This is a genomic window from Chryseobacterium piscicola (assembly GCF_900156685.1).
Taxonomy (GTDB): domain Bacteria; phylum Bacteroidota; class Bacteroidia; order Flavobacteriales; family Weeksellaceae; genus Chryseobacterium; species Chryseobacterium piscicola.
Genome location: NZ_FTOJ01000002.1, coordinates 115,344 through 230,686 on the forward strand (window position 1 = coordinate 115,344; position 115,343 = coordinate 230,686).

95 protein-coding genes and 1 tRNA gene (2 of these 96 cut by a window edge) are annotated in these 115,343 nt (G+C 33.5%); 59 read left to right on the forward strand and 37 right to left on the reverse strand.

Annotated elements, in window-relative coordinates:
- From BW939_RS04540 to BW939_RS04590, 9 genes are all read left to right on the forward strand, one after another.
- Positions 1–410 carry the 3' portion of a GbsR/MarR family transcriptional regulator gene (locus tag BW939_RS04540; RefSeq protein WP_076450312.1) on the forward strand. The gene continues 94 nt to the left of window position 1, outside the view, so the window shows 410 of its 504 coding nt (coding positions 95–504); the start codon falls outside the window, past its left edge; its stop codon occupies positions 408–410.
- A gap of 100 nt (positions 411–510) precedes the next feature.
- Entirely contained in the window at positions 511–888 is a 378-nt protein-coding gene (locus tag BW939_RS04545; RefSeq protein ID WP_123891532.1) for a hypothetical protein, read from the forward strand.
- A gap of 412 nt (positions 889–1,300) precedes the next feature.
- A complete protein-coding gene (locus BW939_RS04555; RefSeq protein WP_076450316.1) occupies positions 1,301–1,696 on the forward strand; it encodes a hypothetical protein in 396 nt (131 codons plus the stop codon).
- A 528-nt stretch (positions 1,697–2,224) separates the two neighbouring features.
- Positions 2,225–3,664 carry an alpha-L-fucosidase gene (locus BW939_RS04565; protein ID WP_076450319.1) on the forward strand — a complete coding sequence of 480 codons (1,440 nt, stop codon included), beginning with the start codon at positions 2,225–2,227 and terminating at the stop codon, positions 3,662–3,664.
- A gap of 224 nt (positions 3,665–3,888) precedes the next feature.
- Positions 3,889–6,552, forward strand: a complete 2,664-nt coding sequence (locus tag BW939_RS04570) for a glycoside hydrolase family 3 N-terminal domain-containing protein (protein ID WP_076450817.1) — start codon at positions 3,889–3,891, stop codon at positions 6,550–6,552.
- Between the two features lie 422 nt (positions 6,553–6,974).
- On the forward strand, positions 6,975–8,285 hold the full coding sequence (locus tag BW939_RS04575) for a PQQ-dependent sugar dehydrogenase (RefSeq protein WP_076450321.1): 1,311 nt from the start codon (positions 6,975–6,977) through the stop codon (positions 8,283–8,285).
- A gap of 124 nt (positions 8,286–8,409) precedes the next feature.
- Positions 8,410–8,682, forward strand: coding sequence for a hypothetical protein (locus BW939_RS04580; RefSeq protein ID WP_076450322.1), 273 nt, complete (start codon positions 8,410–8,412; stop codon positions 8,680–8,682).
- A gap of 174 nt (positions 8,683–8,856) precedes the next feature.
- Positions 8,857–10,245: a dihydrolipoyl dehydrogenase gene (lpdA, locus tag BW939_RS04585; protein ID WP_076450324.1), complete on the forward strand. Its 1,389-nt coding sequence runs from the start codon at positions 8,857–8,859 to the stop codon at positions 10,243–10,245.
- Between the two features lie 291 nt (positions 10,246–10,536).
- The gene (locus BW939_RS04590; RefSeq protein ID WP_076450325.1) at positions 10,537–11,151 is read left to right on the forward strand and encodes a PH domain-containing protein; all 615 of its coding nucleotides are present in this window, start codon (positions 10,537–10,539) and stop codon (positions 11,149–11,151) included.
- A gap of 190 nt (positions 11,152–11,341) precedes the next feature.
- Here the strand turns inward: BW939_RS04590 and ade are convergent, their stop codons facing one another.
- From ade to BW939_RS04605, 3 genes are all read right to left on the reverse strand, one after another.
- A complete protein-coding gene (gene ade / locus BW939_RS04595) occupies positions 11,342–12,970 on the reverse strand; it encodes an adenine deaminase (RefSeq protein WP_076450327.1) in 1,629 nt (542 codons plus the stop codon).
- Positions 12,971–13,071: 101 nt separating this feature from the next.
- Positions 13,072–14,367, reverse strand: a complete 1,296-nt coding sequence (locus BW939_RS04600; RefSeq protein ID WP_228417128.1) for a ComEA family DNA-binding protein — start codon at positions 14,365–14,367, stop codon at positions 13,072–13,074.
- 487 nt (positions 14,368–14,854) lie between these two features.
- Positions 14,855–15,199 carry a MerR family transcriptional regulator gene (locus tag BW939_RS04605; RefSeq protein WP_076450328.1) on the reverse strand — a complete coding sequence of 115 codons (345 nt, stop codon included), beginning with the start codon at positions 15,197–15,199 and terminating at the stop codon, positions 14,855–14,857.
- Positions 15,200–15,264: 65 nt separating this feature from the next.
- Here BW939_RS04605 and BW939_RS04610 point away from each other — a divergent pair, with 65 nt between their 5' ends.
- The gene (locus BW939_RS04610; RefSeq protein ID WP_228417130.1) at positions 15,265–16,194 is read left to right on the forward strand and encodes an AraC family transcriptional regulator; all 930 of its coding nucleotides are present in this window, start codon (positions 15,265–15,267) and stop codon (positions 16,192–16,194) included.
- Positions 16,195–16,197: 3 nt separating this feature from the next.
- Here BW939_RS04610 and ccoG read toward each other — a convergent pair whose 3' ends face one another.
- Positions 16,198–17,640, reverse strand: coding sequence for a cytochrome c oxidase accessory protein CcoG (gene ccoG, locus BW939_RS04615; RefSeq protein ID WP_076450330.1), 1,443 nt, complete (start codon positions 17,638–17,640; stop codon positions 16,198–16,200).
- Between the two features lie 252 nt (positions 17,641–17,892).
- On the opposite strand from ccoG, the gene BW939_RS04620 reads away from it, so the two are divergent.
- The gene (locus BW939_RS04620) at positions 17,893–18,783 is read left to right on the forward strand and encodes an SMP-30/gluconolactonase/LRE family protein (protein ID WP_076450338.1); all 891 of its coding nucleotides are present in this window, start codon (positions 17,893–17,895) and stop codon (positions 18,781–18,783) included.
- A 76-nt stretch (positions 18,784–18,859) separates the two neighbouring features.
- Here BW939_RS04620 and BW939_RS04625 read toward each other — a convergent pair whose 3' ends face one another.
- Positions 18,860–20,167 (reverse strand): DEAD/DEAH box helicase, encoded by a 1,308-nt coding sequence (locus tag BW939_RS04625; RefSeq protein WP_076450341.1) that lies wholly within the window; start codon positions 20,165–20,167, stop codon positions 18,860–18,862.
- 159 nt (positions 20,168–20,326) lie between these two features.
- Here BW939_RS04625 and BW939_RS04630 point away from each other — a divergent pair, with 159 nt between their 5' ends.
- From BW939_RS04630 to BW939_RS04640, 3 genes are all read left to right on the forward strand, one after another.
- The gene (locus tag BW939_RS04630; protein WP_228417132.1) at positions 20,327–20,725 is read left to right on the forward strand and encodes a PaaI family thioesterase; all 399 of its coding nucleotides are present in this window, start codon (positions 20,327–20,329) and stop codon (positions 20,723–20,725) included.
- A gap of 207 nt (positions 20,726–20,932) precedes the next feature.
- Positions 20,933–21,277 carry a phage holin family protein gene (locus tag BW939_RS04635; protein WP_076450822.1) on the forward strand — a complete coding sequence of 115 codons (345 nt, stop codon included), beginning with the start codon at positions 20,933–20,935 and terminating at the stop codon, positions 21,275–21,277.
- A gap of 224 nt (positions 21,278–21,501) precedes the next feature.
- Positions 21,502–23,496 (forward strand): S9 family peptidase, encoded by a 1,995-nt coding sequence (locus BW939_RS04640; protein WP_076450346.1) that lies wholly within the window; start codon positions 21,502–21,504, stop codon positions 23,494–23,496.
- Positions 23,497–24,187: 691 nt separating this feature from the next.
- Here BW939_RS04640 and BW939_RS04645 read toward each other — a convergent pair.
- Positions 24,188–24,466 (reverse strand): rhodanese-like domain-containing protein, encoded by a 279-nt coding sequence (locus BW939_RS04645; RefSeq protein WP_076450348.1) that lies wholly within the window; start codon positions 24,464–24,466, stop codon positions 24,188–24,190.
- Between the two features lie 109 nt (positions 24,467–24,575).
- On the opposite strand from BW939_RS04645, the gene queG reads away from it, so the two are divergent.
- Positions 24,576–25,514, forward strand: coding sequence for a tRNA epoxyqueuosine(34) reductase QueG (gene queG, locus BW939_RS04650; protein WP_076450351.1), 939 nt, complete (start codon positions 24,576–24,578; stop codon positions 25,512–25,514).
- A gap of 197 nt (positions 25,515–25,711) precedes the next feature.
- Here queG and BW939_RS04655 read toward each other — a convergent pair whose 3' ends face one another.
- From BW939_RS04655 to BW939_RS04670, 4 genes are all read right to left on the reverse strand, one after another.
- Positions 25,712–27,181 carry a TolC family protein gene (locus BW939_RS04655; protein ID WP_076450354.1) on the reverse strand — a complete coding sequence of 490 codons (1,470 nt, stop codon included), beginning with the start codon at positions 27,179–27,181 and terminating at the stop codon, positions 25,712–25,714.
- The gene (locus BW939_RS04660) at positions 27,174–30,335 is read right to left on the reverse strand and encodes an efflux RND transporter permease subunit (RefSeq protein WP_076450357.1); all 3,162 of its coding nucleotides are present in this window, start codon (positions 30,333–30,335) and stop codon (positions 27,174–27,176) included. The genes BW939_RS04655 and BW939_RS04660 overlap by 8 nt, the downstream gene beginning before the upstream one ends.
- Before the next feature lie 15 nt (positions 30,336–30,350).
- A complete protein-coding gene (locus tag BW939_RS04665) occupies positions 30,351–31,436 on the reverse strand; it encodes an efflux RND transporter periplasmic adaptor subunit (protein WP_076450359.1) in 1,086 nt (361 codons plus the stop codon).
- Positions 31,437–31,546: 110 nt separating this feature from the next.
- A complete protein-coding gene (locus BW939_RS04670; RefSeq protein WP_076450361.1) occupies positions 31,547–32,002 on the reverse strand; it encodes a hypothetical protein in 456 nt (151 codons plus the stop codon).
- Positions 32,003–32,255: 253 nt separating this feature from the next.
- On the opposite strand from BW939_RS04670, the gene BW939_RS04675 reads away from it, so the two are divergent.
- From BW939_RS04675 to gldG, 5 genes are all read left to right on the forward strand, one after another.
- Positions 32,256–32,933 (forward strand): TIGR02117 family protein, encoded by a 678-nt coding sequence (locus BW939_RS04675; protein ID WP_076450363.1) that lies wholly within the window; start codon positions 32,256–32,258, stop codon positions 32,931–32,933.
- Between the two features lie 613 nt (positions 32,934–33,546).
- Positions 33,547–34,743, forward strand: a complete 1,197-nt coding sequence (gene kbl / locus BW939_RS04680; protein WP_076450366.1) for a glycine C-acetyltransferase — start codon at positions 33,547–33,549, stop codon at positions 34,741–34,743.
- A 216-nt stretch (positions 34,744–34,959) separates the two neighbouring features.
- Positions 34,960–35,517 (forward strand): CopD family protein, encoded by a 558-nt coding sequence (locus tag BW939_RS04685; RefSeq protein WP_076450369.1) that lies wholly within the window; start codon positions 34,960–34,962, stop codon positions 35,515–35,517.
- Positions 35,518–35,742: 225 nt separating this feature from the next.
- Positions 35,743–36,471, forward strand: coding sequence for an ABC transporter permease subunit (locus BW939_RS04690; protein WP_076450371.1), 729 nt, complete (start codon positions 35,743–35,745; stop codon positions 36,469–36,471).
- Between the two features lie 3 nt (positions 36,472–36,474).
- Positions 36,475–38,142: a gliding motility-associated ABC transporter substrate-binding protein GldG gene (gldG, locus tag BW939_RS04695; protein ID WP_076450373.1), complete on the forward strand. Its 1,668-nt coding sequence runs from the start codon at positions 36,475–36,477 to the stop codon at positions 38,140–38,142.
- A gap of 42 nt (positions 38,143–38,184) precedes the next feature.
- On the opposite strand, the gene BW939_RS04700 is transcribed toward gldG, so the two are convergent.
- Positions 38,185–38,871 carry a hypothetical protein gene (locus BW939_RS04700; protein ID WP_076450375.1) on the reverse strand — a complete coding sequence of 229 codons (687 nt, stop codon included), beginning with the start codon at positions 38,869–38,871 and terminating at the stop codon, positions 38,185–38,187.
- Between the two features lie 15 nt (positions 38,872–38,886).
- A complete protein-coding gene (locus BW939_RS04705) occupies positions 38,887–39,315 on the reverse strand; it encodes a DUF4268 domain-containing protein (protein WP_076450377.1) in 429 nt (142 codons plus the stop codon).
- Positions 39,316–39,473: 158 nt separating this feature from the next.
- Between BW939_RS04705 and BW939_RS04710 the strand changes: the two genes are divergently transcribed.
- Entirely contained in the window at positions 39,474–39,881 is a 408-nt protein-coding gene (locus BW939_RS04710; RefSeq protein WP_076450380.1) for an RrF2 family transcriptional regulator, read from the forward strand.
- A gap of 747 nt (positions 39,882–40,628) precedes the next feature.
- A complete protein-coding gene (locus tag BW939_RS04720) occupies positions 40,629–40,919 on the forward strand; it encodes a putative quinol monooxygenase (protein WP_076450382.1) in 291 nt (96 codons plus the stop codon).
- A gap of 133 nt (positions 40,920–41,052) precedes the next feature.
- Here BW939_RS04720 and BW939_RS04725 read toward each other — a convergent pair whose 3' ends face one another.
- Entirely contained in the window at positions 41,053–42,315 is a 1,263-nt protein-coding gene (locus BW939_RS04725) for a choice-of-anchor J domain-containing protein (RefSeq protein ID WP_076450384.1), read from the reverse strand.
- Between the two features lie 296 nt (positions 42,316–42,611).
- Between BW939_RS04725 and BW939_RS04730 the strand changes: the two genes are divergently transcribed.
- From BW939_RS04730 to BW939_RS04765, 8 genes are all read left to right on the forward strand, one after another.
- Entirely contained in the window at positions 42,612–44,744 is a 2,133-nt protein-coding gene (locus tag BW939_RS04730; protein WP_076450386.1) for a TonB-dependent receptor plug domain-containing protein, read from the forward strand.
- Between the two features lie 10 nt (positions 44,745–44,754).
- On the forward strand, positions 44,755–45,861 hold the full coding sequence (locus BW939_RS04735; protein WP_076450388.1) for an HmuY family protein: 1,107 nt from the start codon (positions 44,755–44,757) through the stop codon (positions 45,859–45,861).
- A 148-nt stretch (positions 45,862–46,009) separates the two neighbouring features.
- Entirely contained in the window at positions 46,010–46,888 is an 879-nt protein-coding gene (locus BW939_RS04740) for a heme/hemin ABC transporter substrate-binding protein (RefSeq protein WP_076450390.1), read from the forward strand.
- A complete protein-coding gene (locus BW939_RS04745) occupies positions 46,872–47,912 on the forward strand; it encodes a FecCD family ABC transporter permease (protein ID WP_076450392.1) in 1,041 nt (346 codons plus the stop codon). Before BW939_RS04740 ends, BW939_RS04745 begins: the two co-directional genes overlap by 17 nt.
- Entirely contained in the window at positions 47,912–48,682 is a 771-nt protein-coding gene (locus BW939_RS04750; protein WP_076450394.1) for a heme ABC transporter ATP-binding protein, read from the forward strand. The genes BW939_RS04745 and BW939_RS04750 overlap by 1 nt, the downstream gene beginning before the upstream one ends.
- A 505-nt stretch (positions 48,683–49,187) precedes the next feature.
- Positions 49,188–50,216 (forward strand): hemin-degrading factor, encoded by a 1,029-nt coding sequence (locus BW939_RS04755; protein ID WP_076450823.1) that lies wholly within the window; start codon positions 49,188–49,190, stop codon positions 50,214–50,216.
- A gap of 615 nt (positions 50,217–50,831) precedes the next feature.
- Positions 50,832–51,704 (forward strand): ChaN family lipoprotein, encoded by an 873-nt coding sequence (locus tag BW939_RS04760; RefSeq protein WP_076450396.1) that lies wholly within the window; start codon positions 50,832–50,834, stop codon positions 51,702–51,704.
- Between the two features lie 43 nt (positions 51,705–51,747).
- Positions 51,748–52,377 carry a peptide deformylase gene (locus BW939_RS04765; protein WP_076450398.1) on the forward strand — a complete coding sequence of 210 codons (630 nt, stop codon included), beginning with the start codon at positions 51,748–51,750 and terminating at the stop codon, positions 52,375–52,377.
- A 12-nt stretch (positions 52,378–52,389) separates the two neighbouring features.
- Here BW939_RS04765 and BW939_RS15825 read toward each other — a convergent pair whose 3' ends face one another.
- Both BW939_RS15825 and BW939_RS04770 read right to left on the reverse strand, forming a co-directional pair.
- The gene (locus BW939_RS15825) at positions 52,390–52,539 is read right to left on the reverse strand and encodes a hypothetical protein (protein ID WP_159439255.1); all 150 of its coding nucleotides are present in this window, start codon (positions 52,537–52,539) and stop codon (positions 52,390–52,392) included.
- Positions 52,540–52,585: 46 nt separating this feature from the next.
- Positions 52,586–52,963: a winged helix-turn-helix transcriptional regulator gene (locus BW939_RS04770; protein ID WP_076450400.1), complete on the reverse strand. Its 378-nt coding sequence runs from the start codon at positions 52,961–52,963 to the stop codon at positions 52,586–52,588.
- Between the two features lie 222 nt (positions 52,964–53,185).
- On the opposite strand from BW939_RS04770, the gene BW939_RS04775 reads away from it, so the two are divergent.
- The 5 genes from BW939_RS04775 to BW939_RS04795 all read left to right on the forward strand — a co-directional run bounded on the left by BW939_RS04775 (position 53,186) and on the right by BW939_RS04795 (position 60,764).
- A complete protein-coding gene (locus tag BW939_RS04775; protein ID WP_076450825.1) occupies positions 53,186–54,097 on the forward strand; it encodes a DsbA family protein in 912 nt (303 codons plus the stop codon).
- Between the two features lie 259 nt (positions 54,098–54,356).
- Positions 54,357–55,784 (forward strand): adenylosuccinate lyase, encoded by a 1,428-nt coding sequence (purB, locus tag BW939_RS04780; protein WP_076450402.1) that lies wholly within the window; start codon positions 54,357–54,359, stop codon positions 55,782–55,784.
- 156 nt (positions 55,785–55,940) lie between these two features.
- Positions 55,941–56,414: an IS200/IS605 family transposase gene (tnpA, locus tag BW939_RS04785; protein ID WP_076450403.1), complete on the forward strand. Its 474-nt coding sequence runs from the start codon at positions 55,941–55,943 to the stop codon at positions 56,412–56,414.
- 281 nt (positions 56,415–56,695) lie between these two features.
- On the forward strand, positions 56,696–60,394 hold the full coding sequence (locus BW939_RS04790) for a phosphoribosylformylglycinamidine synthase (protein ID WP_076450405.1): 3,699 nt from the start codon (positions 56,696–56,698) through the stop codon (positions 60,392–60,394).
- Positions 60,372–60,764: a barstar family protein gene (locus BW939_RS04795; protein ID WP_076450407.1), complete on the forward strand. Its 393-nt coding sequence runs from the start codon at positions 60,372–60,374 to the stop codon at positions 60,762–60,764. The genes BW939_RS04790 and BW939_RS04795 overlap by 23 nt, the downstream gene beginning before the upstream one ends.
- Before the next feature lie 60 nt (positions 60,765–60,824).
- On the opposite strand, the gene BW939_RS04800 is transcribed toward BW939_RS04795, so the two are convergent.
- The gene (locus tag BW939_RS04800; RefSeq protein ID WP_076450408.1) at positions 60,825–61,181 is read right to left on the reverse strand and encodes a diacylglycerol kinase family protein; all 357 of its coding nucleotides are present in this window, start codon (positions 61,179–61,181) and stop codon (positions 60,825–60,827) included.
- Positions 61,182–61,351: 170 nt separating this feature from the next.
- On the opposite strand from BW939_RS04800, the gene dnaN reads away from it, so the two are divergent.
- The 4 genes from dnaN (at position 61,352) to BW939_RS04820 (ending at position 67,753) form a co-directional block, all read left to right on the forward strand.
- Entirely contained in the window at positions 61,352–62,482 is a 1,131-nt protein-coding gene (gene dnaN, locus BW939_RS04805) for a DNA polymerase III subunit beta (protein WP_076450410.1), read from the forward strand.
- A gap of 462 nt (positions 62,483–62,944) precedes the next feature.
- Positions 62,945–65,347, forward strand: a complete 2,403-nt coding sequence (gene pheT / locus BW939_RS04810; RefSeq protein WP_076450412.1) for a phenylalanine--tRNA ligase subunit beta — start codon at positions 62,945–62,947, stop codon at positions 65,345–65,347.
- Between the two features lie 100 nt (positions 65,348–65,447).
- Positions 65,448–66,851 (forward strand): APC family permease, encoded by a 1,404-nt coding sequence (locus tag BW939_RS04815; RefSeq protein WP_076450413.1) that lies wholly within the window; start codon positions 65,448–65,450, stop codon positions 66,849–66,851.
- 491 nt (positions 66,852–67,342) lie between these two features.
- Positions 67,343–67,753: an META domain-containing protein gene (locus tag BW939_RS04820; RefSeq protein ID WP_076450415.1), complete on the forward strand. Its 411-nt coding sequence runs from the start codon at positions 67,343–67,345 to the stop codon at positions 67,751–67,753.
- 48 nt (positions 67,754–67,801) lie between these two features.
- Here the strand turns inward: BW939_RS04820 and BW939_RS04825 are convergent, their stop codons facing one another.
- The 3 genes from BW939_RS04825 to BW939_RS04835 form a co-directional block, all read right to left on the reverse strand.
- Positions 67,802–68,881: an endonuclease/exonuclease/phosphatase family protein gene (locus BW939_RS04825; RefSeq protein WP_076450417.1), complete on the reverse strand. Its 1,080-nt coding sequence runs from the start codon at positions 68,879–68,881 to the stop codon at positions 67,802–67,804.
- A 290-nt stretch (positions 68,882–69,171) separates the two neighbouring features.
- On the reverse strand, positions 69,172–71,208 hold the full coding sequence (locus tag BW939_RS04830; RefSeq protein ID WP_076450418.1) for a M13 family metallopeptidase: 2,037 nt from the start codon (positions 71,206–71,208) through the stop codon (positions 69,172–69,174).
- 65 nt (positions 71,209–71,273) lie between these two features.
- Positions 71,274–72,521, reverse strand: a complete 1,248-nt coding sequence (locus tag BW939_RS04835; RefSeq protein WP_076450420.1) for a CinA family nicotinamide mononucleotide deamidase-related protein — start codon at positions 72,519–72,521, stop codon at positions 71,274–71,276.
- Between the two features lie 63 nt (positions 72,522–72,584).
- Here BW939_RS04835 and BW939_RS04840 point away from each other — a divergent pair, with 63 nt between their 5' ends.
- Positions 72,585–73,112: a DUF7832 domain-containing protein gene (locus tag BW939_RS04840; RefSeq protein WP_228417134.1), complete on the forward strand. Its 528-nt coding sequence runs from the start codon at positions 72,585–72,587 to the stop codon at positions 73,110–73,112.
- 101 nt (positions 73,113–73,213) lie between these two features.
- Here the strand turns inward: BW939_RS04840 and BW939_RS04845 are convergent, their stop codons facing one another.
- From BW939_RS04845 to BW939_RS04855, 3 genes are read right to left on the reverse strand one after another with little or no spacing between them, the layout of a single operon-like run.
- The gene (locus tag BW939_RS04845; RefSeq protein ID WP_076450424.1) at positions 73,214–73,948 is read right to left on the reverse strand and encodes a LytR/AlgR family response regulator transcription factor; all 735 of its coding nucleotides are present in this window, start codon (positions 73,946–73,948) and stop codon (positions 73,214–73,216) included.
- Between the two features lie 10 nt (positions 73,949–73,958).
- The gene (locus tag BW939_RS04850) at positions 73,959–74,939 is read right to left on the reverse strand and encodes a hypothetical protein (RefSeq protein WP_076450426.1); all 981 of its coding nucleotides are present in this window, start codon (positions 74,937–74,939) and stop codon (positions 73,959–73,961) included.
- Between the two features lie 11 nt (positions 74,940–74,950).
- Complete coding sequence (locus tag BW939_RS04855; protein ID WP_084566597.1) at positions 74,951–76,720, reverse strand: tetratricopeptide repeat-containing sensor histidine kinase; 1,770 nt, start codon at positions 76,718–76,720, stop codon at positions 74,951–74,953.
- Between the two features lie 232 nt (positions 76,721–76,952).
- On the opposite strand from BW939_RS04855, the gene BW939_RS04860 reads away from it, so the two are divergent.
- The 5 genes from BW939_RS04860 (at position 76,953) to BW939_RS04880 (ending at position 82,423) form a co-directional block, all read left to right on the forward strand.
- A complete protein-coding gene (locus BW939_RS04860; RefSeq protein WP_123891533.1) occupies positions 76,953–77,426 on the forward strand; it encodes a hypothetical protein in 474 nt (157 codons plus the stop codon).
- A gap of 327 nt (positions 77,427–77,753) precedes the next feature.
- The gene (locus BW939_RS04865; RefSeq protein ID WP_123891534.1) at positions 77,754–78,590 is read left to right on the forward strand and encodes a hypothetical protein; all 837 of its coding nucleotides are present in this window, start codon (positions 77,754–77,756) and stop codon (positions 78,588–78,590) included.
- A gap of 169 nt (positions 78,591–78,759) precedes the next feature.
- Positions 78,760–79,434, forward strand: a complete 675-nt coding sequence (locus tag BW939_RS04870; protein WP_076450431.1) for an SIMPL domain-containing protein — start codon at positions 78,760–78,762, stop codon at positions 79,432–79,434.
- Between the two features lie 141 nt (positions 79,435–79,575).
- A complete protein-coding gene (locus BW939_RS04875) occupies positions 79,576–81,171 on the forward strand; it encodes a DUF4139 domain-containing protein (RefSeq protein WP_084566598.1) in 1,596 nt (531 codons plus the stop codon).
- 58 nt (positions 81,172–81,229) lie between these two features.
- A complete protein-coding gene (locus BW939_RS04880) occupies positions 81,230–82,423 on the forward strand; it encodes a vWA domain-containing protein (protein ID WP_084566599.1) in 1,194 nt (397 codons plus the stop codon).
- Positions 82,424–82,662: 239 nt separating this feature from the next.
- Here BW939_RS04880 and BW939_RS04885 read toward each other — a convergent pair whose 3' ends face one another.
- Positions 82,663–83,205, reverse strand: a complete 543-nt coding sequence (locus BW939_RS04885) for a lipocalin family protein (RefSeq protein WP_076450436.1) — start codon at positions 83,203–83,205, stop codon at positions 82,663–82,665.
- A gap of 240 nt (positions 83,206–83,445) precedes the next feature.
- Here BW939_RS04885 and BW939_RS04890 point away from each other — a divergent pair, with 240 nt between their 5' ends.
- A complete protein-coding gene (locus BW939_RS04890; RefSeq protein ID WP_076450438.1) occupies positions 83,446–83,805 on the forward strand; it encodes a hypothetical protein in 360 nt (119 codons plus the stop codon).
- A gap of 46 nt (positions 83,806–83,851) precedes the next feature.
- Here the strand turns inward: BW939_RS04890 and BW939_RS04895 are convergent, their stop codons facing one another.
- Together BW939_RS04895 and BW939_RS04900 are read right to left on the reverse strand one after the other, a co-directional pair.
- Positions 83,852–84,961: a 5-(carboxyamino)imidazole ribonucleotide synthase gene (locus BW939_RS04895; protein ID WP_076450439.1), complete on the reverse strand. Its 1,110-nt coding sequence runs from the start codon at positions 84,959–84,961 to the stop codon at positions 83,852–83,854.
- A gap of 8 nt (positions 84,962–84,969) precedes the next feature.
- Positions 84,970–85,521: a DUF1543 domain-containing protein gene (locus BW939_RS04900; protein WP_076450441.1), complete on the reverse strand. Its 552-nt coding sequence runs from the start codon at positions 85,519–85,521 to the stop codon at positions 84,970–84,972.
- Positions 85,522–85,608: 87 nt separating this feature from the next.
- Here BW939_RS04900 and BW939_RS04905 point away from each other — a divergent pair, with 87 nt between their 5' ends.
- Together BW939_RS04905 and BW939_RS04910 are read left to right on the forward strand one after the other, a co-directional pair.
- Positions 85,609–86,439, forward strand: coding sequence for a sulfite exporter TauE/SafE family protein (locus BW939_RS04905; RefSeq protein WP_076450442.1), 831 nt, complete (start codon positions 85,609–85,611; stop codon positions 86,437–86,439).
- Positions 86,436–86,819 carry a DUF1634 domain-containing protein gene (locus BW939_RS04910; protein ID WP_076450444.1) on the forward strand — a complete coding sequence of 128 codons (384 nt, stop codon included), beginning with the start codon at positions 86,436–86,438 and terminating at the stop codon, positions 86,817–86,819. The genes BW939_RS04905 and BW939_RS04910 overlap by 4 nt, the downstream gene beginning before the upstream one ends.
- A gap of 50 nt (positions 86,820–86,869) precedes the next feature.
- On the opposite strand, the gene gloA2 is transcribed toward BW939_RS04910, so the two are convergent.
- Positions 86,870–87,247, reverse strand: a complete 378-nt coding sequence (gene gloA2, locus BW939_RS04915; protein WP_076450445.1) for an SMU1112c/YaeR family gloxylase I-like metalloprotein — start codon at positions 87,245–87,247, stop codon at positions 86,870–86,872.
- 130 nt (positions 87,248–87,377) lie between these two features.
- On the opposite strand from gloA2, the gene BW939_RS04920 reads away from it, so the two are divergent.
- Complete coding sequence (locus BW939_RS04920; protein ID WP_076450828.1) at positions 87,378–89,459, forward strand: M13 family metallopeptidase; 2,082 nt, start codon at positions 87,378–87,380, stop codon at positions 89,457–89,459.
- 40 nt (positions 89,460–89,499) lie between these two features.
- On the opposite strand, the gene BW939_RS04925 is transcribed toward BW939_RS04920, so the two are convergent.
- The 5 genes from BW939_RS04925 to BW939_RS04950 form a co-directional block, all read right to left on the reverse strand.
- Positions 89,500–90,225 (reverse strand): ABC transporter ATP-binding protein, encoded by a 726-nt coding sequence (locus BW939_RS04925; RefSeq protein WP_076450447.1) that lies wholly within the window; start codon positions 90,223–90,225, stop codon positions 89,500–89,502.
- An 80-nt stretch (positions 90,226–90,305) separates the two neighbouring features.
- Positions 90,306–90,887 (reverse strand): hypothetical protein, encoded by a 582-nt coding sequence (locus tag BW939_RS04930; RefSeq protein ID WP_076450449.1) that lies wholly within the window; start codon positions 90,885–90,887, stop codon positions 90,306–90,308.
- Between the two features lie 827 nt (positions 90,888–91,714).
- Positions 91,715–92,122, reverse strand: a complete 408-nt coding sequence (gene uraH, locus BW939_RS04940) for a hydroxyisourate hydrolase (protein ID WP_076450452.1) — start codon at positions 92,120–92,122, stop codon at positions 91,715–91,717.
- A gap of 21 nt (positions 92,123–92,143) precedes the next feature.
- Positions 92,144–92,671, reverse strand: a complete 528-nt coding sequence (locus tag BW939_RS04945) for a heme-binding protein (protein WP_028122336.1) — start codon at positions 92,669–92,671, stop codon at positions 92,144–92,146.
- A 65-nt stretch (positions 92,672–92,736) separates the two neighbouring features.
- On the reverse strand, positions 92,737–93,306 hold the full coding sequence (locus BW939_RS04950) for a Crp/Fnr family transcriptional regulator (protein ID WP_076450453.1): 570 nt from the start codon (positions 93,304–93,306) through the stop codon (positions 92,737–92,739).
- Positions 93,307–93,335: 29 nt separating this feature from the next.
- Between BW939_RS04950 and BW939_RS16110 the strand changes: the two genes are divergently transcribed.
- Both BW939_RS16110 and BW939_RS04960 read left to right on the forward strand, forming a co-directional pair.
- The gene (locus BW939_RS16110) at positions 93,336–94,805 is read left to right on the forward strand and encodes an RHS repeat protein (protein WP_076450455.1); all 1,470 of its coding nucleotides are present in this window, start codon (positions 93,336–93,338) and stop codon (positions 94,803–94,805) included.
- A gap of 8 nt (positions 94,806–94,813) precedes the next feature.
- Entirely contained in the window at positions 94,814–95,098 is a 285-nt protein-coding gene (locus BW939_RS04960) for a hypothetical protein (protein ID WP_084566600.1), read from the forward strand.
- A 148-nt stretch (positions 95,099–95,246) separates the two neighbouring features.
- On the opposite strand, the gene BW939_RS04965 is transcribed toward BW939_RS04960, so the two are convergent.
- Positions 95,247–95,444: a transcriptional regulator gene (locus BW939_RS04965; RefSeq protein ID WP_076450458.1), complete on the reverse strand. Its 198-nt coding sequence runs from the start codon at positions 95,442–95,444 to the stop codon at positions 95,247–95,249.
- Between the two features lie 22 nt (positions 95,445–95,466).
- On the opposite strand from BW939_RS04965, the gene BW939_RS04970 reads away from it, so the two are divergent.
- Together BW939_RS04970 and BW939_RS04975 are read left to right on the forward strand one after the other, a co-directional pair.
- Positions 95,467–95,838 (forward strand): hypothetical protein, encoded by a 372-nt coding sequence (locus BW939_RS04970; protein ID WP_076450459.1) that lies wholly within the window; start codon positions 95,467–95,469, stop codon positions 95,836–95,838.
- Positions 95,835–96,134, forward strand: a complete 300-nt coding sequence (locus BW939_RS04975) for a hypothetical protein (protein WP_076450461.1) — start codon at positions 95,835–95,837, stop codon at positions 96,132–96,134. The genes BW939_RS04970 and BW939_RS04975 overlap by 4 nt, the downstream gene beginning before the upstream one ends.
- Positions 96,135–96,157: 23 nt before the next feature.
- On the opposite strand, the gene BW939_RS04980 is transcribed toward BW939_RS04975, so the two are convergent.
- Positions 96,158–96,231: transfer RNA gene (locus BW939_RS04980), tRNA-Arg, on the reverse strand.
- A gap of 47 nt (positions 96,232–96,278) precedes the next feature.
- Between BW939_RS04980 and BW939_RS04985 the strand changes: the two genes are divergently transcribed.
- The 3 genes from BW939_RS04985 to BW939_RS04995 are packed head-to-tail and all read left to right on the forward strand — an operon-like array spanning position 96,279 to position 100,061.
- A complete protein-coding gene (locus BW939_RS04985; protein ID WP_076450463.1) occupies positions 96,279–97,325 on the forward strand; it encodes an ABC transporter substrate-binding protein in 1,047 nt (348 codons plus the stop codon).
- A gap of 40 nt (positions 97,326–97,365) precedes the next feature.
- Positions 97,366–98,010 (forward strand): monofunctional biosynthetic peptidoglycan transglycosylase, encoded by a 645-nt coding sequence (mtgA, locus tag BW939_RS04990; RefSeq protein ID WP_076450465.1) that lies wholly within the window; start codon positions 97,366–97,368, stop codon positions 98,008–98,010.
- Between the two features lie 23 nt (positions 98,011–98,033).
- Positions 98,034–100,061: a recombinase gene (locus BW939_RS04995; protein WP_076450467.1), complete on the forward strand. Its 2,028-nt coding sequence runs from the start codon at positions 98,034–98,036 to the stop codon at positions 100,059–100,061.
- On the opposite strand, the gene BW939_RS05000 is transcribed toward BW939_RS04995, so the two are convergent.
- From BW939_RS05000 to BW939_RS05015, 4 genes are all read right to left on the reverse strand, one after another.
- Positions 100,039–100,335: a DciA family protein gene (locus tag BW939_RS05000; protein ID WP_076450469.1), complete on the reverse strand. Its 297-nt coding sequence runs from the start codon at positions 100,333–100,335 to the stop codon at positions 100,039–100,041. The two genes, BW939_RS04995 and BW939_RS05000, sit on opposite strands and share 23 nt — an antisense overlap.
- 13 nt (positions 100,336–100,348) lie before the next feature.
- Positions 100,349–100,756, reverse strand: a complete 408-nt coding sequence (locus BW939_RS05005) for a hypothetical protein (protein ID WP_123891535.1) — start codon at positions 100,754–100,756, stop codon at positions 100,349–100,351.
- A 20-nt stretch (positions 100,757–100,776) separates the two neighbouring features.
- Positions 100,777–101,880 (reverse strand): DNA replication/repair protein RecF, encoded by a 1,104-nt coding sequence (gene recF, locus BW939_RS05010; protein WP_076450473.1) that lies wholly within the window; start codon positions 101,878–101,880, stop codon positions 100,777–100,779.
- A gap of 283 nt (positions 101,881–102,163) precedes the next feature.
- The gene (locus BW939_RS05015; RefSeq protein ID WP_105170165.1) at positions 102,164–102,928 is read right to left on the reverse strand and encodes a UbiA prenyltransferase family protein; all 765 of its coding nucleotides are present in this window, start codon (positions 102,926–102,928) and stop codon (positions 102,164–102,166) included.
- 19 nt (positions 102,929–102,947) lie between these two features.
- Here BW939_RS05015 and BW939_RS05020 point away from each other — a divergent pair, with 19 nt between their 5' ends.
- The 3 genes from BW939_RS05020 to BW939_RS05030 form a co-directional block, all read left to right on the forward strand.
- Positions 102,948–108,818, forward strand: coding sequence for an alpha-2-macroglobulin family protein (locus tag BW939_RS05020; protein WP_076450832.1), 5,871 nt, complete (start codon positions 102,948–102,950; stop codon positions 108,816–108,818).
- A 9-nt stretch (positions 108,819–108,827) separates the two neighbouring features.
- Positions 108,828–114,746, forward strand: a complete 5,919-nt coding sequence (locus tag BW939_RS05025; RefSeq protein WP_076450475.1) for an alpha-2-macroglobulin family protein — start codon at positions 108,828–108,830, stop codon at positions 114,744–114,746.
- A gap of 263 nt (positions 114,747–115,009) precedes the next feature.
- On the forward strand, positions 115,010–115,343 hold the 5' portion of the coding sequence (locus tag BW939_RS05030; RefSeq protein ID WP_076450477.1) for a DUF1569 domain-containing protein. 122 nt of this gene lie beyond the right edge of the window; only the first 334 of its 456 coding nucleotides appear in the window; it begins with the start codon at positions 115,010–115,012; its stop codon lies off the right edge, out of view.

Below are 115,343 nucleotides of genomic sequence, written 5' to 3' on the forward strand. Positions count from 1 at the left end.
CTTTGCTTTTGGCTAATGGAAAACCGCTTTCCACCGATGAGGTAATGGAGCTTTTAGAAATTTCAAGAGGAAACGCCAATATGAATCTTCGTGCATTAATGGATTGGGGAATTGTGAAAAAAGAATTCATCAAAGGCGACCGAAAAGAATATTTTACTGCTGAAAAAGATGTTTGGTTTTTATTTAAACAAATTACAAAAGAGCGTAGAAAGAGAGAAATAGAACCAGTGGTTGCTTTCTTGGATGAATTAAAAAATATTGAAGACAATGATTCTGCTGAAGCAAAAGAATTTATAAAATTGATGGAAGATTTCAGTAACGTAACCAGTAAAATCAATAATATTATGGATCTTGCCATAAAAAGTGACGACCATTGGCTGGTTGGGAAAATAACCAACTTATTAAAATAGAAAGGACTTCAAAATCCTTTTTTATTTCAAATAAACTTTCAAAAATTATTGAAAGTATAGTAAATTAAAAACAATTAATCAACTCATAAAAACTTCAATCATGAAACAGAAAATTTTAATTACAGAGCTCGCTTTACAGCTATTATTAAGTGTAGGATGTTTGATGTATCTCATTTACGATTACGTTCATAAAGATATCATCAGTGAAATTTTCATAGCTCTATTCTTTGTGGGAGCCGCAAATTTAGCGGGTTTTGTGATAAGAGTATCAATTGTAGCAAGCAAATTCCATAGATATTATTTTTTCGGAGTATTGGCTTTTTTCCTTTTACTGTACACCTTAGTTAAGGTTGATGTTAAAATGGATTATACACTAAATTATATGGTAATTGGAGGTGTACTTTTCAATATTTACTACTTGTATTATGGATTTCTTGTGATAAAAAAAATATCAAACCAAGTAAAATTGATTGATTAAAAATGGGTTTTTTATTTCAGATAATCTTTCAATAATTATTGAAAATATAATAATTATAAAATGTTTAATATTATTTCATATATCATTTTCCTGGCCATCACTTCGTATATCACGGTCGATGTGGGCAGAAGGTGCTTCAATTCAGGAAAATTGTATTTGGAATATTTGATAAAAGACAAAGATTTTTGCCTCACGGTCAACAGAATTCTTCTGGGAAGTTACTACCTCGTCAATCTGGGTTATATCTCAATAAGTTTAAGCTTTTGGGGCAAAATTTCAAGCATCGAGGAACTAATTTATACCCTTTCCAATCGCATCGGAACCATTGTTTTAATTCTCTGTGCATTACACTTTATCAATATGCTCACTCTTTTTGTTTTAAGAAAAAAATTAACAATAAAATAAAATTATCATGACAGCAACTATCCTTACCCAAACGTACAACTTTTCAGCGTACATGATCTACTTACCAATCGTCATCACGCTCACTGTGCTGGTTTCACAATTTCTGTTTAAAAATTCAAAAACATTTATGATTGATATTTTTCATCAGAAAGAAGATATTGCAATGGCAACAAATTCACTCTTTAAAATTGGGTTTTATCTTTTAAACATCGGGTTTGCCCTTTGTATTATTGAATTTTTTCAAATAGAAACTGTTGAAAGACTTGTCGTTGCTTTAAGCAAAAAAATCGGTGGATTTTCAATTTACTTGGGAGTAATGATGCTTTTGAACTTACTGCTTTTCCTGAAAGGTCGAAAACATGCCATGAATAAAGATAAAATCCAAAATGAAGAAACTGCTTAATTGTAATTTTAAAATTGAAAATCATGAAAAATTTAATCATTCACATTTTCCTCATTTTTTACTTCGGAGGAAAAACCAAAAGAATCAACTTTTAAAATTGGATTTTATGGTTACTTTTCTGAAAATTGATTACAAAATTCAATTTTTCGGATTGATAATCTTACCCATTGCCTATGCTCTGTACAGTTGAATAACCAAAGGATTCTTTTTTTAGAGCTTTTGTATTGATATCGGTTTTACAGTAGCAGATATGCTAATAAAAGATTGATGCTGAATTATAAAAAACGAATTTGTAAATCTTTAAAACATCAGCACATTTTCAGACAAGAAGGTAAAATTACATTCATGATCCACATTTTTGAATTTGAATCACCCTGTGGAATAATTTCCTGATTGAAAGAAATAAATTAATAAAAACTGCCGAAGAATCTCTAAAATTCCCAAAGTAGAATCAAAAAATAATGCATAATTTGAAAAACTTTTGCGCTATTTGTGCTTAAACATTAATTTAGCAAAAACTAAAACTTTATGTTAAGTAAAAAAACGAAAACCTTTTTTTTCTCGTCACTTTTACTCTCATCTACATTTTTTTCGCAGGCTCACAATGTTTCAGAAGGTTACCAAAAACCGACTGATCCACTTGTCGTACAAAATCTTGAAAACTGGCAGGATTTAAAATTCGGACTTTTCATGCATTGGGGAACCTACAGCCAATGGGGAATTGTCGAAAGTTGGAGCTTATGTCCGGAAGATGAATCGTGGACGCAAAGAAAACCCGAACACGGAAAATCTTACAATGAATATGTGAAAAACTATGAAAATCTTCAGACGACTTTCAATCCTGCTCAATTTAATCCACAAAGATGGGCAGATGCCACAAAAAAAGCGGGAATGAAATATGTGGTTTTCACTACGAAACACCATGATGGTTTTGCAATGTTTGATACCCAACAGTCTGATTATAAAATTACTTCTTCAGAAACTCCTTTCTCCAAAAATCCGAAAGCGGATGTAACGAAAGAGATTTTCAATACATTTAGAAATGAAGGCTTCAAAATCGGAGCTTATTTTTCAAAACCCGATTGGCATTCTGATGATTACTGGTGGCCTTATTTCCCGCCAAAAGATAGAAATGTAAATTACGATCCCAAAAAATATCCAGAAAGATGGGAGAATTTCAAAAAATTCACCTTTAATCAGTTAAACGAAATCACCTCAAATTATGGTAAAATTGATATTCTTTGGCTAGACGGAGGCTGGGTACGCCCTTTCAAGACCATCGATCCAAAAGTAGAATGGCAAAGAACAATCAAGGTAGAACAAGACATTGATATGGATAAAATCGGAACAATGGCTCGCAAAAACCAACCCGGAATTATCATAGTAGACCGCACCGTTCCCGGAAAGTGGGAAAATTATGTGACACCCGAACAAGCCGTTCCTGAGAGTGTAATTTCAATCCCTTGGGAGAGCTGTATCACCATGGGAGATTCATTTTCGTATGTTCCGAATGATAATTATAAATCTTCTCAGAAAATCATTGAAACTTTAATAAAAATTATTTCAAGAGGCGGAAATTATTTGATGAACATTGCGCCCGGACCAAACGGAGACTACGATGCCCTTGTTTATGAAAGATTAAAAGAAATTTCAGGTTGGATGGAAAAAAATCAGTCGGCAGTTTTTGCGACAAGAGCAATCGCTCCTTATCATGAAGGAAATTTTTATTATACGCAAAGCAAAGACGGAAAAACAGTGAATATTTTTCATTTGGATGAAAAAATAAATTATCAAGCGCCATCTGCACTAAGTTTTACAATTCCTGAAAATTTTAAACCAAAATCTCTGAAAGTTTTAGGTGTAAAAAATAAAATTAAATGGGAAAAGTCGGGTAATTCGATTGAAATTAAATTGCCTGAAGAACGGTTTCAATTAAAATATACAACAGTAATTCAAATCAGTGAATAGTTTAAATCTTTTATTTTTAATGACTTAGGAATTCGAACCATTAAGAAATTTCTACTGTTTGAGTGGCAGCAAAAATTAAACTTAAGATGTAAAAATATTGTCCCCGCCCGAGTTTGGAAATTTTAGGAAGTTTTTTAAAATTTTAGCGGAGAAGTCGAAGTCTTGAATTTTTAGTTCTTTTGCTTCAAGGCAAAAGAATAGAATTTAAATCAAATTATTTTGAAATGTATTATAAAATTAGATATATAATTATAGGAATTTTGCTGTTAAAATTTGGCTTAATTTCGGCACAAAAACCTTTATACAAAGATCCAAAACAAGCTGTAGAAGCAAGAATTCAGGATTTGCTGAAACGCATGACGCCCGAGGAAAAATTTTGGCAATGTTTTATGATTCCTGGTGATTTAGATAATGTTCCCAAAGGTCAATATTCCCACGGAATTTTTGGATTGCAAGTCAGTGCCGGAAATCAGGGCGGTGGAGCTGCCGGACAATTGTTGAAATACAATGCGAATGAAGATGCAGAAATACTGGCGAAAAAAATCAATGCCATACAAAAATATTTTGTGGAAGAATCCCGATTGGGAATCCCAATTATTCCATTTGATGAGGCTTTGCACGGTCTAATGCGGGAAGGAGCAACAGCTTTTCCGCAGGCCATTGGTTTATCAGCAACTTTTAATCCGGAGTTGATGAAAGAAGTTTCCACTGCCATTGCCAAAGAATCAAAATTGAGGGGAATTCGTCAGATTTTAACGCCTGTTGTGAATCTGGCGAGCGATGTCCGATGGGGTAGAACCGAAGAAACGTATGGGGAAGATCCTTTTTTAACTTCCGTGATGGGCCTTAATTTTGTCAGCTCTTTTGAAAATCAGGGAATTATTACCACTCCAAAACATTTTTTAGCGAATGTAGGCGATGGCGGAAGAGATTCGTATCCAGTTCATTGGAGTAGAAGATATTTGGAAGAAACGCATTTAGTTCCTTTCCAAAAAGCCTTTCAACAAGGAAAAAGTCGTTCTGTGATGACTTCCTATAATTTATTGGATGGTCGCCCGTCGACCGCAAATTATTGGTTATTGACTGAAAAATTAAAAAAAGATTGGGATTTCAAAGGATTGGTCATTAGCGATGCAAGTGCGGTAGGTGGTGCCAATGTTCTTCATTTTACGGCAAAAGATTACGGCGATGCTTCTGCACAGTCTATGAATGCAGGTCTAGATGTGATTTTCCAAACTGAATACAAGCATTATGAACTGTTTATTCCTCCGTTTTTGGATGGAAGGATTTCAAGTGAGAGAATTGATGATGCGGTTTCGAGAGTCTTAAGAGCAAAATTTGAACTCGGTTTGTTTGAAAATCCTTATGTTTCTCAAAAAGACATTCATGAATTAAACAAAATCTATCACAAGCCATTAGCGGAAAAGACAGCGGTAGAATCTTTTGTTTTGCTTCAGAATAATCATCAAACGCTTCCCATTTCGGAAAAGTATAAAAAGATTTTATTAGTCGGAACGGATGCTGTTGATGCAAGATTAGGAGGATATTCCGGCCCGGGAAATAAGAAAGTAAGCATTTTGGATGGCATTAAAGATTTCGCTAAAAATAAAAATATCGAAGTCTTTTATTCAAAAGGAATCGACTGGAATTTGAAGACGTTTACTACCGTTCCAAGCGAATTTTTATCTTCCGAAAATCAAAAAGGGCTGAAAGGATTTTACTTTTCCAATTCATATCTAAATGGAAATCCTGCTTTTGAAAAGATTGACGAACAAGTAAGTTTCAAATGGACCTTGTACTCTCCCAATCCTGAAAAAATGCAGCCAGACAATTACAGCATTCGTTGGACAGGGAAAATAGAAGCTCCAAATTCAGGGAAATATAAATTAGGACTACGTGGAAATGACGGTTTCAGATTGTATTTAAATGGAAAATTAATCATTGATAATTGGGAAAAACTAACTTACTCCACCAAAACAGTTGATATCGATTTCATGAAAGCTCAAAAATATGATATTGTTATAGAATTTCATGAAAACCGAGGTGACGCAAACATCGAACTGATCTGGAATTATGGTTTAAATAATTACCAAAAAGATTTTAATGAGGCTTTACAACTTGCTCAAAAAGCCGATTACATCATCGTCACAGCCGGAATTCACGAAGGTGAATTTCAGGATCGTTCTTCGTTGAGTCTTCCCGGAAATCAAGAGGAATTTATTCATCAAGTTTCAAAATTTAATAAACCGACAACAGTTATTTTGGTGGGCGGTTCTGCGATAAAAACTACAGATTGGAAAGACAAAGTAGGAGCCATTTTGGATGTTTGGTATCCGGGCGAAGAAGGTGGAAACGCTATAGCAAAAGTGCTTTTCGGAGCAGAAAATCCTTCAGGTAAATTGCCGATTACGTTTCCGATTGAGGAAGGGCAGTTGCCTTTGACGTACAATCATCACCCTACCGGGAGAGGAAATGATTATCACGATTTGAGCGGCGAACCTTTGTATCCGTTTGGCTTTGGCTTAAGTTATACCACTTTTGAAATTTCTGATTTACGTTTAAACAAATCAAAATTTACCGAAAATGAGACGATTATTGCAAAGGTTAAACTTAAAAATACAGGTTCAAAAGCCGGAAGTGAAGTGGTACAGCTGTATGTAAAAGATTTGGTGGCATCAGTTTCAAGACCAATTTTAGAGCTTAAAGGCTTTCAAAAAGTCTATTTAAAATCTGGTGAATCCAAAGAAATTACAGTCGAAATTCCGGTGAAAGAACTGCAGTTTTTAGATAAGGAAATGAACTGGATTGTAGAAAAAGGAACGTACAGAATAATGGTTGGAAATTCTTCTAAAAATCTTCCACTGAAACAAAATATTGAGGTGAAATAAAGATTTCGACTAATTTTTAAATGATTGTAAGGATAAAAGAATAAGTATAAATGTAGGTCATTCTTTATTAAGTTTACACCTTTGTATAACGTAAAATCAACTATTATTTAAATTTTTAATGATTGTCCGTAATTTATCATCATTGAAAATACTTTGTATTTCTTTGTTAAGTTAACGCCTTTGTATAACTTAAAAACGATCAAAATTTATAATTCTTTGTTTGACTTTGCGTTAAATCAAGAATTATTACAAATTACGGATATACATAAAATTTTTTGTTTGATCTTGCTTTAAATTAAAAAGGATAGATAATAAAGTATATTGATAAATTTTATTTAAAATGTGCAACCGTTTTCTTTTTAGGGAACGGTTTTTGCAATTTTTTAGGCAAAATATTGCTAACACCTCACATCATTTATTGTATGAGAAAATATCTTCTACCGGCAGTTGCAGTGCTGTTTTTAAGCTGTAAAGAAAATAAAAAGCACAATACTTCAGAAACCGAAGTGATTACCAAAACTGATACTTTAAAGCTTCCCGCACCTAACGAGAAAGCTTCGAGAAATAAATTCAGCAATGTCATCGGATGGCCTGCAGGAAAAGCTCCCACCGCTCCTGAGGGATTTACGGTTACCCGTTTTGCGGAAAACATCAAAAGCCCACGAAACATGATTCAGGCTGCAAACGGAGATGTTTTTGTGGTGCTTTCCAATTCTGAACGTACAAAAACAGAAAAAATTAAAAATGACATCAGTGGAAAAAGTGATGCTGAAGTCGACGGGAAATCTGCCAATCGAATTATTTTGTACAGAGATGCCAATAAAGACGGCGTGGCAGAATCATCTTCTGTTTTTCTGGATAATTTAAATCAACCCTACGGAATGTTGATTATCAAAGATCAATTTTACGTTGCCCATACAGATGGACTTTGGGTTTATCCTTACAAAGAGGGTGAAACCAAAATTACAAAACCCGGAAAGAAAATCGTTAATTTACCAGCCGGAGGTTATAATAATCATTGGACGAGAAATTTAATCGCCAATAAAGATCAGTCTAAAATCTATATTTCAGTTGGTTCTGGCAGTAACGTTGGTGAAAACGGAATGGAAAATGAAGTGAGAAGAGCCAATATTCTGGAAGTAAATCCTGACGGAAGCGGTGAGAAAATATATGGATCGGGACTCCGTAACCCTGTCGGCATGAGCTGGAATCCTGTAACTGGTGAACTTTGGACGGTTGTAAATGAAAGAGATGAATTGGGTGATGAGCTTGTTCCGGATTATTTGACAAGTGTAAAAAAGGGTCAATTTTACGGCTGGCCGTATTCTTATTTCGGAAAAAATGAAGACCCTAGAAGAAAAGGAGAAAAGCCCGATTTGGTTGCCAAAACAATAGTTCCTGATGTTCCTTTGGGATCTCATACAGCGTCTTTAGGTTTAGCATTCTACATTGGAAATCAGTTTCCTGAAAAATATAAAAATGGAGCATTCATAGGACAGCACGGTTCATGGAACCATTCTTCACTGGTGGGTTATAAGGTAGCTTTTGTGCCTTTTGCTAAGGGAAAAGCATCTGGAGCATATCAGCCATTTTTGACCGGATTTATTGCGAATAAAGAGAAGGGTGATGTTTACGGAAGACCTGTTGGTGTTTTACAAATTGCAGACGGTTCGCTTTTGGTTGCTGATGATGTAAGCGGAATTGTTTGGAGAGTGGCGCATAATAAAAAGTAAAATATTGTATCAATATTAAATTAAGTCTAGAAAAATTGAGATCAAATTTTGTGGTATGAAATATGCAAGATTCACTTTATAAACAATTGAAATTTTTAAATTTTAATTATTAAAATTAAGCAACATGAAAAAGGTTTTTATATCAACCGTTTTATTAGTAGGTTTATCATTCAATGCTTATGGGCAAAGGCGTCCTCCAAGACCGCCCGTACCGCCACATCCATCTAAAACCCAGATGGCAAATAGTAAAGCAAGTGAATTGGATAAAAGATACAGAGCAGAAAAAAAACTGATAATAAATCATCCGATTGCCACGAAGAGAATGAAAAATAATCAATTGAAAGCTTTAAATTTAAGGTATCAGAATGAAAAGAAGTTGTTGCGAAGTGCAAGATAATTGATGAGATATTTAATTAAAATATTTAAATAATACAAAAGAGAATGCAAAAGTGTTCTCTTTTTTGTTTTTAAATTAAATTTATAAAATTTTTCCAAAGCATCGTTATATCCAATTGTTGAAACACTAAACATCCAATATTTTTCCGTAAATTCGCATAAAAATTTTAAGCTAATGAATTACGATATTATTGTCATCGGAAGTGGTCCTGGTGGATATGTTACAGCAATCAGAGCGGCACAGTTGGGTTTTAAAACTGCAATTATCGAGAAAGAAAATTTAGGAGGAATCTGCCTTAACTGGGGATGTATTCCAACGAAAGCTTTATTGAAGTCGGCTCAGGTTTTTCATTACATCAATCACGCTGAAGATTATGGTTTAAACAAAGTGGAAGCTAGTTTTGAGTTTCCAAATGTAATCCAGAGAAGCCGTGGTGTTGCCTCTAAAATGAGCAAAGGAATCGAGTTTTTGATGAAAAAGAACAAAATTGATGTAATTCTTGGCACAGCTAAAGTTCAGAAGGGTAAAAAAGTTTCTGTAACTGATAAAGAAGGTAAAGTAACTGAATACACAGGAACTCACATTATCTTGGCTACAGGAGCGCGTTCTAGAGAATTGCCAAACTTACCACAAGACGGTAAAAAAGTAATAGGATATAGACAGGCATTGTCTCTTCCTGAGCAACCAAAATCTATGATTGTTGTAGGTTCTGGAGCTATAGGAGTAGAATTTGCTGATTTCTATAACACAATGGGTACGAAAGTAACAGTAGTTGAATTCTTACCAAACATTGTTCCTGTGGAAGATGAAGAAATCTCAAAACACTTGGAGAAATCTTTGAAAAAAACAGGGATCGAGATCATGACCAACGCATCTGTTGAAAGCGTAGACACAAGCGGAAACGGTGTGAAAGCGACTGTAAAAACAGCAAAAGGAAATATCGTTCTTGAAGCTGATATCTTGTTATCTGCTGTCGGTATTGCTGCAAATATCGAGAACATTGGTCTTGAAGAAGTGGGCATACAGACAGATAAAGGTAGAGTTCTGGTAAACGAATGGTACGAAACTTCAGTTCCTGGTTACTACGCAATCGGCGATATCATCCCTACTCAGGCTTTGGCGCACGTTGCTTCTGCAGAAGGAATTACTTGTGTAGAAAAAATCAAAGGAATGCACGTTGAGAAAATCGACTATGGGAATATTCCGGGATGTACTTACTGTCACCCTGAGGTAGCTTCTGTTGGTCTTACAGAAAAGCAGGCTAAAGAAAAAGGGTACGAAATCAAAGTGGGTAAATTCCCTCTTTCTGCAAGTGGAAAAGCGACTGCCAACGGAAATACAGACGGTTTCATCAAAGTAATTTTCGATGCTAAATATGGCGAATGGTTAGGTTGCCACATGATTGGTGAGGGCGTTACCGATATGGTTGCTGAAGCCGTTGTTGCAAGAAAACTGGAAACTACAGGTCATGAAATCATCAAATCTATTCACCCGCATCCAACAGTTTCTGAAGCGATTATGGAAGCTGCAGCCGCTGCTTACGGTGAAGTGATTCATATTTAATTTTAAATCATTTATTTAAATATAGAAACCACAGATTCGTCTGTGGTTTTTCTTTTTTACCGAAATGTTTTTTTGGGATATTCATCAATATACTCTAATCAAAAAGTCTTTGTGGTCTTGGTAAAGTGTCAAAGCCTTTATGAGCTTTAAAAACGGTTAGATAGGAAAAAAAACTCTGTGTGCTCTGTGTTCAAATTATGTATGATAATTAAATTTTTTTCTTACGTTATATTTTATTTCAGTTATTTTCTTAATTTTATTCGGTAAATAAACTACAAATTAGAATAAATTATGTTTAAAAAATTAGCTGCTGAAGCTTTAGGATTGGGAGATATAGGTAAAATTATCCCGGCTCAGGATTATGACAAAGTAGACTCTGATGATTATATTTTGTCTGAGGATAACGAGAAAATTTTCTTTTTAATAAAATCTAGAAGAGACGAATATTGCTTTACCAACCGAGCCTTGATTCACATCGACGGTGCAAGTGCGATTGACAGAAAAAGAATTTTGAGAAGATATGAATACTATCAGTTTCCTTTTTCAAATGTAACCTTACAAACTGCCGGAACCATCGATTTGGATGCAGAAATTTCATTTAATATCGGGGCTGTACCCTTAATGATAAGCGTTGCCAAAGCTCAGATTGATCAGTTGAAAGACTTATACAAAGCACTTTTGGCGATTCAGCAGGAAGTTCATCACAATCATTCATTGCTGAATTTTTCCAATGACAGTATTTTGAAAGCCATTGGAAGTGTAGCTTCAGGAAAACAGGAAAATGTTTCTAAAAGTCAGGAACTAAAGGCTATCAACGAATATATTTTCGCATGGAACACCAACAGTTTCGACCGATACACTCAGAAAGATTTTTCTAAAATTTTTGAGAAGTATATTAATAATTAAAGTTTCGAGTCTACATTATAAACTAAACCACGGACATTGTTCGTGGTTTTTTTGTGAAATTTCAGAAAAAGCGTGTGGAAATTCTCATAATAAACTATTGGAAAAAATATTTTTTTATAAACTTATAAAACACTTTTAATAGATTTATTTTCTGTTTTTAGTGTTTGGATATGAATGAATAAGCTAAAAATCACTTCACAAAAACATCTGTAAACTCAAAAGTTCCACCATTAAACAAACCTTTATCGCTCAGTTTCAGTTCCGGAATAACCAAAAGTGCCATGAATGATAAACTCATGTAAGGTGCTCTCAGCTTACTTCCGAGTTCTTTTGCGCGTCGGTCTAGTTTGATGTATGAAGCAGCCACTTCTTCAGCGGGAAGATGGGTCATAATTCCTGCAATGGGTAATTCTAAAACCAATTCTTCAGTTGATGTGGCAAGAGAAATTCCGCCTTTTGCTTTGATGATGGCGTTTACAGCTTTGCAAATGTCATCGTCATTTGTTCCTACAACCACAATATTGTGACAATCATGGGCAACACATGATGCAATAGCGCCACTTTTTAGACCAAAATTTTTAATAAAAGCGGTTGCAACTGATGCGTCATTATAGCGGTTTACAACAGCAATTTTCAAAATATCTTCATCAATATTAGATTCTGCTAAACCGTTTATTACTAAAGATTTCGATTGTATTTCATGTGTAATGAGCTGTCCGTCTAGAGCTTCTATCACACGAATGGTGTCGCTTTCATTTTTAATTTTAAAATCGGAAGGCTGCTTTAAATTGCAATTAAAATTATTTACAATAGGAGCTTCCACTGATTGAATTAATGATTCTCCATTCTCGGCAACCAAATCGCCTTTGATGTAAGTTTTTAAGATATTAAAATCTTCTACATTATCTATTTCAATAAAATCTGCATTGTCGCCCACTTGTAATAAACCGATGGGTAAATTGTAATGTTGAATTGCGTTGTAAGATGCTGTACGAAGGACGTCGTATAAATAGTTACCAGCTTTCAAAGCGCGTTTTACGTGATCGTTGATGTGAGATTCAATTAAATTATCGGGATGCTTGTCATCGCAGCAAAACATAATCTGCTCAGGAAATTCTTTCAGTAATGGAATTAAAGTTTCAAAATTTTTGGCAGCACTACCTTCTCTGATCATTATTTTTACACCATGTTTCAGTTTTTCTAAAGCTTCGGTGTAACCAAAACATTCATGGTCTGTGGTAATTCCTGCATTGAAGTAGGTTTTCATTACGTCACCCATGAGTCCGGGAGCATGACCATCAATTGGTTTATTGTGTTTTTTGGCAGAGGCTATTTTCTTTAAAACTTCTTCATCGTTATAAATTACACCCGGAAAATTCATCATTTCAGCCAAATAAACAATCTCTTTTCTGCTCAATAATTGGTTAATACCATCAGAATCTATTACAGCTCCTGCAGTTTCAAAATTTGTTGCAGGAACGCAGGATGGAGCACCAAAATAAAAGTGAAAAGGAACTTTCTGAGCATTTTCAATCATATAATCCACGCCGGGAATGCCCAGAACATTGGCGATCTCATGTGGATCGGAAATAGTTCCTACCGTTCCGTGTTTTACGGCTATACGGGCAAACTCTGAAGGAACGAGCATGCTGCTTTCAATGTGAACGTGCGCGTCGATAAAGCCTGGTAAAATAAAAGTGTTTGGTGTTTCCTCAATTCTATTTATTGAATGGATTTTGTTGTTTACGATTGATACTTCTGCAGGATACGTTTCTCTTGAGATAATATCTATTAAATTTGCTTTAACTGTAAATTCCATTTTTGGTGATTAAAATAAATAATTGCTAATCGTGAAATTAGGAATTATAATTGGATTTTACTCTAAATTAAATTTTGAATATTGGTGATTTAAGAATTAAATTATTTCAAATACAACTTCATTCTCGCTTCATATTCCGGTTTTACTTTAATGAATTTCCAGATCTTTTTATCATCCGGATTGCTGATCCGAAAATAAATAATCTTATCGGCTGAGTATTTAAAGTAAGGGTGGTTTTTCAACCAATCTTCAGGTGCTTCTGCAAGTGAATATTTCTGTACCTTGGAAACATCAAGAGGAGCTGAGTTGACCAGCTTTTGTGTCAATTCCTTATCAATATTATAAGTATCTAAAATTTGTTCTTTCGTGACAAATCCTCCCAGTTTTTTTCTGAAACCAACAAGTGAACCAGCCGCTTTTTCATCAAAACCATATTCTATAAGTTGCTTAAATGTGATTGAATTTAAATCTATTTTAGAAAAATCTGTTGCATTGTTTTCAGAATTTTTTGTCGCAGAAGGTTTTACGTTTATAATTCTGATGAAAGGTTTCATTTCATTAAACTTATCCTCATTAATTACAAAGCAAGCCTTTATGTCTTCAAGGTTTTTAAAACTTCCTTTTAAATTTCTTTCCTTATAGTTAACAATCACGTTCGCTTGCTTTTCAGAAAAACCCAAGTTTTGCCAGCCTTCACGATCCAATGCGTTTGGATCAAATGGTTTATAATTTATTTTTTCTCTAACTGTATCTCTTTTAAACCTATTTTTAACAAAGTTTTCAGGAGTTTTTGCTGGAAGAATAAGATAAGGCTCCAGTTTTTTGTAATTTTCGTCGCTGATGATAAAGCATTCGCTGAATTTCTCTTTGCTCACAAAACTTCCTCCCAGAAATTTTTTATATTTTAAAATTGCTTCCGCCTGTTTTTCAGAAAAACCCATATTCTCCCAATGGGATTGAGAGTAATGATTAGGATTGAATTTTCCGGCAATAGTAAGTTCTTTTTTGTTAAATTTTGCGTTTTCAAACTTCAGTGATTCTCCTGATTTACTGGTTTCGGGAAGCAGTAGGAAAGGGGCAATCTCATTGAATTTTTCTTCTGAAATTGAATAACATTTCTTCAGTTGTTCTTTAGAAATAAATCTTCCACCCACAATTTTTTTATACTTTAAAATAGTAGCAGACTGCTTGTCTGAAAATCCTAATTTTTGCCATTGATCGGCAGAAAGTTCATTAGGATCAAATTCTGAAAGTGACATTGTAGCCAAAGTTTCAGTTTCAAAATGCAGTGCAGGGAATTTATTTTCTCTGGTATTGGCGTACTTACTGTACATAAAAAGTACTGCCAAAAGCATTGCAAGAATTGCAGTTTTTTTATAATAATTATTTCTCATCATTTAATAAAATTAAGAATATTTTAAATTAAAAAATGCATTTATTATGATTTATTTTCAAATATAGGGTTGTTTTATTCTTAAGACATTTAGTAATTCAGATTTCAAAAATTCCAAAAGTTTGTATTGTTTTGTCATTATCCTGAATTATAAAAAATTTAGAATTAGTTTTTGATAAAGATTTGCCAGCAAAATTAATAACTGTAGAATCGCTAATTAAATCCGATGTATCTCTGTGTAGAAAAAAATAGATATTTTTAAAACTTTTCCAATGATGAGAAATGAATGTTAACCACTCATTTTTAATGCAAAGTTTTATTTATTTATTCTTTAGGGGAATAAATTTTTTGGTTTAGATGTGGCAAATAAGTAAAGTTGTTTCTTAATGAATCACTTTGATTAAGAATAGAATACAACGCAATAAATAATAAAAAAACAAAATTTATGGATGCTTTTTTATATTCCTATTGTTTAGTAACATATCAAAAGACTATTCTTTTTCATTTAATGTAAGAGAATCTTTTAGCTTTAGAAGTTCTGCTTTTACAAACTCGAGACGATCAATCAGGGTAACGGTTTCAGAAATTTTAGAATTGGTTGTTAATGCAATTTTGGCTCCGTCAAGCGTGTAGCCTTTCTCTTTTACCAGGTGATAGATAATTTGGAGGTTTTTGATGTCTTCCGGAGTGAAGTATCGGTTTCCTTTTTTATTTTTTTTAGGTTTAATAATAGGGAATTCTTGCTCCCAATATCTTATCAATGAAGTGTTTACATTAAATGCTTTGGCGACTTCGCCGATAGAGTAGTAGAGTTTATCTGGTAGATTGAGCTTCATTGTAGTGATCCTGAAAATTCAAAGGTAATTATTTTTTAAGCTAGGGTACAAATACACGTTGTAAAATGTTCAGTTTAAATGTATTTTTGTTTTCTTTCACACTTAATAAAATCAGGATGAATTCTATTTCGGTATTGCATATTACTCTTTTCCAGTCAGAGAAAAACGCGCCAGATTTTTATTTTAATACTTTAAGAAATCATTTAGTTTCAAGCCATAAGCATATTGAGAAGCCGCATCGTCATGATTTTTATGTTACAGTTATATTTACAAAAGGGCAAGGAATTCATGAGATAGATTTTCAAAAATATGAAGTTTCTGAAGGGAGTTTGTTTTTTCTTTCACCGGGGCAAGTGCACAGTTGGGAACTTTCTGCGGATACTGATGGGTATATTTTCTTTTTTTCTCAACTTTATTATGAGATGCATTATGTGAATCAAAAATTAAAAAACTTTCCATTCTTCAATTCACCAAGCTTTCCTAGGAAGCTTCAGGTACATTCGGAAGAGTTGGAACACATGATTCATCTTTTTAAAGCAATTGAAAACGAGCATTTGTCTAAAAATATGATGAAACATGGCTATATTCTTTCATTGATTACCCAAATTTATATTCATTCGGTGAGAGGTTTTTCTAAAAATGATAATGAAGCTCCGGTTGCCGGTATGTCTTATTTTAAACATTACCAAAATTTTGAAAATTTATTGGAAGAGTTTTTTGCATCACAGAAATCTATTTCTTATTACGCTTCAATGATGAATATTTCACCAAAACATCTGAATAGAATTACACAGACCGTGATGCAAAAAACGGCTTCCGAGATTATTACTGAAAGAGTAATTTTAGAAGCCAAAAGAATGCTCATTTATCTCGATGAAAGTTTGGTGGAAATAGCATTCAGGTTAGGTTACGAAGAGTATTCTTATTTTGCAAGAGTTTTCCGTAAAAATACTGCCATTACACCCTCTCAATTTATTAAAAATTATAAAAATTAAGTTTTATAGTAAAAGTTTAAACGGTCCTTCAAACGTTGTTTCGTAAGTGTCTAAAATCTCTCCTTTATCATTTATTACAGCAATGGTAATGTTTTTTTTGGAAAATTCAACGTCTTTTTCTGGGAAAGAAATACTAATAGAACCTTTCAAAATTTCATCTCCTTTTAAAATAATTTTGCTTGAGCTAGAAGAAATAACTTCGGCATTTTTAGGATAAAGTACTTGTATAGAAACTACTTTCTTTTCATTAGTTTTATTCAGGAAAGTATACGTAAAATTGTTGACGATTTTTCCATCTCTAAAGAAAAACGTTGATCCTGCAGGTTTAATAAACTTTGCCTCCATAGAACCTCTGTCATTTAATAGATAGCCTAAAAAACCGATAAGTAATCCTAAGAAAATAGTGGTAATAAGCATTCTTGAGGTAATACCAGTTTTTTTTCCTGTTTCAATTTCTGTTTCTGTGGCGTAGCGTACCAATCCGGTTGGCAAACCTACTTTTGTCATTACTTCATCGCAGGCATCAATGCAGGCAGTACAGTTGATGCATTCTAGCTGCTGACCGTTTCGGATGTCAATTCCTGTAGGGCAAACCACTACACATTGTCCGCAGTCGATACAGTCTCCTTTTGATACAGCTTTTCGGTTTTCCCCGTTTCTCCACTTTGCTCTGTTTTCTCCTCTTTTTGTATCGTAATAAACATTGATGGTTTGCTTGTCTATCAAAACGCCTTGTAATCTTCCGTACGGACAAATCAAGGTGCAAACCTGCTCACGTAACCAAGCGAAAACAAAATAAAAAACCAAAGAGAAAGAAAGCATCGAAGTAAAATGTATGGAATGTTCTAATGGGCCTTCTTTCATAATGCGAAATAAATTTTCATAGCCTACGATGTACAAAAACATGAAATGAGCAATAATGACCGAAATCATAAAGAAAACAGACCATTTTAAAACTCTTTTTTTGATCTTTTCATAATCCCAATTTTGTTTGTCGAGTTTCATCTGTTTGTTTCGGTCACCTTCGATAAGATATTCAATTTTACGGAAAACCATTTCCATAAAAATGGTTTGCGGACACAGCCATCCACAAAATATTCTTCCGAAAACTACGGTGAAGATCATCACAAAAATTACAGAAATCACTGCACCCAAAGCTAAAATAAAGAAATCTTGTAGATAAAATGATTGCCCTAAAATAAAAAACTTCCTGTCTAGAAGATTAATGAGGAGAACAGGATTGTTATTAATTTTTAAAAAAGGTATTGTGAAAAATAAAGCCAATAGTATATAGCTTGTGTAATCTCTATAATTGGTGAATTTCCCTTTAGGTTTTCTCGGGAAAACCCATTTTCTTTTTCCGGAATCATCCATTGTTCCTACAGAATCTCTGTACGCTTCGCCATCACTTCCTGGGATTTTTATGTTGCCATGCTGAATACTCATCGTTGAATTTTATTTAATTAAAAGTATTTTTGGAGGATAATCAATTGTTTTTTAAATAATTTTATTATCATTTTTACTTATTAAAACTTTATGCAAAGCTGCTGAATATTCGGTTTGATAAATAATATTAAATACTTACATAATAGGATAAAAAAGACATTGTTTATATTTTACTTAAATTGAATAATTGATAATTTAAAATTGGATGACTTTTTTACAAGTTGTAAATTGTAACCATTAAATTTTAGAAGAATGAAAAAGATATTGAATGCAGGTCTTGTTGGTTTGGTTTTGGCATTTATCAGTTGCAAATCGCCAAATTACAATGCTATGTGGGAGAACAGTGAGCCAAAATTAATTTCAAATAAATTTGCATTTACAGAGGGGCCTGCAACAGACAAAATCGGGAATGTTTATTTTACAGATCAGCCTAATGACAGAATTTATTTCTGGGATTGGAAGACAGATAAAGTAACCTTATTTTTAGATAAAACAGGACGTGCCAACGGAACTTATTTTGATGACAATGATAATTTAATCACTTGTTCAGATAAAGAAGGCGAAATCTGGAAAATAAGAAAAGACAAGTCTATTGAGGTTTTATCTAAAGATTTTGAAGGGAAAAGATTAAATGGGCCAAATGATTTATGGCTAGATGGAAATGGCGGAATTTATTTCACAGATCCCTTATATAAGAGAGAGTATTGGGAGAATTTCAAAGTAGAAATTCCTGAGAAAAATTTATATTACAGAAATAAAGACGGCAAAATTTCAAAGCTGGAAACTTTTGTACAACCCAATGGAATTATTGGAAGTATTAAATTAAAGAAATTGTATGTTTCAGACATTGATGCCGCAAAAACCTACGTCTACGATATTTTAAATGAAGGAAAATTGTCTGAAAAGAAATTGTTTTGCGAAATGGGTTCAGACGGAATGACGCTTGATAAAGAAGGAAATCTTTACCTAACAGGCAATGGAGTAACGGTTTTTAATTCTAAAGGAGAAAAAATTCATCACATCAAAATTCCTGAAAACTGGACAGGTAACGTCACTTTTGGAGGCGAAAATAATAATATCCTTTTCATTACCGCTTCAAAATCGGTGTATACTTTGCCTACTAAAACATCGGCTTTGAAATAGGTTAAGGTTAAGGTTAAGGTTAAGGTTAAGGTTAAGGTTGAATTTTCTCAGCCTAAACCTTAACCTCGTTCTCAATTTAATAAGCAACCTCCATTTTCACTTTCTTACCTTTCAGTTTTTCGGTGCTCAGTTTTTTCAGTAAATCTCTTACTTTAGTTCTTGAAACGGCAACATAAGACGTCGTATCTTTTACTTCAATCAGACCCAAATCTTCTTTCTGCAATTCACCTTTTTTCAATAAATATCCTACAATATCTACTTTATTCACTTTATCTTTTTTTCCGGCACTGATGTAGATGGTCTGAAATGGCGGGTTTGTAGGAACTGTAGAAAATTCTTTTACAGATTCTTCAGGGGTATCTTTTCTGATGAAAGGAAATTTTTCATCTTCTGTCATCACCATATACGCAAAACCTTTGGCGTTCATTCTTGCAGTTCTTCCGTTTCTGTGAATAAAAGCATCTTCAGTGGTCGGCAGTTGATAATGAACGATAGATTCAACTTCCGGAACGTCTAGTCCACGCGCAGCCAAATCTGTAGTGATTAAAACTCTCGCCGTATCATTTCTGAATTTCAGCAATGCACGTTCTCTTTCATCTTGTTCCATACCGCCGTGGAAGGTTTCTCGTGCGATGCCTTTATCTAAAAGAAGATCGGCAATACGGTCAACAGTTTCTCTGTGATTACAGAAAATCAAGGTTCTTTTATTCCCTATTTTACAGATTAAATGAAATAAAGTATCGAGTTTTTCCTCAGAAATCGTCATCACTTTTCTTAACTGAATGTCAGGTTTGTTCTCACCCAATTTCAGAAAATCTACAATTTTTTCATCTTTCAAACCCGTGAATTTCGGAATTTCGTCCATAGACGTAGCCGAAGTCAGAATTCTTTGGAAAAGATTGTACATATTTTCGATAATATATTCCATATCATCATGAAAACCTAATTCCAAGGCCTTGTCGAATTCATCCAACACCAGATTTTTAATTGTTTTCACATCAAGATTTTTATTTCTCATGTGATAGGCAATTCTTCCCGGAGTTCCAATCAATACTGCAGGTGCTTCCTTTAGATTGTTCATCTCAATCTTTTTATCGTGTCCACCGTAGCAAACCGTCACCTTAAAATCTGTTCCCATCGATTTGAAAACCTGCTCGATTTGTAAAGCCAGTTCTCTCGCCGGAACTACAATTAAAGCCTGGATACCCGTTGCTTCTTTCTTTAAATTTCTAAGAACCGGAAACAGAAAAGCCAATGTTTTCCCTGATCCGGTAGGTGAAAGTAAGACAACATCTGTATTGTTTTCCGTAGTTTTGTATGTAGATTTCTGCATTTGATTCATATCCTGAATCTGCAGTTTTTTATAAATAGATTCTAATTCCATTTTGCAAAGGTAAGGGAAAAGAATTTTTGTTGAAATTTTTAAATTAATTTAAAGAACTTTACATCAAAATATTTAAAGATTTAATCTAAATAAATAATTTCAACAATCAACCAATAACCATACACGATCAACTCCATGACTCCCGAGAAAAGAAAACTCATGACCGACAGTTTCAACCGTTCAGAAACGTTGAAATTCTACAATGCCGAACTTCTTGAAGTAGAAACCGATTTCGTCTCCATTAAAATTCCAAAAATGGAAATGATGACCCGAACTGCCGGAATGTTCAATGGTGCAATGATTGCTTCATTGGTAGATGTTTCTTCGGGTTATGCAGCAGTAAGTCATTACGAACAAGATTGTTATGTGGTAACGGTTGAATTGAAAGTAAATTATCTGCGTCCTGCAATGGGCGATGCTTTAGTTTCTAAAGCGTATGTGGTGAAAGGCGGAGCTAAAATAAGTGTAATTCGCACAGAAATTTTCACAGTAAATGAAGACCATTCTTCCGAAAGCCATGTTGCCACTTCTCTTGTCACGATGATGAAGATTAAGTAAAATTAAAACAAACTTTTGAAATAAATCTTGTCAAGACTGTCAGAAATAAATCTTTAACAAATTTTTCAAAACATTTTTCTTTACCCCAAGCTTAAAGGTTGGAAAAATATCTTGAAAAATTTCATCAAAATTACTCCCTTTAGGGTTGGGTTGATTAATTTTGATGAAAATTTTGGCAGACTGAAAATTAAATTTAAAAATAAAAATATGAACATTATCATCCGACTTTTCATCACCGCAATCGTAGCCTTTCTGCTTACAAAAGTGTTATCAGGAGTCCATTTTGACGAATTCACCGGAGCAGTAATTTTTGCTGTCGTTTTAGGAGTTTTAAATCTTATTTTAAAACCTATTTTAAGCCTTTTTGGGCTTCCGCTGACGATTATTACTCTAGGTTTTTTTGCTTTGGTCATCAATGCCATTATCATTCTCGTTGCTGATTATTTTATAGATTCTATGAAGGTTGATGGCTTCTGGTGGGCATTTATTTTCAGTATTTTGCTGTCAATTATTACTTCATTGGCGAACTCGATGTTCACAGATAACGATTAAATTAGAAATTGTTTTTAATTAATTATAGTCGTCAGTTTTTCAGCTGACGATTTTTTTGTGATTTTTGTGCAAAACATTTGTGCGATTTGTGGTTTAGTAAGCAAACTAAACTGTTAATTTTTCGTTCAATTTTATTTTAAATACTAACTTTGACAACCTTAGAATTAACAAGAACTTTTCAAATCGTAAATCAGATTTTTTAAGTTTGATAAAATATAATTTATATGAAATTGAAATACAGTCTGCTCGCTTTGGCAGCTCCGTTTATAATGAATGCACAACAAGTAATGACTCCCGAAATTCTCTGGACTTTAAAGAAAGTCGGAGTTCAAGCGGTTTCACCCGACCAGTCTTCACTTATTTATAAAGTAGGACAAGTTGATTTAAAGACTGAAAAAACTAAAAACGAAAATTATTTCCTGAATGTTTTAAACAATCAATCTTCTAAAATTGATTTAGGTAAAAAAGCATTAGTTCAGTGGGATAAAAACGGATTGTACGCTCAGGAAGGCGACAAAATTTTCCTTTCAAAAGACAGCGGAAAAACCTGGACAGAATTTTACACAATTGGTGAGGTTGATAACATTGTAATTTCTCCTGACGGTAAGAAAATCGCTTTCAGCAAGCAGGTTTTGGTGGAAAAATTAATGGGAAAAGATAAATATTCTGATACTCCAAAAACTACAGCTCAGGTTTACACAGATTTGAATCACAGACATTGGGATTATTTCAATGAAGGAAAATACAATCACGTTTTTGTGGTCAATATTTCTGCAAATGTAGATTCTGCAAAAGACTTATTGGAAGGAAAAACATGGGATTCTCCACAAAGACCTTTCGGCGGAGCTGAAGATTTCGTTTGGAGTCCGGATTCTACACAGCTTTTATATGTTACAAAACCTAAGAGTGGTAAAGAATATTCTACAAGCACCAACACAGATATTTTTGCTTACGATTTAGCTTCAGGAACAACAAAAAACCTTACTGAAACAAATAAAGGTTATGATGTAAACCCAAAATTCAGTCCTGATGGAAAATCTCTGGTTTGGCAAAGTATGGAAAGAGATGGCTACGAAGCTGATAAAAACGACATCAAATTGATGAATTGGAAATCCGGAAAAACTTCAAATCTTACCAAATCTTGGGATGAATCTGTTTCTGGAGATGTTTTCTGGAGCGGAGATTCAAAAAATGTTTATTTCACAGCAGCTTACAGAGGAACAAAACAGTTGTTTTCTTTAGACACAAAATCTTCAAAAGTTCAGCAGATTACCAAGGGTGATTTTGATATAAATGAAATTTTTGCCGACAATAAAACTTCACTTTTAGTTTCAAAAACAGATATCAATCATGCGTCAGAAATATTCTCTGTAAATCTTAAAAATGGCGATTTGAAGACAGTTACAGAAGCTAATAAAGAGATGTATTCTCAATTAGCTCAGGGGAAATCTGAATTGAAAATGGTGAAAACTACAGATGGAAAAGATATGGGTGTTTGGTTTCATTATCCTCCTAATTTCGATCCAAATAAAAAATATCCCACTTTAGTATATTGTCAGGGCGGACCACAATCTGCGTTAACTCAATTTTTCAGCACAAGATGGAATTTTGCTTTAATGGCAGCCAACGGATACATCGTTGTAGCACCAAACCGCCGCGGAATGCCGGGTTGGGGAACAAAATGGAACGAAGAAATCTCTAAAGACTGGGGCGGGCAACCGATCAGAGATTATTTGGCAGCAACAGATTTTGCAAAAACATTACCTTACGTTGACGGCGATAGAGTAGCGGCAGTTGGCGCAAGTTATGGTGGTTACAGCGTATTTATGTTGGCAGGAGTTCACAACAACAGATTCAAAACTTTCATCGCACACGACGGATTATTTGATATGAAATCTTGGTATTTAACGACTGAAGAACTTTGGTTTGCGAATTGGGATTTGGGATCTCCGTGGGAAAAGCCTTTGCCAAAAGCATACACAGAATTTAACCCAAGTAATTTTGTTGACAAATGGAATAAACCGATCATGATTTTTCAGGGTGGAATTGATTTCAGAGTAGGATACGAGCAAGGGCAGGAAGCTTTCCAAGCGGCTAAATTAAGAGGATTGAAATCTAAATTCGTTTATTTCCCGAACGAAAATCACTGGGTTTTGCATCCACAAAATGGTTTGGTATGGCAGAGAGAATTTTTTGATTGGTTAAAAGAAACCTTATAACACAAGAATCGTCATAATTCCCTTCACTTGGAGGGATGGCAAAAAAAATATATTTTTTGAGGTGGTGGTTCTATAATGATAGTAGTACAATAAGAAAAATTTTCAAAACGGGCATCGGAAGATGTCCGTTTTTATTTGAGCTTTAAAGAGCCTACAAATTATCAATCTCATAATTAAAATTTTCTCTGCCGGATTTTCTTATTTATTTCTAAATAAAAAGATTTAAAAATAAAACCAAATTCTAGAAAATACTGAATTGCTTTTTTTCTTCCCAGTTTGTATGAAAAATAAGATTTTTTTTTCTTTAAACCAAAAATTTCAAATTCTGCACTTTTTCCTCAATATATTTTGATGTTGGTTTGTAAATTAAATCATGATAGAAAACAGAAAATTTAATTAAACAAAGATCTTTGAATTGAGGTTTAATTTCTTTTAATTCTGAAAAAAAATATTTTCATAATGTTCTATTTCATAATCATCTGGTGACGTTTCTGAATAGTATTTTTCAAGCAATTTAAAATCTGAGTTGTAGATTTTTGAAATTTTTTAAAAGATCTAAAACATTCGGTAGGATTTTGCTGCTGTTTACAATTTTTTCAAACACAATCAAAATTAATTTCCATGGGAATGATAAGTTGGGTTGAGAAAATTTTTCAAAAAAAAAGGAACTAAACAAGTTCCTTTAAATTTTTTACAATGCTGATTTTAGGTCAGCCCATCCGCCACCGTTGTAGCCTTCTTTTAAACCCTGAGAATTCAAGTATTCTAGCGCTTTACCGCTTCTGTTACCGCTTCTGCAGAATAATATTACTGGCTTTTCAATAGAAAGAATTTCATCTTGTCGGTCTTCTACTTCACCTAAAGGGATGTTTTTTGCACCGTCTATGTTTCCGTCCATTTCCAATTCCATAGGTTCACGAACGTCTATTAGCTCGTAGTTTCCAGATTTTATTACTTCTTCTAATGACATAATTTTAGTGTATTTATTGTTAATATTAATTTCTTGCAAACTTAAAAAATTAAAAAAATTCAAAGTCTCACAAATTTATAAAATAATCTTAGTTTTGCAATGTAAAAAAATGACAAGCAACGCCGAAAAATACAGCCAACTCATCAAAATCAAAGCAAAAAGTTTTGGCTTTCAGCAATGTGGGATTTCGAGAGCTGAGTTTTTGGAGGAAGATGCCAGACCGCTCGAAAACTGGCTAAAAAACAATTATCATGGTGAAATGAAATACATGGAAAATCATTTTGATAAAAGGCTTGATCCGAGGTTGTTGGTAGAAGGTTCAAAATCTGTCATATCATTGTCTTACAATTATTTTCCTGAAGAAAAAATTTCCACTTTAGATAATTTTAAAATCTCAAAATATGCGTATTCTGAAGATTATCATGAAGTTATTAAAGAAATTCTTCGTGATATGATTCTTGAATTACAAGAACAGATTGGTGAATTTTCTTTTCGTGTTTTTGTAGATTCTGCCCCTGTTTTGGAACGAAGCTGGGCGAAAAAATCGGGTATTGGCTGGGTTGGGAAAAATGCAAATCTTATTACTAAGCAAAGTGGCTCATTTTATTTTTTAGCCGAAATCATTTGTGATCTAGACTTAGAAACCGATTATCAAACTAAAGACCATTGCGGAACTTGTAGAAAATGCATTGAAGCTTGCCCTACGAAAGCGATTATTACAGAAAAAATTATTGATGGTAGCAAGTGTATTTCTTATGCAACGATTGAACTGAAAAATGAAATCCCAGATTATTTTAAAGATAAAATGGATGATTGGATGTTTGGCTGTGACGTTTGCCAAGATGTTTGTCCGTGGAATCGTTTCGCAGTACCGCATAATCAAAGTAAATTTAAACCTAATGACTTTCTGAAAAATCTGAAAAAAGAAGAGTGGAAGGAAATTACTCAGGAATTATTCTCGGAAATATTTAAAAAATCGCCTGTAAAACGTACCAAATTTGCTGGTCTGAAAAGAAATATAGAGTTTCTGGATAAAAATTCAATTTAAACTTCTGAGGAGATTTTTTCTCGGCCCTAAAGGATGAAAATGTGATGAAAATTACTACTTTAAGGATTGGAGTGAATAATCTAAATAAATTTAATCGAAGCAAGAAAGTTTATAATCTTAATTGTTCAATAGAGTTTAAAAAAAAGCTGCCCCGAAAAATCAAGGCAGCTAAGAAAAAAACAATGATAGTGATGAAATTATTTTTTAATGATCTTTGGGAGGGCAACGGTCTGCTGATCCCATCCACCGCCTAAACTTCTGTATAAATTTACAGTGGCTTTCAGCTGTTCCACTTTAGTTTCCACCAATTCAAACTTTGCCTCAAGCGCGTCTCTTTGGGTAAGTAAAACTTCCATATAATCTGCTCTGGCGTATTTGAAAAGGTCGTTAGAAATGTCAATAGATTTCGTGAGCGCATCCACTTCTTGAGATTTTAATTCATAACTGCTTTGCAGATTTTTTATTTTAGAAAGTTGATTGCTTACTTCTACATACGCATTTAGAATTTTCTGTTCATATTCAAATGCCGCCTGAATCTGTCTTGCATTCGCATTTGCATAACCCGCTTTTATCGCATTTCTGTTGATAATAGGTGCTGTAATGTCTCCTACGATATTGATTACCAAAGATTTAATATCAAAAATATAGGCAGGGTTATAGGCGTTAAAACCAACTCCAGAAGTGATATCCAGTGAAGGATAGAATTTTGCTTTTGCAGACTTGACGTCAAATTTTGCAGCCGCTAGCTGAAATTCCGCCTGCTTGATATCTGCTCTGTTTTCAATCAATTCTGATGGAACACCTGCAAAAACAGTCTGTGGAACAAGATTGTCAAACTGATTTTCTGAACGTTCTACATGCTGAGGAAATCTTCCCACGAGATAGTTGATTTTGTTTTCAGTTTCCGTGATTTTTTGTCGGATTTCAAACTGCATACTTTGGGTTTTTAAAACCTGAGCTTCAAATCGCTTTACGGCGAGCTCATTCCCTCTAGCATTTTGTTTTAAAATCTTTACTACACGAAAGGCATCATTTTGAATTTTAATATTCTGTTCAATAATTTTTAATTCGTTATCTAAAGCTAAGAGCTCGTAGTAGGAATTGGCAATTTCAGAAATAATATTAGTGACCATAAAATTTTTTCCTTCTACTGTAGATAGGTATTTTTGAACCTGCGCTCTCGTGGCATTATGAAGTTTTCCCCAAATGTCTGTTTCCCAATGGGCATAGGCTCCTAGTCCGAAATCGAAAAGTGGTTCCGGCATTTCTTTACCTGGCCGGATTTCTGTATTCGCCTCCATAGCTCCAATGTTGGTATAGCGACCAACTTTGTCAATACCTACTCCGGCTTTACCTCCTACAAACGGAAGGTATTCACCTTTTCTTGCTCGGATCTCATTTTTAGACATTTCCACTTCTTGAATTGTAATATTAAGCTCCTGATTATTTTCCAATGCTGTTTTAATTAAACTTTGCAATTTTTCATCTGCAAAATATTCTTTCCAGCTCAATTTTCCGGTGTTGGTACTGTCGGTAATTGCTGTGCCAAAGTTTTCAGGAACGTTTTTGTCTTCAACATGCATGGCAATTTCCATCGGTTTGCAGGCAGTAATACTTAGGAGAAGCACTGCAAGACCGGCATATTTATATAATTTATTCTTATTCATAATGTATCATGTCTTCAGTTAAAGGAGATGCTTCTTCGTTTTTTATCATTTTTCTACCGTCAGCCATTTTCCCGAAAATCACATATAATCCGGGGATTATGACGACACCAAGTACAGTTCCGAAAACCATTCCTCCCATGGCAGACGCGCCGATGGTATGATTTCCTACAGCTCCTGCTCCGTGGGCAAAAATTAATGGAATTAAACCTGCAATAAATGCAAATGAAGTCATCAAAATAGGTCTGAAACGCGCTTTTGAGCCTTCGATGGCCGCCTCAAAAATAGAAAGTCCTTCTTGTCTTTTTTGAACAGCAAATTCTACAATTAGAACAGCATTTTTACCCAGCAAACCAATCAACATGATGAGACCAACTTGTGCATAAATATCATTTTCTAGTCCCATTGCTTTTAAAAGGAAGAAAGATCCAAAAATTCCTGCCGGTAGTGATAAAATCACGGCAAAAGGTAAAATGAAACTCTCATATTGCGCTGCCAGAACTAGGTAAACGAAAACTAAGACAACTAAAAACACATATACAGATTCGTTACCTTTTTGAGCTTCATCGAAAGAAAGTCCTTCCCAAGCGACTTTGTATCCGTGAGGTAAACTCTTCGCAGCCGTCTCATTGATGGTTTTGATGGCATCTGCGGTAGTATAACCTTCAGAAGGAAGCCCACGGATAGCTGCCGAATTGTACATGTTGTAACGCGTAATTTCATTTGGTCCCTGCGTTTTTTTTAAGCTCATAAAAGCGGAATAGGGTACCATTTCATCACGGTCATTTTTCACATAAAGATTCAAAATATCTGTAGGAAGTTTTCTGAATTCAGGACCGGATTGCACATATACCTTGAAAAACTGCCCGAATCTAATGAAGCCTTGTTCATAGGTGCTTCCAATCAGAATGTTTAAATTTTCCATAGCTTTCCCTATAGAAACACCTTTCTGCATGGCAGCGTTATTATCGAAAACCAATTCGTACTGAGGATAGTTGGCAGCAAAGAATGTGAAAACTCCTGTGAGCTCTTTTCTCTTTTTGAGTTCTTTGATAAAAGATTTATTTACTTTATCAAAATCTTGATAATCTGTAGTTCTGTTTGTATCCAAAAGCCTCATTGAGAAACCTCCAGAGGATCCGAAACCAGGAACAGCAGGGGGTTCAAAAAATTCTACAGTGGCGCCGAGGCTCTTGGTTTTCTCTTCCATTTCTTCCATTATTTCTTTTACAGAATGCTCGCGATCGCTCCAGGTTTTAAGGTTAATCAGACAAGTTCCAGCGTTAGATCCACGACCCTCAGTCATAATTTCGTATCCTGCAAGTGATGAGACAGATTCTACACCATCTACTTTCTGGCAAATGGCTTGTAATGCTCGGGAAACTTTATTGGTTTGCTCCAAAGTAGATCCTGGTGGCGTCTGAATGATGGCATAAATGGTTCCTTGGTCTTCACTTGGAATAAAACCACCTGGTAAAACTTTATTCTCAATAAAAATTCCGATGCAGAAAATTCCCAAGATTGCCCATGTCAAACCTTTTCTATTGATTATTTTTCTGAGGAATGAAGTGTATTTTCCTGTAAGTTTATCAAAACCTCTGTTGAAGGAATCTATAAATCTTGTAAATAGATTCTTTTTGCTTTCTTCACCATGATTGTTTTTAAGAATCATTGCGGCAAGAACTGGGGTAAGTGTTAAGGCAACAATTGCTGAAATCACAATGGCACTTGCCATGGTAATGGAAAATTGACGGTAGAAAGTTCCTACTGGCCCTGTCATAAATGAAATCGGTAAGAATACAGAAACCATTACAGCAGTAATCGCAATAATTGCTCCGGATATCTCTCCCATAACCTCTTTTACAGCGAGATAGGGTGTTAGGTTTTTTTCTTCCATTTTGGCGTGAACAGCTTCTACAACAACGATGGCATCATCTACCACGATACCGATGGCGAGTACTAAGGCAAATAGAGTCACCAGGTTAATAGATAATCCGCAGAGCTGAATAAAAAAGAAAGCTCCAATAAGGGAAACCGGCACCGCAATAATCGGAATTAAAGTAGACCGCCAGTCTCCGAGGAAGATGAAAACTACAATTGCCACTAAGATAAATGCGTCTCTCAAAGTATGCACAACCTGCTCAATAGAAGCATCAAGAAATTGAGAAACATCATAAGAGACTTTATAATCTACTCCTGGTGGAAAATTCGGGCGCATTTCTTCGAGTTTGGCTTTTACCTCTTTAATAACGTCATTAGCATTACTTCCATAGTTTTGTTTTAAAACAATTGATGCTGAAGGATGGCCATCAAGATTAGAATAAATATCGAAAAATTCACTTCCCAATTCAACTTTTCCTATATCTTTTAATTTCACATTTTCGCCTTCGGAATTGGCTCGTACGATGATGTTTTCGTACTGTTCAGGCGTGTTGTATTGTCCTTTGTAGGTTAAAACATATTCCAAAGACTGTGCGGCAATACCAGAACTTTGTCCGATTCTGCCTGGACGTCCTATTATACTTTGCTCGCCGATTGCTTTCATCACTTCATCTACAGAAAGATTGTAAGCACGCATTCTGTCTGGATTCAGCCATATACGCATCGCATATCTTCTGCTTCCTAAGATTTGAGATTTTGCAATGCCATGAATACGGTTGATTTCTGGTATGATATTAACCGTGGCATAGTTGTAAAGAAACTTTTCGTCCATACTTTTATTGTTGCTGTAAAGGTTCACATACATCAACATACTTGGCTGAATCGGGTTTACTACTACACCTTCTTTCTGTACGAGAATAGGAAGAAGCGGCATTACCTGATCAATTCTTGTTTTTACCAAAACAACTGCCTGATTAGGGTCTGTACCCGGTTCGAAAACTACGTTTACCGTAGCTTCACCTGCGCTGGTAGCATCACTCGTAACGTAACGCATACCCTGAACTCCGTTGATGGCGTTTTCGATGGTAATTAACGAAGATTTTACCAAAACATCAGCACTAGCTCCGGGATAAGCAATAGTTACAGCAACTGTAGTTGGTGCGATTTGTGGAAATTGCTCGGTGGGAAGTTGTTTTATAGAGAGCCCACCCACAATGAGGATGATCACCGATATTACAATAGCAAATACCGGTCTGTGTATTATTTTTTTAAACATGATTTTCTTATTTGTTTACTCTGCGTAGAGATTTAGATTCAACAAAACTTTCTCTGGAGCGGTAAACTGAGTTTTGATTTTTTGGTTTTCAGAAACCATTCTCAATCCTTCTAGTAAGATTTTATCATCTTTCTGCAATCCAGATTGTACTACATAGATATGCGGAAGTTCTGCAGCAACTTTTATTTCACGGGCTTTCACCACATTTTCTTTTGTAATAACGTACACATACTTTTTCTCCAATTCTTCGTAGGTTGCCTTTTGAGGAATAAGTAGTGCATTTTTAAATGGAGTAGAAATCATAATATTTCCCGTTTGCCCATAGCGAAGAAGTTTTTCAGGGTTTAAAAATGTGGCTCTGTAGGCTATATTTCCGGTCTCGTTATCGAAATCTGATTCTATAGTTTCTACAATTCCATCTTGGCTAAACATTTGTCCGTTCGCCATTTGAAGTTTTACATGAAGTTTTTCTCCATTTTTTTGACTTCCCATTTGGCTTAAATATTCAGCTTCTGGTACGTTAAAATAAACCCACATTTTGCTATTGTCTGAAAGTTCTGTAACCAAATCTCCATCATCCACCAAACTTCCTACTCTTACGTGAAAACGCCCAACGATTCCACTAAAAGGAGCACGTATTTCTGTGAACTGAAGATGCGTCTGCATTGTGGCAACTTCTGCTTGAGCTTTTTCATATTTTGCTTTTGCCATCGCTTTTTCTTGAGGAGCAACAATATCTTTGTCTGCAAGATTTTTAGTATTCTGATATTCAATTTGTGAATATCTGGCTTCAGCCTGAGCTTTGCTGACGTCTGCCTGATAGAGATTGGGCTGAATTTTAAAAAGTAACTGACCTTTTTGTACAAACTGGCCCTCATCTACATATACTTTTTGGATATATCCTTTTTCTTGCGCGCGAAGTTCGATGTGATTAATAGATCTTATTTGTGCCACATAGGCTTTGTTGATAAGCGTATCTTGGAGAAGCGGACTTGTGATTTTATAGGTTGCCGCTTCGTTTTCTTCTTTTTTTTCAGAATGACAGCTTGTGGCAGCCAAAGACAGGCACAGGCTTACATATATAAGGCTTTTCTTAACCATACTCATGAGTAAGTTTTTAACGATAAATTGTTTTAGATAAAATGGATAGTATCATTGCACCACCATATTTGATGTGCAAGAAAGTTTTAGTTAAAAAAATAAGAAAAGTATTATAATCTGAAAACGCTGTACTGAATGTAAAGTAAATCAACAGGAAAGTTTAGAAAACCTGAATGTGCAAAGTAAACTGCACTTTTAATGGTATGAAATGTATTCACAAACTCATAAATCGCCTTCCAAAGGTCTGCGTTTGCAATTTTAGAAATTGTGGAATGGGTTTCATTTTCAGAATTATCTTCTTCAGAATTAGAATCGTTTATTTCTCCCAAAAGTTGTTGCTGAGTCTGATAATCTTGGGTGTATTGAAAAGGGTTTCTGTGTGAAATGCCTACTTTATTCTGTTGAGAATGTGTGCTTTTTCTTGGTACAGATGTACTTATTGTAGGAATTGAAACCGTGGAAGTTACCTGTACATCATGGTTGTGCTCGTGTAAAGAAGCCGTACCACCGCAAGTAAGAATTACCAGCAGTAAAAAGAAAAAATATTGATAGAGACTTCTTTTCATTCCGGCGACAAAGGTAGGAAATGATTAGAATGTGAATGGAAAACTGAATATTAAAAAAATATTAAAAAGTTAAAAATTAGCGTTTGGTTTGTTTTCTTTTTGGAGCAATTTTTACTCTTAACTTATTTTTTTTTTGAGATTTGCTTTTTTTCTGCATATTTGTGAAAGTTTGTTTTATAAAAATAAAATAATCTGTTCTTTTTGCAAAACTTTTCAGTAAAAACTGCATGTGAAATTTTATTAATAATTCAAGATGAAAAAAAAGATTTTTATTTTCTTAAAAGCAATAGGTGTCTTATTGGGAGTATTACTTCTTTACGTTTTGTTTGCTTATCTTTTGCCATTTATCGAAATTTCTGAAAAGAAAACTAACGACTCTAAAAATATACCGATTTATATCTATACCAACGGTGTTCACACGGATATTGTGATGCCCGTGAAAAATGACATCAAAGATTGGAGTGAAAAAATCAGTTTAAAAAACTTAAAATCCCAGAAAACAGACTACAAATATGTAGGTATAGGTTGGGGAGATAAAGGTTTTTATCTAGATACTCCAACTTGGGCAGATCTTAAAGTTTCTACTGCTTTTAAAGCGGCTTTTTGGCTAAGCGAATCAGCAATGCATTGCAGTTTCTACAATGAAATGAATGAAGCTGATGATTGCAAGAAAATAATGATTTCAGAGCGACAGTACAGAGATTTAGTAAAGTTTGTTGATGCTAAATTCGAAAAAGACGCTAAAGGAAATTATATATTTATAAAAACCGACGCCGTGTATGCTGATAATGACGCATTCTACGATGCTAACGGAACTTATAGCTTTGCTTACACCTGCAACACATGGTCTAATGATGCCCTGAAAGCTGCCGGCCAAAAATCTGCTTACTGGACGGCTTCAGATTATGGGATTTTCTTGCATTATAAATAGTTTTAGGTACTAAAATTTGTTTTTTAGCCCTCATATATTGAAAAATCATCACAAGAAAACAGTTGAAAAATGAATAGCTAAAACTTCTGATGAAAAAGAATTTAGGATAAATTTTACAATGATACATTCTGAAAAATACTTTAAATATGCAATAATAGAAAGCATGAAATAGAATCAAATAGAAAATCAATTTTGTTTGGAAAAGCGTCTTCTAGATATCATTGTAGAAGAGATGTAATGAATTTCGTTTCTGTAGAAAATAAATGTATATATTGGTAAAATACTCTTATACGAGCTGGTTTTACAAGTCAGAAGTAATACTAAATAAAGAATATTCAGAAACTCTTCAGTACGTAAGTCTTTTTGATTTTTTGAGATGATGTAATACATTGCCCCTTGTAATTAAAAAACGCAAGAATATTAAAAAACACGGTTTGCAAAGATCTTGAAATCAAGTTACATAGAGATTTTAAAAACTTCTCATCTTTAGTTTCAGATCAAACAAACTATAATAAATAATGGGTCTACGGAGTTATAATTATAGAATATATTGATTAATACGGGGTAATTTAGTCTGATTTTATTAAATTAGCACATCTTAAAAATTATCAAAATGATCTCTAAAAAGTATCTTGAAAATCTACAGAACGAATTACAGAATATCGAAAACGATGGTCTTTTTAAAAAAGAAAGAATCATCACTTCACAACAAAGTGCCGAAATAGAAGCCAACGGAAAAAAACTTCTAAACTTCTGTGCCAACAATTACCTTGGTCTCTCAAACAATCCCGAAGTAATGAAGGCTTCTCAGGATATGATAGAATCTCACGGTTATGGAATGTCTTCTGTGCGTTTTATCTGCGGAACTCAGGATATCCACAAACAGTTGGAGCAAAAAATTGCCGACTTTTTAGGGCTTGAAGATACTATTTTGTATGCCGCTTGTTTTGATGCCAACGGAGGTGTTTTTGAACCATTGTTTACAGAGGAAGATGCTATTATTTCAGATGAATTGAATCATGCATCTATTATAGACGGTGTTCGTCTTTGCAAATCAGCAAGATACCGTTATAAAAACAATAACATGGAAGATTTGGAAGCCCAGTTAATTGCCGCTTCAGAAAAAAATCACAGATTCAAAATTATCGTTACAGACGGAGTTTTCTCAATGGACGGAATCGTTGCTGACCTCAAAGGGGTTTGTGACCTTGCCGATAAATATGATGCTTTGGTTATGGTAGACGACTCTCACGCCACTGGTTTCATCGGAAAAAAAGGTCGTGGAACTCACGAAGCCAATGAAGTGATGGGTAGAGTAGACATCATTACGTCTACTTTAGGAAAAGCTTTAGGCGGTGCTTTGGGTGGCTTTACTTCGGGTAAAAAAGAAATCATCGATATGCTGAGACAGCGTTCAAGACCATATTTGTTCTCGAATTCATTGGCTCCCGGAATTGTGGGTGCAGCTTTGAAAGTTTTGGATATGATCTCAGATGATACTTCTCTTCGTGATAAAGTAATGGAAAACGCAGAATATTTCAGAGCCGAAATGAAATCTAAAGGTTTCGATATTCCGGATGGTGACGCTGCAATTGTTCCGGTAATGCTTTATGATGCACCTTTAGCTCAAAAAATGGCAGAAAAATTAATGGATGAAGGCATTTACGTTATCGGTTTCTTCTATCCTGTAGTTCCGAAAGGAAAAGCAAGAATTAGAGTTCAGCTATCTGCAGCGCATACAAGAGAACATCTAGATAAGGCGATCGCAGGTTTTGAGAAAGTAGGGAAGGAACTGGGAGTGATTTCTTAATTCAATTTAAAAAGGAGACGAAAAAATCACTATCACCCATGCTTATTCTTTGTATAGAACGTGTTTCAGAATAAGCGCTTGATTTCAAATAAAAAAAAGCGGAATTTTTTTAATTTAAATTCCGCTTTTTCATTTACATTAATTGGATTGGATTTTTAGCAGGAGATACGAGCTGAAAAAGTTAAAAATCACTATCTTTGCACATAAATTTTTACGATGCTGTATACCATCATCAAGGCTTTGCATATTATTTTTATGGTCAGTTATTTTGCGGGAATTTTTTATCTCGTCAGAATTTTTGTTTATTATAAGGATACAGACGATTTTCAAGAAGAAAAGAAAAAAATCCTTAGGGAACAATATGTTTTCATGGCGCGCAGATTATGGAATATCATTACCGTTCCAGCAGGAATAATTATGACAGTTTGCGGTCTTACTATGGTTTTTCTGAATTTTGGATTAATGAAAATGCCATGGTTTCATCTGAAGCTGACTTTTTTGTTTGGGTTGGCATTTTTTCATTATTGGGCCTGGAAAAAATTAAATTTTATAAAAAAACTAGATGGCGAAACTTTGTCTACATCAAACATGAAACTTAGGCAGATTAACGAAATCGCAACATTTATTTTGTTTCTGGTTGTGTTTACAGTAATTTTAAAATCTGCCGTAATTGAATATTGGTGGCAATTAATTTCCGGATTTTTTGCACTTGTATTCTTAATTATGATGACGGTGAAATTGGTAAATAGAGGGAAAGGTAAAAAAGCCAGATAAAAGCTGTAAAGAACCAAGTGAAGATACTTTTTAAAACTATTTTAGCAATAAAAAAAAGTCTATAATTTTAAAAAAAAATTAAATGCTTTTTGGTAACTGCGAAGTGGATAATTAGTAATAAATGTGGATTAAAATAGTGAAAATTTCAAATAATTAAAAGGGATTTTTTTAATAAATAAGAAACTACAAACCTTGAATAATAAATCTTAAATTTTGAATTAATTTATGTTTGCAATTTTAAAAAAAGAACTCTGGAGTTATTTCGGAAACTGGAGTGCATGGGTCATCATCGCAGCTTTCAGCATGATAACAACATTGTTTTTGTTTTTCTTCGAGAATGATTTCAATATTTTTGATATAGGTTCTGCATCTTTACAGAGCTATTTCGTGCTCGTTCCATGGCTTTTAATGTTCATTATTCCGGCTCTTTCAATGAAAACTTTTGCCGAAGAGCAGCAAACAGGAACTTTAAATTGGCTCTTCTCGCAACCTCTTAAAATTTCAGATTTAGTAACAGGGAAATTCTTATCTGTTTGGGTTGTAGGAGTTTTATGTTTAATTCCTTCGCTCATCTATTTGTATACAGTCTATGTTTTGGGTGTACCAATAGGCAATATAGATATGGGAATGACGATGGGAAGTTATCTGGGTTTAATCATTCTTATCGCTGCGTTTGCAGGAGTAGGAATTTTTGCCTCATCTATTTCTCAAAATCAGATTATGGCTTATTTATTAGGCGTTTTCATGTGTTTCATAATGTATTTTGGGATAGAGCAATTGGCGAGTTACAAATTATTGGGAGGCGCAGATTTTATTCTCCAAAATATAGGTTTTTACCATCATTTTTTAGGATTTACTAGAGGTTTGATTGATTTTAAAGATATTGCTTATTTTGTTTTAATCATAGGAGTTACGCTGTTTTTGTCTAATTATTTTATCACTAAAAAGAAGTAGAAAATGAAGAAGATTGAGTTTAAATCGCCCCTCGGAATTTTAATTTTTGTAATTCTTCCTTTGGTTATCTTACTTGCTTTTTCAGGTATTAGATTAGATCTTACCAAAGAAAAAAGATATACACTTTCAGAAAGTACTGTAAAAGTTTTAAAATCTGTGAAAAAACCAGTAATGGTTGAGGTTTATCTTGAAGGAGATTTCCCGGCAAGTTTCAAACAATTGCAGAGCGAGACTAAATTTATGCTTGAGGAATTTAGAAAAATAAATTCAAACATAGATTTCAGATTTGTAGATCCTATTAAAAATAGAATTCCCGAAGATTCTTTGATGGCTATGGGTATGCAAAAATCTATTCTTCCGGATGAGAAAGAAGGCAAGATTTCACAAATCGAAATTTACCCTTATGCTGTTGTAAAATACCAAAGAAAGGGAGTTTCTATACCCTTAATTGTGCAGCAAAATAATATCAATGCTCAGGATCAATTAAGAAAATCAATAGAGAATCTTGAGTATAATTTGGTTTCAAATATCAAAGCTGTTGCCTCAGATCAAAGAAAAAAAGTAGGTGTTTTGGTTAATCAAGACGAGTTGAGTCCTGCTGAATTTGAAAGTTTTATGCAATTGGCATCAGAAAATTATCTGGCTGGCCCTGTAATTCCGAAAAATACCAAAGAACTTTCGCAGGAAGACATCCCTTTCCTTAAACAAATGAATGCTTTGGTTATTGCAAAACCAAGAAAAGCATTTACCGACGGTGAAAAACTGATTTTAGATCAATACATCATGAACGGTGGAAAAACATTATGGATGATTGATGCTGTGAATGCTGAAATGGATACTCTTACGAGATCTAAAAAACTAATGCCTTTCCCTGTAGACATCAACATGACCGACTTTTTTTTCAATTATGGATTAAGAATAAATCCGGCCTTAGTAAAAGATGTTAAAAAATATGCTTTATTGAAAATTGTAACCGGAGAAATCAACGGAAATCCACAATTCAGCAGTCTACCATGGCCTTATTTTCCCTTAGGAATTGCGGAAGGCAATAATCCTATTACCAAAAATATTAATCCAGTAAAATTTGAATTTCCAACTTCTATTGATACGCTGGGAGGAAAGAAATTTAAAACCAATGTTTTGTTTGAATCCAGTGAAAGAACGCTTTTGAAACAGGTTCCCAACTATGTGGATCTGAAAGAAATTGCTAGTGTAGATAGTCTTGGGCAGATGGAAAAACCAAGTACTCCGAAGATTTTTGCAGTAGCTTTAGAAGGGAAATTTAATTCTGCTTATGCTTCAAGAATTGAAAGAAAAGGCTATCCCAACTTCAAATCTGAGAGTTCAAACAATAAAATAATTGTTATTGCAGACGGAGATTTGGCAAGAAACAAGATTGTAAAAGGACAGCCGTTACCTCTTGGGATAGACAGGCTTACAGACGAGCAGTTTGGAAATGAGCAATTCCTTAGAAATGCCCTCGATTATCTTTTGGATGACAGTAATTTAATAGAATTGCGAAACAGAAACATAGAAGAAAGACTTCTAGACCGATACAGAATTGGTGAGGAAAAAGCAAAATGGCAGTGGCTGAATTTGCTTCTACCACTAGCTATCATCAGTCTTTTAGGAGGATTATTCTTCTGGTTGAGAAAGAAAAAATTTGCATAAACGATAATGAAAAGAGAAACTTTTGGGTTTCTCTTTTTTTCTTTAATAGTAATCTAACACCCGTTCTGTAGTTAAATATTTGCCATTCACTACATCAGTACGTTTTGTCCAATTTTTATTTTTGTCAAATTCATTATAAATGAATGAGTATTTTATAGAATAAACAGTGTCATTGGCATAAGAATTTTCTGTGCTGCCTGTCATATTCTCATTTTTATCATAATCGAAAGATTTTTCGAATATCAGTTTGCCATTAGAGAAAAGCTTCAACCTTTTTTGGTGACCTTTTTCATTTACTGTGTTGACAGCCTTTTTTACAAGTTTTTTATCAATGTAACATTCTACTTCACCACCATAAAAACCTAGCAGATATTTTTTAATTACCCAGGTTTCTGAAATTTTTTCTTCAATATGATTTACAATAGAGCCTGAAATTTTCCCATTTTTATATGTAGGAACTGATTTAAACTTTAAATCATTATTTTTATCATAAATATTATATTCCAGTTCATCTCCGGTAGTAGTGAACTGGAAATTATGATACAATCCTTCTAGAGTTTTTGTATTATGAAGAGAATCGGTTTTATAAGACTTTATAGTGATTTCTTTTACCTTACCATTCACATTATGTGAAGTCCAGCCTGTGAATTTTTTCTTTGCATTGTCATTTTTTTGTTGACAATTTAGAGATGCAACACAGATTGAAAATAATAATAGATAAAATTTCATTTTATTGTATTTCTTTTAAATATCTTTTATAAAATCCTCATATTCATAATAAAACCTTTCAAAACCATCCATTTTTTCAACAAAAAACTCAAAAGTTTCCTGCCATGTATTTTTATTAAAAACAGAGACTCTCTCTCTTTCCACCCAGATTCGGCTGATAACTTTACCGTTTTCTAAAGTGTAGAATTCTTCTTTTTGAAAATCTCCGATGTAGTCTTTCAAAATATCTTCTAGCGACCAAATTTTGTTGTAATAAGCATCTCTGAATAGTTCATCTTTCATTTCTATATCCAAAGAAACCTCAGCTTTTTTCTTGTCTGCATAAAATTTAAATGAAAAATCCTTAATTTTTGTATTGTACAAAATCCATTTTCTCGGAAAAGATTTCCCGAAAGCCATCCAAAATTCCTTCTTTAATTGCTGTGCTTCTTCTTTACTGAACATAAAACAAAGATATGTTTTTTGTCTGGAAACTAGAAGAGCAAAGCGGAATATGAAAACTTGCAGTGCCTATCTGGAAAACTGTATTTTGAGCAAATTTTACTTCATGTTTTAAACTTCAATCTTCCAGCATCCAATTTTTTTTTACTATTTTTGTAGTAATGCTGTCAAAAAAATCTCAATATGCTTTTAAAGCACTTTCATATCTTGTAGAAAAGAAAAATGAAGGACCTGTTCTTATCTCAGAAATCGCAGACCATAAGAAAATTCCGTTGAAATTTCTTGAAAATATCTTGCTCGAACTGAAAAAAGCAGACATTCTCGACAGTAAAAAAGGCAAAGGAGGAGGTTATTTCTTCAAAGAAAATCCGGAAAATGTTAATTTGGCAAAAATTATTCGTCTCGTTAATGGACCCATTGCCATGCTTCCCTGCGTAAGTCTTAATTTTTACGAAAAATGTGCTGATTGCAATGAAGATCATTGTAGTTTGCATGATGTTTTGATTGAAGTACGAGATGCCTCACTTAAAATTTTAGAAGAAAAATCTCTTTTAGATTTAATTGATTAAATCTTTCTAAATTCAAACCATATAAGTCTGCTTTTGATAGGATAGTGTTTTTGTTGAATATTTGCGAATATCAAACAAAAATGATGTATTCAAAACCAAACAATAATTTTATAAATCCTTTAATTTCAGATAGTAGGATTTTGTTTAAATCTTTTTGAATTTTTAAAAAAAATCTGTCTAGTTTGACTGTAATTATTTTAAAATAGTTATCCCAATCAATCTTAAGACATGATGATTTCTAATACAATTCAATGGAAGATTAATGTATTGTTAATTAGAATCGCCGTTTTTTAATTACATTTTTTATTTTGTATAGTTGTGGTTATTGAGATGAAATAAAAATCATTCTCGCCAAAGACAATCTTATTTTCTCAGCTTGCTTTTGGTAGGCATTTTGGCAGAAATAGTAGCTGGATCAATGGAAATGGGTTACGGTATGATTTTGTACTACCACACATTTGTTTTTCAAAATTCTTTCCCATATTGTATGTTTTAGCATTGGGTTTTCAACATTGGAATTTTATTCTCGGGTTTTTGATAGAGGGAATTCTAACCGCACCTTTTTCTGTACTGCTTACCTCAAGACTTCCGGTAAAAAATATGTTTATAATTATTTGACTTTGATGATAGTAATGAGTTTGATAACCAATTACAAATCGGCTATTAAAAATTATTTTGTGGAAAATCTTAGAGAATGGGTGTTAAATTGAAACTAAAAAAATTAAATTTACAACCTAAAAACAAAACATGAATTTACATATTATTGCTCTTTTCAAATTTCAGGAAAATTATCTGATGGAAGCTGTTGAATTATTTCAAAACCTTGTAAAAGAAACCAGAAAGGAAGAGGGATGTCTACAGTATGACCTCATTGAAGACAATGAAAATAAAGGTACTTTTTTCCTCGTTGAACTTTGGGAAACAAAAGAACACCACAATCGCCACAATGGCCAAGATCATTTACTGGATTTCAGAAGAGATGCTTCCAAAATTTTATCCGAAAACGCGCAAGTTTATAAGGGATTTAAGATTTATTAATTTTGCTAGATGCTAGATGCTAGATGCTAGATGCTAGATGCTAGATGCTAGATGCTAGATGCTAGATGCTAAAAAAACAAAAGGCAGTTTCAGAAATTCTGAGCTGCCTTTTTATTAGAAAAAATAGAAAGTATTAGTTTTTGATGAACTTCGATTTTTGAGTTTTACCGTCTTTCATTTTCATAAAAATAGAATAAACTCCTGTTTGAAGTGTATTGATATAGAATCTGTTGTAATCTACATTTCCAGAAGCTGCTCTTGTACCAGCAGCAGAATAAATCTCTACAGACTTTGGCATTTCTTTGCCTACAAATAGTAAAGCTGTATTTTCTGCATTTACAGCAAATGCAATGCTATCGCTAGATTTTTTAATATCTGAAGTAAGCAAAATAGCCAAAACATCATATACTATATCATCTAGATAAACAGCAGAATGGTTTGCTGCACCCATAAATCTCCATGCAATATACTGAGAATTAGAAGCCGGAACATTAAATGTAAGTGTTTGTGATGCAGAGGCTAAAGATATAGTTGTCGGGTTACCTAGTGATGTGAAAGTAGACATATCAGTAAGACTAGAAACCATACCTACTTCAATAGTTGCATTGCCGTTAGAATTGGGAGACATTCCTGTAGTAAATCTTATCTTTTTGCTACCGTCTGGTGATACAATTTTTGGAGAAATAAGATAAGAATACGTATTTGCTGAATTCGCCGAGTAAAACTGAATAGCATTGCTCCCATTATTCAATGCTACATGTACGTTTTGTGGCATAGTAGCAATTACTTTATTCCATCCGTTTTGAGGTATTGCTGTAGAACTTGCTGTAAAAGAGTTGAAGTTTTCATTTAGAGTTTCTGCAGGTGGGCTATCATATACCACATCATCAATTAAAATAGCGGCATGTGCTACACTCCCGATGTATTTAAAAGCAATGTGTTGTTTCGCAGAAGAGGGCACTGGAATTGTAACAGTTTGTTCTGTTATAGATGTTACATTGTAAATTGCACTAATAGATGTGAAAGCAGCAGTTCCTGTTGTAGTGCTCTCAGAAATTAATCCTACCTCTAATGTTCCCGAGCCACCGGTTCCTCCAGTCTGTGCAAAAGAAAATGTAAGTGTTTTTGTGCCATCTGGAGCAATAATTTGAGGGCTCACCAAATACGCCTCTGCATTGGGATAGAAAAAACTATAAAATTGCGCATATTTATCAGATGTTCCGTCAGCATAAACTCTGGGAGCTGTAGCTGATGCCACCTTAGACCATCCATTTTGTGGCCACACTGAAGCTGTGCCTGTTGTGAAAGATTCAAAATTTTCGTTTAACGTTGCAACTTGTGATTTTACAGATATTACCGATAAAAGTAAAGCTCCGAAAAGTAATTTTAATTTCATGTAGGTTTGTTATTTAGAATAGTTCTACAAAAATATATTTTTATTTTTAAGTATTCTAAATAAAAATATGATAAATATCTTGTTTACACTTTTAATAATTAATTTTCTATTTTAAAACATTTTGAAATAGCTTTATTAATCATTGTAAATGAGGTATTTAAGTGCTATCGTACATCTTTGTTTGATGAGTAATTATTTTAATTTTTAATTCTTTTCAACAGGAAATTTAAAATATATCGTTTTTATTATTTTTAATTATTCTAAATAAACCTTTATATTTGAAGAAAAATTTTTCTATGAAGAAGAAAATCCTGTCTTTACTGGTATTATCAGGGATTATGAAGGTTTATGCTCAGAAAAAAGATTCTTTAAACCAAAAAAATATCCAGGAAGTCGTTATTACCGGGCAATACATGCAGCAGTCTATTAATAAATCAATATACAAAGTTGAGTTAATTGATGCTGAAATGATTAAAAATATGGCAGTGAGTACAGCTGCAGAAGTTCTTAATCAAAATCTAAATATTCAGATTGTTCCGGATGCAGGGGATGGAAGCTCACAAGCCAATATCCTGGGCTTGGGGGGAGCTTATACTAAAATATTAGTTGATAATATTCCGGTTGTTACAGACAGGGGAAGCGGAAATCAAATGGATTTAAGTAAAATCAATGTTAATAATATTGAGCGTATTGAAGTGGTAAAAGGTGCTATGGGTGTAGAATATGGGAACAATGCTGTTACGGGAGTCATCAATATTATCACAAAAAAAAGCTATACCAAGAAAGTTAATGTTAATATTTCACTTCAAGAAGAAACTGTTGGTAAAGACTATGATTGGTTCAAAAAAGGGAACGGTAGACATATTCAATCTTTAAATTTAGGGTATAAGATTAATGATAATTGGACGGTCACCGCAGACGTCAATCATAATGATTTCCAAGGTTATAAAGGGAAATACAATGGCTACAAATATTTCCAACCTTTAAATGATGGTAATCGTGGTTACGAATGGCTTCCAAAAGATCTTTTGACGACCAATGCCGCCATCAAATATTCTAACAATAATACTTCACTATTTTACAAAGTCAATTATTTAAGAGAAACTATTAATTTTCGGAATCAATTGGTGGAAGAATATCCTTTAACAGGCGGTAGCAGAACCTATGTTTCAGACGATACCGATTATTTTACAAACCGATGGATTCATCAGTTTAATATTCAGACAAAACTCGGAAGAATTCATTATGTGGGAGATTTTTCTTATCAAACTCAAAAAAGAGAAAGCCAAAATTTCGAATATGATGTACCCAACAGAGCAGAAATTTTACGCGATAATAAACAAGCTTACTACGACTCTAAAGTATTGTACTCCAGAGGGATGTTCAGTAATTTCATAAACAGTGACAAGATTAATTTTCAGTTAGCATATGAGCTTGATCGTACCAGTGGATTTGCCGCTGCATCCACCGTTCAGGGAATTGGCAATCGGGAAAATGTGAATAGGGCTATTTTCAGTTACGCCAACTTTATCTCTGCAGAATGGAAAGTTTCGCAAGATTTCTCATTAAGACCAGGCTATAGATTAAGTATAAGTGACAGATTCCATTCGCAAAATAATTATTCATTAACGGCAAGATACAGCACCTCATCTAAGTCAGATTTACGTGCCGTTTTTGGATCTTCCAACAGATTTCCAACTTATGAAGAGCTTTATACCAACGTAGTAGACATCAATCATAATATTACAGGAAACCAAAATTTAAAACCCGAAACAGGATATTCGGCAGGGTTTTTCTGGGACTATAAGACAAGCAATGCAAGTGCGTGGAAGTTTGATATAGGCCTATCTGCAATGTATTTGGACGTAATAGATCGTATAGAAAACGTTTTAGTAAGCAGAAGCCCACTTGTTTCTACTTATTTAAACATCAATAAATACAATTCTTTACTTTTTGGAGGTATTTTTTCTGCTAAAAAAGATAATTTCTATCTCAAGGCAGGTATTTCTATGATGGGAGTTTCTCAAGAGCTAATTTCTGAAAATGTGATCTCTCCAGATGATTATAATTTTTATACCGAAGCCAACTTAGCTTTAAATTACACACTGCGTTCTTCCAAAACTTTGTTCGCGATTTATTATAAATATACAGGTGAAAGAAAGCAATTTGTACAAGAATCTACAACAGATATTTTGGCAAGACCTAAGTTCACCTTGGGTGAAGTTGGAAGTTTCAATATCATGAATTTCACTGTATCTCAACCGTTTTTAAACAATCATTTTGAATTGGCTGCGGGTGTGAAAAATATTTTTGATGTAAGCTCCGTAAGAAACTCTATACAAAGTGGAGACACTCACAATCCGGCAAATTTTAATCAGAATCTTTTCTACGGCAGAAGTTATTTTGCCAGACTAAATTATAACTTTTAAAATCTTGAAAATGAAAAAAATACTCACGGGATTACTCTTGGGAACTGTATTGTTGTCTCAATCTTGTATTAACGATAACGAAGATGCTATTGCAGTGGCTCCTATAGACGGCGCTTTGGTAGATATAAGTGTAGGAGGAGGTGCGCAACCCAATCAGGTTTGGTTTGATTTAAGTGAAAATGAAAGAGTGGTAACAAAAAGAACAGATTGGGATCTGGCTTTCTACTCGGGAAGCTCATTTAAGGTAATTCTAAACTCATCAATTATGATGGCTGCTGCAAAAATTCCTAATGCAACCAATATTGATGACGTTACCGCAGGAAGTGTTGCTTCTTTGCAGCCTCAGGTTCAGGTAGCTAATTTTAATCCTTATAATGAGATTTATATTGATGATGTGAAAGGTAATTTTCCGTCAGGATATACTGCAATAGAGGAAGTGAAAGCGGAAGAAGCCGAAAACGGAATTTATCTTGTCAACATGGGAAAAGATATTTACAAAGGTTCTGTACCTGTAGGTTCTATCATAACCAGTGGAGATGCCAGAGGTTGGATGAAAATTCAGGTGGTGAGAACTTCTACTGGTTATAAAGTGAAGTATGCCGAACTTGATGCTACTTCTCACAAAGTATTGGCAGTAAATAAAAACTTAACCTACAACTACAGTTTTGTAAGTCTTAAAAATAACAAAGAAGTTCTTATTCAACCTGAAAAAAAGAGATGGGATTTGTGTTTCACTGTGTTTACCAACACAATTGTAGGAGCAGGAAGCTATGTGTATGGAGATTTTGTTACCCACAACAATATTGGCGGAGTAGGTGCCTATGAAGTTATTCTTACCGGTTCGGCATCCGGAATAGAGGCTTACAACAATTTTAAAACTTCAGATATAGATCAGTCTAAATTTATCTTCAATGATCATAGAATAATCGGCTCTAACTGGAGGAATCCTGTTGGAGTAAATGGTCTGGAAGTGTATGGCGACCGTTTTTATGTTATTAAAGATTCAGAAGGATATTATTTTAAACTAAGATTTACAAGACTTACAAAAATAACAACAGATCAATTGGGTATAGCGGGCGAAAGAGGATATCCTTCGTTTGAATTTAAGCCATTATAATTGCTCAATTATCAAACCGAACTATTGGTTTTATGATTAGGAAATAACTTGAATTGACTCCTAAAGTTTCCAAATCTTAAATTTTTGGTTTTTTTCCAGATAAAAGAATATCAAAGAATATAATAATTAATCAAATAAAATTTAAACAATGAAAAAATTCATTATCACCATTTCTATGTTTCTTGCAGTTTATTCATGTAAAAAAGAAAACACAAAAGCTACAGAAAATAATCCGGAAGCTACTTCTGAAGCTCCGAAAACCAACAACAAAATCGTTACCTTAAACGGTGGAATCACCGAAATCGTTGCCGCTTTAGGTCACGAAAAAGAAATTGTGGGCACAGATGTTACCAGCACCTATCCCGCATCTTTGAAAGCTACTGCTAAAGATCTAGGTCATGTGAGATCAATTACGATTGAACCGATTATGGCAGTTTCACCCAATTTAATTTTAGCTTCAGATAAAGACATTAACCCAGATTTGATGGGGAAAATCAAATCTTCAGGTAGTAAAGCTGTAACATTTAATCAAGAATATTCTGTGGAGGGAACCAAAAAATTGATTGCTGACGTTGCAAAAACTATCGGAAGTTCAGATTATCAGAAGCTGAATGATAAAATAGATTCAGATTTAAAACAAATTCTGCCTATCCCCAAAAAACCAAAAGTATTGTTCATCTACGCAAGAGGAAATGTACTGATGGTTTCGGGTAAAAACACACCAATGGCAGCATTAATTGTACTTGCGGGCGGAGAAAATGCAGTTAACGATTTCGAAGATTTCAAACCTCTTACTCCGGAAGCTGTTGTAAAAGCCAATCCAGATGTATTATTCTTGTTTTCTAGCGGATTACAAAGTTCTGGAGGATTGAAGGGTGTTTTGCAAATGCCTGGCGTTTCTCAAACCAATGCCGGTAAAAACAAAAAAATTATCGCAATGGATGGAGGCTTAGTTTCAGGTTTCGGACCAAGAGTAGGAGAGGCTGCAGTTTCATTAAACAAACTTTTAATTGAAAACGCAAAGTAAATTATATTTTTATATAATAGTAACAACCTTACTGCTTGTCTTTATAGCAGTAGGTTCTCTTAGCATTGGCGTGTACGATTTTGAAGGAAAATCTGCCTTTGAAATTTTATTAAAAATAATAAAAGGCGATTCACACTTATCACTAAGCCACAAATATGTGGTTTGGGATGTGCGAGCATCAAGAATTGTAATGGCAATTTTAATAGGAAGTCTTTTGGCGGTTTCTGGTACAGCTTTACAGGGTTTGTTTAAAAATCCTTTGGCAACTGGCGAAGCAATTGGTTTAACTTCGGGAGCGACTTTGCTTGCAGCTATTGCAATTGTTTTGGGAGGGTATTTCAAAAGGTATCTTCCAGAAATAATTCAGTTTTCTCTCACAGGAATTTCTGCATTCTTCGGAGCTTTAGCAGCAATGTTGTTGGTCTATAGAATATCCACCAATGCAGGAAAAACCAATGTTGTGATGATGCTTTTGAGTGGTGTAGCTATTACTTCCATCGGATTTTCAATTACAGGATTTCTTATTTATATTTCTAAAGATGAGCAGCTTAGAGATCTTTCTTTCTGGAATATGGGAAGTCTCGCTGGAGCTACGTGGATGAAAAATTTGATTCTTGCAATTGTTCTTACTACTTCCTATAGCATTTTACTTCCTCAAGGTAAGGCGTTAAACGCCATGTTGTTGGGTGAAAAAGATGCACAGCATTTGGGAATTAATGTTCAAAAATTAAAAAAGAAAATCATCATCATTACCTCTTTAATGATTGGAACTTGCGTTGCTTTTTCAGGTACAATAGGCTTTGTAGGTCTCATTGTGCCATATATTCTAAGGCTTTTGTTTAATTCAAATTATACTTTCATTTTACCGCTATCTGCCGTTTTGGGAAGTATTTTATTGCTTATTGCAGACACCATCAGCCGAAGTATTGTTGCGCCGTCAGAATTACCAATTGGTATTTTAACCTCATTAATTGGAGGTCCTATTTTTATTGCAATTTTGATGAATTTTAAAAAATCGATATAATGATTAAAGCACAGAAAATCAATTATAAACATAAAGAATTTCATATTCTGAATAATGTGGATGTGTCTTTAGACTTTGGTGTCTTTTTAGCCATATTGGGACCAAACGGTGCCGGAAAATCTAGCCTTCTCAGTGTTTTGGCAAATGAAGTGAATTGCAAACAGAAAATTTTATTTAAAGATAAAGATATTAGCAACTGGGAAATTACCGAGCTTTCAAAACACAAAGCTAAATTCTCTCAGCACAATTCAAATGATATTCCTTTGCAGGTAAAAGATGTTGTAATGATGGGTCGCTATCCTTATTTTGATGCCCAGCCCAAAGAGGAAGATCTAAAGACAATAGATGAAATGATGCATCAAACAGATGTTTATCATCTAAGAGAAAGACAATACAATACTTTGTCGGGTGGTGAGAAACAACGCGTACACTTGTCAAGAGTGTTGGCACAATTACAAAATAATATCCCTCAAAAGCTTCTTTTTTTGGATGAACCTTTGAATAATCTGGATGTAAAATACCAATACAAAGCTTTAGAAATCATTAAAAAATTTACAACTAAAGAAAATTCTGCGGTGGTTGTTCTTCATGATCTCAATTTGGCGGCTCAGCATGCTGATAAGATTTTGTTAATGAAATCGGGAAAAGTAGCTGCCTATGGAACTCCAAGAGAGGTTTTTACAGCAGAAAATATAAGTGTAACGTATAATTTCCCTTGTACAATTTGCAATCATCCAATCACAAATAACCCAATGATTATTTTTGGGTAAGATGGTAGAAAAAGCCTTCTGCGTTTAGCCCAAAACATACAATATAGAGGAAGTGATATTTCAGAACTCTTGTACAAGGAAACCCAAAGATTAAATCAAAAAAAAGTAACAAAAAGGAGAAAATTTGTTTCCTATAAAGAAACGAAAGTGCCTTTGTTTAGATAAATTTTGATATAATATTTACGATTTACACAGTCTGTTTCTGCAACTAATATCTTGAATATTTAAATGAAATTCGTCCGTATGTAAAAGCCAACGAAACCTTTTTTTACTGTAGGATAAAGCTGTTTAAAGGAAAATTTGTGTCTCTCTTTATAATGTATAAATACTTCAACTCCTATGAAATGGAAGAAGGAGCCTCTTCAACTCAACTCATTTTAGAATAATATAAATTTTAAAAAAGAGTAAGTATAAAGTAAAGCTGCAAACAAATTCGTCACATGATTATACAAGATTTAAAAAACAATAAATAACCCAATAAATAAACAAATAAATGAATCAATCAATGAACATTTTAGTCAACGAATTAAAAGAAAAATGGGAAGCTCTGAAAGCTGAAAACCCACATTTAAGAATAAGAAATGCCGCAGATCAACTAGGAGTTAGTGAAGCTGAATTATTAGCAACATACCTAGGAGAAGGCGTTACGATTTTAAAACCCGAATTTCAAAATATTTTAACAGACGTTGAGCAGTTAGGAAAAGTAATGGCACTGACTAGAAATGAAGAGTGCGTTCACGAGAGAAAGGGAACTTACCTAAACGGAGATTTCAGCAGTCCCCACGCACAGCTTTTCGTAGGAGAAGAAATAGATTTAAGAATCTTTCAAAATCACTGGAAATTTGCTTTCGGAGTTGTAGAAGGCAACAGGAAAAGTCTTCAGTTTTTCGCGAAAAACGGTTCGGCATTGCACAAAATTTATTTAACGGAAGACAGCAACGAAGCTTTATTTGATACTATTATTGAGAAATTTAAAGCTGAAGACCAAAATCAGATTTTAGAATTTGAAAACATAGCTCAAAAACCAGAAGAAAAAGCAGATGCCGAAATTGATGTTGAAGGTTTCCAGAAAGCATGGGTAGAATTGAAAGATACCCACGATTTCTTTATGATGACCAGAAAATTCGGTGTTTCAAGAACGCAGGCTTTGAGATTGGCTCCAGAAGGTTTTGCAAAAAAAATAGATTCTTCTAAAGTGATAAACATTCTTGAAGATGCTTCTGAAAAAAAATTACCAATAATGATTTTTGTTGGTAACATAGGAATTATACAAATCCACACAGGCGAAGTGAAGAAGACAATGTGGCACCAGCAATGGTTCAACGTTATGGATCCTGATTTCAATTTACATTTAGACGTAACAAAAATAGCTGAAACATGGATCGTGAAAAAACCAACTGAAGATGGCGAAGTTACCGCGATTGAAGTATTCAACAAAGAAGGAGATTTTATTGTGCAGTTCTTTGGAAAAAGAAAGCCGGGAATCCCCGAACTACAGGAGTGGAAAGATCTTGTAGCTAGTTTAGAAGACTAAAAAAAGTAAAATTTTTATAAGACCGTTTTGTTTTTATTTCAAGACGGTTTTTTTATTAAGCACAAATCATACAAATATTTTAATGCTTGTCTGCAATCTGTCATTAGTGAAAATATTTTGTACGCAGCCTGCCAAACTATCTTTTCTATCTTGAAAACCAGCGAGACTAAAAATTTTTTATTGGCAAGTGCATTAAATTTAGCATAATTATAGAATTGAGAATATTTAATATATATTATCAAAGACCAGTCGAATTTTATTTTAATTCAGATTATCATTTGTGATTTTTGTGAAAATTATTACTCATATTTGAAGCTTTAAAGCAATATTCAAGCATAGTAAAGATAAATTTTTGCCCTGCTTAACAATATTTTTAAACGATAAAACTATATTTTTATGTTGGTGCAAAATATTCTTACATTGTTGCAGGATATTGCTGCTTTCCAAAAGAATATTCTAGCATCTTAACGTAATGTTAGCGTAGATTCAGAATTATATAGTAAGAGCCTATATAAATTTGATGATATGTAAACATTCTTTAAACTGAAAAAAAATAAGATATCTTTTTGTAATGATCAAAAAATATAATAAATTAAAATTTTTAAATTAATAATAATGAAAAATACTTTATTCATCATGCTTTTACTGGGTTTTTTACCAATAAAAGCGCAAAACTTCAAACCTTATCAATTTTATGATAAAAAAGGAAAAGAAATAAAAACTGAAAGATTGGTAAAAGAATTAGCTGATTACGACGTCGTATTCTTTGGCGAAAATCACAACAATTCTATCAACCATTGGCTGCAGCTCAAAATTACCGAAGCATTATTTGAAAAGAAAAACGGACAGCTAATTTTAGGAGCCGAAATGTTTGAAAGAGACAATCAATCTCAGCTAAATGATTATTTGAGCGGAAAATTTGATGCTAAAACGCTGAAAGACTCTGCAAGATTATGGAACAATTACGCTACAGATTACAAACCCCTGGTTGATTTTGCAAAAGATAAAAAACTCCAATTCATCGCCACCAATGTTCCAAGAAAATATGCTTCGCAAACATCAAAAGAAGGTCTTGAATCTTTAAATAAATTATCTACCGAAGAAAAAAAATTCATTGCACAATTGCCAATTAAAGTAAGTCTTCAAACTCCGGGATATCCAGAAATGAAAACCATGATGGGCGACCATGCAGACGAAATGAAGGTGATGAATTTTATCTCTGCACAAGCCACTAAAGACGCTACTATGGCAGAGTCTATAATAGAAAATTTTCAGGCCGGAAAAACCTTCATCCACTACAACGGAAATTTCCACAGTAAAGAATTTGGGGGGATTTATTGGTACATCAAACAGAAAAATCCAAACCTGAAAATGGCTGTCATCTCCGTATTCGAATCAGAAGACTCTGAGTTGAAAATACCTCAGAAAGACTACGTTCCCACAGATTTTAACCTGATTATTCCAGAGGATATGACGAAAACATATTAACCTGAGTTTGGATTGTTAAATTATTAGAAAAGATCAATAAAAAATGAAAAAACTTTCTCTATACCTGCTTTTCTTTATCAGTTTCATCAACGCTCAAAAGTTCACTTCCACTGAGCTAGAAATCATCAATCAAGGAGATATTACAACAAATTTACCTATTTATCAAACAGTAGAAGATCATCAGCATCAAACTTTATTAAATCTTTCAACAGACATAGATCCACTCGATAAAAACACAGAGATTCTTGTTAATAGAATGAAAGCATCACTTCAATCTACCGACGGTGGAGTAGGAATTGCTGCTCCACAAGTGGGAATCAACAGAAAAGTAATCTGGGTGCAACGGTTCGACAAAGAAGGTGAACCTTTGGAGTATTTCCTGAATCCGGTCATCACATGGAGATCAGAACTTCAGAATCTCGGTCCGGAAGGCGATCTTTCCATCCCCAACTTTTATGATCAGTTTTACAGAAGCAATGTCATCCAACTAGAATATGTAGATTTAAAAGGCCAGAAATTCACCGAAATGGTTGAAGGTTTCACAGCTGTAATTTTCCAACATGAAATCGATCATCTCTTCGGAATTTTAATTTCCGATAAAAAGCAAAAAGAGAAAGGTGAGGTTTTTATTAAAGTTGATGCTTTTAAGCAAAGCGATGTTGTGGGGAAATAAGGTTGTCAGACTTTACTCATATTCCGTAAATGTTAATGTGAAAAAATCAGGAAAACCATCACCACTATAATATTCATTAACAAAATTTTCATCTGTATTGCTTTCATTAATAACTAATGTAATGACTGCGAAATTAGTAGTTCCGTTTTTTACTTTTGCCAATGATAAGATTTTTTATCTGGCATTTTTTAAATGTTTAAAAGAAAAATTACTCAGGCGATTCTGTCTTATTTCCATATAAACTCGTTCTGTAATTAATACCCCAATTGGCTACTTCATCAATAATCGGAGCTAAAGTTTTACCAAATTCCGTGATTTCATATTCTACAGTGATAGGTTTTGTGTCTAGAACTTCTCTTTTGATTAAATGATTCATTTCAAGATCCTGCAATTCTTTTGAAAGCATTTTTGAACCAATACCATCCACCTCACGCAAGAGATCCATAAATCTCATTTTGTTACTCTGCAAAAGAGTACCCACAATATGGAACTTCCATTTTCCTGAAAGCAGTTCCACGGTATCCTTTATAGCATTCATGCGGTGTTTGCAGACGGTATTGTTATTTACTGTTGATGTTTTTTTCATAATACTTAATTGATGCAAAGATAAGAAATTTTGTATACGTAGTTTCTTAGAGGAAACCACTTTCCTAAATGAAATTGATAGTTCACGGGAACTTGTATTTTTTTATTTTTGCTTCATTCAAGATAATTTCTAATGAGATTTTATAGAAATTTGATCATCTGCAGCCTCAGTATTTTATCACTATCATGCAGCGGGCAGAATGACAAGAAAAAAAACAAGAAAATGAGTACACAGACAACCAACCCACTTCTATGTGATCCTGAAACAGGAGTTTGCGGAGTTCCAGGAAGTGAAGAAAACGGTTTAGTAACTGTAGATACAACCGAAAAATCTGTTAAAGTAATATATTTTACAGACCCTATTTGTTCATCTTGCTGGGGAATTGAACCTCAATTGAGAAAAATGAAGCTTGAATATGGTAAAGATATTGATGTAGAATACCACATGGGTGGACTTTTACCAGACTGGAGCTACAACAGTGGAGGAATCAGTAAACCGTCTGATGTTGCTCATCATTGGGATGAAGTAAGCGGTTATTATGATATGCCGATTGACGGAGATGTGTGGTTGCAAGATCCTTTAGACTCTTCTTATCCACCCTCTATAGCATTCAAAGCTGCTCAGTTGCAAAGTGAAGAAAAAGCCATTCTTTTTATGAGAGAAATGAGAGAATTGGTCTTTCTGAAAAAGAAAAACATTGCAAAATGGGAAAATATGGCATTGGCCGCTGAGAAAGTTGGTCTTGATGTGAAGCAATTAAAATCAGATTTCGAAGGTAAGGCAAAAATCTTATTTGATAATGATTTGAAAATGGCAAGAGAATTTGGTGTGAGAGGGTTTCCTACAATTTTCTTCGTTAATAATAAAGGCGAAAAACAAATGGTTTATGGTTCAAAGCCCTATCCGTTTTACGAAACAGCAATTCTTACAGTAAATCCCAAAGCTTCAAAATCAGAATTTGCAAAAGATTGGGAATCATTATTCAAAAAATATAGTTCACTCACCGCAAAAGAATTTACAGAACTTTCAGGAAATGGTAGAAATGAGAGTGAGAAAATACTGAACGAGCTAGCCTCTCAAGGAAAGCTTGAGAAAATCACCACAAAAAATGGCTCTTTGTGGACCTTAAAATAACCAAACATTCATTTATATACTTTACTAAAAAACATTCTTTTAGACGTCGTAGATTTTTCTGCGACGTTTTTTTTGTGACTCAATAATTATATTCGTTAATTAATTAAAAAAAATAAAAATAGTTTTAAATACAATCTGGAAACTTCAATAAAGATTCTTATGTTTAATGACAAAAGGCTAAGATTTTCAGCCTTAAAACCTTTTCAATTCTCATCAAAAAATCTTACTTTTGCATATCTATAAAAAAGTAAAAGAAAGAATGAATTCCTACAAAAATCCATTGGAAGAGCGCTACTCCAGCCAAGAGATGTTGTTTAACTTTTCTCACAACAACAAATTCCAGAATTGGAGAAAGCTTTGGATTGCTTTGGCTGAGATTGAAAAAGACTTGGGTCTAGACATCACAGACGAGCAAATTGCAGAGTTGAAAGCCAATGTTGACAATATCGATTACGATAAAGCAGCAGAATATGAGAAGAAATTCCGCCATGATGTGATGGCTCACGTTCACACTTACGGCGATGTAGCGCCTTCAGCAAAAGGAATTATTCACTTGGGAGCAACTTCAGCTTTTGTAGGAGATAATACAGATTTAATTCAAATCCGTGACGGACTTTTAATTTTAAAGAAAAAGTTGGTTAACGTAATGAAAAATTTAGCTGATTTTTCTATTCAATATAAAGATCTTCCCACTTTAGGGTTTACTCACTTCCAACCTGCTCAGTTAACCACAGTTGGGAAAAGAGCAACACTTTGGTTACAAAGTTTGGTTCTTGATATTGAAGAATTGGATTTCTTCCTGGAAACATTGAGATTCAGAGGTGTAAAAGGTACAACCGGAACTGCAGCAAGTTTTCTGGAGCTTTTCAACGGTGATTATTCTAAAGTGAAACATTTAGATAAAGAATTGTCTAAAAGATTCGGTTTCGAGAAAGTTTTTGGTGTTTCGGGTCAAACTTACGACAGAAAAATCGATGCTAAAGTAGTGGCTTTATTAGGGAATATTGCTCAATCTGCACATAAATTCACCAACGATTTACGTTTACTTCAAAATTTGAAAGAAATTGAAGAACCATTCGAGAAAAACCAAATCGGTTCATCGGCAATGGCTTACAAACGTAACCCAATGAGAAGCGAAAGAATAGGAGCTTTAGCAAAATATGTAATGTCTTTAACGACAAGTTCTGCGATGGTGGCTTCTACGCAATGGTTTGAAAGAACTTTGGATGATTCTGCAAACAAAAGATTGACTATTCCACAAGCATTTTTAGCAGTGGATGCAATTTTATTGATTTGGAATAACATTATGAACGGAATCGTGGTGTATCCAAACAGAATCAACAAACATATTATGGAAGAATTGCCGTTTATGGCGACAGAATACATCATTATGGAAGAAGTGAAAGCGGGTGGAGACCGTCAGGAAATCCACGAAATCATCAGAGTTCACTCAATGGAAGCTTCTAAACAGGTGAAAGAAGAAGGAAAAGAAAATGATTTGATCGAGAGAATCTTAAACGACCATTCTTTGAAGCTTGATAAATCAAAATTAAAAGAAGTACTAGATCCTAAAAACTTCATCGGTTTTGCACCTATTCAAACGGAAGAATTCATTGCCAATGAAGTTCAGCCTATTTTGGATGCCAACAGCGAATTGCTTGGTTTGGAGTCTGACCTGAAAGTATAAACTTTATGCAGTCTCTTGGGCTGCATTTTTTGTTTGAAAATTAAGTTTTCGATTTAATTTATTCCGTAGGAATAAAATCTGTGTAGATAGTATGTTGCTACGAGTGCGCATTCCGTAGGAATGATATCTTTGTAAGAATGATAAAAATAAAATCTTATGCCTAATACTTATACACAAATTTATATTCAGGTTGTTTTTGCAACAAAAGGACGAGATATTAAAATTAAATCAGAAGTAAGAGAAGAAGTTGAAAAATATATTTGTGGAATATTTAGCAATAAGAAACAAAAAGTATTAGCTATTTATGCAAATCCAGACCATATTCATATCTTCTTCAGTTATAAGAATTTGCAGATTACAATTCCGGAACTGATTAAAACGGTTAAAATTGAATCCACAAATTTTATTAATGACAGAAAATTGTGTTTTGGAAAGTTTTTCTGGCAGGAAGGTTATGGCGCATTTTCTTATGCGAAAAGCCAGAAGGATAAAGTTGTAAATTATATTCTGAATCAGGAAAAACATCATTCGAAGAAGAGTTTCAGAGAAGAATATATGGAGATGCTGAACGCATTTGAAATTGAATTTAAGAATGAATATTTGTTTGAATTCTATGATGATGAAAATTAATTTTTTGATTGCAGGAGAATTATTTTTGTGAGTTTTAATGACAAGAAGATAGCAGTCCTACGGACTGCACCATTCCTTCTAATATGCTTACTACACAGATATGATTCCTAACGGAATCGCTTGTGACAATCGTAATACAAACATCCGTAGGAGTGTTCTATGCGTAGAAAAACAGAAATACAAATAAATCTGCATTCCGTAGGAATGCTATAAAATATATTTGCAAATTCAAAAAATTTGCTTTGAAATTAAAAATAAATCTAATAAATATCTGACATCTAATGTCTCAAAACAAAAGAATTTTCGTAGAAAAAAGAGGAATTTTCGATGTAGAAAGTCCTAAAATTTTTGATGAAGTAAAAGCGGTGGTTCCATCTATCCAAAGCGTAAAAGTGTACAATGTGTACGATATTTTCAATTTGAATGACGGCGAGTTTGAAAAGGTAGTTAACAGCACTTTCGTTGACCCAGTTACCGATATTTTAATCGAAGAAAATCCTGCAAAAGGAATTTATTTTGCATTAGAATTTCTTCCTGGACAATACGACCAGCGTGCCGATTCTGCGCAGCAATGTATCGCTTTACTCACTGGAAATGAGAAACCTAAAGTAAGAAGTGGTAAGCTTATCGAATTCGAAGGAGTTTCTGAATCTGATTTAGGTAAAATTAAAGACCTTCTCATCAATAAAGTAGAATCTCAGGAGAAAGATTTATCAACTTTAAATATTCCTGCGGAAGAAACACCGTCAAAAGTGATTATTCACGAAGGTTTTATCAATTTTGATGATGCTCAGCTTGAAGAATTCTTTAATAATCACGGTTTTGCATTAGGATTGGATGATTTGAAATTTATTCAGGAATATTTTAGAACTGAAAAAAGAAATCCTACCGAAACTGAATTAAAAGTTTTAGACACCTATTGGAGTGACCACTGCCGTCACACAACGTTTGAAACAGAGTTGTCAAATATCGAATTTGAAGGACAATTTAAACATACATTGGAAACTATTTTCAATGATTATATCGAAAAAAGAAAATTCTTAGGACGCGAATTGAAACCCATTTCTTTGATGGATCTGGCGACTGTTTGCGCAAGATATTTCCATAAAACAGGCAACTTAGAAAATTTGGTGGTTTCTGACGAGATCAACGCTTGTACCATTCAAATTGAAGCTGAATACGATGGTAAAAAAGAACCTTGGTATTTATTATTCAAAAACGAAACACACAATCACCCAACAGAAATTGAACCTTTCGGTGGTGCTTCAACTTGTTTAGGTGGCGCAATTAGAGATCCTTTATCTGGGCGTTCTTTTGTTTTCCAAGCAATGAGATTAACGGGCGCTGCAGATGTGTTGGAGCCGGTTGACCAAACTTTACCAGGGAAATTACCTCAAAAAACAATCACAAAACAGGCTGCAAACGGATACTCTTCTTACGGTAACCAAATCGGTTTGGCAACTACAATGGTTTCCGAAATTTACGATGAAGGCTACAAAGCAAAAAGAATGGAAGTTGGTTTTGTAACCGGCGCTGTTCCTGTAGATTGGGTAAGACGCGAAAAGCCTGAAGCTGGCGATTCTATCATCATTTTAGGTGGAGCAACTGGTCGTGACGGTGTTGGCGGAGCAAGCGGAAGTTCTAAAGAGCAGGACGAAACTTCTATACACACGATGAGTTCTGAGGTTCAGAAAGGAAATGCAGTTGAAGAACGTAAAATTCAGAGGTTATTCAGAAATCCTGAAGTGACGAGATTGATTAAAAAGTCTAATGATTTCGGAGCGGGTGGAGTTTCTGTAGCCATCGGTGAAATCGCTGATTCTTTGGAAGTTAATCTAGATGTTTTACCATTAAAATACGAAGGTTTGAACGGAACTGAGCTTGCTATTTCTGAATCTCAGGAAAGAATGGCGGTTGTGGTTGAACCAAAAGATAAAGAGCAGTTTATCAAATTCTGTGAAGCTGAGAACATTGTCGCTGTTGAAGTGGCAAAAGTGACAGATTCAGGAAGAATGCAGATGTTCTGGAAAGGTGATAAGATTGTTGATCTTTCAAGAGAATTTCTTGATACTAATGGCTGTTCTAAAAGTCAGGAAGTTAAGATTACACATCTCAATGAAGTAAAAGACGAAACTCAGACTTTTAATGAAGAGAATTTCCTGAAAATTTTAAGCGACAAAAACGTTGCTTCTCAAAAAGGTTTGTTGGAAATGTTTGATTCTTCTATCGGTGCCACTACGGTTGCGATGCCTTTGGGTGGAAAATACCAGCAGACTTTGATGGAAGGAAGCGCTCAAACTCTGCCTATTTTAGGTGCAAAAGATGTTGAAACGGTTTCTTTTGCCAGTTGGGGATTTGATGCCGAAATTTCAAAGCAAAACTCATTATTGGGCGCTTCTTATGCCGTTGTAGAAAGCGTTGCTAAAATCGTGGCGATGGGTGGCGATTATAAAAATATTAGACTTAGTTTTCAGGAGTATTTTGAGAAATTAGGTCAGAATCCTGAGAAATGGGGCAAGCCATTAGCTTCTCTTTTGGGAGCTTATGATGCACAGATTAATCTTGGTTTGGCTGCCATCGGAGGTAAAGATTCAATGAGTGGTACGTATCAGGATTTGAATGTTCCGCCAACGTTGATTTCTTTCGCTTGTGCTAATGGAGAAAAGAAAAATGTGATATCTCCAGAATTTAAACAAGCAGGAAATAAACTGTATTTCTTCAATCATATTCCACAGGAAAACGGACTTCCAAATTACGAAAATCTGAAGGCTGTTTTTGAATTGATTTTCGAAAATATCAAAGCTGGAAAAATAGTTTCAGTGAAGACTGTGAAAGAAGGAGGCGTTGCAGTTGCTTTAGCAAAAATGAGTTTCGGTAACAGATTGGGAGCTGAAATAAATAGGGCTGATGAGAACGTTTTATTGGCTAAAAATATCGGAAGTTTTATCATCGAAGCAACAGAAAACTTAAGTATTAATCAACTTCAATTAATAGGTGAAGTTAAAAATTCTGATTATTTGAAAATCAGTAATTTAGATTTTAAAATCGAAAAATTACTTGAAGCCAATACAAAAACGTTTGAAAACCTTTTCTCAACGGTTGAAAAAGAAAAAATAGTGGTTGAATTGGATTCAAAATTGAACTCAATTAACCCAAGAAATATCATTATTAAGAAACACGGTCTTGCTCAGCCTAGAGTTTTTGCACCAATCTTCCCGGGAACAAATTGCGAATACGATACGCTGAATGCATTCCAAAAAGAAGGTGCCGTTGTTAGTAGTTTGCCTTTGATTAATATCAATCATCAACTGCTGGACGAAAGCATCAACGCTTGGGTAGAAGAAATTAAACAGTCTCAGATTTTAGCATTCTCCGGAGGGTTTTCTGCGGGTGACGAACCAGACGGTTCTGCTAAGTTTATTGTGAATGTTTTGAAGAACGAAAAGATGAGAAATGCCGTTCACGAATTGCTAGATAGAGACGGAATGATCATTGGAATCTGTAACGGTTTCCAGGCTTTGGTGAAGTCAGGATTGTTGCCTTACGGAAGAATTAAGGACTTGGATGAAAATTCTCCGACCTTAGCTCACAATGCCATCAGAAGACATATTTCTCAAATGGTGAATGTGAAGGTTCTGAATGACGAATCACCTTGGCTGAAAGGAATGAAAGATCAAGTTTATACGATTCCAATTTCTCACGGTGAAGGTCGATTTATGGCTTCGGAAGCGGAAATTCAGAAGTTGTATGAAAACGGACAGATTGCTACTCAATATTTAGATTTAGATGGAAACATCGCTCACGGAATGCCGTTTAATCCAAATAATTCATTATTCGGAATTGAAGGAATCACAAGTCCGTGTGGAAAAATTTATGGTAGAATGGGACATCCTGAACGTTTTGCAGAAGGTTTGATGAAAAATATTCCGACAGCGAATTATCATAACATCTTCAAAAATGGAGTCGAATACTTCAAATAAAAATAACATAAAATCGGCTGTCATCAATGGCAGCCTTTTTTCTGATTTGTCTGGATTCTACGAAGAAGTTTCAGCAATCTTGATGGAAGGCGCAGGCTGGAAATTGGGCACGCTAGATGGTTTTGATGATATTCTTTATGGATTTCAGGGGGAGATTATTTGGAAAGATTCTGAGAAATCTAAACAAGATTTGGGCTTTGAAGCAACCAAAGAATTTTATCAAAATAAAATCAAGCAAGGAAAACCTTTTAATATTGATTTGATTCAACAAAAACTGGATGAACTGGTGAAGGGAAACGGACCGACTTTATTTGATATATTGTTTGAGATTATAGAATCACATCAAAATATAAGGTTGATTTTAAAGTGATTTATAAACTAAGTATTTTTAGCATAATAGCATAAATATCTGTGATAATCTGCAGAACAATTATTCAAAAATATATTTCCAATACACAAAAATCCCCACCATCATTGAGAGGATTGCTGTTAAAATAACTGCACCGGCCGAAACATCTTTAATAAAACCAATTCTCTTATCGAACTCTGGCTGAATGATGTCGCAAATTTTTTCGATAGCTGTATTAAAAGCTTCAGCGCTCAAAACAAGAAAACAAACAATAAGAATGAGAATTGTATCAAGATTAGAAATTTTCAGATAAAAAATTAAAAAAATATTCATTAGCAAAGCCACAACCTCGATTTGAAAATTTCGTTCAAATTTAAGCATTAGAAAAACACCTCGGAAAGCATTTATTAAACTTTTATGTAATGCTGGTTTGCGCATTAATTAGATTTTTTTTTATTAGAAATAAAGTAGAGTCGCCAAAAATATCAAACATCAATTGTTTAGCCTCAAAGTTAAATTTTATTTTGATGTATGTTAATAACTCACAGGATTATTCTTTTCCATGTATTTTCAATTTGTTATATTTGTAAAAACTTATTTTTAAATCTATGAAATTTATTATTTCAAGTGGCGAATTGCAGAAAGCTTTACAAACAGTAAGTGGAGTGATTTCAAGTTCTCAATCGAGACCGATATTAGAAAATTACCTTTTCGAACTAAACGAAAACAATGTTACCATTACTGCATCAGATGGTGAAACAACATTGGTAACATCGCTTGAAGTAAAATCAGACGACGTAGGGAAATTTGCTGTGCCTGCGAAGATTTTTCAAGATTTTATTAAAACTTATGGCGAACAACCGCTTACTTTTGTTATAAAAGACAATGCAGAAGGAACGGGAAGTCTTCTTGAAATTTTAGACGAAAAAGATAATTTTGCTGTGGCACTAGATCATGCAGATGATTATCCTGAACTTCCGGAATTTGATGCTGCTCAAACTGTTACTATTCCATCAGGAGTTTTATCTGAAGCTTTAAATAACACCCTTTTTGCAACAAGTAATGATTCTCTTCGTCCGGTAATGACAGGGGTTTTATTCCAGTTTGGGGAAAATGAAACGAATTTTGTCTCTACAGATTCTCATAGATTAGTTGTTTACAAAAGAACAGATTTGATCAATGCTGAGCCAATGGAATTTATTATGCCTAAAAAACCCTTGAATATATTTAAGAATATTTTAGCAAATTCAAATATGGATGTTATCATAGAATTTAATGATAATATGGCTAAATTTACTTTTGATAAAAATATTTGGATTTGTAGATTGATTGACGGAAAATACCCTAACTATACAGCTGTAATCCCGAAAGAAAACCCAAATCTCTTGACAATCAACAGAAGTCTTTTGTTAAGTGCAATCAAAAGAGCTTCAATTATGTCAAATAAATCTACCAATCAAGTTAGATTTAAGCTTTCTGGAAATATTTTACACTTACACGCAGAAGACACAGAATACGCAAACAAAGCAGATATGCAAATTCCTTGCGATTACAATGGTGAAGATATTAATATTGGTTTTAGTTCTAAATTTTTAACAGAAATGCTTGGTATCTTAAGTGCAGATGATATTACAATGAAAATGTCTCAACCAAACAGACCAGGAATCATAGAGCCATTGGATGGTTTGGAAGAGAATGAAAATATTTTAATGCTCTCAATGCCAGTAATAGGTTTGTAAGATTAATTTAGTAATAAAAAAAGGTTATGATTTCGTAACCTTTTTTTATGCATTATTGATAGTAACAATATTGTTTCTAAGGCAAAAAAATCTACTAAAAGTAGGAATTACTAAATTGAAGTTGTAATAAGTTATCAGATTATTATAGGAGGCAACAGACAGCGATTGTCTCAATTTTTAAAGATTTAATCAGGGAAATTATTGTAATTGTGGTGGTGTAGAATCTTTAGAGTAAATTTTTTACGTAGTGCTAATTTTGAATGGAAGTATCTAAAATCAAAATATATATTTAAAATTATAGTTCCTTATTCTCACAAATCTTAAGAAATTCAAAAAATCAACTTCGGAGAAAGAAATTTACAAATTTGGAACTGTGTAGGGCTCTAGAAATTTCTTTGTTTATCAAAAAAACACGACATTTGCACATAGAAAAATTCAAATAAAATTTTCAAAAAATAATTAATGAAAATATCAAATAACTGGCTAAAAGATTTTATCAAAACAGATATTAAAACCGAAAGAATCGGTGAATTTCTTACCGATATAGGTCTTGAAGTTGAAGGAATAGAAAAATTTGAAAGTATCAAAGGTAGCCTAGAAGGGATTGTAGTAGGAAAAGTTTTGACTTGCGAAAAGCATCCTAATGCTGATAAACTCAACAAAACTACGGTTGACATTGGTACAGGAAAAATTTTGAATATCGTTTGTGGTGCACCCAATGTTGCTGAAGGTCAAACAGTTCCTGTAGCAGTTATTGGAACGAAAATCTACAGTAAAGATGGAGCTTTTTTTGAAATAAAAGAAGCGAAAATTCGTGGTGAAGTTTCGCAAGGAATGATTTGCGCAGAAGACGAGTTGGGATTGAGTGAAGACCACGGTGGCATCATGGTGTTAGATGAAACAAAATTTGAAGTAGGAAAGAAGTTTGCAGAATATTTTGATCTTTCAAATGATGAAGTTTTTGAAATTGGTTTAACGCCGAATAGAACAGACGCAATGTCGCATTATGGTGTTGCAAGAGATCTTTTTGCCTATCTTTCAACCAACCAGCAAAAGTCGGAATTTAATAAAGTTTCTTCAGAAGTTTTAAATAATGAAGGTTCACACAATTTTTCTCTTGAAGTTGAAAATACAGATCTTACACCAAGATATATTGGTGCAGTGATAGAAAATGTGAAAGTTGCAGAATCGCCAGCATGGTTGAAAAACAGATTGAAAGCAATTGGTCTTAGCCCAATCAATAATGTTGTTGATATTACAAATTACGTTCTACACGGCTTCGGACAGCCATTACATGCTTTTGATGCTGATAAAATTGTAGGCAAAAAAGTAAAAGTAGGAACTGTAGCAGAGGGAACAAAATTCACAACTTTGGATGGCGTTGAACGAACCTTAAATGGTTCTGAAATTATAATCAAGGATGGAGACGATACTCCATTGTGTATTGCAGGGGTTTTTGGAGGCTTAAATTCTGGAGTTTCTGCAGATACAAACACTATTTTTCTAGAAAGTGCCTATTTCAACCCAATTGCAGTAAGAAAAGCGGCTAAATTTCACGGTTTGAATACCGATGCTTCCTTTAGATTTGAAAGAGGTGTAGACCCCAATATTACAAGAACTGCCCTTACGCATGCCGTTAAGCTTATCTCAGAATTGGCTGAAGGTAAGTTGGTAGGAGAGATTCTTGAAGAATATCCAAATAAAATTAAAGACCATTATGTAATCATCAGATTCTCGAAAATCGAACAGATTTTAGGAACGAAAATTCATAGAGAAAAAGTAAAAGAGATTTTAAAAGCACTTGATATTCAGGTTTTAAATGAAATTCAAAATGGTTTTGAAGTATCAGTTCCTGCATATAGGGCAGATGTAACAAGAGAAATTGATATCATTGAAGAACTTTTAAGAATTTACGGCTACAACAAAATAGATGCTCCTCAAAAAATTTCGTTTACTCCTGTAAAACTGAATGCAAAAGATCAAGATGAGCTAGAAAATTCTTGGGCAAGAACGCTTCAGAGTTTAGGCTTTAATGAAGTTATGAACAATTCTTTAACTTCGGTAAAAGATGAAACAGATGCTGTACGATTATTAAATCCTTTAAGTGGTGATTTAGCATTTATGAGAAAGTCTTTGTTGGAAGGGCTTTTACAAAATGCACTCTACAATATAAACAGAAAAAATCAGGATATTAAGTTTTTCGAATTCGGTAAAATTTATCATAAAAGAGAAAAGTATCAGGAAAGAAAACAGCTTGCAATCTTGGTTTCTGGCAGAGAGGTTGCCGAAAACTGGCTTCAGCCAAAATCTAAAACAGATTTTTACAATTTGAAAGCTTATGTAAAAGTTTTGCTAGAAAAATTAGCGATTGATTACCAAGAAATTGCTTCTTCTGACGAAAGATTTTCTGATGCTTTAGAATATAATACCAATGGAGAAACTATAGTAAGAATAGGGAAAGTGGCTCCTCAAATGCTGAAAGATTTTGATATTGACCAAGAATGCTTCTACGCAGAAATAGAATTGGAATTGGCTCAAAAATTAAGATCCGAAAACACACTTCAATTTAAAGATATTCCTAAATTTAATAAAATCAGAAGAGATTTGGCTTTGTTGATTGATAAAAATGTAAATTATCAGGATCTTTACCAGACTGCGAGAAATAATAAATCTCCGTTCATCAAAAATATCAATCTTTTTGATGTTTATGAAGGGAAAAATCTTCCAGAAGGCAAGAAATCTTATGCGATGAGTTTTGAACTGTTGAATGAAGAAAAAACCTTAGAAGAAAAGGAAATTGCATTAGTAATGGATTCTTTGGTTAAAGCTTTCCAAAAAGAATTCAATGCAGAATTAAGATCTTAGCAATAAAATTATGATTTAAATATAAGACTGTTCGTGAGGACGGTCTTTTTTTATGTAAAAACATCCAACTTTTAATTATATTTACGTTTTACAAAACTACATGCAAAAAAAACTAAAACTTTGGGATGCTATAATGCTCGTAATGGGATCAATGATCGGAAGTGGGATTTTTATCGTCAGCTCAGATATTATGCGGAATCTTGGGTCCGGTTGGTGGCTTGTTTTTGTTTGGATTATTACCGGGGTAATGACGATTGCAGCAGCAATAAGCTATGGCGAACTGTCGGCAATGTTTCCTAAGGCAGGCGGACAATATGTTTATTTAAAAGAAATATTCGGGAAAAAGATAGGATTTCTCTATGGATGGGGACTTTTTTCTGTAATACAAACGGGAACCATTGCTGCAGTAGCAGTAGCTTTCGGAAAATTTACGGCTTATCTTGTTCCTGCTCTTAATGATGCCCAACCCATTTTTCAGCAGGGAGAGTTTAAAATTACTTATATTCAGATTTTAGCTATTGTTGTCATTATGTTGCTCACCTATATAAATACCAAAGGTGTTGAAAGCGGAAAATTTTTACAAAATCTTTTTACAGGATCAAAAATTTTGGCTTTGATTGGAATTATCATTGCTGGAATCTTCCTTGTGAAAAACAGTTTTCTTACAGAAAATTTTGGATACGGATTCAAAGCTTTCAGCAATTTAGAAAAAGATTCTTTAGGGAATTTTCTTCAAACAGGCTGGAAATCTGTTTCGGGATTGACTCTCTTTGGTGGAATTGCATCTGCTATGGTGGGTGCTGTTTTCAGTTCAGTAGCTTGGGAAAACGTAACTTTTGTTTCCGGAGAAATAGACAATCCAAAAAAGAATGTTGTTCGGTCAATGATTTTCGGTACTTCTGCGGTAATGGTTCTTTATCTTGCAGTAAATTTAGTTTATATTTCTACATTGTCAAGAGACGAAATTGCTTTTGCAACAGATGATAGGGTAGCGGTTTCATCTGCATTGGCAATTTTTGGAAATACGGGAACATTAATTATTGCTTTACTCGTAATGATTTCTACTTTCGGTTGCAATAACGGGTTGATTTTGTCTGGAGCTAGAGTTTTTCAAACCATGTCACTTGACGGAATGTTCTTTAAATCTGCTGCGGAAAATAATAAAAACCAGGTTCCGGAAAATGCTTTGTGGATGCAAGGTATATGGGCCAGTGTACTTTGCCTAAGCGGTCAATACGGGAATTTACTAGACATGATCTCTTTTGTCATCGTTTTATTTTATATGATTACTGTTTTTGGAGTTATTTATTTGAGATATAAAAAACCGGAGCTCGAAAGACCATATAAAACTTGGCTATATCCTATTACTCCGCTTATTTATTTAGTAATTGGTACTGCATTTTGTGCGTTGTTGCTCTATTTCAAAACTCAATACACATGGCCGGGATTGCTTTTGGTATTGATTGGTCTTCCTATTTATTATATCATTAATTCTCGAAAATAAAATCTTTTATTTTTTGAGAAAATTGTTTATTTTGATATCAGAAAAAATGCCAATTCATTACAACACCTTGTGTGAATTTTCTGAAGTGCAGAAGAATAATCAAGAACAGAAAATAGGTAGACTTTCAAATGTGCACTCACTTTTACGAATAAAATGATTACCATTCAAAATATAAAAATGTAATACGAAATGCATTTTAAAGATAAGCTTAGAAAAAAATTAGGTAAATCTTGCAGCAATATCATTAGTAATAAGGCATATAACGCTTTCATAAAAACGATGCAGATTGGGAGCATTTTACAAAATGATGCTTTATATGGTAAACGATATCGGGATGATATGACGGAGGTTTTTTAAGAAGTCAAATTATTTCCTAGGCAATCTTCACACTCTGGAATACATTTTGGAAGTAAAAACTAAGGATTATTTAGTGAACTAAATTCGGGCAAATAGGATATTTTGCCTAAATTTGAAGTTAATAAAATTTAAAAATGAAAAACTATATCTTAAGTCTTTTAGGTGCTGCAATTATTGTCTCGTGTGGATCTATGGGTAAATCTTCTTCTTCAAAAGTAGGAAAAGAGCAGGCGCCAATCTCCGATACAAAATGGGTTTTGGCAGATAAAGTGAAAGGTACAACGCCTACATTAAACATTGAAGCAGGGAAAATAAACGGAAACGGTGGCTGCAACAGATTTTTCGGAACGGTAGCTGTAGATGCAGAATCTGGATCATTTACTCCTTCTGGTGTAGGTTCTACAAAAATGGCTTGTGAAAATATGAGCGTAGAAAATAATTTTTTAGGCGCGTTACAAAAAGTAAATAAGTATGTGGTAACAGAATCTAGCTTGGAACTTTACCAAGATGGTTTGTTGCTATTAAAATTTGATAAAGCTCAATAATATATCAAAAATATCATAGGAAAGCCTGATTTAAAATCAGGCTTTTTTTTATTCTGTAACTACAGCTTCTCGCTCTCCGTCTTCCTTTTTGCCTTCTTCAATCATTTCTTCTGCTTCCTCTTTTTCATCCGCATCGGCAGTATCTATTCTTTCTTCTTGATTGTCATTAACCAAATCAATAGAAAATTCACAATACACAGGCAGATGATCTGATCCGAAATTATCTAATGTTTTTAAGCTATCAATAAAAATTTCTTCACTATGAAACATTAAATCAATTGGAAATCTTAAAAATCTGTATTTAGCATGAAATGTAGATATGAAAGCGCGCCCAACTCTAGGATCAATCAATTCGCTTGTTTTTCTAAATAGAATTGATGACTTAGACCAAGCCACATTATTAAAATCGCCAACAACGATGACGGGTTTTTTAATTTCCTTAATTCTTTTGGCAGTACTTAAAAGATCGCCATCTCTTTCTTTTGAAGTTTTTTCTTCCGTGGGACTTGGCGGCGGTGGATGAACTCCAAAAAATACAAATTCAAAATCATCCTTAGTTTTTAGATGAATTTCAATACTGGGAATATCATCAGCGACAAAAAAATGTGTTTTAGACTCAGAAATTTCAAGTTTAGAATAAAAGTGCATTCCGTAGGTATTTTCTAACGTTACCTTGTGTTGAAACGGATACTCTTTTTCAAGAATTTTCAAGGCGTTTTCCCAATCAGAATGGCTTTCCATTGTGAGAAAAACATCTGGTTTGCAATGATTAATAAGATTGACGAATTGGTTGAAATCGGTATTAAACTGATATACATTTGCCGAAATAAACTGAATTGATTTTGAAGCTTTATGTGATGGCTTATGGTCTTTAATAAAATAGAGTGGTGTGTATTTAATTAAGACGATTCCGTGGAAAATGATAAGAAGAAACAGAATTGCCTGAAATATTGTCCAGCTTAAATTTTTTTCAAGAAAAAAGCCTAATCCAAAAGTAAGTATTGCGATTACAAAAATCTGAATTTTACCAAAATCAGGCACCCTGAAAACCCAATGAGTATTTGGTATTTTTGGTAATACAGAAAATAGGATGATTAAAATACTTAGAATTAAATAAAGTTCCCACATAATGATTCAAACAAGGTACTAATTTAAATATATTTAAAAAAGTAACAAAAGAAAACGCGTAGCATTTAAAAAAATATGAAGTCAATTTCTGAAGGCTAAAGCTTATCTCAATTTTTTTTCGGATAATTATTATCTCTTCCAGATCTTATCAAGCTTCTATGCCAAAGTTTAGATTATTAAATGAAATACATTATCTAAGTTTTCAATAAAAATTCTACAGCTTACAAATTGCTAACGAATTAAATCTTAATAAAAAAAAGCCGCCCATTTCTGAGCGACTAGGTATATTATTACCAAATCTTAATTCTTTCTTCTGGAGTTTTGTACAATTTGTCTCCTTTTTTCACGTCGAACGCCTTGTAGAAAGCATCAACATTCATTAAAGGTGCAAAACTTCTGAAATATCCCGGAGAGTGCGGGTCTGTTTTCACTTGGTTGATCATGTATTTTTCGCTTGATAAGGTTCTCCAAACGGTTGCCCAGCTTAGGAAAAATCTCTGATCTTGTGTATAACCGCTGATAGTACCAGGATTTCCTTTGTCTTTCAGATACATTTGCAATGCATCGTAAGCAATATTTACACCACCTAAATCTGCAATATTTTCACCATTGGTAAAAGTTCCGTTTACGAAAGTTCCTTTTACAGGCTCATACTTGTCATACTGAGCAGCCAGAGCTTTTGTTGCTTTTTCGAAGTTGGCTTTGTCTTCTGGCGTCCACCAGTCTACCAAGTTTCCGTCAGCATCAAACTGAGCACCAGAATCATCAAATCCGTGGCTTATTTCGTGACCGATTACCGCACCAATACCACCAAAATTAACTGCAGCATCAGCATTAGGATTAAAGAAAGGAGGCTGAAGGATTGCAGCAGGGAAAACGATTTCGTTATTTACAGGATTATAGTAGGCATTCACTGTTTGTGGTGTCATTCCCCATTCGGTTTTGTCAACTGGTTTACCGATTTTTGCCAACTCTTTGCTGTATTGCCATTCTCCGATGTTCTGAAGATTAGCGTAAAGATTTCCGCCTTTAGATTCTGGGGTGATATTCAATTTAGAATAATCTTTCCATTTATCAGGATAGGCAACTTTTACAGTAAACTTATTCAGTTTTTCTAAAGCTTTTACCTTCGTTGTAGAAGACATCCAGCTCAATCCGTTGATATGTACTACGAAACTTTTCTTTAAATAATCAATCAGTTCCACCATCTGAGCTTTTGCTTCAGCAGGAAAATATTTTTCAACATATAATTTACCGAAAGCTTCTCCTAATGAGCCGTTAATTAATTCAAATCCTCTTTTGTTTAAAGCTCTTTGCTCTTGTTGACCTCTTAAATATTTACCATAGAAAGCAAATTTTGTATTACCCAGTTTTTCGCTTAAATAAGATGCATTTCCGCTGATCATGTGGAATTTCAGATAATCTTTAATTACAGGAAGCGTTTTAGCATTAACGAGCTGGTCAAAGTTTTTATAATAACCTAATTCACTGATGATTACCCTGTCTGTATTTACACCCACTTTTTTGAGGTAAGCAGGAAGATCTACATTTTTCACCAAAGTTTTAAGCTCAGCCATCGTTTTAGGATTATACTGAAGGGTGTTGTCTCGGCTTTGTTCGTTGGTCAACAAGTTTTTTGCAATACTTTTTTCATACTCCACAATTCCTTTTGCAGCAGCATCGGCGTTGGTGTAGCCCAATTCTTTCAGCATAGAAGCAACATACTTTTCGTATTCAGCGAGGGCTTCTGTATTTTTGGCATCTACTTTTTGGTAATAATCTCTTCCCATACCCAATGAAGCGTTACCAAGGTAAACTGCATTCATATTAGAATTTTTCAGATCAGAATCAACGCCCCATCCGTAGAAATTGTTTTCACCTTCTTTGGTTACAGATGCTAAATAATTCTGGAGATCTGTAATGTTTTTAATGGCATCAATTTTAGAGATATTGGCTTGAATAGGCTTTATCCCATCAGCGTTTCTCTTCTCCATATTCATATATGTCGCATACAGATCCTGAATTTTTTTACCTTCACTTCCGTCTGCAAATTTATCTTTCAAAAGAGAATTTAAAATCGTCATAGAATTGTTATCGGTATCATCAGCCAATTTGTTGAAACTTCCCCAAGTTGGTTTATCTGAAGGGATTTTTGCAGTTTTCATCCAGCTTCCGTTTACATAATTGTAAAAGTCATCTTGTGGACGAACATTTTTATCCATATAATTTAGCTCAAGACCTTTTTCTGCAACAGTTTTTACCGTTTTTTGTGCATTCAGAGCAACTGCTCCTGTCAAAAGAACTAATGACAAAGTGAGTTTCTTCATTTTTTATAATTTGTACTATAAGTATATTATGATTGAATATTGTTACTGAAAATAAGAATTATTTATTAAGAAATTAAAATTGAAACCAGATCCTGAATTACTTTCTGTGATACGAAATGCATGAAATCAAGCCTTTCAAGATGAGGCATAAACAGTTTTGAAGTATGTGTTTTGTCGCCAACTTTTATAGAATAATAAACCAAACCAATATCTTTTCCGTCTTCGCCTTTTCCGGGACCAGCAACTCCTGTAGTAGAAAGGGAAATATCTGTCTTGAATAAATTCTGACAACCAGAAGCCATTTCCGAAGCCACTTCTTCACTTACAACAGTGTATTGGCTTACAGTTTCTTTTTTTACCTTTAAAATATCAATTTTTTTCTGCGTATCGTAGGGTATAATTCCGCCTAAAAAATAGCTTGAACTTCCAGGATTTGAAGTAATCATTCTTGCCAATTCACCTCCTGTACAACTTTCTGCAGTTGATAATGTGAGTTTTTTCTCGCCTAAAATCTCAGCAAGAATTTTTGCAATTTTATCTTCTGAAGTAGCGATTACGTTTGGTTTTATTATAGGTAAAAGTTTTTGAATCTGATCTTCTAGTTGTTGCAGTAAAATAGTTTCGTTTTCTCCACTTGCTGTAATTCTTAATTTTACCCGAGTGCCAACCGGAAGATAAGAAAGTGAAATGTGCGCGGGCAAAGCCAACTCCCAATCTTCAATCATATCTGCTAAAATACTCTCGGGAATTCCTACAACAGAAACAATTCTTGTAGTAAGATAATTTAAACTAAATTTCTCCTTCAAATAAGGGATAATTTGATCTTTAATCAATGGTTTTACCTCATAAGGAACTCCTGGAAGACAAAAAACGATTTTTCCGTTTTCTTCCATCATCATACAAGGCGCTGTTCCAAAATGATTCTGAAAAACTGTAGATTTCGTAGGAACAAAAGCCTGCTCACGATTTCTTTCGAGAATTTCTATTCTTCCGCGTTTTTCCATGTAAGCTTTAAGATGTTCGAAGGTAGTATCATCCAAAGCAATTTCATCATTAAAAAAATCGGCAATTGCTTTTTTAGTTTTATCATCTCTCGTTGGTCCCAAACCGCCTGTAGTAATTACTAAATCTCCCAATTCAAAGGCAAATTTCAAAGTGTTTTTAATGATTTCTATTTCGTCTGAAATCGTTAAAATTTGCACCACCCTGATTCCTATATTTTTAAGCTCAGTGGCTATGAAATTTGAATTAGTATCCACTGTATTTCCAGATAAAATTTCGTCGCCTATCGTGATAAGAACTGCGTTTTGCATGATTTTAATTTTGAAAAAATTTAGTACAAATGACGTGAAAATCTCTCTAGCGAACAAAAGAAAATGATTTTTTATATCTTTGATTTTTTACTGTCTACAACTATTACCAAGATTATGACTAAATATGATGATGCTTCTTGGCATTATGGAGGAGATTTTTCTGACGAAATTCCTAAAAAAAACGGAGCAACCCACACCGGGATGTTTCTTAATTGGTGCATTAACCATAATTTCCATTCCAAAGAACTTCAAGAAGACTATGAAAATGAAATTGAAAGCTTAAAAAGACGAGAAATCACTGGAGCAGATTTCGTGATAGATCAGCTGGAAGGAAAGTTTACAGAATACGAATTGAATGATTTTGGAAATGCTTTCGCCAAAGATTATTACGTTGACGAAACTGATTTTGCAAATAAATTCAGCTCATTTGCTACTGATTATATCAATATTTTTGATTCTATAGCCGAAGAAAACGATTTTGAATACGAAACTTTTTATCACATAGAAGATACCTACGAAAACTATGACTTGATGAAGCAGGTTATTGACCATCGTTTTCTAGAATGGAAAGAATATAAAAATCTGAATTGAAATTATGCGCAAAAAACCTAAGAGGTTTCAATCATCAATATTTTTCTCTTAATAAAACTTAAATCCTTACATCTTTTTAATGATTCAAAAGATTTTAATTTTTAAGAAAAAACCTTTAAAAATTGTTCCTTAAAACTGGATGAAACTTCTATTTCAGTATGATCAGAAAGGGTAGCCGTTCCGCTTTTGTGGTAAGATTTTACAAACCCAGTATTGATAATGTGCGAACGATGAACTCTCACAAAAGGATTATCTAGTAAATCATCAAAATGTTTTAAAAACCGGCAAACCATTTTCTTTGAACCGTCTGTAAGGTAAACTTGCGTGAAATTTCCATCAGCCTGAAGTCTCACAATATCTTCTGTCTTTACCACATCAAAACCCTGCAAAGTTGGGAGAATCAACTGTTGTTTTTCGGGTTTTAATTTTAAATTTTCAAGAAGAATTTTATTGCGGTTGAGTTCTTCTTTATTTTGAATGCTTTCAGCCACTTTATTGACTGCCACAATCAATTCCTGAATGTCAATTGGTTTTAAAATATAATAACTCGCAGATTTATTCAAAGCCTGAAGCGAATATTGTGAAAATGCGGTGATGAATATCGTTTCGTAGGAGAATTCTTTGGTAGCTTCCAACACATCAAAAGCATTCCCGAAAGGCATTTCTACGTCAAGAAAAACCAATTGAGGTGAGGTTTCGGCAATCAACGGAACGGCTTCTTTAATGTTTTCCGCTTCACCCAAAATCTCGATTTGCGGACAGTATTTTGTGAGATAATTTCTTAGAACTTCTCTGGCAATTTTTTCGTCGTCTACGATTACAGATTTTATTTTCATTATCTATTTTTTAGTTAGAATTTTCTTTTAGATCGATGCTATTCCAGTATTTTTTTGGAAACAAAATTTGCTTGTTTTTTACATCGATATAAAAGGAAATATAATCAAACACACGGTTATCTTCATTTCGTGAAAACGTTAATTCGTTGTTGTATCGATCTGTGCCTAATCTAAATTTTTTGGGATTAAATGTAAACAAATTTTGCTGAGATGTTATAGATTCACTGATGTAACAAAGGAATGTTTGTTCTTCTGTTTTTTTTATATCGAAATGTGGATATTCTGCAGCAGGTCCAGTTGTCGCTTCATCAATAGGATAGGTCTTTTCTTTGATCTGTATTTCTTTTGTCTTTAAGAAGGTAGCCACTTTTTTAAAGTCTTTCAGCCGGGTTTTTGTTTTAAATAATGAGTTGAAATTTTCGTCAAAAAAACTTGTGTGTTTGGCACTATGTACTACATAAATATTATTTAATTTAGAATCTAAATAAGCATCAACGCTAGCAAAATCTACACTCGTTAAAATTTCAGAAATGTTATTTTTTGCGATTACGTCCGCTTTTCCGTTGCTGTTAATTCCAAATAAATAATCTTCTTCTTGTATTACATCATGATACATTTTTGGAAGTTGAATTCTTTGTTCAAGATTTTTATTATCCATTAAAAAACCACTTTTTTCATCGTGAATGTAGATGTATTCAGATTTGTTCAAATCAATTAAATATGCTCCAGTAATGTATTGTATACTTTCCGTTTTACCTGTTTTTTTATTAACAATGAGTGGGTCTATTGCTTTGCTCATCAATACAAAATAGGGAGAGTTATGGTTTAAAATATATAGTTTCCAATCATATTTGGGTTCTACTACTTCATTACCCTGAGCATCTACAACGCCCATTTTGTAATCATGCCGAAACTCATAAAAATTTTGATTTTGTGCTGAAATATTCCAGAGAATTAGTATGAAAATAAACAAACTTATTTTTTTAGTCATCTTTCCTAATTTTAAATCTTAATTATTACCAAAACACCATTGGCGTTAGGTTTGTCAGTAATTTCAGTACTTATATTTTTCTGATACAAATCATTCAGCAAAGCAATTCTTTCCAAAGTGTTTTTCATGCCGCGGCCTTTTCTGGTTTTCTGATGCTCGGTTTTTTGCTTTTTACTTTCTTCGATGCCAATGCCGTTGTCTTCGATGGTGATTTTCAGATTTTCAGACGATTTCTCGAATTTTAATTTTAGAAATCCTTTCGTAGTTCGGTAACGCAAGCCGTGCCAGACAGCGTTTTCAAGGAACGGTTGCACCAGCATTCCGGGAACTTTCAAACTTTGAGTATTCAGACTTTCATCGACCTCGATTTCATAATCAAACCTATCTGCAAAACGGGTTTTTTCCAAAGCCAGATAATTCTGAAGCAAATCTAATTCCTGCTGAAACGGAATAAAATCTTCTGTAGAATTTTCCATCACGCCCCGCATCAATTTTGAAAATTTGGTTAAATATTGGTTGGCTTCCAGCTCGTTATTCGTTGCAATAAAATGATTCACAGAGTTTAAGCTATTAAAAATAAAATGCGGATTCATCTCACGGCGCAGCGACTGTAAAGCGATTTTCTTATTCTTAATCTGAACTTTTTTCAATGTTCTGAAAATGAAGAATATTAAACCAATTAAAATAGCCAATGCTGCAATCAAACTGTAATTAAAGAGATTTTTCTTTCTTATTAGTTCGTCTTTCAGCTTTTTTTCCTGCTCGAGTTGTGAAATTCGCTGTTCGGTATCTTCAAGAATTTTATTATCTACTAAACTTCGGTCTTTAGAAACCAAATCTGGTAATTTCCCAAGAAAATCACGATACAATTGCACGGAAGCATTGGTGTTTTGAGAAATTGCATACAAACTATCGAGTCGTTTTACACTTTTTTGTGCTTCAAGAGTATGACCTTTATTCAAAGCAATATCATAAGCATTTTTTAATAAAACAATGGCTTCTTTAGGGTCGTTTTTTTTAATGTAAATATCAGCAAGTTCTTGGATTTGCTCCACTTTTTTCTGAGAATTATCCTTTACGAAATCTTCTTTTAAAACCTCCTTTTTCGCTTTGATTGCTTTATCAAAGTCTTTGTTTACAACGTAGAGATCGGTCAGTTTTTGGTTGATTGCCAAAGCTTGCTGTGGAGATTCATCTTTTGATATTTTGTAGGCAGCTGTAAGATTTTCTTCCGCTTTTGGGATGTCTTTTTCTTCAAGATTTGCTTCTGCCATTTGAGAATATCCGGTTGCAAGATCTTCCTTGTTATTTTCTTTTTCGCTGATTTGAATGTTGTTTTGGATGGCTTCCATTCTCATCACGGGTGAGCTTGAATTCAGCCTTGAAGCATCGTTTGAATTCTGTATTTTTTTGGTCTTAGAATAGCCAACTTTTGATGCTACCTCATAATTTTTTGCGGCAGCTTTCAATTTATTCTGATTTTCTTGCGACTGCGCCAATTTTCTTGCGACTTTCTCCAGATTCTGCTTGTCATTCAGCGTTTCGTAGATGTTTTTAGATTTTAAAAAATATTCTTCACTTTTAGAAAAATTAGAGGCATTAAAATAAGACTCACCAATCTTAAAATAAGACTCTGCTTCTGCAGATTCATCCTTTTTTTCGACTGCTTTTCTCAATATTTTACTTTCGCTGGAAACTTCTTTCGCAACATTGACTTGAGAATAAGTGTTATTCCAAAGAAATGTGAAGACCAAGGCAAAAAATAAATGGTAAAATTTCATAAAACAAAGATATACATATAATTGAAGTACGAAAAATGATTCACCAAGTGAAAAATAGGTTTCACCAAGTTGGTTTCAAACAGCTTTTAAAAGGCAATTAAGTTTGCAGTATAATTTAAACTTAATTATCATGAAAAATTTATCCTATTTAGTTCATTTTGTCGTGTTATTGTGTAGCTCTAACATTCAATCTCAGACCAAATTAATATCCTATAAAAGCCACAGCGGTGATATGAAATATTTTGAAAAAAGTATTGTAGAAGACCATTACAATACCAATTATTCTAATCTTGGAGCTGCACCGGAAAGATTTGTGACTAATTCAAAATTAGACAGTGTGATTATCATTGACGACAAAAAAAGCATCATTGTAACATCAACATTTTGTAAAACCCGAAGAAGCGAAACCCCAGAAAAATGGAAACCAGGAAGAGATACCGTTTATAATCATGCAATTTTTTCTAACGAAAATATTGATAACGTAAAAAAAATACTTAAAGAAAATTACAACTTTCAAAACGATATAGACAGTACTGTTTTTCTGAAATATGACAAGAAAACAAAAACTTACAAGCCAATTTCCACGAAAAAAATAATCAAAAAAGCTGAGATAAATAATTTCAAATCAAAAGAGGAAATGATGTATTTATTTGTAATAAGTATTGCTGTATTTGCTTCAATATTTATCTATAGAAAAAATCGTTAAAATCTTACAATTGTGTATAGTAAATCAATGAATGTAGGAAAACTTACTATTTTTTTTAGCTGTTTTTTTCTACAATTTATCCTTTTCTTTCCGTTGAATTTTTTAAGTGATTTGCAGTTAAAAATTACTTATTTCATATTTGGAGATTTTACTCGATTGGTTTTAGAACACTTCTTCAATAAAAAGACCATCAGAATAGATTACAGTTCAGATAGTTATTCGATGTTGGTTTTAATCATTATTTTACTTTTTACATCGGTGATTCTGAGTTTTCTGATAAAGAAAAAATGGGCAAAACGTTTTTTATTGACAACAAAATATATTTGTGTGATATACATTTCTATTATTTTAATAAAATATGGTATTGACAAAATTTTCAAAACCCAATTTCCGGAGCCTGAATCTAATATTCTGTTCACAAGGTTTGGAAACTTAGATAAAGATATTTTATACTGGAGTACAATAGGAACGTCTAAAATTTACAACACGATTATTGGATGTATTGAATTTTTATCAGGAATTCTATTGTTGTTCAGACGTTTTCAGTTTTTGGGATTGTTATTTGCGATTATATGTTTTACTCAAATACTGATCATCAATATTGGGTTTGATATTTCCGTAAAATTCTTTTCCTTCATTTTACTTTTAATGAGCATCTTTCTTGTAAGAAAAACCGGATGGAAACTTTTTCTGAAAATTATTAAACTTCCAAAAGAAACTTTTCTTAACCCAGCTTCATTTCTTCCGTATAAAACTTTTTTAAAGATTGTCATTTTAGGAATCGTATTTATCAAAATTGGGATGCCGTATTTGGATGAAAATTTTCACACCAATGACAAAATTAATTCAACACAATTAAAAGGAGCTTATCAGATCACTTCTTCCGAAAGTCCATATCAATACGTATTCTTTCATAAAGACCAATACTTGATTTTTATGGAAAAGTCTTCGGAAAAGATGACCGCATTTCATTATGATGTTTCTTTTGACAACCAATTGATTCTTGAAGATAACCAACACAACATTTCAAAGCATTTCTTCGCGAAAAGCAAGAAAGATAGTTCTATTATTTTTTCTTTTAATAATCAATTGATCAATGCTAAATCGATTAACCATAAAAAAATGAATGTGTTACAAGAAAGGTTTCATGTATTGATAGATTAACCATTAATCGCAGCAAATATTCTTTCACCAAGTGAAAACCTCAGTTTACCAAGTTTACAAAAATTCAGTTAGTATTAGAAGTAATTTTGCTTTAGAAATTTAAAACAAGAAATTATGAAATCGAAGAAACGATTGCATAATACCGATAAAAACAATAAATATTTACATTATGAAACTGAAACACCTTTTATTAGTAGGAATCTTTGCAGCAGGAAGTTTGGTGAATGCGCAGGAAATCAAAAAAAACGCAATCGAGGTAACAGGAGTTGCCGAAATGGAAGTGGAACCTGATGAAATCATCTTTAGCATCGGGATAAAAGCCGACAACAAAAATCAATTAGCCGACAACGAAAAACTTTTATTTGAAACGCTGAAAACCAACGGAGTGAAAAATGAAGATGTCAAATTCAAATCAATGTACCAGAATTTGTATTCTAAAACAACCAAGTTTACCAAGAGTTTTCAGTTTAAAGTAAATGCTAAAACCAATGTCAGTAAGCTTTTTGAAGATTTAAACCAGAAATGGGTAAGCAATCTGAATATTGCCGAAATTAAAAACACAAAAATTGCAGATTTCAGAAAAACGGTAAAAATCAATGCCTTGAAAGCGGCCAAAGAAAAAGCAGATTATCTTTTGGAAAGCATCGGAAAAAAAACCGGAACGCCTTTGGAAATCACCGAAATTGAAGATTACATGAGTGACTCTGTAATGCCCGTAGCTTACAGAAGCAAAATGGCCAACGTACAGATGGAAGCAGCCGACCAAAGTGTTGATTTTGCTTTTGATAACATAGAAAATATTAAGCTGAAATTCAGCATCAAAACGAGATACGAAATTCTTTAGTTTTTTATGAGGCAGTCTGAAATGGCTGTCTTTTTTTTTGTCTAAAAACTTCCACCAAGTGAAAACCTCAGTTCACCAAGTCTTCAAATTTTTGGTTTTTAATCGGGCTAATTTTACTGTAGAACTTTAAAATAATAAACAATGCGACACTCTTTTTTTATACTCATTTTTATGGTTTCGATTTTTAAATCTCAGGAAATTAAAAAGGAAATCGAGGTAAAACAGGCAACTGTATTTTTGCAGGGAGCTAAGGTTTTCGGAAACACAAATGTTACTCTTCAAAAAGGAAGAAATGTGGTTAAAATCATCAATCTCCCGAATGACTTGGATGAAAACACATACAAAATCAATCTGGAGAAAAATACAACCCTTTTGTCTATCACTCCACAAAGTAATTATCTTAAAAATGATGAATTGACCGATGGCGAAAAAAAGCTGGATGATGAAAGAAAAAAAATTCAGAGACAAGTCAATTTATTGAATATTCAAATTAATAATTTGACGGGCGAACAAAATATCATTAATGACAATCTTAAAGTTTCAACGAACGACAAATCTACTCCGCAGGAACAATTGATTAAGCTGACAGAATTTTATCGCAAAAGAATGCTGGAAATTGATAATCTGGTTTTTCTTCTGAATGAACAAAAATCTGTTTTTGATGAAAGTATTGCTAAAATCAACAAACAATTTGCTGAAGAACAGACTCATAAAAATACCAATACAAAAGAATTGGTTCTCGAAATTCTTGCCGAAAATGAAATGAATCTTAATCTCGGAGTAAGCTACATCGTTTCTAATGCAGGCTGGGTTCCGTCTTATGATTTGAGAGCTTTATCCACCAAAAAACCTCTGGAAATTGTCTACAAAGGAAAAATTTACCAAAAAACCGGGCAAGACTGGAGTAATGTGAAACTATTTGTGTCTACTTACAGACCTTCGTATAACCAAAACAGACCAATTTTATCACCGCTTTATGTCGCTGAGTACACCGCTTACAATAATGAAGATGTAAAAATTGGATATGCTAAAAAAGCAGTTTCAGCCGAATCAAATTCTTATCAGATGAGAGCTGAAGTTGCTGCCCCAAGTCAGATTCCTGTTGCGACTGTTTCGGATAATCAGATGAATATTTTGTATGAATTAAAATACAACCAAACCATCCTAAGTCAGGAAAAAGAGCAATATGTGATTCTGGATAAAAAACAGGTGGATGCAACCTATAAATACCACACCGTTCCGAAGCTGAACAATCAGGTTTTCTTAATGGCATTCGTAAAAAACTGGCAAAATTTAAACCTTATATCTGGCGAAGCTAATATTTATTTTGAAGATAATTACATCGGTAAAACCAATATAACAAGCAATTATGTGAAAGAAGAATTCCCTATTTCTCTGGGTGTTGATGAGAGAATTGTTGTAAAAAGAATCAAGCTTGAAGATAAAACTTCACAGAAAAACCTCAACTCAAATAAATGGGAAACCGAATCTTATCAAATAACGGTAAGAAACAATACGAAAGAAAATATAGAATTGGAAATTCTGGATCAGCTTCCTTTAAGCGAAAATTCAAAAATCACAGTAAAATCTTTAGAAATCGGCAACGGAATTTACGATGAAAAAACAGGAAGTATTCTGTGGAACAGAAATATTTCTAACGGAACATCAGATAAAATTAATTTCTCTTATGAGGTAAAGTATCCGAAAGAAATGCAGATTCAGTATTACAGTCGATAGTTTTAGAGTCCTTGGAGAAAATTAAATAATATTTCAATTAACCATTAAAAAATACGTTATGAATACATTAAAATTTTTAGCATTCACAACAAGTGCAGTTGCTTTTTTAAGCACAGGAAAAATCTCAGACCTTCGTTGCAGCAGTAAAGCCAAAGACAGAGCATTGGTAGAAAGTAATATTTCCACAGAGCCGCAAATTACCATCTCAAAAGACAATAAAATTCAGGTTGCTCTGCTTCTGGACACCTCTAATAGTATGGATGGACTCATCGATCAGGCAAAATCAAGACTTTGGAATATTGTGAATACTTTAACTACTTTGAAGTACAACGGAGCGTCTCCACAAGTGGAAATCGCACTTTATGAATACGGAAACGACGGCTTGAAAGACGAAAATTACATCAGACAGGTTACTCCGTTGACTCAGGATTTAGATTTGGTTTCAGAAAAACTTTTTGCTCTAAAAACCAATGGTGGAAATGAATATTGCGGTGCAGTAATCCGTGATGCATCCATGAATCTGAATTGGGACGGAAACGAAAAAAGCATGAAACTGATTTATATTGCAGGAAACGAAGCTTTCAACCAAGGAAGAATCAATTATAAAGAAACTATTTTGGGTGCCAAGGAAAAAAATATTTATACCAATACTATTTTCTGCGGAAGCCGTGATGAGGGAATACAGACGTTTTGGCAAAACGGAGCAACTTTAGGAGAAGGAAAATATTTCAACATCAACAGCAATCAAAAATTAATTTATATTGAAACGCCTTATGATGTGAAAATATCGCAGTATAATTCTCAACTCAATGATACTTACATTTCTTACGGGACAAGAGGTTCTGAGATGAAAAGCAAACAGACCACACAAGATGCTAATGCAGAAATGCAGTCGTCTTCAAACGCTGTAGAACGTGCAGTAAGTAAGTCTAAGAAAAATGCATACAAAAACGATCATTGGGATTTGGTGGATAAGATTGAAAAAGACAGAAGCTACATTTCATCAATTAAAGAAGAAGAATTACCTTCTGAGTTGAAAGGAAAAAGCAGAGATGAAATTAATAAAATTATTGCCAAAAAATCTACAGAACGCAATGAAATTCAGAAAGAAATAGAAGCTTTAGCTAAAAAGAGACAAATTTTTATAGATTCTGAAATGAAAAAGCGTGGAAATGCTGATGGCGATGATTTGGGAAAAGCGATTGAAAAATCTATTGTAGAATTGGCAAAAAAGAAAGGGTATCATTATTAAATATAAAATACGCAATTGAAATTGGCAAAGTACTTAAGGACAAATTTGAAATAAGATGGAAAAAAAAATTCTATGATAAAATATATCAAATTTTAGCCAACTATAGAAAAAAAATAAGTGTTAATATTGTTTATTAAGTTTGGGGGGACGAAATATGGTCTCCCCAAACATTTTTCTGAAAGAGATTTTTTTAAAATTTATTTTTTTTTTAAATGAAGATTGAATCCACTCATTTTTCTTTATAGATTATGTTTTACCCAAATCAAATCATCGGTATTGTAACCTAATTTTTGAGCTTTTGCAAGAAAACGAAGTTTTGTGGTTTCAGGAATTTCAGGTGTTCTAGAGAGGATCCACATGTATTTTAAACTGCTACCTACTACCAAAGCATATTGGTAATCTTCATCAATATCAATTACATTATAACCAGCCCAGATGGGTTTGAAAAAAGAAACTTTCAGCTGTGCTTCTGTCTTTTTATTAACAAATTTTGCCTCGCCTACAGACTCTTTCCATTCTTTTTTTACATAATTGTAACCTCGGTTTTGAACATTGATGTTCCCGTTTTCGTTTATAGAATAGGTTGCAGTAACATTATCCATATCTTTCTCAAATTTATAATCAAATCTTGCAATCTCATACCATTTTCCAAGATATTTGTCGGAATTAAAATTTTGAACTGCTACTGCATTTTCCGGAAGTCCAACAGAGCAAGAATTAAAAATTATTAATCCTAAAACTCCAACTGCAAATGGCAAAAGTAATTTTTGATATGTTTTCATGCTAATTATTTTATAATCTAAAAATGAATTCAAAAATAATGCCTATTGAATTATGTTAAATTATTTTAAATTTATAGAATGTACTTTATTCATGAAAATGCTTAGTTTTATGAATGGGCAGACAAAGAATTTTATATAGTAATTGTTTTCAAAAAAAAAAGATTTCTGCAGGATGAGTATAAACTTCGAACTTAGCAAATAGGTACAAAATGTCTTTAAAAAAGATTAAATTTTAAAATCATGAAAAAAGTTTTAGTTATTATTTTTTCCGTCATAGGATTTTTTGTACTCTTATTCGCTATTTATTGGAATCTTCCTATTACAATTACCCGAAAATCTGATATTAATTTTGGAAACGAGTTGATTAAGAAAATCGAAGTCTACAAAAACAAGAACGGCAAACTTCCTGAAGTGAATGATTGGAAGACTTTAGAAAAATTGGGTTTACAGAAAGAAGATTTACAAAAACCAATTTACACAAAAGACCAAATCGGAAATTATGAATTGTTTTATAACGATGGACTAGGCGGGCCATTTTTAATTTGGAATTCACAAGAAAAAAAATGGACGATTGATTTCCCTAAAATAGTATCAAAATAAGAAAAGACTGCTTTTCGGCAGTCTTTCTCAATATATTTTAAAAATCTTAAGCAATCACTCTCACCATCGCTTTCACTTCCACCAATTTCTCCATCAGTTCCTCTCTGGAATCTGCCAAAACATTGATGTGTCCCATTTTTCTTCCGGGTTTCGTTTCTGTTTTTCCATAAAGGTGAATATAGGTTTCGGGAAGCTTTAAAACGTCTTCCATGCCTTCATAAATTACTTTGCCCGAAAAGCCTTCTGCACCTACCAAATTCAACATTCCACTGTAAATGATGGCATTAGTGTCGGCTAAAGGTAAATTTTTCACCACACGATACATTTGCTCAAACTGTGAATTTGCGTTTCCTTCTTGGCTTTGATGGCCAGAATTGTGAAGTCTTGGAGCCGTCTCATTCACCCAAACTTTTCCTTCTTTATCCAAAAATAATTCAATTGCAAAAAGTCCCGGCGAATTGACAGCATTCACGAATTTTTCTGTAATTGAATCTATTTGATTCTCAATTTCTTCACTTAAAAAAACCGGACAAATATTAAAATCAAGCAAATTTAATTTAGGATCGGCAACCATTTCTGTTACGGGGAACGTTTTCGTCTCTCCGTTTTCGTTAATGGCAACAATCACAGAAAGTTCTTTATCAATATCAACAAGATTTTCCAAAACAGAATCTTCAGTCCAAAGATTTTTCAAGTCGTCAGAATTTCGGATAATTTGCACCCCTTTTCCGTCGTATCCGCCAGTATTTAGCTTTTGTACAAAAGGAAAATCTATTTTTATTTCATCTGAACTTCCATCCATAATTTCAAAATCAGGACTCGGAATATTATGTACTTTATAGAATTCTTTCTGAAGAATTTTTTGCTGAATGGTTTTAATAATCTGAGCATTAGGAACCACTTTTATACCTTGGTTTTCTAGTTCTGCCAAAGCATCTGCGTTGACGTGCTCAATTTCAATCGTTACAACATCTTTATCTTTTCCGAAATCTAAAACCGTTTCATAATCATTAAAACTTCCCTGCGTAAAATATGAAATATTGTGACAAGGCGCATCAGCAGCCGGATCTAAAGTGTAAAATTCATCATCATACTTCAGTGCTTCCTGAATGAGCATCCTACCGAGCTGCCCGCCTCCTAAAATTCCTATTTTCATTTTTTATTTTATTTAATTTTATCAATTCTCAAATATCCCAATCCCATTATATTCTCCTCATTTTCCGCATCAGATTTAGTTAATACAATTGAATATTTTTCTTTCATTTTTTCAGGAAGAATATCATTTACATTAAAAATATCATCAATATCAACGCCATGTTTATCATCAATATGACTAGCTGCTCCGGCAAATCCCATCTTTTTATAAAACTCTGTTTGTTTAGCTTTTTTTACAATTTCAGCCATTGAAGTTCCTACCATCAAATGCTGTTCGTGGAATTCTTCGAAATAGCCTTTCTTATAGCCTCCTAAATTGATAAAATACAATTGATTTTCTGTAATGCTTGCTACTTTTTCTACGATTTTCACTTCAAAACCATCTGCGAATTTCACTTCCTGAAAGCAATCAATATGAATTTTCCCTTCGGCTTCTTTCCAGAAATCTTTCATATCGGGAACTAAGTCTTTTAGGTTTTCTGCAATCCCGAAAAAAACATCGTGCTGCTCAATATTCCTGCCTTTGGGTGTTGCTCCCAAAATGACATAAAACAATTTCATTATGACTTTTATTTTTGCAAAAATACAGCAAAAAATAATCTTTAATGAATGTTTGCCTGAAAACCTCAATAGTTTTATATTTGTAGCATGTCGGAGATTATTATTCTTTTTCTTGGCGCTATCTCAGCAGGCCTTTTGGGTTCACTTACAGGTCTAGGAGGAGGAGTTATCATTATCCCTTTACTCACGCTGGGTTTTGGCGTTCCAATGCACTACGCTATTGGTGCTTCATTGATTTCGGTAATCGGAACTTCCTCGGGAGCTGCTGTGGCTTTTGTAAAAGAAGGATTTACCAATATGAGAATCGGTATGTTTTTGGAAATTGCCACCACTGCGGGAGCAATTGTGGGAGCTTTGGTTTCCGGAATGCTTAATCCGAACACCATCGGAATTATTTTCGCAAGTATTCTTTTGTTGACTGTCATTTTAAATCTAAAAGGAAAACCAGACCATCAGGAGCCTAGAATTAAAGGGAGTTTAGAAGATAAATTAAAATTGTACGGAACTTTTCCAGATAAAGGAATTCTGAAAAGCTATTCTGCAAGAAATACAGTTCCCGGATTTTTTATGATGATGTTTGCAGGAGCAATGTCTGGCCTTTTAGGAATTGGTTCTGGTGCATTGAAAGTGTTGGCAATGGATAATATGATGAGGTTACCTTTCAAGGTTTCTACCACTACGAGTAACTTTATGATTGGAGTAACTGCCGTTGCGAGTTCTCTAATTTATTTCCAGAGAGGTGAGATTATTCCCGTAATCGTAGCACCGGTTTTAGTTGGCGTTGTTGTTGGTAGTTTCATTGGATCTAAAACATTAATGGTTTCAAAAACGAAAAAGCTAAAGACATTTTTTGCCATCGTGATTACAATTCTTTCAGTGTATATGATGTATAACGGTATTAGAAGCAACTTTTCATGAGAAAAAATTTCACTGACGTAGATTTGAACCGTTCTGTTGGAAACCTCCTTCGTCTGGGCGTTATTTTATCTGTAATAACTTCGCTGATTGGTTTTATTAAGCTTTTCGTGGAAGGCTTTAAGATGCCCAGAAAGTACAAACTTCTCGACATGGGAACGTCTTCTGAAAAAGTCTGGAGCCATTTTTGGGAAACACTTTGCAAAGGTGAAGGGATGGCCATCATTCAATTGGGTATTCTGATGCTTATTTTCACACCTTTGATGAGAATTATTTTTGCTTTAATCGGATATTTGAAAGAGAAAGATTACACTTATGTTATTATTTCCTCGATTGTTTTGGCGATAATGGCGGTAAGTTTTTTTACGGGTTACGCACATTGATTATCAATGATGATTGATATTGTATGATTGATCTAAGTTTTTTCTTTAATTTAATTCTGATAAAATTCTAACGGCAAATTGTCTGGATCTTGCGTAAAGAAAAACTCCTTTCCGGTAAATTCATCAGTGCGAATTTCTTCGCATTTTAAACCCTTATAAACCAATTCTTTATGTTTTTGTCTTGCGTTTTCTACTGAAAAAGCCAAATGTCTCAATCCACAAGATTCTGGCCTAGAAGGTCGTTGCGGAGGATTCGGGAATGAAAATAATTCAATTACATACTCTTTTCCAATGGCTAAATCCAATTTATAAGATTCTCTTTCTTCGCGGTACACTTCACGGATGATATTTAAACCCAAAACTTCTGTATAAAATTTTTTTGAAACTTCATAATCTGAACAGATAATGGCTATGTGATGTATTTTCATATTTCAAATGTAGAGTTTTTGTATCGTTTTTGATAATTTTTGAAAAGATTTTATAAAAGTTTACGACCCTGTTTTTCACAACATTTTATTATATTTGAAATGCATTTTAAAATCAAAAAATAAAATTTTAATGAAAAAAATAAACATTGCCATTCTGGCGTTTTCAGGTCTCGTGTTTTTAAATTCTTGTAGCACAACTAAAAAGGTGGCCATTGCTGAAGAACCAGTTCCAACTATTGAATTTCCTGTAAAAGGAGAAATAAAAGAAGAAGGAATAAATCTCGCTTATATGGATAAATCTGTAAGACCTCAAGACGATTTTTTCAGTTACGTTAACGGGAATTGGATTAAAGAAACCCAGATTCCTTCAGATAAAGCGAGTTGGGGATCATTCAATGCTTTAAGAGAAAATGTAGACGATGCTTCTCTTGATATTTTAAACGGAATTCTGAGCGAAACATATCCTGAAGGTTCAGAAGGGCATAAAATTCAGAATTTATATGCAAGCTTTATGGATCTTTCAAAAAGAAATAGTGAAGGTTTGGCGCCAATAAAATCTGATTTAGCAAAAATTGATGCCATTAAAAACGTTAATGATCTTCAAAAATATCTTCTTGAGGCTACAAAATTAGGAGAGAACTCATTTTACGGCTGGAGAGTGGGTGCAGATTTGAAAGATTCTAATATGAATGCGGTTTATCTTGGTGGCCCAGATCTCGGTTTGGGAAGAGATTATTATCAAAAAGTAAACGAAGCCAATACCAAAACTTTAGCAGAATATCAAAATTATATTTCTAAACTTTTTGAGGTCTTAGGATATAAAAACGCAGATACGATGGCAAAAAGTGTAGTAGATTTTGAGAAACAAATGGCGAATCAACTTCTTACTCTAGAGCAAAACCGTGATGCAAATTTAAGATACAATCCAAAAAAAGTTTCAGAATTGGCTGCTTTGGTGAAAAATATAAATCTTCCGAAATATCTTAAAGATGCAGGCGTAAATACCGACCGTGTCATTATTGGTGAACTGAAATATTATCAGAATTTAGATCAATATATTTCGAAGAAAAATATACCGTTGTTGAAAGATTATCTGAAATACCATGTCATTAACGGAAACGCTTCCAATCTCGATGAAAATCTTGAGCAAATCAGATTTGATTTTTATTCTAAATATTTGCAAGGACAAAAAGAGCCAAGACCTATGAATAAAAGAGGTTTGGCTATGGTGAATTCTATTTTGGGTGAGGCGTTCGGTAAATTATATGTTGAAAGGCATTTCACTCCAGAATCTAAGCAGCAAATGGAAACTTACATTGATTACATTCTTAAAGCTTTTGATAAGCATATTACAGAAATCGATTGGATGTCTCCTGAAACAAAAATAAAAGCCCACGAAAAACTTTCGAAATTCAGCGTAAAAATTGCTTATCCAGATCAATGGAAAGATTATTCTAAATTGAAATTGGAAAAAGGAATCTCTCTATATTCAAATCTTCAAAATGTTTCAGCATGGCAATATGTGAAGAATCTTGAAAAGGTAGGTAAACCAGTAGATAAAACAGAGTGGGGAATGACGCCGCAAACTGTAAATGCGTATTACAGCGGATCTAATAATGAAATTGTTTTTCCTGCCGCAATTTTGCAGCCTCCTTTTTATAATCCAAAAGCGGATGCGGCCGTTAATTTTGGTGGAATTGGTGCTGTAATCGGTCACGAAATTTCTCATGGTTTCGATGACAGCGGTTCGAGATTTGATGGAGACGGGAATTTGAATAATTGGTGGACAGCCGAAGACCGTAAAAACTTTGATGCAAAAGTGGCTCAGCTGGCAGCGCAATACAATGCTTACGAACCTGTAAAAGGAAGTTTCGTTAACGGGAAATTCACAAGTGGTGAAAATATTGGCGACCTTGGAGGTGTTTCTGTGGCGTATGAAGCATTACAAATGTATCTAAAAGATAAAGGAAATCCTGGTTTAATTAGCGGCTTCAATCAGGATCAACGTTTTTTTATGAGTTGGGCAACGGTTTGGCGTACAAAATCCACGGAGCAATATATGATTAATCAGGTAAAGACAGACCCGCATTCACCAGGTGTTTTCAGGGCATTCGGTCCTTTGGTTAATCAAGATTCATTTATAAAAGCTTTTGATATAAAATCAGGTGATAAAATGTATAAAGCGCCTTCTGAAAGAATTATGATTTGGTAACATAAATGAAGACCTGCAAATTTGCAGGTCTTCATTTTTTTTAATTATTGTTAGAAATTTCAACGATTTCTTCAGTAGTGTAAGCGGTAAAAGCTTCTTCTAAACTATTAAATTTTCCTTTAAAATCTTCGATAGCGCAATCTTGCAAAATATTCCCTTTATGAATTAAAATCACTCTGCTGCACAAAGCTTCAACTTCCTGCATGATATGAGTAGACAGTATTATCGTTTTTTTGTTGCCAATTTCTTTAATGACATTACGTATTTCAAGAATCTGATTAGGATCTAGGCCGTTCGTTGGTTCATCTAAGATAAGAAGCTCGGGCTGATGAATGATGGCTTGTGCAAGACCAACTCTCTGTTTGTAGCCTTTAGAAAGCTGACTTATTTTTTTAGATTTCTCTTGCGAAAGACCTACTGTTTCAATAACTTCATTCACTCTCGAAGTCTGGATTTTGTGAATATTGGCAACGAACTGCAAATATTCTTTCACATACATTTCCAAATAAAGGGGATTGTTTTCTGGCAAAAAACCAATTTTCTTTTTGGTTTCAATTTCGCTCTCAGTGATGTTTGTTCCGTCTAAAAATATTTCGCCTTGTTCAATTTTTAAAGCACCAACAATAGATTTCATTAACGTTGATTTCCCGGCTCCGTTAGGACCCAGAAGACCAATGATTTCATTTTTTTCTGAAGAAATAGTAATGTTGTTTAGGGCAATTTGAGAACCGAAAGTCTTGGTTAAATTATTTATAATTAATGACATGCTATATTTGATATTTTACAAAAATAAAACAAAAAACTCATCCGTAAAGAATGAGTTTAAATATTGTTAAAAGTCAGCTGTTATTTTCTTCTATTTGTAGATTTTTTCACGGGCTGAGTACTCTCTGGAGTTACTGTGTTGTAAGTTTGCTGAACCGGAGTCGCTGTTTGTAGGTTTACAGAAGTTTGTTGTTTTGCGGGTTTGTTGTAAAGAGCCGATTTTGGGGTACCAACGCCAAAAATCTTATCCAATTGTTTTTTGTTTAAAAATTGCGATTTACCAACATATTTTTTGTTTTTGTTGATGTACTGGATGAATTGCATTGTTGGCTGACCATAATTCTTCTCAAAATGAAGTTCAATGATGTCATTTGGTAATTCTAGGCTAATGTTTCCGGAAGGTTCATCAATAAATCCATCGGAAATCATTTTATAAAGATTTGTAACATCGCCGTTCATATCAATAAAAGAAAATGATCTGAAGGTATTCAGATTAGCGTTATTAACGTCCTGATAATTAAAAGTATATTTGTTATCTTTTTTATATAATCCTACAGAATTATCTTTCCCGATTTCTACCAAAGTTTCATTTTTCAGAACCTTGATTTGCGAAAATGCAGTAAAACCAATTACTGATGCAAATAGTAAAAATATTTTTTTCATGCTGTTTTCTTTTAATATTTTGGTATGGAAACGCTAAATTAACGATTATCCAAAAACTGACAATTTTTTATGCGGCAAAAGTAATATTTTTTTTTCAACCATTTTTTATGCGTTACATGATATTTATTGATGTATTGAATTACAAATGTTGATTAAGCTTCTGTTTTTATCTAGTTTTTAGATATTTATAGACATAATCGAATATGATTGAAGATGTGTTAAATTTAATTCAACTCTGAAATGAGATTATATAATTTCATAAGGCCAGTAATTGTTTTTCTTGAAATATAAAAATTTCAAACAATTCAAGTTAAATTTTCAGGTTACTCTATATATAGACTAATATCTGTTTTTGAAAAAATAGTGTGAGTGGTGTGCTACCCCGATAAGGAAGTATTGTTTAGCAATTTGTTGTTTTACCAGATATGCTTTCTAAGCGCATTTATCAGAAAAAATAAAAACAATGAGTTCTTTGCCGGAAATGTCACATTTGAGCCTGAAGCAAGAACCAATTGGCACAGATTCAGAAAGGTCAGGTTTTAATGGTACCGGAAGGAGAAGGGGTTTATCTGGAAGAAGGAAAGTCTGTAAATTCTCTTGAAAAATCAATGTCATCAGTATTCTCGAAGATATCAGACATTGATACAGCTAAACGTAAAATTTTTCACATTACGATCACGAATTTTAAAGAAGATCAACAAGTGACTTGGTTAGAATTTATTTCTGATAAAAATGATAAAAAAGCAAACGTTGATTATAATTCAACATTTGCTTTTTTTAATGATTATTGCGTAAAAAAAATTGCGCGCTTAATTCATCAAGCCCAATCAGCTACCTCTGTACGTAGAATAGCCATAAGCAGACAATGTTATCGGAACGTGGTAATGATTTTTGTCTTTGATTTCGAATACCACTTCAATATAAGGGTAAAAACTTTCTGTATTGTTTTTTTTGAAATAATCGCTGGTGTAGTAGGTTAATTTGAAAATGCCGAGATTGTCTTTTTCTGAGGGTAGAAAATCAGAAATCCTGCCATTTGTATCGGTGTTTTTCTCGTCTACAAAAGCCCATGTTTTTGATTGTTTGTTATACTTTTCTAATTTTATTTTGACGTCTGCACCAGGTAAACCCTTAGACACATCCAAGATATGACTAGACAGCTGAAAATTATTGGTCTGAGCAAAAGTCCCTATCGGTAAAAGTCCGAAAAGCATCGTGATGAGTAGTGATTTCATTTTATTATTTTTAAATTTAAACTATTTAGTTGTAGTAATCCCAATTTCCGGGATGGATGCGGACTGTGCGATCCAATCATCATTTTCCGGGCTGCCACCACCTGATACGCCTACACTGCCAATGATTTCACCCTTGTACCAAATGGGCATTCCTCCGCTTAATAGAAGTAGTTCCGGTAGAGAATTCAGATTTTTTGTGTCAGGATTTTTTTCTGCATTTCTTAATAACAAAAGGGTGGGTGTTTTCGTTGATAACGCGGTATAGGCTTTTCTTCTTGATGCTTCAGTATTGTGAGGTCCCACGCCGTTGCCTCGGAGCAATAGGATAGTTGTTCCGGAAGCATCCAATAGCGCAATAGAAACGTTTTTGTTCTTTGTAGCTGCAGTTTTTGAGATGCGGCTTGCCAATTCTAATGCTGCTTCTGTACTTAAGTTATTAACAGACTTTACGTATTGATTAGTAGGGTAGAGTGGTATCGTTTTTTCAGTATTGTTTTGTGCGAAGCATAAGTATGAACTCAGTAGTACAAACAAAAATTGTATTTTCATAACCTTTCTTTTGATGCAAAGTTAAAGACTAGAAAAATCAAAAACGTTGTCCTATGTCAACGTTTTCAGAGTTTTGATTTTATTCTGCTTAAGGTAGAAGGAGAAATTCCGAGATATGAAGCGACCATCTTGTTGGATACCCTAAGTAAAAGTTGAGGCTGGTATTCAATGAGCCATTTTACTTTATCTAATGCATCAAACCCCTGAAAACCATAAATCCTTTTTTGTGCGATGATGAATCCAAGCTCCAGAATTTCAGTGTAAATTTTTGCAAACTCAGGTACCGTTTTCACCAAATAATAAAAGTCTCGCCTCGTAATGCAAAGCAATTCTGATTTCTCTATTGTCTGTAGGTACTCTTGGGCAGGTTTTTGGTCAATAAAACTAGGTAAAGCTGTGGCGAAATTCCCTTCAAAAGCGAAATACCTTGAGCTGTCTGCACCATCTTTTGTCGTTGTGAATAAACGGATACAGCCTTTATTGATAAAGTAGTAATATTTGCACACCTGATCATATTGTAGCAATATTTCGTTTCGATTTGTTGTTACAGGAATGAAGAAAGACGTTATTTTCTCCAGTTTTTCGGGAGAAATATCACTTTTGCTCAGGATAAATTTTTCAAGAAGTGAATACATTGGTGATCATACTTATGGTTTAAATCTAATTGGTCAAATTTAAAGATATTAAATATAGAAAATGGACGCGTAAATACAACCATCTGAACCTGCCGAATTACAACAGATTTAATCAATCTGCCATAAGAACTGACCTGAATGGAAACAATACCACCATTTACAAGAACTCGACTTATCTTTACAGAGCAGATGGTGTGAAATTAAAAAAGATCCACCAATATTTTACTGGAAGAAATAATGGTAATGATGTTTTTAAAACAATAGAATACCTCGATGGTTTTCAGTATGAAACAGAAAGCATCGGAGGAAGACCTGCACCACCCACACCTAAATTTGTCCCAACCGCAGAAGGCTATTACAATTTTGAAAATAATAAGTATATTTACAGTTACACAGATCATCTGGGAAATGTGAGATTGAGTTACTTTATTGGAGGTAACGGCGTAGAAGTTCTTGAAGAGAATAATTATTATCCGTTTGGATTGAAGCATGAGGGGTATAATGCTACGGCGGGGAATTCCAGTTATCAGTACAAGTTTGGAGGCAAAGAGTTGCAAGAGACTGGTTTTACTGACTTTGGAGCTCGCCAATATATGGCAGATATAGGTAGATGGGCTGTACACGATCCTTTAAGTTCAACAACTTTAGATCCCTATGGTTATGCTTACAACAATCCAATAAATATTATAGATCCAACAGGAATGTCTGGAACTGATTGGGTTCAAAGAGGAAGTCAGATTTTCTTTGATGATTCTGTAAAATCTCAAGAAGATGCAGTTGGTAAATATGGAGGAAATGCACAACATCTTGGAGAAGGAAGTACCCTTACCACAAGAGTGGGAGGAGAAGTATCTTCACAATATACTTTCCACAATAATGGAACCGTTTCCGATTCTTCAGGAAATACTTTGGACACAGGTTCAGATATAAGCACAGCAGGAGGAACAACTATTATGGGGTCTACAAATAGTATCTTTTCAGAAGGAGTACATTCGTTTTTCGCTGGTAGTTCTAACTCTAATCCTTTAGAACAATACAGAGCCTATCGAGATAACCCTAATTATAATTCTGGAGAATCTAAAATGGACAGAATTTTTAGGTTAATGAACAGTGGTCACATTGAGCAAATGAGGGATGTGTCAAGTGGATTTGCAGCAGGTGGATATGGAAGAGTTACTAATACAGCCCTTTATAGAGCCGTTTCACCAGCGGAATTAGGAGACATATCTGCAAGTGGTGGATTAAGAGTCTCTAGTGCAGGATACGAAACAGGTAAGCTTTTTACAAATAGTGCATCAAATGCTTCCCAATTTGGAAAATGGTTATATAATTGGGATCAAACACCAATGACGATTATAAGAGTACAAGTTCCAAATTCTGTTATGAAATCTGCAACTAATTTTACAGCAGATGGGTTACCAGCAACCTCCATTCCTGCAAATCAGCTTAGAGCTGTAAAAAGTATAGAAGCTTTAAAATATAGTCCTGTTGCCAAATAATTTATATTATGAAAATTAGAGCGAAGTTATTTTTATATAAAGAAGGAAGAGGAAAGCCTTTTGAAAATGGTTATAGACCACTTTTTAATTTTGGTTCAACAAGTTTAGTTTCGGGAAGAATTACGCTTCCTTTAGAAAAGAAATTAGTTTATCCTGGTGAAGAGATAAAAGCTGATATAGATTTTATATCTAAAGATTATTTTGGGAAAAAACTTAGAATAGGAGAAAAGATTTTATTTTCTGAATCTAAAGTACCATTGGGAGAAATAGAGATTATAGAAATTTATAAATAAACAAAGCCAACTCAATTGAGTTGGCTTTTCTATTACATAATGCTTTGCAATTTAGTTTGCTTTAGGAAAGCACCCGCTGCGCAAAGTCTCCCGACTTTGAGCAAGCTAAATAAACACAAAACCCACCGCAATTGCGGTGGGTTTTTTATTATAAAGCTGCTGCGTTTTTAGCAAAAAAATCTTTAAATTTTTTGGTGGTAAGCATTTTTTCCACAAGTCGGAAAATAGTTTGCTTGTCTTCATCTTCGAGCTGTTGTATTAATCGAATCAGCTCGAGTTCGGTTTTATCTTCTAGGATAACTTCTTTAGGAATAGAACCGTCTCCAGATACATCAGGAACGCCCATAAACTATGATCTCAACGGCAATATGACCTCGCACCAAGACAAAGGTACTCTGGAAATTAGATACAACCATCTGAACCTGCCGAATTACAACAGATTTAATCAATCAGCTATAAGAACTGACCTGAATGGAAACAATACCACCATTTACAAGAACTCAACTTATCTTTTCAGAGCAGATGGTGTAAAATTAAAAAAGATCCACCAATATTTTACTGGAAGAAACAATGGTAATGATGTTTTTAAAACCACAGAATACCTCGATGGTTTTCAGTATGAAACAGAAAGCATCGGAGGAAGACCTGCACCACCCACACCTAAATTTGTCCCAACCGCAGAAGAGATATGTATCTTGAAGATAAATTGGATGAAGAAGATTTTAAAAGGATTAAAATGAAGTATAAAGTGGAAATTGAAGATATCAACTTTAAATTAAATTCATTGAAAAATTCTGGTCGTACTGATGGTATTGAGAAGAAGATGAGTCAAGCATTAAATGCCATTGTAAACATCTCTGAAAGATACAATAATGCAAGTACAATTGACAAACGCGCAATTGTTGGTTTGATATATACTGAAAAGTTAACATTCGATGGCGAGTATTTTCAAACCACAAAAATCAACAGTTTGGCTGCTAATATTGCTTTGATTAACAAGGAGTTAGGAAATAAAAAAAAACCGACAAAGAAGTGAAAAATCTTCAAATGTCGGTCTTGTGACCTCGACAGGATTCAAACCTGTAACCTCCTGAGCCGTAATCAGGTGCGCTATTCAGTTGCGCCACGAGGCCTTTATTAAGGGTTTGCAAATATACATTTTTTTTGTTTTCTTTGAAATATGAAATCAAAAATTTTATTATTATTTACATTTTTTCTTCTAATTAGCTGTAAGAGAGAACAAAAAATTACATCATCGGATTGGCAAATTTTATCTGAACGCACGAAATTTAAGAATGATTCCGGCAATTTTCAGCTTAAGACAGGAAAATTCAGTTATAATTTTGATAAAAATGATCTTCCATTTAAAAAAATAGTCATTCTTAACGCAAGTATGATTGGTTATGTATCCGAATTGCAATCAGAAAATCAGATTGTGGCAGTTTCTAGTCCGGAATATATCTATTCAAAAAAAATTCAGGATTTAGTTAAGTCTGGTAAAATTAAAAACGTTGGTAATGACCAAAAATATGATGTTGAAAAAATACTCTCATTGAAGCCCGATGCTATTTTTACTAATTATATTCCCAATTTTGAAAACACCTACGAGCTGCTGAAAAATAACGGAATTAAAGTTGTTTTTCTTGATGAATATTTAGAACAAAAACCACTTGAAAAAACCTCTTACTTGAAAATATTTGGACATCTTTTAGGTAAAAGTGAATTAGCTGAAAAGAAATTTAGAGAAATTGAAAATAGTTACTATGATTATAAAAAGTTTGCATCATCTGCAACTTCAAAACCCAATATTTTAGCCAACGAAATGTACGGAAATATTTGGTATTTGCCTGGTGGAAAAACTGCAGTTGCCAAGTATATTTCTGATGCCAATGCCAATTATATTTTAAAAGAAAATACAGAAGAAAAAGCTGTTAATATGAGTTTTGAAGAGGTTTATGATAAGTCAAATTCTATTAATTTTTGGGTAAATGCAGGAAATCATATTTCTAAAAAAGAAATGCTTCAAATCAATCCTTTATATTCAAAATTAAATGTTTTCACCAATGGGAAAGTGTATGCCTTCAGCGAAAAACAGACAGCTACTGCAAACGATTTTTTTGAAAGCGGAGTAGTGCGCTCTGATGTGGTATTGAAAGATTATATCAAGATTTTTCATCCCGAGCTTTTCTTAGATTATAAACTGACTTACTTCAAAGAGTTGCGATAAACTCGTAGTATTTGTTTACTTTTGTACCAGTTTTCAGATTATGTGGAAAAAAATAAAACAATTCATTTTCATCATACTTCTTTTGAATGTATTTTTCATCATTTGGGGAAGATTCTTTAATCCACCAATTACTATTACCCAAATTGGCGGTTTGATACAGTATGGCAAGCTTGATAGAGACTATATTTCTTATGAAGATATGGGTTCTAATGTGAAGAAAGCTGTTATTGCATCCGAAGATCAAAAATTCTTTATCCATGATGGTTTTGACTATACTGCAATTGAAAAAGCTTATAAAAACAATGAAGAAGGAAAAAAAATGCGTGGAGGAAGTACCATTTCACAGCAAACAGCAAAAAATGTGTTTCTTTGGCAGGGAAGAAGCTGGATAAGAAAAGGTTTTGAGGCAATATACACTTTTGTAATAGAGAAAGTTTGGTCTAAAGATATAATTCTTGAGCGCTATCTCAATTCAATAGAAATGGGAAGAGGTGTTTTTGGTGTAGAAGCTGCTGCAAAATATTATTTTGGGAAATCTTCAAAAGATTTGAATACTTCTGAAGCTGCTTGGATTGCCACAGTTTTGCCAAATCCAAAAAAATATGACCCCAAAAATCCTTCGCTCTATCTCAATAAAAAACATCGCTGGATCATGAGACAGATGCAGAATGTAAGTTTAAAATAAAACAATTTAATTTTCAATAAATTATAAAGATTTTGAGTAACAAAAATTTTAAGAATGTTCTTTCAAAGTACTTTTTTTCTAAGAATGAAACACGCTCGCTGGAGCCTCTGGCAGAGTTTTTAGAAAGTATCCGAAAAGCAGATTTTAAGGACGTACTCAATAATTTCAGAGTTAATGATAATGAAAGATTCAATTTTTCATATTATATAAAAAATATTTTCTCTGAGCGACCTTTCAATTTATCTCTCACGGAAGCTAATATTTTGTCTGAAAACTCGTTTCTCCCTGAGCTGCGGAAACGAATTCTGAATAAAATTCTACCATCTGTAGAAAACGAAAATACGGTTTGGTTTCTTATAGATAATATAAGTTTTAATCCGAAAAAAGATCTTCAATATTTTAATAATCTTCCAGAAAATGAAGTAGATGAATTTCTGCAACTCCTCGATATATCAGATTTCATTAAAAATGAAAGAGTAAAGAGTGAGCTCATCTTTTCTATGAATATTCTTTCGTGGCGCGTTACAGGTATGGCTTTGGAAGTGGATGTCGTGAGAATGGCTCCGGAATACCGTAATTTTGACAATCCTTTTCTAGCACTTCAGAATGAGTTGGAGGCTCTAGCAGAAGAATTTAAAATCAATTCAAATCTGCAACTATCATCCAAAGATAGTAGATATAAGCAGATAAAAATATACATTGAGCATTGTCATGATTTTGTTAATATTTCTTTTAAAAACTCTTCAAAGTATGGTATTTCAGGGAAAATAAATCAAGCATTACTGAAAATAAGACAACAGACACAAAGAATTTTTGAGATTGTTAATTTATTAGTCATTGATTCTGAACAAGATTACTTGGTAAAGTCTAAGCAATTGATTTTTAATGTTTTATCTTATAAATCTCACAAAAATAATATCTCTGAATTATTTAATGACAGCACCCGATTAATTTCGCACCTTATTACCAATCACACTGCCGAAACGGGTACCCATTACATTACTTCTAGCCGAAAACAATACATGAAAATGTTTTACAAGGCAAGTGGTGGCGGAATAATCGTGGGAGCACTTTGCGTCTTGAAAATGCTCTACGGATTTATGCCAGGAAGCGATTTTTTCCATGCATTTTTGTATGCAATGAATTATGCAATGGGATTTGTAATGATCTATTTAATGGGATTTACTTTGGCAACCAAACAGCCTGCTATGACTGCTGCTACGATGACAAAAGTACTCTCTGAGCAAGGAAATACAAAGCGAGATAATACCGAATTTGCAGATTTGGTTTCTAAACTTTTCAGGAGTCAGTTTATTGCGTTTGTAGGTAACGTTCTATTGTCATTTCCTATTGCATTGGCGATTATCTATGGTCTAGATGTTTTCTTTTCTCAAAATTTAGCTATTGAAAAATCCGATAAATTGCTGAAAGATTTAGACCCATTAGAGTCTAAAGCTATTCTACATGCTTGTATCGCAGGGTTTTATCTTTTTATCTCAGGGATTATCTCAGGAACTATTGGTAACAATTCTATTTTCTACCAAATTCCCGATAGAATTGCTAAAAATATTAATGTTAAAAGATGGTTTGGGGCAAAGGTTGCAACAAGTCTTTCAAAATACTATGCTAAAAATTGGGCAGGTATTATTTCTAATTTCTGGTTTGGTGTTTTCCTTGGTGCTACTGCGCCAATAGGGTTGTTTTTCGGGTTAGATTTAGATATTCGCCATATTACCTTTGCTGCCGGAAACTTTGCGCTTGGTCTTTATGGTAAAGAATTCTCTGTAGAATCTTATACTTTCTGGATTTCTTTTGCTACGGTTTTTATAATAGGATTTTTCAATTTTGCAGTGAGCTTTAGTCTTTCCATGTTTTTGGCTTTTAGGTCAAGAAAATTGAATGTAGGTGAGGTAAGAGATATTTACAAAGAAATTTTCAGGTATTTCCTAAAAAATCCACTGAAGTTTTTTATTCCATTGCATTCTGTTTTAGACAAAAAATCAAATGATTTGATGAACAGTAGTGTTTCTACAAAATCTGAAGATCATTAAATTGATTTTCTCCAAATTTTTCCTGAAACTTTTTAAGGAAAAAACTCTTTCTCATCTGGAAATCATGCTTTACCAAAGGTGAGTTTACTTTAATAGTGATAATTTTATCTTCGAGATTTACAGATTTTATTTCATCAAACAAAGCTTCATCCAGATAATCTTCAAGAAAATCTTTAATTTCAAAGGCCACTAGTTTATCTTCAAAACCATGAATTCTGGCAAAAGATTTTACCAATTCTGAGGATTGAAATTCACGTTTTTTATTTTTCCGCATCCGAGTAGTTATTTTATAATTGAATTTCGTGAATATATAAATTTTTTGTGGTGTTGTCCCAATAAAACTCTGATTCTCCTTTTTGATAGATGGTAGAATTTTTACTGGGTTTAAACCATTTTGGTATTTTTATAACTCCTTTATAATCAGATTTTAATTTTGTTTGTATGTCTTCTGAAAAACTTGATTTGTGAGTGTCTAATTGATTGTTTTTTTTGAAATCTGCCCACCATTTGTCTGTGGATTTTAGGTGTATGTAGACTTCGTATTCTTTAAAAAAATGCCCAGATTCCCAGTATTTACCGTTTAATGTTTTCACTTCTTTTGGCAGCTCGGCATTTGTCCAGAGAAGAAAAATTTGCTCTTTATTATCGGTTTCAACTCCACAGTTTACTAATATTAATGATAAAAAAAATAGCATTAAAAAAGGTCTGAGATTTTTCATATCTCAAAAATAATACTTTCCTCATTGATCTTTTTTACTACACTTTCTGTACGTTCCCGATGTGTATCTGTAATAAAAATCTGTCCGAAGTTTTCCTGATTTACCAGTTCGATTAATTGCGAAACCCGGTTGTCATCAAGCTTATCAAAAATATCATCAAGCAATAAAATCGGCGTTTTTCCGGTTAATTCTTTTATCAAACTCATTTGAGCCAATTTTAATGAAATTAAAAACGATTTTTGTTGACCCTGCGAACCTATTTTTTTTATTAAAACAGAATTCATTTCAAACAAAAGATCATCCTTGTGAATGCCTTTTGATGTGTAAGTAAGCATTCTGTCTCGATCAATATTCTCGTGCAGTAAATTTCTGAAAACATTATCTGGCTGAGTGGCCTCAAAACCTTCCAGCAAATGAGATTCATATTGTACAGAAACAGTTTCTTTAGCCCCGGAAATGATTTTATAAAAATTCTGAACAATAGGGTAGAGTTGCGAAACAAATTCTTTTCTCTTTTCAAAAATTTTAGTTCCAGATTTTACTAGAGGCTCATCATAGATTTCTAGTGAATCTTTGTCCCAGGTTCTGTTTTTGGCAAAATATTTAAGCAAAGCATTTCGCTGTTGAACTGTTTTTTGATATTGAATTAAATCAAAAAGATAGGAAGAATCGGTCTGTGAAATCATAGAATCTAAAAACTTCCTGCGACTTTCCCCAGAATCTGAAATCAGATTAGAATCGTAAGGTGAAATCATTACACTGGGCAGATAACCGATGTGATCTGCCATTCGGTTGTAGCTCTTGTCATTTTTCTTGATTACTTTTTTAGTTTCTCTAGGCTGAAGAATTTTAATAATATCTTCAGCATCTTCATTTTGAATTTCAGCTTCTATAGTAAAGAAATCTTCATCATCCTGAATGTTATTCAAATCGCTGTTTCCCAAAAAACTTTTCCCAACCGAAAGATAATGAAGCGCATCGAGAATATTCGTTTTTCCCACACCATTATTTCCCACAAAACAGTTGATTTGTGGTGAAAGAACAAAATGTTGCTCTGCGTGATTTTTAAAGTTGTAAAGGGTAAGTTTGTTGATGGTCATTTTAAAAACTCTTGAAAAAATCTAAAAGCTGGAGGAATTTTTTTATGTCTAATAATTAATCTTTCAATTGTAGTCGCTTATTCTTTATACAACGGGTAATAATCTTTACAGATTTTTCTGCTCTAGAGTGAAATTTCTACTTCAATAAATAGAAATTGAACTGTATCTGTTGCATTGATACTAAATTCTCGATTCAATATTGTAGTATATTTTGCTGATCTGTTTAGATTTATCAAACATTATTATTTTGTACTGTTTTGAAAGATTCCAGCAGTTCAAATTTTTAGTAAAGATAAAGTTTTTCAAACAGAATTAAAAACAAAAAAGGAAGTGCAGAACAAAGCTCAACCCACAAAGAAAAATAAGAATCTTTGTTTGAATTTTCAGAAAAATAAATGAGAATAAAAGTAAAAATAGAACTCACAAAAAAAGAAAGTGAAAACGTGAATTCTAAGTAAAATACTGATAAAATAGTTGCTGCAAAAATTAAAAAATAAGCTAAATATTTTGTGTTTTGAACTCCAATAATCTTAGGAAAAGTCATTACCGTATCACTTTTCATATCCCGAATGTCAAATGGTAAAACTAAAGCGGTTATAAATAAAAAACTTATTAAAAAAATGGGAAAACTGAATTCTGGTAAAGTGAGCCAGCAATTCATTAAGCCCCAAATTAAACCAACATAAAATACCTTCAACAAAGGAATTTTTCTAATGTATGTTTCCAGAAAAGAAGAATTATAAAGCAATCCGAGTAGGATGATGAAAAACCATTTTAGCAAGCGTATTTCATTATGATTCAATATAATTAAAATTGCTGAAATGATTCCTGCAAAACAATTGAGCACCAAAATTGTAGGGAAATGCTTAGTATTCTGATATTTTGTGTAAAGATAACCACTAAAATAGGTGATGAATAAGAGCGCAACTGTAGGCCAGCGAAATGTATTTTGCTCAAGCATGAAAAATATTGCGAAAAAAGTTCCCATCATTGAGACAAAAATTTGGCTGTCTATGATGTATTTTTTCAGTAATTTTAAAGCATTCATTAAGACAAAAATAAGACCTATGAAAACTATATCCAAATGTCTTTTAGTATTATTTGTATTTTTGGGAACTTTATCTTTTGCACAGCAATATTATGATGTACAATGGAAAAAAATTGCAGAAGGTTACAAAAACGGTGAGTTTAAATCTTCTCTTCCCTTGATTCTTGAAATTCAGAAAAAAGCAATCAAAGATAATAACGCTCCACAACTCATTAAATCATTAAAAGCAGAGTTTGGGATTTACAAAGAAACCCATGACGACACAAAAAATGATTACGCCTCAGCATTTTTCAGAAAAATAAAAGAGACGGAAACTCAATTGAAAAATAACGACCTTCTGTTTTTTAAAATTTTAGAAATAGAGTTTTTTGAAGAATATTTTAACCGCACCAGATATGAAATACAGAATCGAACGAATACAGCCGAAGGAACGATTTTTGAAATCGAAACATGGACGAAGCTTGATTACAAAAATTATTACACCCAAAAGTTTGCGGAACTTCTTTTACTAGATGCGAAACTCAAAAATGTAAAGCTTGAATTTTATAAGGAGGCGCTTGGCGAGAACGCTGATTACGATTATTATCCCACTTTATATGATTGGAAACTGAAGAAAAATATTGATTTTCTGAATAATCAAGCTGTTTTTACAAAGGATGAGCTGGTCGCAAACAGAGCTGATATCAAGTCTTTGTATGAGAATCTAATCAGTTTTAATAAAGGGAATCCTCAACTTTATTTTCAGCATCAAAAACTGATGTTTGAAAACAATATTAAAACAGATGATAAATTTCTTCAAAAGCAAATTGATATCGTCAATTCTCCCGAAAATGGTGAATACAAAATCTTGATTGTTAAAAGTATTGCACAAGAACTACAACAAAAATCTGAATTTAAAGAAGCTATTCGCTGGATTGAGAAAATAAAAGCTGAATATCCAAATTCTAAACTGCTCAGCAACCTTGTTTATCTTGAAAATACAATTAAACAGCCTTTTGTGGGAGTTTTTTATGAAGAACACAACATTCCCGAAAAGCCGATTCACATCGTTGCTCAGCATAAAAATGCAGACCGTTTTGAAATTAAAATTTATCGGGTCAATGATTTTAAAAAACAATTGCTCTTCTTACAAAATATTAATTATGATGAATACTATAAAAAAATAGATAAAACGCTCTTTAGAAATGATGTTTTTGAAGTTCCTAATGAGAAAGATTTCAAACCTTACACTACTTCTTTGGAAATGAATGGCCTTCCCAAAGGTCTATATATCGGTGAGTACATCAATGGGAAAGATATTTCCAAATTTCTTTTCGTTTCCACTTCTTCAAGGGTGATTTATGATGAAAAAAAGGATTACATTCTTGTGGAAAGAGAAAATGGTAAAAGAAAAATCAATACTCAACTTCAAAGATATTATTTCAGAGATTACAAAAATATAAGCGATACTGAAATATTGATCCAAACCGATAATTTTGCAAAATTCCCATCGATAAAGAGTGATTACGATTATAATCCCTATTTAATTTATGATGCCGTTTCCGGAGATTTTAATATTTTAAATTCTGAATATGACGGAGAACGCAATTACCGCTACCATCAAGAGCTGTATCAGGTTTTTCTTGATAGAGAAATTTACAGACCCGGACAAACCGTTCATTTCAAAGTGATTGCCACAGCGCCAGATTATGATAAGTGCAAAGATTTTTTGCTTGTCAATCAGGAGCATGAGGTTACTTTGTTTGATGCTAACCATCAAAAAATCACATCACAGAAATTTAAGACAAACGATTTTGGTTCTTACAGCGGAAGTTTTAACATTCCAAAGGATAGGCTCAACGGGAAATTTTCAATCTATGTTTCTGGGAATAATTCTAACCAGAAATATTTTTCTGTAGAAGAATACAAACGTCCGAAATTTGAAATTACTTTTGATACCATCAGAAACGAATACAAATACGGACAAACCATTGAATTGAAAGGGAAAGTTGCCACATTTTCTGGAATTCCTCTCAGTAAAACGATGGTGAATTTTGATATTAAAAGAGAAAATATCCGAAATCGTTATTTTTGGTGGTATCCGAATGAATACAGCAACGAAAATTCAGTTTTAGGAAAAGCTGAAACGAATGAACAAGGAGAATTTACCATAAAAATTGACCTTAAAAAAGATGAAAACACCAAGGGAATTCAGGTGCATAATTATAAAGTAAATACAACTGTTACCGATCTCAACGGCGAAACCCAAAGTGCAGAAACCAATGTGAAAGTTGCTTCGGTTTCACATTATCTCAAAACAAATGCAATATCAGAAGCTTCTGCAAATGAAGATTTTAAACTAAAGGTTGAAAGCTTCAATTACAATGACGTTGCTTTGGATAAAAGCTATAAAGTAAAACTGGTACAGCTGAAACAGCCTGAAAGAATTTTTAGAAATAATTTTAAAAACAATATTCAGAATCTTCCGAAGATGGGAAAAGAGGAGTTTCTAGGCAAATTTCCGCACGACAGGTATGATCTGTCGGATGATCAAAAAAACTGGAAAGTCTTAAAAACTGTTGTTGACGAAACAAAATCCGGAAAAGAACTTAATTTCGGAAAACTGAATGCCGGCACTTACAGACTTTTGATTTACAATATTGAAGGTAAAGATTCCATCAAAACCGAACAGGATTTTAGTGTTTGGGACAAAAACCGTCTTGGGGGAAATCAGTTTCCGTTTTTAAAGGTAATTGGGTCAAAAACACAGGTTAAAAGAGGTTCTACAGTAATGCTTTATGCCTATTCCGCGATTCCGGACGCTGAAGTAAATATCTATGTGCAGGATGGCTTTGGAGCTCCAAAATTAGAAAAAAGAAAATTTTCAAACGGAATTATTGCATTTCCAATAACTATTTCTCAGGATAAAAACATTGAGAAATACAATATTCAGTTTGTTTTAGCGCAATACAACGATGTTCAAAACCAATACATCAATCTTAATATTAAAAATGAAGATCCTCCTTTGAAAATTCAATTGACCACCTTCAGAGATAAACTAGAACCCAACTCGAAAGAAAAGTGGAGCATTACAATTTTGGGAAGACAAAAAGAAAAAGTAGTTGCTGAAGTTTTGGCAAATATGTATGATAAATCGCTGGATAAATTTGTAGCAAACCAGTATTCATGGTCGAAAATTTACAGACCACGTAATGTTTTTAAAAACTACAATTTGGTGATTGTACCAACGCAGCTCTATTGGCATAAAAAAGTAGATTATCTAGAAACCAAACAGATTGTTTTACCACAACTGAAATGGTTTGATGAAAATGTTTTCTACGAATTAATGATAAAATATGGCTTAACCACAGATACAGATGGCGACGGCATTGATGATATGAAAGACGCCTGCCCAAATGTACCAGGTTTGGAAAACTATAACGGATGTCCAGTGCCACAGGCTATGTATACTCAAGAGGTTTCGGTTTCTGAAAAAAGATCTTCTGGCATGTTTGCTGATAATGATGCTGATGGTAATTTAGATAAAGGTATTGCCACTGCTGTTGATACCAAAAAACAAGAACTTGATCAGGTAAATCCAAGACAAAATCTCAATGAAACCGCGTTTTTCTATCCACATCTAAAAACCGATGCTCAAGGTAATGTAAGTTTTGAATTTACTACGCCTAAAGCCTTAACCAAATGGAAATTAATGTTTCTTGCTCATACAAAAGATGACAGAAATGCAGTTTTAGAACAAGATATTATGACCCAGAAAAAACTTTCTGTAACACCAAATTATCCTAGGTTTTTGAGAGAAGGTGACGAACTGAATTTCCAGACTAAAATTTCAAATCTTACTGAGAAATCTTTGGAAGGTGCAGTCTCACTTCAGATTTTAAATGCTGAAACCAACGAAGATATTTCTTCTTTATTTGAAATTACAGGATCAATACAGGATTTTAAAGTTCAGAATACAGGAAATGCTGTAGCAAGCTGGAAAATCAAAACGCCTTACAACAAAGTAAATTCCATCATCATAAAAGTGGTGGCAAAAGCAGGCGATTTCTCTGATGGGGAACAGATTCCGGTTTCAGTTTTATCTAACAGAATGTTGCTTACAGATGCAATACCAATTTTTGTAAAAGAAGGTCAGACCAAAACTTTTACGCTAGAAAGCCTTTCCAATCATACAACAGGAACTGCAGAAAATGTGAGAAATACTTTAGAACTAAAAACCAATCCGATTTGGGAAATTATTTTTGCTTTGCCAGATCTCAGCCAGTACCTGAATATAAGTTCGGATGATTGGTTTAATACTTGGTTTGCAGATGTGGTTGGTACAGAAATATTTAAGGCAAATCCTAGAATGAAAGCAGTTTTTGATGAATACAAAAGCGCTGATCTGCTGAAAAGTAATCTTGAAAAAAATCAGGAGCTGAAACAAGTTTTGCTTGAAGAAACACCGTGGGTTCTTCAATCTCAATCTGAGACGGAAACGATGAACAGGGTTGCGCGTCTTTTTGAAGTCAACCAGATGAAAAATTCTATTGCCAAAGACTGGAACATTTTACTGCGATATCAGAATGAAGACGGCGGTTTCCCGTGGCTTCCGGGATATGAAAGCTCGTACAGCAGTTCTTTATATATTCTTAAAAATTTAGGTAAAATGAATTCATGGCTTAAGGAAGGTATATCTGAATATCAGCCCAACGGACAGAAATATATGGTGGAAAGACTCATTGGATACGTAGATTCTCAACTCGAAAGATATTGGAAAGAAACCGAAGACAATCCTTGGAGCAATTTTGCGTTAGATTATTTAGATACCCGCCGCTATTGGGAAAAAGAATATCCAATTTCCGGAAAAGGAGAAAGATTAAAACAAATGATTATCGACAGAGCCAATAAATTTAAAGTAACAGATTTAACGTTTTATGGAGTACATCGTGCAGCCCTTATTTATGATAATTACGCATTGAAAGACACGTCTAAAAAATTAATTAATTATTTAAAAGAAACTTCTGTTTCATCTGAAACACAAGGCGCTTACTGGAAGAAAAATCTCAACGATTGGGGCTGGTATGAGTCTAAAGCCGTAAATCATGCCGGAGCTATTGAAGCATTGGAGAAGATTACACCAAACGATATTAATTTTATTGAAGAATCTAAAATCTGGCTGGCTACACAAAAAGAAACCAATTCGTGGGGAAATTCTAGAACTACAGCAGAAATAATCTATATTTTGATGAATTCTGGAAAATCTTGGACGACGCCCGAAGCAGATAAAGCCACCGTCATTTGGGGTGGAAAAGAACTTGCCCCCCAAACCAAAACCACAGGCTTCCTGAAACAGACAATAAATTCAGATAAAATAAATCCGAAACTGGGACAAGTTACGGTAAGCAAGCCTGGTCCCGGAATTGTGCAAGGTGGTTTATTCTGGCAATATTATGAAGATATCAACAATGTAAAATCTACTGAAACTTATATTTCTATATCAAGAGAGTTTTATAAAAAAATAAAGACTACAAATGGCGAACAATTGCTTAAGATAACAGAAAAAAGTCCGTTGAATGTGGGTGACCGCATTACTGTAAAGATGATCTTAAATTCAGACAGGCCTATGCAGTATGTGCATCTCAAAGACATGAGAGCGGCCGGATTGGAGCCTGTAGATGTGCTTTCTGGCTACCAGTGGAAAAATAATCTAGGATATTATCAGACAACAAAAGATGCTTCTACCAATTTCTACATATACTATATGCCAAAAGGAAAATATGTATTTGAGTATGATTTAGTGTGCAATGCTGCAGGAAATTTCTCCAGCGGTTTTGCCACCCTCCAAAATTATTATGCACCTCAAATGAATGCCCGAACAAAAGGCGATAAACTTGAAATTAAAAACTAAACATCAAATATGAAAAGCATTAAAATCATTCTTATTATTCTGTGTTTTGGAATTTTCAGTTCCACTAAGGCTCAGAATTATTATGAAACCCAGTGGAAAAAAGTTCAGCAAAACTCGAAAGCAGGGAAATTCAAAAGCAATCTTCCCCTCATTACAGAAATACAAAAACGCGCAATGAAAGAAAATAATGTATTACAAATTATTAAAACGCTAAAGGCGGAATCTCTAGTCGTGAGTCAAACTATCGAAGACGAAAACAACGATGTTTCTTCAAAATTTTTTGCCAAAATTAAAGCGACACAACAGCAATTGAAGGGAGACGACAAACTTTTTTTCACAATTTTAGTTTCTGGATTCATAAAAGAATATTTTGAAGAATACAGCTGGAAAATCAATCAGTTAACCAATATTGATAACCAAGATGTTTCTGGTATTGAAACATGGTCTAAACTTGATTTTAAAAATAATCTTGCTCAATCTTATCAAGAATTAGATCAGCTGAAATCTGATTTTAAAAATATTAAATTTAAAAAATATAGAGATATTTTCTACAATACCGCCAATGCAGATTATTTCCCGACTTTGTATGATTGGTATGCTATGGAAAAAATTAATTTTCTGGGTAATTTTAGTTTTTTCACTAAAAATGAACTAGCGGAAAATAAAATTCAGATCAATGCTATTTATGATGACTTAATCGCTTCAAATTCAGGCAATTCAAAGCTCTATTTTTTGCATCAGAAACTAAGTGAAAATTGTGGTTATAATGCCTGCGGAAATAAGATTGACCAACTTCAAGCAATTGCAAAATCATCTGTGGAAGGCGATTATAAAGTTTTGATATACGAAGAAATTGCTCATCTTTTAATTGAAAAAAATAACCAAAAAGATGCTTTAGCAATCATAGAAAAAGCAAAGAAAGAATATCCCAAATCCTTGTTTTTAAATAATATAAAAAATATTGAAAACGAAATAATAAATCCCTTTTTACACATTAGCTATGAGAAACAGACGCTGCCCAATGTGCCCATTCATATCTCAGCGGAATTTAGAAACGTAGAAAATTTTATCTTTAATATTTATAAGATTGATGATGTAAATGAATTTTTCTTGTACACACAAAGAAATTTTTTTGATAAAGTGAAAAAATCGTTGGTAAAAAAAGAAACTTTCAAATTAAATGATCCGAAAGATTACCAAAACCACAGAACTTCTCTGGAAATTAAACCTTTACCTGCCGGAATTTATATCGCCGAGTATTGGGTTGAGAATGATAAAAAAGATTTCAAAAATCAGAATTTTTACTTTTTGGTTTCAGAAAACAGAATTATTTATCAGTCTAAATCAAACAAAGGAAATCTTTATGATGATTTAAAATTGGTAAAAAGTGAAGATGGACAAACAATAAATGAAGAAAATTTAATTATTTATGAATATTTGGATGGCAAAAAATTGTCTAATTCTAAAGTTTTAACCGATAAAAATGGTGTTTTTAAACTTCCTGTTACCGACAAAAAAGAATTTTACCGAAATTTCCTCATTCATCAACCCAAAACCAATAGTTTTCAAGCTATGGACGTTCATGGAAATTATGATGATAATCAAAACAATAAACGTCCGAATGAGCAAAAGGCACAAATTTTCTTAGACAGAAAAATTTACAGACCCGGACAAACAGTTTATTTTAAAGTGATTACCACAGGATTCAACGGAGAATCTCAAAAGGTAAAAACATTGGAAAAACTTGCCTTAAATATTAGTTTAGAAGACGCCAATAATGATGAGGTACAATCTCTGAAGCTGGTAACAAACGAGTTCGGATCGGTGAATGGAAGTTTTTTGCTTCCCAAAAATAAACTCAACGGAACATTCTCAATTGCTGTGGATGATGTTGACGATAATTCAAACTACTCAATTGACGGTAGAATTGATTTTCTGGTTGAAGAATACAAAAGACCGAAATTTGAAGTCCTATTTGAACCCATAAAATCAGAATACAAATACGGAGAAACTCTAGAATTGAAAGGGAAAGCAATGATGTTTTCTGGTGTAGCTTTAAGCAATACCAAAGTAAATTATGAAATCAAAAAACAAAATATCCGGTGGAAATATTTTCCATGGTATCCTAATGAATACAACGACGAAAATTCAATCTTAGGCGAGTTAATTACAGATGGTAAAGGAGAATTTACCATTAAAGTTGAATTGAAAAAAGATGAAAAAATTGAAGGAATTCAGATTGATAATTTTGTGTTCAATGCTTCAGTTACAGATATTAACGGAGAAACCCAATCTGCAAATACCAATGTGAAGGTAGCGTCGGTTTCACACTACATCAAAACAGATGAAATAAAAAATGTTTTTGATGATGAATCTGTAAAACTGAAAGTGGAAACGAAAAATTACAATGAGCAAAATCTTAAAAAATCTTATCAGGTAAAACTTTCAAAATTAAAATCTTCCGAACGTATTTTCAGAGATCTATTTAAGGATGAAATTCAGGATTTGCCACAATTTTCTAAAGCTGAATTTTCTACAAAATTCCCTCACGACCGATTTGATAAAAATGATGAAAGTAAAAATATTCAATCTGTAATTATCAGCAAAACTGAAAATGAATCGAATGACGAAAGTTTAAATCTCGGCAAACTTGAAATAGGAAATTACGAACTAGAATTATTTAACATCGAAGGCAAAGACACGATAAGAACTAAGAAGAATTTTTCTGTTTTCAGTAAAAAATCTGTCGGGAAAAATCAAAATATTTTCCTCGAAGTTGTGCAGCCGAAAACAGAATTAAATCGTGGGGAAACTGCTGAAATTTACATTTATTCTTCAATACCGAACGCTTTGGTCAATGTTTTTGTTCAAAATGGCGTTACTCCGGTTTTGAGCTCAGTTCACAATATGAAAAACGGTGATCTTAAATTTCCAGTTACCGCTCCGCAAGATGAGAAGGTTTCTAATCTCAATATTAGTTTTCAAATCGTGGCTTTTAATGATATTAAAACAGAAATTGTGAATTTTAATGTTATAGATAATTCAAAAGATATAACGATTGAAACGGTGACCTTCAGAGATAAAATAGAGCCCAATTCTAAAGAAAAATGGTCTGTAAAAGTTGTGGGTAACAATAAAGAAAAAATTAGCGCAGAAGTTTTGGCGAATATGTATGATATGTCTTTGGATCAATTTAGTTCCAATAGATATCTATGGAATTCAATGAGGCAGATCAATGATAATTTTTATTATTATTCAACTAGAAACGCCCTTGAAGAAGTGTCTTATGAAAAAGAGTTTGATTATTTACGGCCTACAGTCTTTGGCAACCCTGCATTCAGCTGGATTTATGATGGAGATGCGTACATGGATGATAATCTAATCTATGCTGACAGCGCCGGATTTAAAGCTGAAATGGTGTACAATATAATTCCAGAACCTAGACCAAATGCTAAAGTTTCAGCGGCTGCACAAGAGGTAAGATTGCCCAGTATGAGACTAAGTGATGAAGCAATTGATATTGTAAATTCTGGTAGATCTTTAACTAAAGCAGAAAAGATGGCATATACAGATGTCATCGATAATACTAAAATGGAGGAAAGTTTAGCTAATACAGTTCCGGTGCGCAAAAATCTCAACGAAACCGCATTCTTCTATCCCGATTTGAAAACCGATAAAGAAGGAAATATAAGTTTTGAATTTACCTCTCCGGAAGCATTAACCAAATGGAAATTAATGTTCTTGGCTCACACAAAAGATGCAAGAGCTGCAACTTTAGAAAAGCAGGTCGTTACACAAAAAGAATTTTCAGTAACGCCAAATTATCCTAGATTTTTAAGAGAAGGTGATGAGTTGAATTTTCAATCTAAACTCTCTAATCTTACCGATAAAAAATTAAACGGAACGGCTCAAATTCAGATTTTAGATGCGTTGACCAACGAAGATATTTCAGAAAAATTCAGATTAAATAAAAGAGTCCAGAATTTTGATTTAATAGAAAACGGAAATTCAGCATTAACCTGGAAAATTGTAGTTCCGAAAGATGTTTCATCCATTATTCTGAAAGTGGTTGCCAAAGCTGGAAATTATTCTGACGGCGAGCAAAAAGCAATTGCTGTTTTACCAAACAGAATGCTTGTGACAGAAGCTGTACCGGTTTTCGTAAAAGAAGGAGAAACCAAAACTTTCGAACTTCAAAACCTTAAAAATAATACTTCAACAACCGTTACGAATGTTTCGAACACCTTGGAATTGACTACAAATCCGATCTGGGAGATTATGTTTGCCCTTCCAAGCCTGAAAAATGATCAAAACAATTCTGCGGATGTCGTTTTTAATAAATGGTTTGCCGATGTTTTGGCATCAGAAATCTTTAAAGCCAATCCGAAACTGAAAACTGTTTTTGAAGAATACCAGGCTAAAGGATTATTACATTCAAATCTTGAGAAAAATCCTGAGCTGAAACAAATCTTGCTTGATGAAACACCATGGGTTTTGGAAAGTAAAAATGAAAATGAACAAATGCAGAAATTAGCCTTGCTTTTTGATGCCAATACGATGAAAAATTCTATAAAAAGTGATTGGGAAGAACTTAAAAAACTGCAGAATCCTGATGGTGGTTTTTCTTGGTATTCTGGATATCCGAGTTCGTATTCTACCTCGCTTTATATCTTAAGAAATTTAGGAAAAACCAATCTTTGGTTAAAAGATAATGTGAGCGATTATCAAAGTTCAGAACAAAAAGAATTGGTTCAAAAAATGATTCAATATGTGGATCAGGAAGCGGTAAGATATGATGTGAAAAAAGAAAATGTATGGACCAATTGGACTTTAGATTATCTCAACGCAAGAAATTACTGGGAAAAAGAATATCCTTTGAACGGAAAATCTGCCGTACTAAAAACTCTGGTAAAAGAGAAAGCGAAAACAGCAAAAATAAGCGATTTCACATTCTTCGGATTGCATCGTGCAGCATTGTTGATGAACGATTATGGTTTAAAAGAGGTTTCCGAAAAATTATTAACTTATTTAAAAGAAACTTCGGTCGATTCTAAAAATCAAGGCGTTTATTGGAAACAAAACCTTGATGAATGGGGTTGGTTCGGTTCAAAAGTAGTGAATCATGCAGGTGCTTTGGAAGCATTTAACAAACTAAAACCAAACGATCAGAAATTCATAGAAGACATGAAAATCTGGCTCATTACTCAAAAAGAAGTGAACTCTTGGGGCAGCTCCAGAGGAACTGCAGAAGTGATTTTTACGATTTTAAATTCTGGAAAATCCTGGACAACTTCCGAGGGCGATAAAGCAACCATTATTTGGGGCGGAAAGCAACTTAAACCTGAAACGCAGGCAACCGGTTATGTGAAATCTTCATTAAAAGCGGATCTTGTAGATGAAAAATTAGCAACAGTAACCGTTACAAAACCAGGTCCCGGAATTGTGCAGGGCGGATTATTCTGGCAATATTATGAAGACTTAGATAAAATAAAATCTTCTGAAAATTACCTTTCAGTTGCAAAGGAATTGTACAGAAAAGTAAAAACGGTGAATGGTGAAGAACTAAAAAAAATAACACCAGAAATTCCTCTGAAAGTGGGAGATAAAGTAACAGTAAGAATGATTTTGAATACCAATCGTGCGATGGAATTTATTCAGATAAAAGACATGAGAGCAGCAGGATTTGAGCCTTTAAATGTAATCTCTGGCTATCAGTGGAAAAATAGTTTGGGTTATTATCAATCTACAAAAGATGCTTCTACAAATTTCTACATTCAATCAATGCCCAAAGGAAAATATGTTTTTGAATATGATTTAATTTGCAATGCTTCGGGAATTTTTTCCAACGGAATTACTACGATTCAGAATTATTATGCTCCGCAGATGAATTCAAATACAAAAGGTATAATAGTAGAAATTAAAGAATAACTATAATAATTTAAATTGAAAAAATGAACAATCTTGTTTTCATTGATGTTGAGCTCCGTATTGTTTGGCCAAACTCAGGGTGAAATAAATAATGTAGTGTACAACAATTATAAAAAATAAGACCAACAACTCAATTTAGTTTACAGTCATTCTGTAAAGTAATTATAAAATCAGTTTTTAGATAATTTAAAATTCAAATTAGTTTAAAACGAAAAATTAAAACAAAAAAATAATATATTTGTTTCTAGACAATTAATCAAACTATGGAAAACGTTTTTGATCCAAAAGATGCTCAGAATTACATCAATAGAATAAATAACCTCGTAGAAGATACACACGGATTGTGGGGTAGAATGACAGTAGACCAAATGTTGGCGCATTGTTGCATAACCTACGAAATGGTTTACGAGCCTGAAAAACATAAAAAACCAGGCAGTATTGCTAAATTTATTCTTAAACAATTTGTAAAGCCAAAAGTGGTAAGTGAAAAAGCATATTCCAGAGATTCTCCTACTGCGCCACAATTTTTGATTACCAGCAGAAGAAATTTTCATGATGAGAAAAAAAGACTTATTGGTTTTATTCAAAAAACACAAC

Coding starts and splice junctions, on each gene's coding strand:
- BW939_RS04795 (WP_076450407.1), top strand. CDS start 60,372: ATGGAGTCGAATACTTCAAATAAAAATAACATAAAATCGGCTGTCATC.
- BW939_RS04620 (WP_076450338.1), top strand. CDS start 17,893: ATGAAAAAGATATTGAATGCAGGTCTTGTTGGTTTGGTTTTGGCATTT.
- BW939_RS04740 (WP_076450390.1), top strand. CDS start 46,010: ATGAAAAAATTCATTATCACCATTTCTATGTTTCTTGCAGTTTATTCA.
- BW939_RS04975 (WP_076450461.1), top strand. CDS start 95,835: ATGAAGTATAAAGTGGAAATTGAAGATATCAACTTTAAATTAAATTCA.
- BW939_RS04775 (WP_076450825.1), top strand. CDS start 53,186: ATGAGTACACAGACAACCAACCCACTTCTATGTGATCCTGAAACAGGA.
- purB (WP_076450402.1), top strand. CDS start 54,357: ATGAATTCCTACAAAAATCCATTGGAAGAGCGCTACTCCAGCCAAGAG.
- BW939_RS04920 (WP_076450828.1), top strand. CDS start 87,378: ATGAAAAAAATAAACATTGCCATTCTGGCGTTTTCAGGTCTCGTGTTT.
- BW939_RS05015 (WP_105170165.1), bottom strand. CDS start 102,928: ATGAATGCTTTAAAATTACTGAAAAAATACATCATAGACAGCCAAATT.
- BW939_RS04610 (WP_228417130.1), top strand. CDS start 15,265: ATGTTCAGTTTAAATGTATTTTTGTTTTCTTTCACACTTAATAAAATC.
- BW939_RS04835 (WP_076450420.1), bottom strand. CDS start 72,521: ATGCAAAACGCAGTTCTTATCACGATAGGCGACGAAATTTTATCTGGA.
- BW939_RS04890 (WP_076450438.1), top strand. CDS start 83,446: ATGAAAAAAGTTTTAGTTATTATTTTTTCCGTCATAGGATTTTTTGTA.
- tnpA (WP_076450403.1), top strand. CDS start 55,941: ATGCCTAATACTTATACACAAATTTATATTCAGGTTGTTTTTGCAACA.
- BW939_RS04755 (WP_076450823.1), top strand. CDS start 49,188: ATGAACATTTTAGTCAACGAATTAAAAGAAAAATGGGAAGCTCTGAAA.
- BW939_RS04630 (WP_228417132.1), top strand. CDS start 20,327: ATGACCGACAGTTTCAACCGTTCAGAAACGTTGAAATTCTACAATGCC.
- BW939_RS04700 (WP_076450375.1), bottom strand. CDS start 38,871: ATGAAATTTTATCTATTATTATTTTCAATCTGTGTTGCATCTCTAAAT.
- BW939_RS04645 (WP_076450348.1), bottom strand. CDS start 24,466: ATGTCATTAGAAGAAGTAATAAAATCTGGAAACTACGAGCTAATAGAC.
- BW939_RS04960 (WP_084566600.1), top strand. CDS start 94,814: ATGAAAATTAGAGCGAAGTTATTTTTATATAAAGAAGGAAGAGGAAAG.
- BW939_RS04910 (WP_076450444.1), top strand. CDS start 86,436: ATGAGAAAAAATTTCACTGACGTAGATTTGAACCGTTCTGTTGGAAAC.
- BW939_RS04770 (WP_076450400.1), bottom strand. CDS start 52,963: ATGAAAAAAACATCAACAGTAAATAACAATACCGTCTGCAAACACCGC.
- BW939_RS04820 (WP_076450415.1), top strand. CDS start 67,343: ATGAAAAACTATATCTTAAGTCTTTTAGGTGCTGCAATTATTGTCTCG.
- BW939_RS04840 (WP_228417134.1), top strand. CDS start 72,585: ATGATTTTTTATATCTTTGATTTTTTACTGTCTACAACTATTACCAAG.
- BW939_RS04790 (WP_076450405.1), top strand. CDS start 56,696: ATGTCTCAAAACAAAAGAATTTTCGTAGAAAAAAGAGGAATTTTCGAT.
- BW939_RS04600 (WP_228417128.1), bottom strand. CDS start 14,367: ATGATGAGAAATAATTATTATAAAAAAACTGCAATTCTTGCAATGCTT.
- BW939_RS04590 (WP_076450325.1), top strand. CDS start 10,537: ATGTTTAAAAAATTAGCTGCTGAAGCTTTAGGATTGGGAGATATAGGT.
- BW939_RS04710 (WP_076450380.1), top strand. CDS start 39,474: ATGCTGTCAAAAAAATCTCAATATGCTTTTAAAGCACTTTCATATCTT.
- BW939_RS04930 (WP_076450449.1), bottom strand. CDS start 90,887: ATGAAAAAAATATTTTTACTATTTGCATCAGTAATTGGTTTTACTGCA.
- BW939_RS04945 (WP_028122336.1), bottom strand. CDS start 92,671: ATGAAAATACAATTTTTGTTTGTACTACTGAGTTCATACTTATGCTTC.
- BW939_RS04580 (WP_076450322.1), top strand. CDS start 8,410: ATGAAAAAGGTTTTTATATCAACCGTTTTATTAGTAGGTTTATCATTC.
- BW939_RS04860 (WP_123891533.1), top strand. CDS start 76,953: ATGAAATATTTTGAAAAAAGTATTGTAGAAGACCATTACAATACCAAT.
- lpdA (WP_076450324.1), top strand. CDS start 8,857: ATGAATTACGATATTATTGTCATCGGAAGTGGTCCTGGTGGATATGTT.
- BW939_RS04685 (WP_076450369.1), top strand. CDS start 34,960: ATGCTGTATACCATCATCAAGGCTTTGCATATTATTTTTATGGTCAGT.
- uraH (WP_076450452.1), bottom strand. CDS start 92,122: ATGAAATCACTACTCATCACGATGCTTTTCGGACTTTTACCGATAGGG.
- BW939_RS04675 (WP_076450363.1), top strand. CDS start 32,256: ATGAAAAAAAAGATTTTTATTTTCTTAAAAGCAATAGGTGTCTTATTG.
- mtgA (WP_076450465.1), top strand. CDS start 97,366: ATGTGGAAAAAAATAAAACAATTCATTTTCATCATACTTCTTTTGAAT.
- BW939_RS04765 (WP_076450398.1), top strand. CDS start 51,748: ATGAAAAAACTTTCTCTATACCTGCTTTTCTTTATCAGTTTCATCAAC.
- BW939_RS04880 (WP_084566599.1), top strand. CDS start 81,230: ATGAATACATTAAAATTTTTAGCATTCACAACAAGTGCAGTTGCTTTT.
- BW939_RS04635 (WP_076450822.1), top strand. CDS start 20,933: ATGAACATTATCATCCGACTTTTCATCACCGCAATCGTAGCCTTTCTG.
- BW939_RS04555 (WP_076450316.1), top strand. CDS start 1,301: ATGACAGCAACTATCCTTACCCAAACGTACAACTTTTCAGCGTACATG.
- BW939_RS04950 (WP_076450453.1), bottom strand. CDS start 93,306: ATGTATTCACTTCTTGAAAAATTTATCCTGAGCAAAAGTGATATTTCT.
- BW939_RS05020 (WP_076450832.1), top strand. CDS start 102,948: ATGAAAACTATATCCAAATGTCTTTTAGTATTATTTGTATTTTTGGGA.
- BW939_RS04970 (WP_076450459.1), top strand. CDS start 95,467: ATGACCTCGCACCAAGACAAAGGTACTCTGGAAATTAGATACAACCAT.
- BW939_RS04825 (WP_076450417.1), bottom strand. CDS start 68,881: ATGTGGGAACTTTATTTAATTCTAAGTATTTTAATCATCCTATTTTCT.
- BW939_RS05025 (WP_076450475.1), top strand. CDS start 108,828: ATGAAAAGCATTAAAATCATTCTTATTATTCTGTGTTTTGGAATTTTC.
- BW939_RS04665 (WP_076450359.1), bottom strand. CDS start 31,436: ATGGTTAAGAAAAGCCTTATATATGTAAGCCTGTGCCTGTCTTTGGCT.
- BW939_RS04690 (WP_076450371.1), top strand. CDS start 35,743: ATGTTTGCAATTTTAAAAAAAGAACTCTGGAGTTATTTCGGAAACTGG.
- BW939_RS04985 (WP_076450463.1), top strand. CDS start 96,279: ATGAAATCAAAAATTTTATTATTATTTACATTTTTTCTTCTAATTAGC.
- BW939_RS04815 (WP_076450413.1), top strand. CDS start 65,448: ATGCAAAAAAAACTAAAACTTTGGGATGCTATAATGCTCGTAATGGGA.
- BW939_RS05000 (WP_076450469.1), bottom strand. CDS start 100,335: ATGCGGAAAAATAAAAAACGTGAATTTCAATCCTCAGAATTGGTAAAA.
- BW939_RS04565 (WP_076450319.1), top strand. CDS start 2,225: ATGTTAAGTAAAAAAACGAAAACCTTTTTTTTCTCGTCACTTTTACTC.
- queG (WP_076450351.1), top strand. CDS start 24,576: ATGACAAGCAACGCCGAAAAATACAGCCAACTCATCAAAATCAAAGCA.
- BW939_RS04870 (WP_076450431.1), top strand. CDS start 78,760: ATGAAACTGAAACACCTTTTATTAGTAGGAATCTTTGCAGCAGGAAGT.
- BW939_RS04965 (WP_076450458.1), bottom strand. CDS start 95,444: ATGGGCGTTCCTGATGTATCTGGAGACGGTTCTATTCCTAAAGAAGTT.
- BW939_RS04655 (WP_076450354.1), bottom strand. CDS start 27,181: ATGAATAAGAATAAATTATATAAATATGCCGGTCTTGCAGTGCTTCTC.
- BW939_RS04625 (WP_076450341.1), bottom strand. CDS start 20,167: ATGGAATTAGAATCTATTTATAAAAAACTGCAGATTCAGGATATGAAT.
- kbl (WP_076450366.1), top strand. CDS start 33,547: ATGATCTCTAAAAAGTATCTTGAAAATCTACAGAACGAATTACAGAAT.
- BW939_RS04845 (WP_076450424.1), bottom strand. CDS start 73,948: ATGAAAATAAAATCTGTAATCGTAGACGACGAAAAAATTGCCAGAGAA.
- recF (WP_076450473.1), bottom strand. CDS start 101,880: ATGACCATCAACAAACTTACCCTTTACAACTTTAAAAATCACGCAGAG.
- dnaN (WP_076450410.1), top strand. CDS start 61,352: ATGAAATTTATTATTTCAAGTGGCGAATTGCAGAAAGCTTTACAAACA.
- BW939_RS04850 (WP_076450426.1), bottom strand. CDS start 74,939: ATGACTAAAAAAATAAGTTTGTTTATTTTCATACTAATTCTCTGGAAT.
- BW939_RS04830 (WP_076450418.1), bottom strand. CDS start 71,208: ATGAAGAAACTCACTTTGTCATTAGTTCTTTTGACAGGAGCAGTTGCT.
- BW939_RS04575 (WP_076450321.1), top strand. CDS start 6,975: ATGAGAAAATATCTTCTACCGGCAGTTGCAGTGCTGTTTTTAAGCTGT.
- BW939_RS04885 (WP_076450436.1), bottom strand. CDS start 83,205: ATGAAAACATATCAAAAATTACTTTTGCCATTTGCAGTTGGAGTTTTA.
- BW939_RS04875 (WP_084566598.1), top strand. CDS start 79,576: ATGCGACACTCTTTTTTTATACTCATTTTTATGGTTTCGATTTTTAAA.
- BW939_RS04640 (WP_076450346.1), top strand. CDS start 21,502: ATGAAATTGAAATACAGTCTGCTCGCTTTGGCAGCTCCGTTTATAATG.
- BW939_RS04855 (WP_084566597.1), bottom strand. CDS start 76,720: ATGAAATTTTACCATTTATTTTTTGCCTTGGTCTTCACATTTCTTTGG.
- BW939_RS04725 (WP_076450384.1), bottom strand. CDS start 42,315: ATGAAATTAAAATTACTTTTCGGAGCTTTACTTTTATCGGTAATATCT.
- gldG (WP_076450373.1), top strand. CDS start 36,475: ATGAAGAAGATTGAGTTTAAATCGCCCCTCGGAATTTTAATTTTTGTA.
- BW939_RS04545 (WP_123891532.1), top strand. CDS start 511: ATGAAACAGAAAATTTTAATTACAGAGCTCGCTTTACAGCTATTATTA.
- BW939_RS04800 (WP_076450408.1), bottom strand. CDS start 61,181: ATGCGCAAACCAGCATTACATAAAAGTTTAATAAATGCTTTCCGAGGT.
- BW939_RS04660 (WP_076450357.1), bottom strand. CDS start 30,335: ATGTTTAAAAAAATAATACACAGACCGGTATTTGCTATTGTAATATCG.
- ade (WP_076450327.1), bottom strand. CDS start 12,970: ATGGAATTTACAGTTAAAGCAAATTTAATAGATATTATCTCAAGAGAA.
- BW939_RS04905 (WP_076450442.1), top strand. CDS start 85,609: ATGTCGGAGATTATTATTCTTTTTCTTGGCGCTATCTCAGCAGGCCTT.
- BW939_RS04735 (WP_076450388.1), top strand. CDS start 44,755: ATGAAAAAAATACTCACGGGATTACTCTTGGGAACTGTATTGTTGTCT.
- BW939_RS04895 (WP_076450439.1), bottom strand. CDS start 84,961: ATGAAAATAGGAATTTTAGGAGGCGGGCAGCTCGGTAGGATGCTCATT.
- BW939_RS04705 (WP_076450377.1), bottom strand. CDS start 39,315: ATGTTCAGTAAAGAAGAAGCACAGCAATTAAAGAAGGAATTTTGGATG.
- BW939_RS05005 (WP_123891535.1), bottom strand. CDS start 100,756: ATGCTATTTTTTTTATCATTAATATTAGTAAACTGTGGAGTTGAAACC.
- BW939_RS04730 (WP_076450386.1), top strand. CDS start 42,612: ATGAAGAAGAAAATCCTGTCTTTACTGGTATTATCAGGGATTATGAAG.
- BW939_RS04605 (WP_076450328.1), bottom strand. CDS start 15,199: ATGAAGCTCAATCTACCAGATAAACTCTACTACTCTATCGGCGAAGTC.
- ccoG (WP_076450330.1), bottom strand. CDS start 17,640: ATGAGTATTCAGCATGGCAACATAAAAATCCCAGGAAGTGATGGCGAA.
- gloA2 (WP_076450445.1), bottom strand. CDS start 87,247: ATGAAAATACATCACATAGCCATTATCTGTTCAGATTATGAAGTTTCA.
- BW939_RS04720 (WP_076450382.1), top strand. CDS start 40,629: ATGAATTTACATATTATTGCTCTTTTCAAATTTCAGGAAAATTATCTG.
- BW939_RS04925 (WP_076450447.1), bottom strand. CDS start 90,225: ATGTCATTAATTATAAATAATTTAACCAAGACTTTCGGTTCTCAAATT.
- BW939_RS04760 (WP_076450396.1), top strand. CDS start 50,832: ATGAAAAATACTTTATTCATCATGCTTTTACTGGGTTTTTTACCAATA.
- pheT (WP_076450412.1), top strand. CDS start 62,945: ATGAAAATATCAAATAACTGGCTAAAAGATTTTATCAAAACAGATATT.
- BW939_RS04670 (WP_076450361.1), bottom strand. CDS start 32,002: ATGAAAAGAAGTCTCTATCAATATTTTTTCTTTTTACTGCTGGTAATT.
- BW939_RS04900 (WP_076450441.1), bottom strand. CDS start 85,521: ATGAAATTGTTTTATGTCATTTTGGGAGCAACACCCAAAGGCAGGAAT.
- BW939_RS04570 (WP_076450817.1), top strand. CDS start 3,889: ATGTATTATAAAATTAGATATATAATTATAGGAATTTTGCTGTTAAAA.
- BW939_RS04750 (WP_076450394.1), top strand. CDS start 47,912: ATGATTAAAGCACAGAAAATCAATTATAAACATAAAGAATTTCATATT.